Below are 115,343 nucleotides of genomic sequence, written 5' to 3'. Positions count from 1 at the left end.
TTCAGAGTGTAACATATAGCTATAACATTACAATTTTCAACATTATTTAAAAAGAGTCCCTCCAAATATATCGTATGTCTTTCGGATTCAATGGAGAGTATGACATTATCGTAATGGATGTAGCATAAGCTGATTTTAGTTGAATGGCTCGAGGATGAAGTTCTACAGTTTGGTGGTGGATGTGGTAAAAACAAAACAGAAAGAAAACCCAAAGTTGATTGGGCTTTCTTTTTATACACTATAAATGAGATATCGAATCATTCAATTGATCTGACGATACAGAAACCTGATCAGCAGCATCAGCAACTCCATCTAACGTCTTCACAAATTTTAGTAATCTCTCTTTTACTTCATTAGTTTGTTTTTTGCTTAATCCCAATGCAGAAAGAATGTCCTCAAAAAACATATCTGTTTCACTAACAAACTTTACACTATGAACCACTAAAAAATTCTTTTGATAACCTCTTAGTCTATTATTGGACTACTTACTAGGCAATTAGACGAAAAAGCGGCTCACGACCTTGTTAGAATACCTTTGGCAATTTACTAGTCTCTCTATGATTTTTGCTAATAACAACGTTCTTTCTGTAAATGAAGCAATCTCTAAATATTCCTTATCACTATGGGCATACCCTCCAATAGGCCCAAGACCATCGATAGTTGGAATCCCCATTGCCGCTGTAAAAGAGGCATCAGAACCTCCTCCTGTTTTTGAATCTTTAATTTTCATGCCGATTTCTGCTCCCACTTGCTGAACAATTCTGTAAAGTTCTTCGATTTGAGAATTTTTCACCATGGGCGGGCGACTTATATCTCCTGTTAACTCTATAGTCGTTCCATGAACATCAGATGTCGCACAGATTCGTTCAATTTTTGACTCTAACTCCTTTGCTTGCTCGACTGTTGAGACACGAACATCCATATGTCCAATTGCAGTATCCGAAATTGTATTTACAGCATTTCCGCCAGCAATCATTCCAACATTTACAGATATTCCTTTGTTGTGATTATTCAAATTGTGCAATTTAACAATTTTATGAGCTAATTCCTCAATCGCACTTCTCCCCTTTTCAGGTTCAATTCCTGAATGCGCCGCACGACCATGCACCGTTATAACGTAACGACCATTTCCTCGTCTGCTTGTCACGACAGAGCCATCCTTACGTGCTGGCTCCATGACAAGTGCATAGTGCTTTCCCTTAGCTTCTTTTTCAATTAACGCACGTGAAGTCGGTGAACCAATTTCCTCATCACTTGTTAACATAATTTGCACATGCTGATAAACATCTAAGCAATGTTCTTTAAGTAGCTTTAATGCGTATATAACTGATACTAAGCTTGCTTTCATATCAATGACACCAGGTCCGTATGCTCTTTTACCTTTTATGAAAAATGGTCGTTCAACAGCAGTTCCTTTTTCGAATACAGTATCCATATGACACGCAATGAGTATAGTCGGCTTAGTTCCTTTAGGTCGACAAATAATATGGTTTCCGAGACGTTCCTCTTCTTTCACGTCAATCTCATATTCCAACTCCCTAAAATAAGGAATTAACACCTCACCAACCTGGTCAACACCCTCCTTGTCATAAGAACCACTATCAATGTTCACTAATTTTTCTAATAAACGGAGCATTTCCTCCTCTTTATTTTGAATATTTTGAACGTTCATTGTTTTCTTCCCCTTATCTCGCTACACATTCTTACTATTACTATATGCAATTCATTCTTTTATTTTCGGTGAATACAACGATTTTTGCAACATATTCTTGTATAAGGGTAGCGTTAATGTCTACACCTTTATTTAAAAAATGAGCAAAAAAAAAGAGGCAGTTCCTGTTTAGAAACTGCCCAAAATAGGGAAGAGTAGAGAGAACATTTTTGAAGCTAGGTCAATGACCCTTATGTATATAATGTAACCTAGGTTATTGAAAAATACAGTATTTATGTTAGATCATCTAACAAAAAAAACTACTTTCCCTCTAATATTGTTATGTTTTACATCTCTAATCATGGTAAATACCAAAAGGAGGGATCTGCATGCAAACAATCAATCTCATAAAGAAACAACTGTCTATCCGGCAAGTAGGTATTATCGGACAGGATCAAATGAATCATGCAGCAGTCATCTTACCTTTAATTGAAGTAAATGGTAAGCTTTCTATCTTATTTGAAGTAAGGTCCTTTCATTTACGTTCACAGCCTGGTGATATATGTTTTCCAGGTGGAAAAATAGATGAACAAGACTCTACCCCAAAAGATGCTGCGATTAGAGAATTTATAGAAGAATTACAGATCGAAACAAACGACTTTCAATTACTCACCGGTTTAGACATCCTCGTTACCCCTTTTAAAGGAATCATATATCCATACGTCGCCGAATTGACTTGTGACTTTAACGATATCAAAGCTAATTTGCTTGAGGTTGATCATCTTTTTACAGTACCGTTAGAACATTTCATTAACCATCCACCTGAGGAGCATCCAATGCATTTTATTATTGAACCTGAATCAATTGAAAGATACGAACAAATCCGTCAAAAAAGACATACAATTCATCAATATTTTTACCACTATGAAGACTATACGATATGGGGATTAACTGCACGAATTTTAAATCATTTCATTAACTTGTTATTAAATTATAAAATTTTGTAACGATTTTAATATAGCTTTATCCCTAATTTATAGTATAAAACTAGCCATTGCTTTATGTTTGGCTAGTTTTATACTGTCCATCCTTAGGTAGGCGTAAAATGAGAATGAAGGTAATAGCAGCTAAGAATAGTAATGCGATAAAAATATAGCCCAATCCTCCTGATAAAGCTTCTTGTAATAATTGTTGTTCACCGCTCGTTAATAATGATCGCTCAGATCCATCTAATATTCGATTTACTTCTTCGATGTTCGGTTCAAAGGATAGCTCCCCGTCCAAATCGGTAAAGGAAATGCGTAAATAACGATTTAATAATCCACCAAGTAAGGCAACTCCAATGACACCACCTAATTGTCTCATAAACATATTCATGCAGTCGCTTCTCCCCTCGATTTCCAATCAACTGTTGATTGGATCGATACGATAAAAGAAGTTGTAGAGAACCCCATTCCAACACCGATGAAAAAAGATCCTATAGCTGCCCATAAGGAATAAGGAATAATCGCTAACGTCAAATACGCTAGGGAGCCTATTAATAAGCCTACACCACCTATGAGGGCTGTATAGCGAAAACCGATATTTAGCACCAATTTCCCTGCAATAGTGGCCGATATTGGCCAACCAATCGACATCGCCGTTAATGTTAATCCAGCTATAAGGGGACTCTGTTCTAAAATAGCTTGTACATATGTAGGTAAAAAACTAGAAACAGTTAATAGCATTGAACCAGTTGTGAATGAAGCAATATTGGCGTAAAAGATTTCTTTACGTCTCCACAGTGTAAACGATACTAGAGGTGCCTCTGTTTTCCGTTCATGATGAATAAACCAGACGAGACCAAATATCAATATAACGATAAGCAACACAAGCTGATAACTAGAAAGAAACGATTCACCATCTAATTGTAAAAAAATGAACATCATCGTCGTCATCGTGACAAATAAAAGAAAAGCACCACCGTAATCCAATCTCTGTCGTTTTTGTTCAACTTTTTCTTTTAAAAATAAAACAAACAATCAAAACAGAGAAAATTCCAAAAGGAATATTGACCCAAAAGACCCAAGACCAGTGAACGTATTCAACAAAAAATGCTCCCAAGACTGGCCCGAGTATAGCTGAAATCCCCCAGATGCTTGATAAATATCCTTGGATTTTTGCTCGTTCTTCTTTTGTATACATATCACCAACTATCGTTGTCGCAATTGGCTGAACTGCACCAGCACCAATACCTTGAATAAATCTTGATAAAATTAAGATTTCCATTGTCCACGCAAATCCACATAGGATTGAACCGATTAAGAATAAAATAATACCAATCGAAAAAATCAGCTTTCGCCCATATAAATCGGCTAATTTACCGTAAAGTGGTATCGTCACCACCTGCATAAGTAAATATGCTGAAAATACCCAACTGAATAGAGCAAAGCCACCTAGATCTGAAACAATCCTTGGCATGGCAGTCGCCACAATCGTCGCTTCTACAGCAGCCATAAACATCGCCAGCATTACCGCTACTAACACTAAGGGGCGTTTCGTTTCGTTCATGTGTAATCTCCATTCTAACGTATGATCCTTCTATTTTAACAAAAAAGTCTACTCCCTTAAAACATCTAAAATTAAAGCCTTCCGATTAATATAAATGCAAAAAAACAGCCGCTAAAAGCTTGGCTGTTTTCAATATTATTTATGATTTTCTTCTTCATATAGACGTTTTTCTACCTTCATTGCATAACGGTGACAAGTCATTGCCGCAATTAACAAAATTCCAAGGGTGATAACTGCAGGAAATTGCCAATCCGTTACCAAAGCTGATGGAATCAGTAAGCCTATAGAAAGAAACGCACTTAATGAAAGTAAAATAAAACTGTATTGTTTATAGTCCGCTATTTTTGCTAACTGATTTTTCATATGCTTTTCAGTCATCCGATCCCTCCTCACTCATTATCATTCTAACATCCTTTTTACTAGAATAGAGAATGTAATGTCCGTTAACGGAGGAAGGTTTATCCTTTTTTCAGGAAAGCACGAATTAATAGAATTTACAATTAGTAGCATTGCGTATTGGTTTTTAGTTTAAGCCATCTACCATTAATAAAACTTGCTTAGCTGAATGAACGGATGCTGTCTCAAGAAATTCTTCATAAGAAACTTTTGCATCTGACCCTGCAATATCTGATAAAGAACGGATAATCACAAAAGGAACAGCAAATTGATAACAAACTTGAGCAATCGCTCCTGCCTCCATCTCCGAACATAATGGCTGATCAAAACGTATTTTCAAATCTTGTACACGCTCATGATCACTCATAAAGGAGTCACCCGAAAGAACAAGTCCCTTTTTTGATTGAATTCCGACTTTTTTGCTGCTTTTTCTGCGATCGCAACTAATGATTCATCTGGTGAATAATATGCCGGCATCGCCGGAACTTGCCCAAATTCATAACCAAACACTGTCGCATCAACATCATTGTAACGAACCTCCGTCGATATAACAATATCGCCAACCTGTAACGTTTCGTCTAATCCACCTGCTGAACCAGTATTTATAACAACATCCGGTTTGAATAATTGAATCAATAATGATGTACCGATAGCTGCATTCACTTTTCCAATTCCTGACTTCAATAAAATAATTTCTTGGCCGCTTATTGATCCTCGATGAAACTCACATCCTGCAATCGTTTCATCTTGACGGTTAAGTAGCTTTTCCTTTAATAACTCAACCTCTTCATCCATAGCCCCAATTATTCCAATTCTCATACCTTTGCATCCTCTCAACTTCTAACTTCTCTAAAATAAACGTTAATTTTGCAAATAAGGATTACGGTCCAGTTGATTCATTTGTACCGGTAACCAACCTTCACCATCCTGCCATTCAAGATAAATTTCATAAGGTGTCTCGCTATTTTCATAGTTACTAACAACACCTCTTACGCTACGTTGATCACCAGCATTTTCAATTCGCCAAACCGTCATTTCCTCTAAACGTAAACCAGATGCATAGCTTAGAGCACGATCCATTTCTTGACGATTAACCGAACCTTCACTAAATTCAAGTCTTAATTCTGACTGAGTCGTACCTATAGGTTCCCATTCACCTTCATTAGGACGAGAGGGTTCATCTTCATCCTCATCTTCCATTCCTTCTTCTATTATATCTTCCTCTATAGGATCTTCGTCTATAGGCAGTTCATGATCTGGTACCGTTGTTATTGGATCCTCGATAATAGGAACTTTTGATTCTATATCCTCTTCATTTTCTTCACTCTCTATTGGATCTTGTTCGTCTTCATCGACAAGCACAGTTCCTTCTTGATTAAAGATTTGCAAAGCAAAAAAAGCAATTAATACCATTACGATGACAATCGCAACATTTAATAGTAGACTTTTCCGCTTTTCTCTTCTTTTCTCGTATCGATATGACTTCATACTACCACTCCTTCAACATGCAGCAATACGTTCGCTATAAGTATGACAACAAGTTAGAGCTTTGTAAATACACTGATCTTACTATTTTATGAACATATGCTGCACTAGCTTTTTTTAGAAGCACTCATAAATAGAAAACGGTACTTTCTTAAAAGCGGACATTTTACCATGCCTAATCCTTTTTAAAAAAAGAGTTTCAAACAGAGAGAATATCCTCTCTATTGAAACTCTGAGTTTTAGCGAATATCGACAATCTTAACTTCCATTTCACCACCTGGTGTGTTCACAGTAACATGATCATTCACGTGCTTACCTAGCAAACTTTGTGCCATCGGAGAATCGTTTGAAATTTTCCCTTCTGCTGGATCAGATTCAGCACTTCCTACAATTGAATATTCTTCTTCGTCACCGTCAGGTAACTCAACAATTGTAACAACCTTACCGAGTGTGACGACATTTTCATCGCCTTGTTCATCTTCGATCATTACTGCATTTCGAATCATCTTTTCAAGCTGAGCAATTCTACCTTCAACAAATGCTTGCTCTTCTTTTGCGGAATCATATTCAGAGTTCTCTGAAAGGTCACCGAAACTACGAGCAATCTTTATACGTTCAACGACTTCTTTTCGTCGTTCAGTTTTCAAAAACTCGAGTTCTTCTTCTAATTTTCTTTTACCATCCATTGTCATATAGTGCTTTTTTTCTTCTGCCACGTCGTTCACTCCTCAATATCCTTCATAAATAAAATAACATAATTACTATTAAACCATTCATATGTAAAAGGATTGCTCAGTATACGGTTTATATATGAAATCCCTTACATGTACTCTATCCTATTACAAAATGGTTTTTCCTTCAATAATAGCTTGAATTTTTGTTGCAATTAAATCAATTGCAACCTGATTTTGACCACCTTCTGGAACGATAATATCAGCATACCGTTTCGTAGGTTCAATAAATTGCAAATGCATCGGACGAACAACTGACGTATATTGCTCAATAACAGAATCAATTGTTCGTCCACGGTCATCTACATCTCGAACGAGCCGTCGAATAAAACGAATATCAGCATCAGCATCAACAAATATTTTAATATCCATTAAATCACGCAACCGTTTATCTTCTAATATTAAAATCCCTTCTAATATTATGACATCTTTTGCCGGAATCGGTATAAATTCATGGGAACGCGTATGGTTCACATAATCGTATACAGGTTTGGCAACTGACTTTCTTTCTAATAAACGGTGCAAATGCTCTAACAATAGCTCTGTATCAAAAGCTAATGGATGATCATAATTTGTTTGAAGGCGTTCTTCAATTAATAAATGACTTTGATCTTTATAATACGCATCTTGTTCAATTAAGACAATCGATTGTTCATTAAAATGACGATATATCTCTTTGGCAACCGTTGTTTTTCCGGAGCCGGTCCCTCCTGCAACTCCGATAATAATCGGCTTATTAATCATTTTCGAACCTCTTTACGCATCATGTTCATTGAGTAGACCGGTTGATCCACTTTAAAACGAACAACCTGTAAAGGATGTCTAGCCGCATCTAATTCTTGTCCGTCTTCATCCCATATTGTTTCTATCTTTTGCACAAAATTGTCTATCTCTGGTCCGAAAAACTCAACCTCATCTCCAGGTCGAAAATGGTTACGTTGTTGTAATGTCACAATCGAGCTTTCTGAATCATAGTCGAGCACAAAGCCAACGAAATCATAATTCGTTCGTTTCGGATGATTGCCATACATTTGCTCTTCAAATGTTGGAGTTCCTTCAAAAAATTGAGGAGCAAAATCGCGATTTGCACATTTATCAAGCTCATCTAACCATGCTTTATCGATTTGAAAATGGTCAGGGTCTTCACAGTAAGCATCAATAACTTTACGGTAAACACTTGTTACTGTTGCTACGTAGTGAATGGACTTCATTCTACCTTCGACTTTTAAGCTGTCGATTCCTGCTTCAATAACCTTAGGAATTGACTGTAATAAATTTAAATCTTTTGGACTCATTGTATATTGTGGATCATCCTCAGTAAATAGTGCCTTATCACCATCATCGTTCATCTCAAATAGATCATATTCCCAGCGACATGATTGACAGCAGCCACCACGATTTGAATCACGAGCCGTCATATGATTACTTAACACACAACGTCCTGAATATGCAATACACATGGCACCATGAACAAAGGCTTCGATTTCGATATCAACATGCTTTTTTATTTCGAGCATTTCCTCAAGCCCAACTTCACGAGCTAATACGACTCGATGCAACCCTTCACCCTTCCAATATTTTACTGCTAACCAATTTGATAATGATTGCTGAGTGCTTAAGTGGACTTCTACTTTTGGAGCGACTTTTTTGCATGTTTCTATAATCAATGGATCGGCAACGATTATGCCCGTAATTCCGACATCCTGAAGACTTCTCAAATATTCTTCAAGACCATCCATATTTTCATTATGAGCAAAAATATTAGTCGTCACGTAAATTTTGGCTCCATATCGATTAGCAAACTCCACTCCTTCACGCATTTCTTCAATCGTAAAGTTACCAGCGTTCGAACGAAGACCAAATTCCTGTCCACCAATGAATACTGCATCAGCTCCATAATGAATCGCAACTTTTAATTTTTCTAAATCACCTGCTGGTGCTAATAGTTCAGGTTTTTTTGTTATTACTCGTTTTGGCTTCTTTGTTACTTCAGTTACTGTAGCCACAGCATTTCCTCCCTTCTTAATACACTGTCTCTTTGAAGAAGAAACCTGTATCCAATTTTCTATGTCTTGGTTGTAACTGTTCTAATCGTTCCACATACATTTCTTTCTTGTCTTCATAACGATCACGATCAGACACACATAAGTCAATTGCCTCACGATAAAGCTTTGTGACTTCCTCCATATATTCAGTTGATTTTAAAATACCATCAATTTTAAAGCTGTCAATATTCGCATCAACCATTTCTTCAAGCTCATCAATGATACAAATGTCATTCGGGCTCATAATATGAGTCCCATTCTCATCCTCAAAAATGGGATAACGTGCTTCCCTTTCGTGATCAAACAAATATAATTGACGATCTTTATCACGACGTTCAACTTCTAAATTCTTCCCTTGAAATTGCATGTAGTTTCCAATTAAAGTGCGTTTTGATTGGAACATACATGTCATACCATGAACTTGAACTTCTATTTCTACCTCAGCATTCTCTTTCATCTCAATAATTGCATCCATGCTTAGTTCACGAGCTAATACCGCACGCTTTGCTCCCCTTCTACCCCAATAATTTGCTGTAAACCAATTCGTAGCAGTTGTTTCTGTATTCCAATGCAGCGGCATTGAAGAAGCAACTTCGCGGACAGTCATCACAATTGCTGGATCACCGAAGACGATTGCATCAATATTGACCTCATTCAAAAAAGAAACATAATCAGCCAGTTCGCCTACTTTATCATTGTGAAAAAGAGCATTCATTGCTACATATAATTTTTTATTTTGGTTATGAGCAATCTCAACCGCTCTTTTAATATCATCTCGTGGAAATTCTCCAGCAAGTCGCAAGCCATAACGTTCTTCCCCGATAATAGCTGCATCAGCACCAGCATTAAATAAACGTTCAAGTGCATCGATATCCCTTGGTGTTACAAGTAATTCAGGCTTTTTCACCATCCTACTCCCCTTCTATCGTTTTATACTAATAGCCAATCCATCCCCCATTGGAACAATTCTCGTATCATAACGAGGATGTTCCATTAACCATATATTATAGGCTTTTATCTTCTCAACAAGCTTTCTAAGGCGTTTTGATTCTACCTCATCCTCAGCAACTAATCCGCGAAAAAGTACATTATCCGAGAAGATCACTCCACCAGTCTTCACATATGGTTCAAACAACTCAAAAAAACGTTGATATTGTCCTTTAGCAGCATCAATAAATAATACATCAAAATAGGTAGATGATTCAAGTTTTTCAACAAACTGAAGAGCATCAGCGAAATACACCTCTATTTTATCCGCTAGTCCAGCTTGTCTAATATTTTGAATAGCCTGTTCATACCTTTGTTCATCACGTTCAATTGTTACGACATGTGCTCCTGTAGCTTGACTCATTCGAATCGCCGAATAACCGATTGCTGTCCCTATTTCTAAAATTCGTTCAGGCTTAATGAGCTTAAGTTGTTGAAGGAGGGCTTCCATCGAGATTAAGTCCATAATTGGCACATGATCTACAACAGCCTTTCGTTCTATTTCCTCTACAAGCAGATCCCGATTAGGAATTAATGATTTCACATAAGCTTCAAGCTGTTCCATCTTCTCCCCCCATACACTTCTTATTCATGGAAAAGAGGGTTGTGTCAATGACACTTCCCCCTTAACATTACTCTTCATCTTCTTGTTTCATTGCTTCAATCCACTCATGACGATATTGATCTCTAGCTTTTAAATGCTCTTCATACGTTTCAGAGTAAATAACTTTACCACCGTAGCGTGCATAGAAATAAAGGGCTTCAGTTATTTCAGGTCGTACAGCCGCTTCAATTGAATCCTGACCTGGGCTTGCTATTGGACCAATTGGTATCCCCTCAACAACATACGTGTTATATGGTGATTCAAAACGTGTATCTTCAATCGATGTCATATACAAATGCTCTCCAATTGCATATGCTGTAGTTGGATCAACCTCTAATTTCATCCCCCGTTCAAGGCGGTTATGAAGTACTCCAGAGATTATGTATCGATCTTCGGATTCTTGTGCTTCCCTTTCAATAATCGAGGCCAACGTCAATACCTCATGTGGCGTCAATTCAAGCTCGTCCATTTCTTCCCCAAGATTATCTAAAATAGCTTGAGTACGATCAAGCATCGCTTCGGTAATCTCCTCGATGGAAGGATTTTCAACCATAAAATCATAACGTGCCGGGAATAGGTAGCCTTCTAACGGATAGCGAATATCATTATCTAAAACAACTTCAGTCAACATGTCATATTGTTCAATTAGCGTACTCACATACTCCTTATCATGAACAACTTCTTCAATATCCTCTACCTTATGCTCCGTTTCATTTGCTATGATTTCAATCATATGCTCTAGCCATAATCCTTCTGGGATCGTAAAGGTGAGTTCAGGCTCCTGCATAACAGTACCATCTTTTAAGGAATCAATTATTTCATCCATCGTCATTCCAGTATTTAGACGATAATCACCCGCTTGAAATCCAGATTCATTTTTATAGCGTACATAATAGCGAAAAATCGTACCGTTTCGAACAAGTCCTTCTTCTTCTAGTATTGTTCCAATATGATTTGATGTCGAACCAATTGGAATCGTAACCTCAATTTCTTTTGGCGAATTTTCATCTACAGGACTTAATGCATTCGTTATGTAAGCATAAGCACTTACACCTGCGATCGCTCCGATTATAATCAAACCAAGAAACGTAAAAAAGACAATACGCCTAACAATGCGAGCTTGTATCGCTCGTTCGTGATACAACGAATTTCTCGGTTTATCTTTGGAATTAGACATTATTCTCCTCCTTCCACCGTATCATTATACTATATTTTTCAAATAAGTCAGTAAGAAAAATTATAAAAATCAAATTTAAAGCTTGAACTAAGATTATACGGTGGACTTAACAAGCATCTAATTCTTGTTTTAATGATAATAGAACGATCTCAAAATGCTTTTTTGTATAAAAAAGGCATTTCGGTGTGAAAATACACAACTCGAAATACCTATTAATATTCCAACTTTTATTCTTGGTCGTCAGTAAATGTGTTTAACATTTCTTCAACCATATCCCATTCTTGATCTGATTCTAGTGGGAATAAGGCAATATCATTTTCCTCGCCTTCACGATCTTCAAAACGAAACGCAAACACTTCCACTTCTTCATCGGAATCATCTTGCTCTGAGCCAACAGGCGTAAGTAAAATATATGACTGATCTGATTCATCAACATGAAACCGGAAAAGCTCATCAAATAAATGCTCATCACCATTCTCGTCAGGAATCACTATTCGTTCTTTCTCTTCGTTTTGCATAATACACCTCTTATCTTTTTTTATGATCTAAATAGCCTTGTAAAATCATAACCGCAGCCATTTTATCAATGACTTTCTTCCGCTTTTTCCGACTTACATCAGCGGAAATGAGCATTTTTCAGCAGCGACGGTCGTAAGACGTTCATCCCATAACGTAATTTCACAAGCGACAAGCTCTTTCAGCTGCTCAGCAAATTCTTGACTACGTTCACCACTCGGACCAATCGTACCGTTCATGTTTTTCGGCAAACCGACTACAACCTGCTCAACACCGTACTCTTTTATCAGATCTGCTATTTTTTGCATATCTTTTTGTGGTTCATCTTCGTCACGTCTTAATGTCTCAAGACCTTGAGCCGTCCACCCTAGTTCATCGCTTAACGCAATGCCAACTGTTTTTGTACCTACATCTAAGCCTAATGCTCTCATCCAATCTCCTTTTGGTGTTGTGCGAGATATGATTTTACTAGTTCTTCGATTAATTCATCACGCTCTAGCTTGCGAATGAGTGTACGTGCATCCTTATGACGGGGAATATACGCAGGATCGCCTGACAGTAAATATCCGACAATTTGGTTGATCGGGTTGTAACCTTTCTCCTCTAGTGATTCATAAACAGAAAGGAGCACCTCTTGGACGTCTACATCAACCGAATCATCATGAAAATCAAATTGCATCGTTTTGTCCATAGAGCTCATCACAGACACCTCTTTCATTCATTGCTAGTCTCTTTTTTACCCAAAAAAGCTAGCTTGTCTCTTGCTTCCATTGTACACCAAATCAATTCATTTAGGAAATTGTATTTACATATTCATGAACAAAAGCAAGAGCACTCTCAAGGTCAGCTGGCTGCTTCCCACCCGCTTGTGCCATATCTGGACGGCCTCCACCGCCTCCACCACAGCGTGTTGCCACTTCCTTGACTAGCTTTCCAGCATGGTAGCCAGAATCAATTAAATCTTTCGTTACGCCCGCAACAATATTAACTTTTTCACCTGATACCGCCCCAAGAACTATAATACCTGATGATAAGTCTTTCTTTAACTTATCAACTATTGCACGTAAACCATCCATATCCGCAGCATTTACTTTTTTCGCAAGCACTTTAACACCGTTAATTTCAACAGCATCGTCAATTAGGGTTCCAGCTTCCATGTTACCCAATTTTGCCGATAAAGATTCATTCTCGCGTTGAAGTTCTTTCAATTGTTGATTTAATGACTCTAACCGTTGCACAACATCTTCTACTCGTTTTGCTTTTACTAGTGAAGCAGCTTCTTGAAGAACGTTTAGTTGACTACCCATATACTCATAAGCACCCTGTGCCGTTACTGCTTCAATACGCCTTACGCCTGCACCAATTCCTGATTCACTCACAAGCTTACATAAGCCAATTTCAGCCGTATTTCGAACATGACAACCACCACAAAGCTCCAAACTATAATCGCCGACTTTGACAACTCGCACCGTTTCTCCATATTTTTCACCAAAAAGTGCCATTGCCCCCATAGCCTTTGCTTCATCAAGCTTTTTTAATGAAATATCAACATCGATAGCTTGCCAAATTTGTTCATTAATCTTTTCTTCGATTTGAGCAAGCTCTTCCTTCGTCACCTGCCCGAAATGCGAAAAATCGAAACGTAGACGTTCAGCAGATACAAGCGATCCAGCTTGATTCACATGCTCTCCAAGAACATCCTTTAACGCCTGATGTAATAAATGAGTGGCTGTGTGGTTTTTTATAATCGCCTTTCTACTTGCTGGATCAACTTCGGCTATAGCCGTCGCTCCTTCGGTTATCACACCTTCCTTAATAACAACTGTATGTAGATGCTGTCCATTAGGAGCTTTTGTTACATCTTGAACCTCAGCAACAAAGCCTTCTCCGCGAATTTGACCGATATCAGCAATCTGTCCACCACTTACAGCATAAAAAGGCGTGTTACTTAACATAATCTGAACTTGGTCTTGTTCGTTTGCTTTCTTAGTTATTTCTTTGTTCGCAATGATCACTTCAATTTTTGTATTCTCCACAACAAGTGTGTCATAACCAACAAAATCACTATTAACTGTAATTTGGCCAAGAAGTTCATCTTGAACTTGCATAGAACCAGATTCTTGTCTCGCCGAACGTGCTCGTGAACGCTGGCCTTCCATTTCCCGTTCAAAACCTTCACGATCTATAGTTAAGCCTTGTTCTTCAACATACTCCTCAGTTAAATCGACTGGAAAACCATACGTATCATAAAGTCGGAATACATCAGCCCAGATATGACCTGCTTATTCTTCGCTTTCGCCTCTTCTAGAATCTTACTTAAAATACTTAAGCCTTCATGTAACGTTTCATGGAATCGTTCTTCTTCATTTTTAATAACCTTTTGAACAAACTCTGTCTTTTCTCTCACTTCAGGATAGAAATCAACCATAATGTTGCCAACGACCGGAACGAGCTCATACATAAATGGACGATCTATCCCGATTAATTTTGCATAACGTACGGCACGACGTAATAGACGACGCAATACATACCCTCTACCTTCATTTGATGGCAATGCTCCATCTGTGACCGCAAATGTAACGGTTCTAACATGATCAGCAATCACTTTAAAGGCAACGTCAAGATCTTCATTCTTACCATAGGTTTGTCCAGAAATTGGTTCAGTTGCTTTTATAATTGGCATAAACAAATCCGTTTCAAAGTTAGTCGGGACATCTTGAATAACGGATACCATTCGCTCTAGCCCCATACCTGTATCAATGTTCTTCTTAGGCAGAGGTGTATATGTACCATCTGGATTATGATTAAATTGTGAGAATACTAAATTCCAAACTTCTAGATAACGGTCATTTTCTCCACCTGGATAAAGCTCAGGATTTTCAGGGTCATTCCCATACTCTTCACCACGATCATAGAAAATTTCTGTATTAGGACCACTAGGACCTTCCCCTATATCCCAGAAATTCCCTTCCAATCGAATGATACGTTCAGCTGGTACTCCAATCTTATCGTGCCAATAAGCATATGCTTCATGATCTTCAGGATGCACCGTTACTGATAATTTTTCAGGATCAAATCCAATCCACTTCTCACTTGTTAAAAACTCCCACGCCCACTCAATCGCTTCTTCCTTAAAATAATCGCCAATTGAAAAGTTCCCTAACATTTCAAAAAATGTGTGGTGTCTAGCAGTCTTTCCAACGTTCTCGATATCATTAGTTCGAATTGATTTCTGTGCATTTGTAATCCGTGGGTTTGTAGGGATAACACGACCATCAAAATATTTCTTCAATGTTGCCACACCACTATTAATCCATAATAAAGTTGGGTCATCATGTGGGACGAGCGAAGCACTCGGTTCAATATCATGACCCTTTTCTTTAAAAAAGTCCAAATACATTTGTCTTACTTGTGCGGATGTTAACTGTTTCATCATTATCGTCTCCTTTTACATGTAATTGGTGTATGACCGTACTATGTATATAGAAAAAAGCCCCCACTCCCTTAAACAAAGGGACGAGAGCTTGATCACGCGGTACCACCCTAATTATAGACATCGTCTATCACTTTCATACCTTAACGCGGCTAACGGTAGTGTTTAACTACACTCTGGAGTAGCTTTCGGAAGCCCTTCACTTAGTTCATCTTTCAGCCTAGGATAAACCTCTCTAAAAGTGGAACTGCCTCGTACTCATTCCATCATCGATTTCACCTGTTCTTTTCGCTCCTTTATTATAGAAATGTAACAAGCAAATGTCAACGGGTGAGGCGATAGGAACGTATATGCAAAAACATCACCTTTAAAATAGCTAATAAAGGAACGGCTAATAGCATACCTAGAAATCCTCCAACTTCAATCCCAACGATTAACGCTAAAATAATTAAAACAGGATGAAGGTGAATACTCTTACCAACAATAACAGGAGAAAGGAGGTTACTTTCTATTTGTTGAATAATAAATAATAGTAAAATTGTAAATAACCCTAGCTGCCACGATTCTAAAAAGCTAACAATAACAGCAGGTGCTGCACCGATGTACGGACCAAAGAACGGAATAAGATCAAGCAGCCCAATAAACATACCGAGAAGAATAGGATACGGAACACCAAGTAGCCATAAACCAATCGTTGAAAAGAGACCAACAAGCAACGATACGAGCAGTTGTCCTCTTATAAACCCACCTATTGCATCATCAACATCTTTCATAAATCTCTGTAAAGGTTTACGCCACCTTCGAGGTGTGACGTACCAACATAGTTTCCGAATTTGATCGTAATCTTTTAAAAAATAAAAAACTAAAAACGGAATGACAATTAATGAAAAAAATGATCTTATAAAAAAGAGAACGACTGATTGTACTTGATTCAAAATATGTTGACCTAACCGACCTAATTGACTTTGCCAATTCTCAACTTGTAACCTAATTGGTTTGGGCAGTGTATCGATTTGATCATCCATTTCATCTGTCGCTTCCTCAATCATATGAACCTGCTCTGGTACAGCTTCAACAAAAAGTTCAAGTTGTTTTTCAATTCAGGAAACCCAAGCATTCCAATTAAAACGAGTAAACCAATCAAACTAAGAAAGAGAATTAATGTAGCAATTGTTCTTGATAACCCAACTTCGTGAAGCTTCTCGACAATCGGATGAAGTAAATAAGCGATGACAATTGCAATTCCTAACGGTAGAACTAGGGCACTTGCAACAGCATAAATAGGCGTAAGCAATGGAGTAAGGTGGATGAAAACTAATAAGATTAGAACGATAATTAATATTAGGCTAGACCAGTATAACCATCTTACTATTCTCGATTTATCCATCTTACTCACCTCTGTCGTTAGTATGACCAATTAGTGAGTAATCATCATAAGAAGAACAAAAAAAAATAGCCGTTCATATAAACGGACACTAATGATATAGAAGAAGTTAATTAGCGTTTATGGTTTTATCCCTTTTATAATATAAAAAAGCAAAATTAAACAAATGCGAGTATAGCCTTAAATATTGATTTTAAAAGCATGTTCTACGTCAATGTGGCCAGCTAGTTTAAAGCTTCTGAATAAATTCGATTCGGTTTCCAAATGGGTCGCGACATTCAAATCGCTCAAAGCCCGGAATCGGAATTGCTTCGATAACATCAATACCTAAAGTCGGTAATTTCTTTTTCCAATATTCTATAGCTGTTACTTCATAAGCAATATGAGCCTTCGTCTGCATTCGATCAAATTGGTCTTCTGTTCCAACATGAACTTGACGATCACCTACATTCACCCAGAAGCCTCCTCTTCCTTGTAGCACCTCAGGCTTAGGAATCTCTTCTAGACCTAAAGCTGTACAATAAAAGGCTCGGCCTTCCTCCACTTTACCTTTAGGAATTGTAATTTGTATATGGTGAACACCTTTAATCATTGCGACACTCCCTTTCTTATGTATTTGATTGACTTTGTTTCATCTTAATTATAACAAGTAAAAAATACCACAGTCCTCCATAAGTGAAGTCTGTGGCATTCCCTTCTCTTAGTCGTTTATCATCGCTGCTGCTAATAATTCAATTCGATTTACTACTTCTTGATCAATAATCTCATTATTCTCATTAAAATGTGCATTAACTGCAAACACTTGTGTCGTTGGAACTGTTCCTTTTAAAAATTGTAATATCGGTTTTAACTGATATTCCGGTACTAAGAAATGACGCTCTGTTCCACCTGTGGCTACTATTCCCGTTTTTTTGGATTGAAAGACTCCCATCGGTAAATGATCGAATAAATTTTTTAAGACCCCGAAATAGATGCTTGGTATATCGGTGTTCCAAATATAAGTGAATCTGCTTCAACGATTGATTGAATTACTTTTCTCGTATCAGCGTTATACTTTTCTAATGGCAAGCCACGTACCCAATCAACCTCATACTCCTTTAAATCGATTAACTCCGTATGAACTTCTGGATTTTTCTGCTTTATTACTTCAAGTACTTCGCTCACTACTTTTGCTGTTTTCGACCCGATTATTGAACCAGAAACACCGACTATTTTCATTATCTCTTGCCTCCTATTTAAATACACTTGTACTATGCAACGGTTGTACTCGTGAAGCAGGATCAATATACGATTTCGCATGATTTATCGCAATCGGGGCCTCTCCTAAACCAACCGCAATTAATTTTACCTTCCCATCATAGTTTACAATGTCACCTGCTGCAAATATTCCTTTTATATTTGTTTCCATTTTTGTATTAACAAGAATGGATTGACGATCCATCTCAAGACCCCAGCTTTTAATCGGTCCTAAAGAAGAAATATTCCCATAGTTCACAATAATATGGTCGACATCTATTATCTCTTCTTCACCATTTTTTTGAACGATTACAACTTGTTTTAGCTTATTCCCATTACCAATTAACTGTTTTATAGAATATGGTGTTTTGATTTCAACAGTGGAAGCTTTTAATTCATTAACACTGCTTTCGTGTGCTTTAAATTCATTTCTACGATGGCTAAGCGTGACTTGTGAAGCGACATCTTTAAGCATGAGAGACCAATCGACTGCAGAATCGCCACCACCACAAACAAGTACACGCTGATTCTTAAACATCTCCAAATCTTTTACTGAATAATGTAAGCTCTTGCCCTCAAATAGTTGCTCCCCATCTACCTTTAACTTACGCGGTTCAAAGGCCCCTATTCCTCCTGTAATCAAAATCGTTTTTGAATAATGCTGGCCAAGATTTGATATTAACGTGAAAGTTTCATCATCACTCTTCTTTACATCGAGAACAGTTTCATTCAAACAAATGGTCGGATTAGCAAACGCTGCTTGCTCCTCTAAATTTTTCACAAAATCCTTGCCAAGTACTTTTGGAAAACCACCTATATCATAAATATATTTATCCGGATACAATTCAGCGATTTGACCTCCAAGCTGCCCTAAGCTGTCAATTATTTTCACCTTTAAACCACGCATCCCTGCATAAAAGGTCGCAAATAACCCTGTTGGTCCTCCCCCAATAATCGTTACATCAAATAGTTCTTCATTGTTCATGCTTCTCCCAATCCCTTCATAGCTTTTTACATATTTCCTTATATTCACCTAGCAGGTGGTCCGAATTTACCTTCACGATAGTCCTTATAGCACTCTTTAATTTCTTCCTCTGTGTTCATGACAAAAGGACCATATGGAACGATCGTCTCATTAATCGGCTCACCTGAATAGATAAGTATTTTCACCCGTCTTGAGCGAGCATAAATGGGACACTCATCATCCAAAGTCTCTATTCTTTCATTTGTCTGCAATAAACCAACTTGATGCTTTTTCAAAACAGTCTTCTCACTACCAATTTCCGCCTCACCTGATAACATATAAACAAATGCATTATGTAAAGCTGGTAGCTTGTGCACATAACTCGCCCCTTGCTCCAAATTAATTTCTGCAATTGTAATAGGAACCATAGCTTTTAACGGTCCTTCAACATCACCAAAAGTACCAGCAAATACTTTTATGTTCCCACCCTCTACTTCGAAGCTTGGTGTTTCTTCCGTATAAACATTTTGATAATAAGGATTTGAATATTTTAACTTGCTCGGTAAATTCAACCAAAGCTGTAATGTATGAGCAATCCCTTCACAAACAGCCTCCTCAGCATGCCTAGCCCCAGTCCCCGCATTCATATATTGAACATCACCAGGTTCAAGAATATCTCTACTACCGCTATTGTCAATGTGCTCTAATCGGCCATCAACAACATATGTAATCGTCTGAAATCCTCTATGAGGATGATCAGAGAAAGCACCTCTTTTAAACCAATCTTCTGCCATAATAATAAATGGATCAAATTCAGCATACCTTCCACTAGGCAATATCCAACCCTTTTGGATAAATGGAAAACTCATTTCTTCGTACTGTACTGTCCATTTATCCTTTATACGTCTTTGTTTCATAACGTCCACCCCTTTTATATACATTTTAGTATAAAAAGTATACACTAGCATTACATCATAATCTTTAACCTTTTGCAAAGAAATAAACTTGATAACTGAAAAAAAGAAAATCCGAAGGCTGTCAAACTTCACCATTCGGATTTTTGGTTAAAACGATTTTTAATGATCTTGTCAATTTCTGTTCATAATAAAAGTTAGTGCAAAATAAATGATTCCCGCTCCAACAATTGTTCCTCGGAATTGCCATAAAAATGCAGATGAATATTTCTCTGCGTAGAAATTTGCATGAATAAAGGAAACTAACAGCAATCCTCCGAAAATGAGCGCACCTAAAATAATTAATACCTTTTTAGGATCAATATAAATATCTTGATTTGCTTCCCCCATAAATGACACCACCTTTTTAGAAATTACTTTTTAATACTATCTTACTGTATATATAAGCAACTTATCAAATAGCTTTAAAACGGTCCCATCTTAATAAATAATGTTACAATCGTTATAACCGACTATTACTGCTTTCATAAGGAGAGTGTATCATATGAAACGTATTGTATTAATCGATGGCGATTGCTCAGTATGTAACAAAGGTGTTCAATTTATCATCAAACGTGACCCGAATGCTCGTTTCCAATTTGCTTCATTACAAAGTGATATTGGGCAACAACTTTTATCAGAATACGGTGTTCCTAAATCAACGGACAGTGTTGTCGTTATCGAGGGCGACCACTATTTTACGAAATCAGAAGCTGTTTTACGTATATGTAAGCATTTAAATGGAGCGTGGAAGCTCTTATATACGGCCATAATTATTCCAAAGCCATTACGAGATGTATACTACCGTTTAATAGCAGAAAATCGTTACAGGTGGTTCGGTCGTAAGGATCAATGCTTACTTTTAACAAATGATATGAAAAAGCGTTTTTTAGACTAAATATTTAATTGGGCTATTTGTTAGAGTGCTGTCACATATTTTGGATGTTTCTAGCGAGACAGAACATAAGGAAAGGCGGTATACTAAAAGTAAATTTGTCTTCATAAGGAGCTTTAAAATGTACAGATCTTTAGAAGAATGTATTATTGATTTAGAAAAAAAGGCGAGCTTGTTCGCATTAAAGAAGAGGTCGACCCTTATCTCGAAATGGCTGCCATACATTTAAACGTCTATAAAAAAGGCGGGCCTGCCATTCTGTTTGAAAATGTGAAAGGCTCTAAATACCCGGCAGTATCCAATCTTTTTGGAACAATTGAACGTAGTAAATATATGTTTCGAAACACTTGGAATCAAACTGAAAGCGTCATTCAGCTTAGAAACGATCCAATAAAAGCGGTAAAACAACCGATAAAACACGTAAAAACAGGACTAGCTGCTTCAAAGGCATTACCTAAAAATACAGGAAATCGCTTACCTGCTCATATGGAGGAAATTTCAATAACTGATTTGCCGCACATTCACCACTGGCCTGATGATGGAGGTGCATTTATTACATTGCCTCAAGTATACAGTGAAGATCCGGACAAGCCTGGAATTATGAACGCTAATTTAGGAATGTACCGAGTTCAATTAAGTGGCAATGAGTATGAACCTAATAAAGAAGTGGGGATGCACTATCAAATTCACCGTGGTATCGGTGTCCATCAAACAAAGGCTACTAAAAAAGGTCAGCCTCTTAAGGTGAGCATTTTCATAGGTGGACCACCAGCTCATACGTTATCCGCTGTCATGCCACTTCCTGAAGGTTTAAGTGAACTAACATTTGCTGGTTTACTTGCTGGACGGCGCTTTCATTACTGCTATGTTGAAGGATATTGTATTAGTCATGATGCTGATTTTGTAATAACCGGTGAAATTCATCCAAATGAAACAAAGCCTGAGGGGCCATTTGGTGATCATCTAGGTTATTATAGTCTTGTTCATCCTTTTCCTGTACTACGTGTTCATAAAGTATATGCTCGCAAAAATGCGATATGGCCGTTCACTGTTGTTGGCAGACCTCCACAGGAGGATACTTCATTTGGAGATTTGATTCATCAATTAACAGGCGACGCCGTAAAGCAGCAAATACCTGGCGTAAAGGAAGTTCATGCAGTTGATGCAGCAGGCGTCCATCCACTGTTATTTGCAATAGGAAGTGAACGTTATACCCTTATGAAGAGGTGAAACGTCCAGCCGAATTAATGACAATCGCTAACAACATTTTAGGTACTGGACAGCTGAGCTTAGCAAAATATTTATTTATAACTGCTGAAGATCAAGAACCGATTACAACTCATGACGAAAAACAGTTCTTATCCTATATCCTAGAACGTGTAGATTTTCGTCGCGACATTCATTTTCAAACAAATACAACGATTGATACACTTGATTATTCAGGGACAGGACTTAATTCAGGTAGTAAGGTAATCATAGCCGCCTATGGTAAACAGAAGCGTCAACTTTGTACAAACGTTCCTGAAGAACTACATACGAATCCGGTATTTAATAAAGCTAAACTTATTATGCCTGGTGTTGTGGCGATTGAAGGATCTAGTTTTTCTACCTATAAGCAAGCTGAAGTTGAAATAGAGGAGTTTTGTACGACACTTGCAAAAGTTGATTTAACAACATGTCCTTTACTGATTGTTTGCGATGATAGTACATTTTTAAGTGACACCATTTCCAATTTTCTATGGGCAACCTTTACACGCAGTAACCCATCACATGACATTTATGGTGTAAATAGCTTCTATCAATACAAACATTGGGGTTGTGACACAATGATTATTGATGCACGGATAAAACCACATCACGCACCACCGCTCGTTCTAGACCATGATGTTGAAAAGCGGATTCAACGATTCTTTCATGAGGATGGGACGATTAAGCAAGCGTGATAACAAAATAATGGCTATAAAAGAAAATCCAAACTAATTCAATCGCAATTGTAGTTGAATTCGGTTTGGATTTTTTATTTCAATCATTGTATTTGCTCAGTTAAATGTCAAATTTCACACTTCCTCTTCTTTATTCAATAATTTACTTAAAAATAGACAACTAATAACACAAGCAAATGGAGTCGTTATAATAAGAGCAAAGCCAATTTGCATACCAATATTCATCCCATAGAATACTCCAAAATAATCCGTAATCATATTCAAACCTTCAATAAAAAATCCAATAAATAAATTAAAGATAACACTCCCAATTCCCATTATAGATACCGAAAACGCAATGGCCGTTCCTGTCCCTTTTTTATAACGTTTAGCTAACAATGCCATTATTGTAGGGTAAATTGGAGCAATACCTGCTCCAGCTAAAGCAATCGCAAAAGCACCGTGATTCCCGAGTATAATCCCAACGATACCACATACACCTGAGATTAGCGAAAATAGTAAAATGGAACGAGCATAACCCATTTTATCAGTAACAGGACCAAGAAACAGTCTAGCTAACATAAAAAAGAAAAAGAATAGTGACAAAACTTTCGATGCATCCTCAATGGACCAATCAAAGACATGAACGTAATAATTGACTAACCAGCTTGCAGTTGCTAGCTCCGCTGTCGAACCAAAAGTTAATATTAGTACGATCATCCATGCGACGCGGTCTTTTACTAACTTCTGAAAAGAGGTCTTTTCTTCCCCTTCGTCCTCATCCTCCTTTGAAAAACGAGCGAGTAAAGTCGGAATAATTGGCAAAATTGACAGCGATAGGACAAGCATATACATGTAGCGCCAACCTAGTTCACCACCGGCTACCTCCCATCCCATAAGCGAAGCAGCCATAACAGGTGCAAGTGTTGAGCCTAAACCATAGAAAAAATGTGAAAGGTTCATCATCGTTCCTGTATGATTTTTAAATATTTGTGCTGCTATAATGGCTAAGGCAATCTCTAACATCCCATTTCCGATATATAGAAAAAAGAAAGAAGCCACTAAATATGAAAAAGAAGTAGAAGCAAATAAACAAACTCCTGAAAGTGCCATTGCGACAAAGGCTAAAGTTGCTGTCGCTTTTATGCCAATTTTATTTGCTAAAACGGACGTATACGTACAGGCCAATAAAAAACCTAAGGAATTTAGAGCTAATAGTAAGCCGAGCTGAGCTTCTCCTATTTTAAAGTCATCTTGAATTTTTGGAATTGCTGGCCCTCTTACATTTTCTGAAATCCCAAATAATAAAAATCCGATAAACACAACAGTTACAAGTATGTAGTAGTTCCTTTTTAAAGATCGTTTCAAAAAAATTTCCCCCAACGTGACAACCCTCCCTAGTATACTATATTAAATTTTGGTATCTAAAAAGAGTTTCAGTAAAGCAATATCAAAAAAGACAAGCCCATTTTGGACTTGTCTTATAGCCTTATTTAAACATATTATTTACTGGCTTCATCATTTGCTGGAATCGATTTTGTTTTTTACGACCATTCATTGACCATGCTGCTGCACCAATTCCTAGAGCAATTAATGAGGTTGTTACCGCTTTACGCATCACTGTCACCACCTATTTTAGTTGGCTTCCATTTCAATTTGTAAATCATGGTCCTCAAATAGGTCGTCTAATGAACTGAGTGTGCCATCCTCTTCGACTTGGTGCATTGATAGCTTCCCATTGGATAATGTCATTTCTACAAAACAGCTCCAGCAATAATACTGGTTTGTTCCTATTTTTCCGATATCTTTACTTTGGCAGTTTGGACAATGCATGATACGAGCTCCTTTCTTACTCGGTCATAATCGCTCGTCCTTTGGTAATCGTTAATTGTTTATCACTCTTAACGACCTTTCTTCCCTCCATTAGATCAGCGATTAACCCATCTGTCACTTCATACCCTACGATTGTCCCCACTTCTTCATGAAAATATACATCTTCCATTAAACCAAGCTTTTCGCCCTCATTTGTTAGCAAAGCGATTCCTTGTAGACGTTCTTTTCCATGCTTTAGTAAAAGAGAATCTGTTTTCTCAAATGGTTTTAGTTGCTCTGCACTCTCAATCATTATGGCATCAGGACCAAAGCTATCCACATCGGAAACGGCTAGGAAGCGCTGTCTTGCAAGCAAGCCTTTTGGGTCAATGAGAAGTCCAATTATTTTCCCGTTTTTATACACTAAGTCAGTGATATGGCCACACTCTTGACCTGTAGATTTAACGAGGACTGGAAATCCTTCAATGGTTGAAAACGTCCGCAAAGATATCGCCACCTTCCGAACATTTATATGATCTAACAAGATGGAACTGTTTATGCTAGTTGACTTTTACCACTTGCCATCAATTCAAGCTTCTCCTTCAACATCGAGTGACGATTAAGTTCATTTTGTTCAGTAATCGCTGTTCGCAGTGCAGATAATTCACCACATAATAGTAAAAATTGCTTTGCCCGTGTAATTCCTGTATAAATTAAATTCCTGCGAAGCATTCTAGTGTAACTTCGCAAGATTGGCATCACAACAATCGGAAATTCACTTCCTTGAGATTTATGAATCGAACAACAGTATGCATGTGTAATTTGATTTAATTCACGTTTAGGATAGACAACTTCCTTTCCATCAAATGAGACGACAACTTGATCTTGTTTTTCCACATTTTCCTTTGCATAAAAAATAGCTATTATTTCACCACGATCTCCATTGTATACGTGTTCTTCTGGATTATTAACTAGCTGTAAAACGACATCGCCAGTACGATAAATGACATCGCCGAAATTAATTTCTCTTCGTCCTTCTTTTTTTGGATTAAAAAGCTCCTGCAAAAGCAAGTTCAACTCTGTAATCCCCGCTTGCCCTTTATACATCGGGGCAAGAACTTGAATTTCTTTTGCTGTATACCCTTTTTTTACAGCATTTTCGCAAATTTGTGCAACAACATCTTTTACCTGCTCTAGTTTACATGGAAAAAAACGCCGATCAACTTGAGGCTCTGCAATTGTTTCCGGTAAAGAATTGTCTTTAATCGCATGAGCCAAATCAATAATGGAAGAACCTTCCTTCTGCCGATAAATATCTGTTAAATGTACGGTTGGAATGACTTTTGAATCAAGAAAATCTTTAAAAACCTGCCCAGGTCCTACGGATGGTAGCTGATCTTGATCACCTACAAGAACCACTTGCATTTTTTGCGGAACAGCTTTTAATAATTGATTCATTAACCAAATATCAACCATTGAGCATTCATCTACGATCAGAAGCTCACCTTCAATTTGCTCATGATCACCTTTTTCAAAACCACTGCCATTTCCGCTCCAACCGAGCAGACGATGAATTGTTGTTGCCGGTAAATTCGTTGATTCATTTATTCGCTTAGCAGCCCTGCCTGTCGGAGCAACAAGTAAGATTGGAAATGGATTTGACCCGGAGTAAGCTTTTGGATCAAGCGACAATCCATGTAATCGTGCATACAGTTCAACTATTCCTTTAATAACCGTCGTCTTGCCAGTTCCGGGTCCACCTGTTAATATCATCATTTGTGATGAAAGAGCTGTTTGAATGGCTTCCTTTTGTGATGCTGCATAAGTTAATTTTTGCTCTTCCTCAAGCTTACCTAATTCTTTTAAAAATTCAGCTTCAGGAAATTCATCTTCAACCTCTTGTGAAATAATACGTCTTATGTTCGTGACAATGCCTTTCTCTGCAAAAAATAAAGTCTTCATATAGACACGGCCATCTTCCTCAACAATCAGATCATCTTCAGCCATCATGAGCAACTGTTCTTCCACTTCTTCAACATGTATTTGAGATTGTGGTGTTGAGAGAAGTGAAATGACTTGAGGAACAAATTGTTCACGATAAAGGAATACATGACCTTCTTGTAAACAAAATTCTTGGATAAAGAATAAACAGCCTGCTCGAATTCGATCAGGGTGATTGCCTGTTATACCAATTGCTGCTCCAAGAATATCAGCTCGTCTAAAACCAATCCCTTCAACATCTTCAATTAGCTTATATGGATTCGTTTGAATAATATCAAGTGCTTGAATTTTATAAGTTTGATATATTTTTAACGAAAGCTCAACACCAAAGCCATGCTTTGAAAGCTCAAGCAGCACTTGTTCAACACCTTGTTGTTCAATGAGCTCGGAATAAAGCTGATCTGCCTTTTGCTTTGTCAGCTTCGGAATATCATACAACACAGTACGATCTTCAACGATACGAGTAATTGCCCGTTCACCAAGACGTTCAACAATCGCTTCTGCTGTTTTCTTACCTATTCCGGGAAAACGATCACTTGCTAAATACTGTATAATCCCACTTTTTGTTTGTGGTAAATCTCGTCTAAATTGCTCAACCTTATATTGTAAACCAAATTTTGGGTGCTCGGTAAACAGACCATAAAATAAAAACGTTTCACCTGGTTCCGTTTGTGGTAGTAATCCGACAACGGTTACTTTTTTTTTCTATTATATCTTCATTCGTTTTTTCCACTCTAATGAGAGCCACTGTATAGTAGTTTTCTTCATTTCGAAACAATATATGAAGGATCGTTCCTTTTACAAAACCTCTTTCAACCGTTTCAATTTCCTCACTCATACATTTCACCCTTACTTCAAGGCATTTTCTACAGTTTTCTTACCATTAGCCGCAAGCATATGATTAGGCTGTATCTCTAACGCTTTATTGAAAGATTGTAAAGCTAACCCCGGTTCATCTTTATAAGCGTACGCTACCCCTAAATTAAAGTGTGCATCAGCATGTTCTTCATTTTGTTCGACAACACGTTTAAATTCTTCAAGAGCTTCATCAACTTGATTCAGCTGTGCCAAACAAAGCCCATATTGAAATCTCGCATCAATGTCTTCATCATTTAGTTCGACTGCTCGCTTCAATGAACTAAGTGCATGTGGTAAAGAACCAAGTTGATAATAGCTCATCCCAAGCATAAAGTGTACATCAGGCTCATCCAATTTATATTTAATCGCTTGGCGAAATAATTTAACTGCCTCTTCAAATTGATCTTGTTTATAATAAATAGCTCCTGCACCGTAGTATGCCGTTGCAGCATGCTCATCTAATTCAATCGCCTTGTCGAAAAAAACAAGTGCACGCTCTAATTCACCAACAATCCCAAGCAAATTACCAAAATTAATAAAACCGGTTGCGTTTTTGGGATCTTTTTCAATTGCAGATGTAAAACATTTTGCAGCTTCCTCATAGTTTTGTTCATTCATAAGTCGAATGCCTTGCTCAATTAACGTCATCTTACTCTCTCCTTGTAAAGGTTCAATAAAAGGGGCTTGTCCCCAAAGATCTAATCGTTATCTTTGAAGCAAACCCGGATGTTTACTTATGATTGTTTCGCTAGCTTCGCATGATATGGATTTGAAGAAATGATATGATCAATCGTTCCTCCACCCAAGCAAACCTCGCCATCATAAAACACAACAGCTTGACCTGGTGTAATCGCCCGTTGGCGTTCATCAAAGGTAACACGCACCGTGCCATCTTCATTTGGCATTACCGTAACAGGCTCATCCTTTTGGCGGTAGCGAAACTTAGCAGTACATCGAAATTGCTCTGTTGGTTCGTCATTAATCCAATTCACATCAATTGCATCGAGGGCCTCTGAATACAGACCTTCATGATGGAAGCCTTGACCGACAATGAGCACATTACGTTCTAAATCCTTTCCTATCACAAACCAAGGCTCGCCTGCACCACCAATACCTAGACCTTGACGTTGTCCTAAAGTATAGTACATGAGGCCATCATGCGTTCCTTTCACTTCACCTTCAAGAGTTTGGATATCCCCAGGCTGAGCTGGTAAATATTGCGATAAGAATTCTTTGAAATCACGTTCCCCGATAAAGCATATACCTGTACTATCTTTCTTTGTTGCTGTTGCAAGGTTTGCTTCAATTGCTATTTTTCGCACTTCCTTTTTCGGTAAATGTCCAATAGGAAACATCGTCTTTGATAATTGTTTCTCCGATAAGGCATTAAGAAAATACGTTTGGTCTTTATTATCATCAACACCTCTAAGGAGGTGAGCACGACCTTCTCTCATTTCAACTCTGGCATAATGTCCTGTAGCAACATAATCTGCACCTAGTGTCATTGCGTGATTTAAAAATGCTTTAAACTTAATTTCTTTATTACACATAACATCAGGATTCGGTGTTCTACCAGCTTTATACTCTTCAAGAAAATACGAAAACACTTTATCCCAATATTGTTTTTCAAAATTAACTGCATAATAAGGAATTCCAATTTGATTACAGACACGAATAACGTCATCATAATCCTCCGTCGCTGTACAAAAACCATTCTCATCTGTATCATCCCAATTTTTCATAAAAATGCCAATTACATCATAACCTTGCTCCTTTAATAGTAAAGCAGTTACAGATGAATCCACACCTCCCGACATACCCACAACGACACGTGTTTCCTCTGGTCGTTTGTTCATTGTTATCACCTCTATATTATATGAATTGCTCCGTCTCACGAAGTCTATTGACAATTGCTGCTGTTTGCGAAGCAACATAATCAATTTGTTCATTTGTATTGCCGTATCCGAAGCTAAAGCGAACCGCTGATGTCAAACGTTTATCCTCTTTACCAAACATAGCTACAAGAACATGAGACGGTTCGACTGAACCAGCTGTACATGCTGAACCACTAGAGGCAGCGATATTTACCAAGTCTAGGTTCATAAGCAACTGTTCAATATGAATTCCTGGAAAGCTTACATTAATAATATGTGGTAAACGCTCAGACTGACTACCGTTAATTGTAAACTCAACCTTCTCACTCACTAAGCCATCAATGATCCTTTGTGAAAACTCCTCGTATTGCTTTTTCCGTTCTTGAAGTGTTGAAGTAGCTAACTTTAACGCTTGAGCAAAACCAACGATCGCCGCTACATTTTCTGTACCCGCTCGTCTTTTCCGCTCTTGTTCACCACCATATAAAAGTGGCTTCACTCTTTCCTTCGTATATAGCAAACCGATTCCCTTTGGTCCATTTATTTTATGTGCAGAGAACGATGCCATATCGACTGGTAAAGAGTTTAAGTTAAGCTCAAGTACTCCACATGCTTGTACCGCATCAGTATGAAACGCAGCTTGATGATCAAGCAGCATTTCACCAATCTCTGCAATTGGTTGGATCGTACCTACCTCATTGTTACCATACATAATCGTCACTAATATCGTATCATCACGAAGTGCATCCTTAACGGTTTGTGGATTAATTTCACCTGATTCATCAACAGGTAAATAGGTCACTTCAAACCCTCTTGCTTCTAATTCTTGACAAGCATGTAGTACAGCATGATGCTCAATTTGCGACGTAATAATATGTCTTCCTCGCTCTTGATTCTCAAATGCATAACCGATAATAGCCATATTATCGGCTTCCGTTCCCCCACTTGTAAAAACTAACGTTTCTTCTTTCACTTGAAGTAGGGATGCGATCTCAGAACGAGCTTGATCTAATGCAGCTCTCGCACGTCTACCTGCCTGATGAATACTTGAAGGATTCCCAAAATGTGTCGTATAGTAAGGCATCATTACTTCAAGTATGTCAGGGTGTAGCGGAGATGTTGCAGCATGATCAACATAAACTAAATCCAATTCGATTCACCGTCTTTCTTCCTTTTAAATATAGAACATATAATATTCTTGTTTTCCATCATCTTCATATGTCGCTAAATCCTCTAATGTCGTCTCATCTAATACATTTTTAACTGCGTCACGAATTTTCATCCATAAATTTCGTTTAGCTGGTTCCTCATCCTCCATTACCTCAACTGGAGAAATTGGACCTTCTAATACGCGAATTATATCTCCTGCTGTAATATCCTTTGCTTCTTTAGCCAACATATATCCTCCATAGGCACCGCGAACGCTTTTTACTAGCATTGCATTCCGTAGCGGGGCAATCAGCTGCTCTAAATAATGTTCCGATAATTCATGCTCCTTAGCAATTGATTTTAATGATACAGGCCCTTCTCCGTACTTTTTCGCCAATGCAATCATAATCGTTAATCCGTAACGACCTTTAGTCGAAATCTTCATAAAATACCCTACCTCACTTCTATATTAAAATGGCTTTATGATTCAATATCGCTCAATTTAATTCTTAGTCATTATAGCATGTTTTCATCTATTTATGCATTTACACTGATTTCGTTTATTGCACATCCACCTCATACTATAAGAGAGTAAGCAATTCATTACCTTCTATTTAATTGTCATACTGCCCCTTTACTAATATTCCCATCTACCTATAAAGTTTTTAGTGAATGACATAAGTGTGCTGATGACATACTATGATCATAATAGAAAGATCTAAGAAAAGGTGAACACAGATGAAACATCCACATTTTATTTATGTATTGGTCATTATTATTGTCAATGTTTTCTTAAAATCTTGGCAAGTCTTACCTAAATATTACAAAAGCTTATTATATGTGATTTTTATTAACTCTTGTTATTACTACTTATTTAAGGGGAAGCTTTTATGGGAATTTAGAGACAAGCTACTTAAAGTAAACCAACTGCGCGCCCTGCACTTATTTATTGGAACCCCATTACTCGCTCTCGGTTTTTTATCTCGATTTCCTCGTACATTACCGAAGCAAATTATATATGTGTTATCGTGGACGATTGTCTCATCAATTGGTGAATGGGTTGCTATAAAAAACAAATTAATCGTATATAAAAATGGCTGGAATAATATGTGGTCAAGCTTCATTTACTTTAAAATGTATATTTTTAGTTATTTATTTCGACAACGTCCTTTTTTACTATCGTTTTATCTTTTATTACTGTACTATTTTATATCATTCGCTTTCGAATCCCTTTTGGTAAACACTTACTGAAAGGACCACTATTCTTTATAAATTCGAAAATTTACCCTTTTATTTATCACCGTTAACTTAACAAGAGGTGTTTATGCTGCATGAATGCAAAATCCGAGAAAAAACTGTTATATTCAATCTTCATAGTATCTATTCTATTCTTAGTTTATTTATTAAGAAGACCTCCTATTAAAGATTGGTTACTTGCTTATTTATTTAATGCTTTCTCAAACATATTAATCGATGCTTTTATCGTTTCAAAAAGAATGCTTTCCTATCCAGTTAGACTTTTCCCAAAAGTGTTAAATAGTAATTTTTTATTTGATACTATCGTATATCCGACAATTATGGTTCTCTTCAACCAAGTGACACGACATGACTCAGTATTACTTATTTTTAGCAAAGTGTTCTTATTTACAGTTCCAATTTTGCTATTTGAAATGTGGGCAGTACAAAATACATCCTTTATTCATTGGGATAAAGGATGGAATTGGAAGCATTCATTCGTTTCTATAACGTTAAAATCATTGCTAAACCGACTTATTATAGAAGTTATTCGTAAAATCGATAACCTACGTTCACCTCATAAGTACAGTCACGTCTTTGATAGATAATACGAGATTGCAGTACTTACGAATGATTTTATGGAAATCTTTCCCGATCAAAGCCAACTAATAGATAGCACGGTATTTGACCAACTTGCTTACAGATGCGGACAGGTCTAATAATTCTAATCTATTGAAATCTACCCATCTACACTTTTTCTATGTTGACTCCCTTATTCATGAAAAAATATCAGCAACCGAGAAAAAACGCGCATCCTTATGCTGCGCGTTTTTCATCTCTATTCAACCACTAAATCTTCAATTGAATTTACATCCTCCATATAAGTTGGAACAGCTAAACCAAGCTGGGTTCCATGGAGATTTGAACCTAAATCCTCAAATTGACCTTCATATTCTTCATAATATTCAGCGTGAGTTGTCGGTAACCAAGCACAAACAATCGCATCTCCGCTTCCAGAAGCAATTCCTGCCCACATTGGACCCGCGTCAATTTGTGTTAATGTGACATCATAGCCTAGCGTTTCAAGCACGTGTCCAACTACATTTGTTGCTGCAATCGTTTCTTCCCAAGCAACATATAATAGTTCAATTTCATCTCCATCAACAGATTCTACACCTTCAGTCCATGTAGCGACAAGATCTTCATTCTCTTGGACAAATTGTTCTGCAGCTGCTGCTTCAGGTTCACCATCATTAATCAAAGCCATAACATGTTCCACATGGTCAGTCTCCCATTGGAATTGATCTAAAAATTTATAAGCTTGTGGATGATCTTCCTGTAATCCTAAACGAACAACAGTATGAATATCTTCGGCATCACCATAAATATTTAACGGATCTTCTAAATATTTGAGGTCAAAGTTATTGAACTTAAAGTGCGGGCTCCATCCAGTTACGATAATTGGCTCTTCATTTGCATACGCACTCGTTAATGATGCAACCATTGCAGCACTTGAGCTTTCTACTACCGTCCAGTCATCCTCAAGATTATATTGTGGCAACACTTCATTGATTGTGATGTTCATAAGACCTGCACCTGGATCAATACCGACGATTTGGTAATCGACGGATGAACCATCAAAGCTTGTTGCTTCATCCGTATTTTCTTCTACAGACTCATCAACTTGTGAGTCGCTATCTGGCTGCTCATCACTTCCACAAGCAGCAAGACCCATAGCCAATACGGTTGCGGTTGTAACACCTAATAATTTTTTTAACATTACTGTGTTCCCCCTTGTTTTTTGTTTCCTATATTTTGAGTAATCCGATCTAGAATAATTGCAATAATCACAATCGCTAGACCAGCTTCAAAACCTGTCCCTGTTCGAACTTGTGTAACAGCACGATATACATCTGCTCCAAGACCTGGTGCCCCCACCATTGCAGCAATAACAACCATCGATAAGGCTAACATGATACTTTGGTTAACTCCTGCCATAATCGTTGGTGTAGCAAGTGGCAATTGAACTTTTAGAAGGCGTTGAGCAGTTGTCGAACCAAATGCTTCTGTTGCTTCAATAAGATCTTTAGGAACTTGTTGAATTCCTAATATTGTTAATCTAATAGTAGGTGGCATTGCAAAAATGACTGACGCCACAACACCAGGTATTACACCAATGTTAAAGAAGAATATAGCTGGTATTAAATAAACAAATGCCGGCATTGTCTGCATGAGATCTAGAATTGGTGTGACAATTTGTCTCACAGTATTTTTCTGTGATGCCCATATTCCAATCGGTATACCAACAATAATAGATACAATAACTGCTGTTAACACAAGTGACAATGTTTTTGTCATCCCGTCCCAATAACCTAAATTCCAAATAAGAAGTAATCCTGCTATTGAGAAAATCGCCATTCTCCACTTACTCGTCTTCCAAGCAATAAGGGCAATAATAATAATAAAGACAATCGGTGGTAAGAAAAGTAATACTGCTTCAATTCCGTTAACAATGCCACCTAATATCGCACTAATAAAATCGAATAGTCCACCTAAGTTAGCCGTTAACCAACTAATGAATGAATCTACATATTCTGCAATTGGGAGTTTCGGTAATGAATCCATTAGTTCACCTCCCCAATTTTCTTACTAGCGAGATCATTTATATGCTCTTCATTTCCAGCTAAAGCACCAATAACGGCTCCTTTAACAACAATCCCTTTTAATCGTTCATTTTCATCAGTAACTGCTACCGGAACACCGGCTTGAGACACTTTCTCAAATAAATCTGTTAGAACAATATCTGGTCGAACCGTTAATAGCTCGGTTGTCATAATGTCAGAAATACCAACTTTTTGTTCTATCGCTTTCGTTGCGTCATCTGCCGTTAAGGCACCGAGTAATTTGTTTTGCTTGTTCACTACGTAGACAGATGAAATACCACGCTCTTTCATCAACTGCAATGCTACTCGTGGTCCTTTTTCAAGCTGAATCGATTCAGCACGTTTCATCACGTGCTCCGCTGTTAATACTTTAGAGAGATCAACATCTTCTACGAAACGTTCGACATACTGATTTGAAGGATTCATTAAAATTTCTTCTGGAGTACCAACTTGAACGATATTCCCATCCTTCATCAACGCAATACGATCACCAATGCGTAAAGCCTCATCTAAGTCATGTGTAATAAAAACAATTGTTTTTCCATCGTTGACTGCAATTCTAGCAACTCATCTTGCATATCTTTACGAATAAGGGGATCCAATGCACTGAACGCTTCATCCATTAACAGCACATCCGGATCATTTGCAAGTGCCCGAGCTAATCCAACTCGCTGCTGCATACCACCACTCAGCTGACTGGGATATTGTTCTTCATAACCTTTTAGCCCAACTAATTCTAATGATTTGAAAGCCTGTGTTCTTCGCTTTTCTTTAGGTATACCTTGAATTTCTAGACCGTACTCCGTATTTTGTAAAACCGTATAATGCGGAAGGAGTGCAAACTTTTGGAAAACCATACTAATTTCTTTTCTTCTTACTGTTCGTAACTGCTCCTTACTCATTTTAACAACATCCTGGCCATTAATGAGTACTTGACCACCCGTAGGATCAATTAATCGATTTAACAAACGAACAAGAGTCGACTTTCCACTACCTGAAAGACCCATAATGACAAAAATTTCGCCTTTATTAACCTCAAAGCTTGCTTGATTGACCCCAACTGTACAACCTGTCTTCTCAAGGATTTCTTGTTTCGTTTTCCCTTTCTTTAATTCTTGCAAGGCCTGCTTGATATTTTTCCCAAATATTTTCGTAACAGCTTCGACCTTAATTTTCACTTCTTTATTCGTCATTCTTTCACCTTCGTCTCTAAGGTTTTCCGTTTCATCAACACTCAATAATTATAAAAAAAAACGATACAATATGACAAAGCCGAAATATCGTCTTAATACTCTTATTAACTTTGTACAGTTTAAACTGTACGAACAAACTATACGGTATACATAGAATTGCTACCAGATACGAGCAAATCCTAGCTAACATCCCATTTTTACATTTCAAAACCCATGTGCTACTCTTATTCATAGAGAAAACGATAGGGGAAGTGGTCGAATGAACGATGTCGAGAAACTAGAACGAGCAAGAACCCGGTGTATCGACTCACTTGCAAAAAACTTACACCTTTATGGCGTTAACCAATCCGTTGGTCGCTTATATGGATTACTTTATTTCAACGAAGAGCCTATGACACTTGATTGCATGAAAGATGAACTCGGCATGAGCAAAACGAGTATGAGTACATCTGTCAGACAGCTACAAGAATTAAAAATGGTTGAGAAAGTTTGGAAGAAAGGTTCACGTAAAGATCTATATGAATCCACAGATGATTGGTATCAAACATTCGCAGATCTTTTTTCTGTTAAATGGCGTAAAGGAATCCATTCAAATATTGATCAAATTACACAATCGTTAAATGAAATCAATGAATTACTTAACGATTCAAATACTTCTATTGAAGTTACGAAGGCGGCAACAATTGATAAAGAAAAGCTTGAATACGCCCTTGGTTACTATGACTGGCTCAACCGCTTTGTCGATAGTATAGAGTCAAAGGAAATTTTTAAATGGATACCTAAAGATAATCGACATAACGACCTATCTTAGAACCGACGTGATCATATCCACGCTACCCTGAATCTCATCTAATTTATATTTAATTTCCTCAAAAAAAGAACACCCTTAATAGCCTTATCCTCCATAGGCCATATCAGTTCTGATATGGCTAATATGATATGTCCATCCTTCTTGTCTCTTCTAGTCATTCCTCGAACTTGCATAAGAAAAGAGGATTTATGCTCATATAATGAACATAATATCCTCACATATCGTTTAGTCTATTTATTGTATGATTTGAAGTAACTTTCTTTATTCTTTCTTCGATAATTGTAGAGCTCTCTTAAAGTCTTTTAACGAAGATGATGGTCCATACATAAGTACACCACCTCTATATACACGTGCACCAATGATGGCAAGAATCGCAATCGTTGCAACCATAATTCCAATACTCAAACCTACTTCCCACAATGGGATTTCGAGCATGCCGACTCGAAGGAACATAAGCATCGGAGCAAAAAATGGAATAAAGGAAGATACAGTAACTAATGTTGATTCTGGCATGTTCATTCCTACCATTGCAATGACATAAGCAATGGCAATTAACATGATGAATGGCACCATTAACTGCTGAACATCTTCACTACGGCTAACAATTGAACCTAGCATGGCAGCAATTGTTGCATAAAGTAAATAGCCTAATAAGAAAAACAGAATGGCATAAAGATAAGTAGAAGTAGGTACGTTTGTTAACCCAAGCCCATCAAAGAAACTTCCACTAGCAGCATTTTGCTTCTGTTGAATTAATATAAAACCAAATAAAATAACGACACTAAATTGAGTTAGCCCTAGCATGGCAATCCCGATGATTTTGGCAAACATTTGACTAACTGGCGAAGAACTTGAAATAAGTACTTCCATCACTCTTGATGATTTTTCATTAGCGATATCCGTAGCAATCATACTTCCATAAGTAATGACAGCAATATAAAGTAGAACTAGGATAACCGTGACTAAACCAATTGCACCAGCCATTTCTTCCTCTGATTTTAATGTTGAATCACTACCTTCTGATTCAATTAAAACCGTGTCAAAATGAACAGGAGCGTATATTTGCTCTAAAATATCTTGATCGATACCAGCCTGACTAGTTGCAATGGCTACTTTCATTTGCTGTAATTGACCTTCTAGTTGAAATTGTAGTGTTGTATTCGATAATTGCTCTGTATGATAAGTGGCTACAGGTAATCCATTTTCATCTAAGAAAAGTTGCAATATTCCTTCATAATCACCGGCAAGTACTGCTTCTTCTGCCTCTTCTAAGTTTCCTTCAAATAACTCTATTGTAGCATCCTCATCAACTTGACTAATGCCTTCAACAAGCACTTCATATAAGTAGTCACTTTCGTCTAAAACAGCTACTACTTCTTCATCATCCGAGCCAGTGAATAGATTAATAATCGATTCAATGTTCACAAATGCTAATATAAATAAAAGGAAAATAGCGGTAGTAAATATAAATGATTTAGATTTAACCCTACTTAAATATGTATGTGAAAGGACAATCCAAAATTTATTCATACGCTTCACCAGCTTTCTCGATAAAAATATCATGTAAGGACGGTTCTTCTAACTCAAACTTTCTGACAAATCCCTTTCCTTGTAAAGCTAATAATACTTGCTGTGACACTTCTTCGTTTGAAATTTGTAGTATCCCGCCTTCTGTCGTCTTCTTTAAGCGAACAACCCCGTCAAGCTCTTGAAGAAAATCAATCGGAAAATCTGCGTGTACGGTAAGATTTTTCTTACCAAATGAACGTTTTATATCGCGTAAGCCGCCGTGTACAATCGTTTTACCATGTTGCAAAATACATAAATGTTCACACAACTCTTCAACATGCTCCATGCGATGAGAAGAAAATAATATCGTTGTCCCTTTTTCTTTCAAGTCAACAACCGCTTCTTTTAAAAGTTCGACATTGACCGGATCAAGTCCCGAAAATGGTTCATCTAAAATTAAGAGTTTTGGTTTATGGATAACAGCAGAGATGAATTGGATTTTTTGCTGATTCCCTTTTGAAAGCTCTTCTACCTTTTTATCGATATAGTCAGGTACTTTAAAGCGTTCAAGCCAACTTTCTAATTCTTTGATTATATCATTTTTCTTCATCCCTCGAAGTCTACCTAAATAAACGATTTGATCCCTTACTTTCAGCTTAGGATATAACCCTCTTTCTTCTGGTAAATAGCCAATTTCATTACTCTTACTGTAATCAATTGTTTCACCATTCCAACTAATACTACCACCAGTTTGATCAATCAAGCCTAAAATCATCCGAAAAGTGGTTGTTTTACCAGCACCATTGGCTCCTAAAAAACCGAAAATTTGTTTTTCTGGTATTTCCAATGATAGGTTGTTAACAGCCGTAAATGAACCAAACTGCTTTTTAACCCCATCTAGCTTTAAAGTCATTATTTTAACCCCTCTCAAAAGTACTCTATACATTTACGTACCAATCTAATTTCCGTTTCACATTTCTACCTATAACCATAAATGGATAAGTTGGATAAACCTAAATAAAACCATCCGTTCACCAAAAATTTTCGATCTCCATATCGATAGTTCAAATTGGCATTTCAGTCAAAAGTCTTAGACTACTTTTCCCTTTAAATACCCTAGTTGTAATACTGACCAACATATGTATGTAATCCTTACAAGCAGTTGCTTCTATTATTTCTACCCCTTTCACATTCTTTAACTTTAAAAGCTTGAAGGGGAAAGATTCCCTTCAAGCCTTAAAAATGTTAGTTAGGTCGATGGTTAGCTTTACTTAATGCAATTTTTCCATCCAATTTATATAACCATGGAGATAATCATTCCACCTATGGCACCTGTTACTACAACTACCCATGGTGGTAGCTTCCAAAAAACAAGCATACCAAATAAAAGTACTGCAAAAGAAAAGTCAACAACTGTTACTACCGAACTTGTAAAAATTGGATCGTATAATGCTGCAAGTAAAATCCCAACAACCGCTGCATTTACACCCATTAAGGCCCCTCTTACTTTCTCATTACGACGCAACTGATCCCAAAACGGTAGTGCTCCATAGATTAGCAGAAACGCTGGCGTGAAAATTGCGACTGTTGCTATAAGTCCACCTTGCCAGCCATTCATAACTGCTCCTATGTAACTAGCAAATGTAAACAATGGTCCTGGGACTGCTTGAGTCGCTCCATAACCAGCAAGAAATTCCTCTTTTGTTAACAAGCCTGTTGGAACAAATTCTCGTTCAAGTAATGGCAACACAACATGTCCACCACCAAAGACAAGTGATCCTGCTCTGTAAAAACTATCAACCATTGCCACCCACGTCCATGAGCTTAATTCTCGAAAAATCGGTAAAGCTATTAGTAGACTAACAAATATAATTAAGCATACTGCTCCCGAGCGACGGCTGATTGGAAATGCACGTTTAGAAGTTGATTCTTCTTTTTTTTCATTGCGGTATAATATGTATCCAATAAGGGCTGATGCTAATATGACTACAACTTGTGAAAAGACTGCTTGCCACAACAAGACAGCGATTATGGCGAATAAAGCAATTGTTTTTCTTTTTGTATCTGGTGTTAAATTTTTGGCCATTCCTAAAATAGCGTGTGCAACTACAACAACAGCAACGATCTTCAGACCTTGAATCCATCCTGCATCTAGTGAGCCATATTGCAGTAATACTAAAGCAAATAAAATAAGGGCGACTACTGATGGGAACGTAAAACCAATAAAAGAAATGATTCCTCCAATAACCCCCCACGCATCAATCCTATTCCCATTCCAACTTGACTGCTCGCAGGTCCTGGTAAAAACTGACTCAAAGCTACTAAATCGGCATAGCTTTTCTCATCCATCCATTTTCTTCTACGAACATATTCTTCATGGAAGTAACCTAGATGAGCAACAGGTCCACCGAACGAAGTGAAACCAAGTCTAGTTGAAATTAGAAAGATTTCAAGCAACACACGCCATTTTGTCTTAGCTTCATTCATACTTTCTTCCCCCCTTAAATCTCATACTCTTTATCTTATCGGATTAACCTCGTTCATACCATGTCCTACTAAATTCTTTACATCTTCTTTACATAATCATTGTCGTTTTAATTCTTCTAATCGATGAAAGACTTTATAATACTGTTTTTCGTATCCATTTTGATTCGGGATGTAATATTGCTTATCCTTTAATAGATCAGGAAGATATTGCTGTTTCACCCATGAATTCGGATAACTGTGCGGATATTTATAGCCTTCCCCATGTCCCAATGTTTTTGCCCCAGCGTAATGGGCATCTTTTAAATGTGGAGGAATATCTCCAATTTGACCTTTTCGAACATCCTCGATTGCGTAATCTAGTGCTTTATAGGCACTATTAGATTTTGGCGACAAGCATTGCTGTACAACGACATTAGCAAGAGGAATACGTGCCTCAGGTAAACCTAATCGCTCAACTGCTTCAACCGCTGCTACTGTATGTGTTGCTACCTCAGGTGCTGCTAATGAAATATCTTCATACGCAATAACGAGCAGCCTTCGACATATCGAAGTTAAGTCACCACCTTCAATTAAACGGGCAACATAATGTAGAGCAGCTTGAACATCACTACCGCGAATAGATTTTTGTAGACAGGATAATAAAGAATAGTAAATATCTCCATCTTTATCGTGAGAAAAACCTTTATTTTCAACACATTCCATAACAACTTCTTCAGACACCTTAATAACCTTTTCATCTCGATTTCTTGATGCTGCAACCGCTTCTTCTAATACATTTAACGCTGAACGAGCATCACCATTAGTAGAACGAGCAATTAATTGAACCGCTTCGGCAGACATCTTGACTTCCTCTCTTCCAAGCCCTCGTTCTTTATCGTGTAATGCTAGCTGTATAAGTTCTTCAATATCATCATATGTTAGTGTCTTTATTTCTTTAATTTGCCCACACCGACTTCGAATCGCAGGATTTACATCATGAAACGGGTTTTCAGTCGTAGCACCTATTAATGTGATCAATCCTCTTTCAACATGTGGTAAAAGATAATCCTGCTGAGCTTTGTTAAACCGGTGAACTTCATCAATAAATAAAATTAAATTACCTTCTTCTCGAGCTTGTTCAACCGCTTCTTCAATATATTTCTTCCCAGCAGTTGTCGCATTAATCGTTTTAAAAGGCTTTTGAACCGTACCAGCGATTGCATTTGCTATTGATGTTTTTCCGGTACCAGGTGGCCCATAAAGTAATATAGATGGGACATGCCCATTTAAAATCATTTTATATAAAGCAGTATTTTTCCCAACAACGTGCTTTTGCCCGACAACTTCGTCAATCGTTCTCGGTCGCATTCGATAAGAAAGTGGTGAAGGTATCAATGAATCAAATAACATCCGAAACTCTCCTTTACGGACAAATTCATACAATAATATAGTATACACACTTCGTTACCTATTGTCTCTTTAAGTAATCACTAGATTATTTAATGTGCAAAGACTTATTATGATGATAACTTCATCCACATAACAGCAACATCCAATTTTATTTTTCAAAGATTCTTACTAGATGCATCCCCTTCCCTCCCTGCATTCAACTTAACATTATCAACAGTCTATAATTATAAATTTCAAAAAATATTCTATCACCCTTGTATAAAATCTAAATAAACGGAGATAATTTGTAGCAAATAAGGAAATTAAAGGAGATGACTTATATGAAAGTTAGACAAGATGCTTGGTCACATGAGGATGATGTTTTACTAGCTGAAACCGTGCTCAAGCATATTAAAGAAGGGAGCACACAATTACGTGCATTTGATGAGGTTGGTGATCAATTAAATCGAACATCTGCTGCTTGTGGATTTCGTTGGAATGCAGTTGTTCGTAACCATTATGTTAACCAAATTGCTGATGCAAAGAAGGAACGTAAAGAACGGAAACGTGCAGCGTCTTTTTCATACTATCCTCCTGTCCGTCAGCTGTGGACTCCTCTACCTGATACAACGTTTAATGAAGGGGAATTATCACTAGAAGCTGTTATTACCTTCTTACAGAAGCTTGCGCAATCACACCAACAAACAAGTGTACTAGAAAAAGATAAAGAGCGATTAGAAGCTGAAAACAGAGAGCTTCAGCAACGAAATCAACAGCTAGAAAAAGACCTAAAGAAAATCAAACAAGATAATAGTATCATTGAAGAGGATTACCAATCTCTTATTCAAATCATGAATCGTGCTAGGCGGATGGCCATTTTAGAAGATGAGGAGTCCATGTCAAATGCTTCATTCAAGATGGATAAAAATGGAAATTTAGAAAAACTCGCTAAATAATTTTCTTAAGAATATGTCCTAAAAGGTTACATTTATCCTTTTAGGACAACTTTATATCTATTCCATTGAATACGTACTTCTCTTACGCTTCCAAAGAATCCAGCCTAATAGAAACCCAAATGGAAAAGAAATAAGAAAACGCGAAATCATAGCTACTATACTTTCAATTAGTGGAAAAGCATTAATATCCATACCGAATTGAAAGAAATCCAAGACAAAATTCACTAATGAAAACAATGCACCCCAAATGCAGCCAATCTTCAACATGTATAACCACTTTTTCATTGCACTCAATCCTTTATTATCATTATCATAACTTACTATGACAATACCATATTTACACAATAATGCGAATAAAAACTGTGTTTACAACTACTCCTTACTAATTACCCCCCATTTCTTCACATAACGCTCAACTTCTGATACCTCCATAGGTTTACTATAGAAGTAACCTTGTACTTCATCACACTCTAATTCTCGCAATAGTTCAAGCTGTGTCTTATTCTCGACTCCTTCTGCAATAACTTTCATTCCTAATTGATGACTCAGTTCAATTATCATTTTAACAAGCTCCCGATCTTTTTTATGATCGATCATATCTCTTACGAAACAGCGATCGATTTTAATCATATCAAGCGGGAAATTATTTAAATATTGTAGTGATGAATAATACGTTCCAAAGTCATCGATCACGATTTGAACACCAAACGCTTTCAGCTCATGAAGAATATTAATGGTTGTTTCTACATTTTGCATCATCACTGACTCGTTCACTTCAATAATTAATAAATTTGATTCAATGTTTGATTCATAAACGACTTCTTTTACAATTGAAGCAATATCCCCTTGCTGGAGCTGTACCGCTGATAAATTGACCGAAACAGGAAGCGTTTTCATTCCTTCTTTTTGCCAAATTTCTATCTGCCGACATGTTTGTCGTAACACCCAATGTCCAATTTCAACAATCGTTCCCACTTCTTCCGCTAGCGGGATAAAATCTAGTGGTGAAATAAAACCATAGACTGGATGCTTCCATCGAAGTAGAGTTTCAACACTGGAAATTTTCCCTGTATTTAAATCAATTAAAGGATGATAATACATTTGAAACTCTTCATTCATAAGTGCTTTTGATAACTCAGCCATTAACATATAATTTTTGTTAATTTCTCGTTCCATTTCTTCTTTATAAAAAGAATATTGGTTTCCACCGTTCTCCTGTACTTGAACCATAGCGATTTCAGCAAGAGATAGTAATGTTTGAGAATCCTCCCATCAAAGGATACATACTAATTCCAACACTTGGAGTTAGTAAACAGTTTTCACCGTTAATTAGTATTGGATTTGACAAGTAAGAAATCACTTTTTCTAATAGGTCTAACAATTTAGTCCGCTCGGTATATTGGTAAAAACAAATAAACTTATTATTGCTCATTCTAGAGACGGTACCCCGTTCTGCAAACAGTTCTATTAACTTATTAGCTATTTCCTTCAACAAAAAATCCTCAATGTCAGTAAAATGTTTCATTCGATCCAAGTGAATCATTAAAACGGCAACTGATTCATGATAATGCTTTGAAAACACAATGACCTGATTTAACCGATCCTGAAATAGCTTGAAATTCGGTAACCCTGTTAACATATCATAATAAATCAAAGTATCAATCATTTCTTCCTTGTGTTTTCGTTCTGAGATATCTTTGCAATAAATAGATATCAATTCATGTGAAGGATGGATGGTCCATTCAAAATATTTATGTATTGGCTCACAGAAACTCTCGAAACAAATGGACATTTTCTTCATAACTGCTTGTTGCAGCTGATGATGAAGTTTTCTGCCAAAAACGTTCGGTAATACATCCCAAACCTTTCTACCTAATACTGTTGACCGTTCAATCTGTAAGCTTTTTGTCAATGCTTTATTCAAATAAATGATTGTGCTGTTATGATCAATTACCAAAAAACCGTCATGCATGTCTTCTAATATTGAGATGATCGGTTGTCCTGCTGCTTCAAACTTTTTTTCTAATTCCCTATAGTCCGCTTGCATGTATCTCACAACCTTTTTGATAGATAAGAAACATCCATGATTTCAGCCACAGAACGTAGGAATAAAAAGAATTGAATTCGTTTTTATACCTACTTTATTGTTATCATGGGTCTCCTTATTTTTCCAACCACCTATTTCCAATCTAGCTCTAATTATTGTTTTAACAAGAGCTAGCTTAAGTATTATAAATTTAAACCATATGACATAAGAAATAAGTACTATACCAATAAGGTATATGATTGTTCATCAAAATGCAACCTAACCTTAATTTTGCACAAAAAAAGGGCAAATTTAATCAATTTTTACTAAAAAAAGAGTTCAAAAGATAAATATCTTCTGAACTACTTAATAATCTACTATTCAAAACGTACTACTTATGCAGTAGTATCCTGAATGGCCACATAAATGTCGACAATTGCATCATTTGGATTAGCTGCTCTCTCATCGTAACGTTCAAAATCGCCTGTATATGTTCGCACTTCTGTAGATGTTTCAAAATAGGCCCAAATATCTTGCCAAAGTTTTGGCACAATTTCAGATATCGGCCCTCTTTGTGAGGTGAAAACCAAATACGTAGATGCAGGAATTTTTTTTACGACTATTCTTTCTTCCTGACTAACATTTGATTCCAATTGATGACCTATTAAGAATAAATATTGTCCATTGACATCTGTTTTGTAATCTGTGTACACAGCAAGTACTGTGTTCTCTTTTTTATTCGTAATTTGCTCAGATATTTGTTCACTATAAAAACGGCTCCATAATTGTGGGATGATTGCTTCATCGGTCATTTCTTTTTCATTCTTTGTAGTTGTTCCAAATCCTGCAAAGTAAAATGCGTCCATTGCTATTCTCTTCAATTTTTCCACCTCCTAATTTCCATATATTTTTATTTTCGTTAAGTTATTACTCCAAAAGAATGAATAATCCTCTTTTTTCGACGATGTTTTTCTTGAAATTTCTTATGAAATCATATTTTAAGACGATTCTTTTTTCAAGTCCTTGATATCATAGTCTCCAAACAAAAAACCTAACAAGATGAAGGAAACAATCATCTAGTTAGGTTTCAATTTGTATTTCTACTATAAAACTTCTGCTTCTTCTAATTGAGCTAGTCTCATCTTCACTTCATTATTTGTTAATTTATGTTCTATCACATAACGGTTACGTTCGTGAACTCTACATTCGTGTGTACAACCACGTAAATATTTGTGCTCGTTTTCTTCTGAGCATAATATTTGTTTATTACATTCGGGATTTCCACAGTTCACATAACGCTCACATGGCTCCCCTGTAAAGTGATCTTTTCCAACTACAACGTGTTCGGTTTTGTTAATTGGGACACTAATTCGTTCATCAAACACATAACATTGTCCATCCCATAGCTTCCCTTTTACTTCAGGATCTTTCCCATAAGTGACAATCCCTCCGTGTAATTGAGAAACATCTTCAAAACCTTCTTTTACTAACCATCCTGAAAATTTCTCACATCTAATCCCACCCGTACAGTATGTTAAAACCTTTTTCCCTGTAAATTGGTCACGGTTTTCTTCGATCCATTCTGGAAGGTCACGGAAGTTTCGGATATCTGGTTTAATTGCTCCTCGGAAATGGCCTATTTCATATTCGTAATCATTTCTTGCATCAATCACGATCGTATTAGGATGTTGCATCGCTTCATAAAATTCCGATGGACTTAAATAGTTACCTGTCTTTTTTAAAGGGTTAATATCATCCTCTAATCTCAGAGAAACAATTTCATCACGGTGTCGTACATGCATCTTTTTAAATGCATGTGAATCGGCTTCATCTATTTTAAATACGATATCTGCAAAACGTGAATCTGCCTTCATAGCTTTCATATACTCTTCCGTCTGTTCAATTGTTCCTGAAACAGTTCCATTAATTCCTTCTGCAGCAACGATAATTCTCCCTTTTAAGCCTAACTGTTTACAAAATTCTAAATGACGAGCAGTAAACTCTTCTGGATCTGTAATAGGGACATACATATAATATAGTAATACTCTATATGAATTGTTCATTTTTCTCACCTACTAATTTAAATTAATGTTAAACACAGCAACAGGAGAAAATACGAAAAAATAGTTGTAGCAACAACTATTAACCATTCTCCTAGCTATCGTCTCAATAGAAATTATTACACTAAAAAGTATAAAAAATACTTACCTATTAAACCATAAAATGATTACAATTGCAATCTAGCATTGCTTGTTATGAATAAATGACCAGCTCTGATTCAATGTGATTTCTAATTTTATCTAAACATTCCTCTGTTGTCTTAGCAAAAATTCGTTTACCGTTTACGATCGCATACGGTCTTTTCGCACACATACCACAGAAAGAAAGGCAACTATTTTCAATTACAGACACTTCAGGGAACTCAGCTTCGAGGATAGACTCTACATCTATTTCATTAATTAAACTACCATCACATATTTCAACAACTATTATTCCCATCACTTTATCACCCTTCCTATCTTGTATGATTTAATATCACGTTATATGATTACTTTTTATACTAAATTGTTTAATAACCATCATTAGATTCTACCCCTTTTAGGCTAAAAAATCAATACTAGCCGTTCTCGTTCTTTATCCTTTTATTTTTTTATACTTTCTTGTATAATTAACTATTAATTAAAATCCAAGATGTAGAATCGAGGAAGTGCAATGAATACAACAAAACAATCCACTAAGGAGAAGATACTTGAAGCTTTGAAGATAGATGTTTCTTTAACGGTTAGTGATTTAACTGATCGATTAAATATAACCCACATGGCAGTTAGAAAACATTTGAGTGCTCTCGAAAAAGATCAATTCATTCAATCGAAGGAAGTAAAACAACCAATGGGAAGACCTATTCAGGTTTACTCCCTCTCATCAAAAGGAGAACGGCTTTTCCCAAAAAATTACGAGGGAATGAGTGTTGAGTTCCTGCGAGACATTCAGGAGATTCATGGTCAAGAGACGATTGAACAGTTATTTAAAAAAAGAGAGCAAAGACTCACCACGGAATATAAAGCACGAGTACAACAAAAACCACAAGATGAAAAGCTATATGAACTCGCAAATATTCAAAATGAAAAAGGCTATATGGCGAATATTAATAAAATCGATGACCATACATTTGAGTTAGTCGAATACAACTGTCCGATTATTTCAATTGCCAAAGAATTTAAAACAGCTTGTCGCTGTGAAACAGCTATGTTTAAAAAGGTGATCGGTACAGACAACATTAACCGAATTTGTTGTAAAACAGATGGCGACGACCATTGCAAGTTTCTTTTTAAATTGGAAAATAAGAAGTCTGCCTCTAAAACTTAAAACGCGAAAACACGGTGTCTGCGATTGCTAGACACCGTGTTTATTTTAGGGACATTTTTGCCACTTCAACCTTTCTGCTTTTCCTCTTCTATTAAGACTCTACGCAACGTCTTTCCTACTAACGTCTTTGGTAAACTATCTCTAAATTCGTAAATTCTCGGTACTTTATAAGAGGCTAGCCGTTCTCGACAATAAGCATCAATTGTCTCCTCACTTAATTGTGCTCCCTCTTTCACGACTATAAATGCTTTAACCGTCTCACCACGATATTCATCAGGAATACCTACAACAACTGCGTCTACAATGGTTGGATGACCAAAGAGAACCTCTTCAATATCTCGTGGATAAATGTTGAAGCCACTAGCAATAATTAAGTCTTTTTTACGGTCTATAATAGAAAAGAATCCTTCTTGGTCCATTTTAGCCATATCGCCTGTATAAAACCAACCATCACGTAACGTTTTAGTCGTTTCACCTTGCTGTTTCCAATACCCTTTCATGACTTGTGGCCCTTTTATAATGAGTTCGCCAATTTGACCACTCTCCATCTCTTCTCCTGTTTCGGAATCAACTACTTTTGCTTCAGTGTCAGGAAAAGGGATTCCAATCGACCCAAGCTTTCGTTTCTCCCAAATGTTATTAGCATGTGTGACAGGAGACGTTTCTGTTAAACCATAACCTTCAATCAATTTGCCGCCTGTCAGTTTTTCAAACGTTTCCTGTACGTCTCCTGGTAGAGGGGCAGCTCCACTTATACAAATATTAACAGATGATAAGTCATACTTCTGAACGTCAGGATGATTAATTAATGAAATATACATTGTTGGTGCTCCCGGGAAAATTGTTGCTTTTCTCTTTTGAATCATTTTTAACGCTAGGTCAATATCAAATTTAGGTAGCAAGATAAGCTCCCCGGCCATACACATTGATAAATTCATTAATACAGTCATGCCAAATACATGAAAAAAAGGAAGTGCTGCCAAAAACCTTTCCTTACCTTCTTCTCCTCGATAACACCAATATTTCGTTTGCAGTGTATTAGCAACTAAGTTGTAATGAGTAAGCATGACCCCTTTTGACACACCTGTCGTTCCACCAGTATATTGCAACAAAGCCAAATCTGTTGTTGGGTCAAGTTCAACTGTGCTTGGCATACTAGATGTTGTTTTTAGTAGCTTAGTAAATGAATAAATAGAATCACTATATGAAACATCCATAGATAATCCATCTTTTTTTACTTTTAGTGGATAAAGAAGATTTTTGGGGAAAGGTAAGTAATCTTTTATAGATGTGAAAATTTGATAGTCAACATTTGTTTTGGGAACGACCCGTTGAATACGGTTGTATAATAAATCGAGGGCTATTATTAGTTTTGTATCAGAATCATTGAGCTGGTATTCAAGCTCTCGCTCAACATAAGTCGGATTTGTTTGTACAACAATTGCACCGATCATTAAAGACGCATAATAGGAAATGATCGCTTGAGGACAATTCGGTAACATGATCGCTACACGATCACCCTTATGAATACCAATATTTTTTAAAGCGTTTGCAAACGTATATGTTTTTGTTAATAATTCATCATAAGTCATTGACGTTCCTAAAAAATATAGTGCCTTCTTTTTCGGATATTTAATGGCTGTGTCGATCATAAAATGAGCGAGATTTTGCTTCGGGTATTCATAGGACAAAGACACTTCTTGCGGATATGAGTTTAGCCATACCTTTTCGGTCATCCTTTACACCCCTTCATTTGTTAATCTAGTTGTAGAGGGATGCCATTTTGCCTACCAACACCCCTCATCATTTTCATCAAACAACAAACCTCTCAGCAGATACGACCTTTTCTGCAATTTGACGCTTTAATAGTAGCGTATTAATAGGCGAACGACGCGAAAGCTTCTTCAATAAAGATAGTTGCGTTCGTAAAACATCCCCTTCCTCCATAGCTACAAGCATTTCCTTCGCCAGTGCTTCAACAGTTGAAAATGCTTCATGAACAGCAACCTGCGTCATAATGATTGAATGGTTGGCTTTTTCCTCTCCTTTTTCTGCAACTATTTTCATAGTTCTTGCATATGCACTTTCACTTCCGTAAATAACAATCATCATATCAGCTAAATGACTTAGCAATTCTTGTTGCTCTTCAAGCTGTAATTGATATTTTTGTACCGCAACTCCACCAACCATTAAAAAGATTTTCTTCGCTACCTCAAGTAAATGCTTCTCCTCAGCTAGGAGACCTTCAAACGATCGAACAGGCACATAGGTAAGCAATTCCTTTTGCAGTTGCTGTACCTTCTGAATAAGCGGGAGCTCGCCTTTCATTGCCCGCTTTAGTAATGTCCCCGGTATAAGCAAGCGATTAATTTCATTTGTTCCTTCGAAAATTCTATTAATACGAGAATCGCGGTAAATCCGTTCAACCTTATATTCTTGCACAAAGCCATAACCGCCATGAATCTGGACAGCTTCATCAGCTATTTGATCCAACGTTTCAGACCCTAACACTTTATTAATTGAACATTCAATTGCATACTCTGCTATCGCCTTGGCTGAAGCAGCACCGGAATCTTGAAGTGATTCTATTTGGCTTAGTCGCTCTTCCATTAAGCCGGCAGTACGATAAACAACACTGTCTAAAACGTAAGCTTTAACATTCATTTCTGCTAGCTTTTGTTGAATAAGAGGAAAGGATGAGATCGCTTTACCAAATTGTTTACGTTCATTTGCATACTGAGCACTAAGCTCAATCGCTTCCTTCGCTGCACCAAGGCAGCCCGCTGCAAGCTTAAAACGTCCAATATTTAAAATGTTAAATGCGATCAAATGTCCTTTCCCAACATCCCACAATACATTTTCAACTGGAACACGAACATCCTCTAAAATGAGTGGACATGTTGATGAGCCTTTAATACCCATTTTCTTCTCTTCAGGTCCAACACTGACCCCTTCCATTGAACGTTCCACTATAAATGTACTAAACTCTGTCCCGTCTACTTTTGCATAAACGATAAATAGATCAGCAAATGCCGCATTCGTAATATATTGCTTACTTCCATTTAACACATAATAGTCCCCGTCCTCCGATAAAGTAGCTATCGTCTTTGCACCAAGTGCATCAGACCCAGAAGAAGGCTCTGTTAAACAATAGGCGGCAATTTTTTCACCTGTTACTAGGTCAGGAAGATACTTCTCCTTTTGAGCCTCTGTTCCAAAATATACGATTGGGAGTGAGCCAATGCCAACATGAGCCCTAATGATAAAGCAAACGAAGACCCTTTTGCTAGCCGTTCACTAATTAAGGTTGAACTTATTTTATCAATATCTAAGCCTCCATACTCTTCTGGCACTTCAGCCCTAGTAAGCCAATTTCTCCTGCCTTTTTCAAGAGCTCGACTGTTAGATCATAATTAAGTGCCTCAATTTCTTCATCACGAGGAATAATCTCACCGTCGATAAAGTCTTTCGTTGTTTCGGCGATCATTCGTTGCTCCGAATTAAAATCCTCTGGTGTTGTGACTGAGCTATAGTTGACCTCTCCTAAAATAAAACTGCCACCTGCAATTTGCTTTGTCATTTTCACTCCTCCTCTCAAACTTCAAGCACAGCAGCTGCTCCCATTCCTCCACCGATACACATTGACACAACACCTGTCTTTCTACCTCGTCGTTTCAATTCATATATAAGCGATGCAGTTAGCTTTGTACCTGTACAACCGAGTGGGTGCCTAGTGCTATCGCTCCACCATTTACATTGACCTTTTCCTCATCAAGCTTTAATTCGCGAATAACGTGAACACATTGAGATGCGAACGCTTCATTAATCTCAAATAAATCAACATCTTCAATGTTTACATTTGCCATTTCCAATGCCTTTGGGATCGCTTTTACCGGTCCAACACCCATAATCTCCGGTTCTACGCCTGCTAAAGCAAAAGAGCGAATTGTTGCCAACGGTTCTAAACCAAAAGCGAAAGCCTTCTCTTTTTCCATCACAACACATGCAGCTGCCCCATCACTCATTTGTGATGTATTTCCTGCTGTGACTGTCCCCCCTTTTTTAAAAACAGGCTTCAATTGACTCAACGCTTCAACCGTTGTCTCTGCTCGCACTCCTTCATCTTTTCTGACAATCAATTTCTCCTCATTTCGAACGACTGTTACAGGAACTATTTCTTCATTAAAACGTTCTTCTACTATTGCTCTTGCTGCTTTTTGGTGGCTTCTAAAAGCAAAATGATCTTGATCTGCTCGACTGACAGCAAAACGATCAGCCACTTCCTCAGCGGTATAGCCCATTCCCATATATAATTGTGGCATTTCATCAACGATCGTCGGGTGAGGAGAAAAATGAAAACCAGTCATTGGTACATGACTCATGCTTTCCATCCCTCCGGCAATAATCACCTCTGCCCCTCCAGATTTAATTCGATCAGCTGCAAAAGCAATCGATTGCAAACCAGATGAACAAAACCGATTAATCGTTAATGCAGGGGTTGACACCGGAAAACCAGCATATAAAGCAATGTTACGAGCCATATTTAACCCTTGCTCCCCTTCGGGCATCGCACAGCCAATGATAATATCATCAACATCATTCATATCAAGACGAGCACGTTCAACGACCTCTTGTAACACGACTTTACCTAAATCTTCAATTCTCGTATCAGCGAATATTCCTTTTTTCGCTTTTCCGACCGGAGTACGTGCAATGGAGACGATCACAGCCTCTCTCATCGTAGTCACCTCTTTTTTAATTACGTAATGGCTTTCCCTTAGTTAACATGTGCTCCATCCTTGCCTGTGTCAACGGCTCCCCACATAAGCTTAAAAAGGCTTCTCGCTCTAAATCGAGCATATATTGTTCCGAAACAACTGAACCAGCTTTTACATCCCCACCTGCTAACACATGAGCAAGCTTTGTCGCAATTAATTGATCATGTTCACTAATGGCACCTGCAAGCTTCATCTGATATGCCCCCAGCTTCATAATTGCTGCCCCTTCTCTTCCAACAACACGAATCTTTTTTTCTTTCATGGGCTTATACCCACTTTCAGCAAGCTTTAAAACGGCTCGCTTCGCTTCATAAATCCGTTGATTTTCAGGAATGACAACATGGTCTCCTTGACGTAAATAACGTAGTCTCTTTGCATCATCAGCACTCGTAGACACCTTTGCCATCCCAATTGTTTCAAACAAATCATTTACGAGTGGTTGCATCGAAAGCTCTTGATGAGGCATTGATTCACTAATTCGTAGTACATATTCCTTACAGCCTCCACCTGCCGGGATTAGACCAACGCCAACTTCCACAAGGCCGAAATACGTTTCAGCATGTGCAACAATTTTGTCAGCAGGCAAGCAAACCTCAACACCGCCACCTAACGTCATTTGATGCGGTGCGGCTACAACTGGCTTCGTGCAACGTTTTAAACGAAGCATTGTCTGCTGAAAAAGCTGAATAATATGGTCAACTTCATCCCATTCTTCGTCCTGTGCCTCCATTAATAGCATCATAAGGTTCGCACCAACGCAAAAATGACGACCTTCATTTGCAATCAGTAACCCAGTAAAATCTCTTTCTACGATATCAACTGACTTTGTAATCATTTGTAATATATCAGGGCCAATTGCATTATTTGGTGAATGGAACTCTAGGCACGCTACACCATCACCAATATCAATTAAACTTGCACCTTGATTCGTACAAATAAGCTGTTTTTCCTTCAATCTCTGCAAGGAAATTGCCTTTTCTGACGTCTCTCTCTTATTCCACTGGCCATCTTCTACATAAAACAATTGATTATTTTCTTTTTTATAAAAAGCTTGATGACCAGCTGCAAGCCAATCCTTTACCCATTGTGGAATCTGCTCTCCTTCTTCCTCCATTCTTAATACCGTCTTCTCTAGGCCTAAAGCATCCCACGTTTCAAATGGGCCAAGCTTCCAGTTAAAACCCCATTTCATCGCTTCATCAATCTCACAAATTGAATCGGCTATCTCACCGACCTTCTCTGCAGAATAAAGCAAAACACGTTTGAGCATACACCAGGCAAATTCAGAATAACGATCTTTAGTACCTAGCAGAGCTTGAAGCTTTCCTTTTGTTCCACTCGCTAGCTTTGCTGCCTCTAATGACGCTCCGTTCACACGTTTTTGTTTTTCGTACGTGAATGAATCCATTTGTAAAGAGCGAATTTCGGTCCCTTTGTCTGTTCGTACCTTTTCATAAAAGCCTTTCTTAGCTTTTTCACCAATCCACCTCTCTCAACCATCTCCTTTAATAGTGGCACTGGGGCAAATACATTTTTCTCTGCTTCATCATCCACTTTTTGATAAACATTGTTTGCAACATGCATAAACGTATCCAACCCAACTAAGTCTAACGTACGGAATGTGGCACTTTTAGGCCTTCCTAATGCCGGTCCAGTAACCGCATCAACTTCTTCAACAGATAATCCAAACCTCTTCATTTCACGAAGGGTGACAAGCAATCCGAATGTTCCAATCCGATTCGCAATAAAATTCGGAGTATCCTTTGCAACGACAACTTCTTTTCCAAGTACATTTTCTGCAAACTGAGTCATTTGCTTAATGATTTCAGGTTTCGTATTCGTATTTGGAATGACCTCCAACAGCTTCATATAACGAGGTGGATTAAAGAAATGTGTTCCAAAAAAGTGCTCTTGAAATGCCAAACTTCTTTCTTTAACCATTTCATTAATTGATACACCTGATGTATTAGAACTAACGAAAGTCCCTTCTACCCAAACCTCCTCTATTTGCTTATACAATTGTTTCTTAATGTCAGCGTTTTCAATAATCGCTTCAATAACCCAATCGACTTCCTTAATCTTCGGCAAATCATCGGCTACATTCCCTGGAGTGATTCGATTCGCAAAACGGTTCTCATAGAATGGTGTTGGATTTGCTTTTTGTAATCGATCGATCGCCTTTATCGCTAAACGGTTCCGTACTTGTTTGCTTTCTAAAGTCCATCCCCTCGCACGTTCCTGCTCCGTTAATTCGGTTGTCGGCACATCTAGCAATATACTTGAAATCCCAACATTAGCTAAATGAGCTGCAATGCTTGCTCCCATTACACCTGATCCAATTATCGCAACCTTCTGAATCGTTCTACTCATTTTACACTCTCCTATCTCCAAAAACGGCTAGTTCAAGAATTTCTGCGATATCACGGGCTTTCACTTGCTCCTCGATCTCTTTATGCTTTGTTCCATCCTCAACCATCGTTAAGCAATAGGGACAAGCACTGCTAATCACAGTTGGATTTACAGCAAGAGCTTGCTCAGTTCGCGCAATATTGACACGTTTTCCAGCTGTCTCTTCCATCCACATCATTCCTCCACCAGCACCACAGCAAAGGGCATTTTCATGATGTCGTTCCATTTCAACGAGCTCGATTCCCGCAATCGACCGAAGGATGTCTCTTGGCTGTTCATAGACGTTGTTATATCTCCCTAAATAACAAGAGTCATGGTACGTAATTCGCTCGTTCACCTCGTAAAACGGCGTAATTCTTCCTTCTTTAACGAGACGATCTAGTAGCTCTGTATGATGGAGCACTTCCACTCCCTCTAATCCAAAATCAGGATATTCATTTTTAATAGTGTGATACGTATGTGGACAAGTTGTCACTATAGTTTTGACATCATATGTTTGAAATGTAGCGATATTTTCCTGACATAACTCCTGAAACAACAGCTCATTCCCCATTCTACGCGGGTATCACCAGAATTTTTTCTTCATTTCCTAAAATAGCGAAATTCACTCTTGCATGATCTAGCAGACGAACAAATGCTTTTGAAACAGCAACTGTTCTCGTATCATAAGAACCCATTGAACCGACAAAGTATAAAACATCAAAATGAGGATTCTCTTTAACTGTAGGAACATGAATTCCTTCCAAATCTTCGAGCCAGTTTTGACGATCACGACGATTTAAGCCCCAAGGGTTGCCTTGTCGTTCGATATTTTGCATCGCTCGTTGACCTTCGTATGGAACCCTTCCCTCCATAAGTAATAAATGACGGCGTAAATCAACAATTTTATCAACATGTTCATTATCAACCGGACATTGATCTTCGCAATTACGACATGTTGTACACGCCCATACTTCTTCCTCTGTGATCACTTCACCTATTAATTGAACAGAACGGGGGTCTTGTTTAGTTGTTTTCCAGCTTTGCTGCTGCTTTTTCATCGTCGACACAATAGACGTTCCAGCTTCTTGCCAATCAACGAAATCATCTCCACTCACTTGTTGAAAGGAATGAGCAGACTGATCTTGAAACAATGCCTCAGGAACCCAGGCCGTCTTTGATGTAACAGCAGCCCCTTTTTCAGTTAAATGGTCACGCATTTTCGTTATAAGATGCATCGGAGAAAGGAGCTTACCCGTGTTTGCAGCAGGACAAACGTCTGTACAGCGTCCACATTCCACACATGCATAAAAATCAAGTAACTGCTTTTGAGTAAAATCCTCTACTCGACCAACACCAAACGATTCCGCTTCTTCATCCTCAAGATCTAATTTTCTTAGTTTTCCAGTTGCTTCTGTTCGTTTAAGGAATATATTAATTGGAGCTGTAAGTAAATGAAAATGCTTCGATTGAGGTACGTAAATAAGAAAGACTAATAATATAAGTAAGTGGAGCCACCAACTACTGTAAAAAAAGACGGAGGCCAAAGTTGGATGTAAGCTTGCAAACGGCCAAGCTAGTGTTGAAGTTATTGGTGCATAAACCGAAAAAGCTAGATCATGCATCACTCGTTCAAATGTTAACGTTAAGTAAACGGAAATCATGAGGCAGACGATAAAATAAATAACGATACTTGGCTTTATACCTCTTTTCAACCTTGGAATTTTTTCACCATAACGACGATAAGCCGCATAGCCAATTGCTAGCAAAACAACTAAAACTGTCATTTCTTGTACGAGTACAAAAACATTGTAACCAGGAATCGGTAGCGAATTTACGCCAAATCCTTTTACAATAATGTCAATTGCCCCTAATTGAAGAATGATAAACCCATAAAAAATGAACAGATGCATCATACCACTTTTTTTGTCCTTCAATAGCTTCGTCTGTCCAAATACTTCACGCAAAATAATCAATAACCGTTTCGATAGCTGCATTTCCATCTCTGTCTTTTTTCCAAGCTTTACATAGAGATAGCGATGATAGACAACCTTCACAAATAGATACACACTGCAAGTGCATACAGTTAAGAAGGCTATCAATTGTAGCCATTGGCCCATTTCAATCCTCCTTTCACCTGTAAACTTTCTGTCTATAAACATATATTGTCAAAATGTGTGAGATATTCTTCCAAATAATCATGGAAATTTAGCATGTTTTCCAATTGACTAATCATAAGTGTATAACACGAGGATTTTGTAAGCACTTACGAAAGGAGAGAGAAAAGATGAATATTTATGTATTAGTGAAGCAAACGTTTGATACAGAGGAGAAAATAATGGTTGAGAACGGTGATATTTCCGAGGAAGACGTACAATTTGTTATTAATCCATATGATGAATATGCTATAGAGGAAGCCATTCGACAACGAGATGAGCATGGTGGAAACATAACGGTACTCTCCGTTGGCCCAAAGAGAACGGTAGAAGCATTGAGGACTGCATTAGCAATGGGAGCTGATGAAGCTGTTCTTTTATTGGATGATGACATTCCTCAAGATGAAAGCTGCATTGCCAATGTGTTAAGCACTTACTTAAGAAATGAAAAAGTTGATCTTCTACTTGCAGGTTACTTCTCAATTGATAACGGCGGTGGCCAAGTGGCCCTTCGTACAGCGAAAAAGTTGCAGCTTCCGCATGTTGGCTCGATTACTTCGCTTTCCATTGAAAACGGTCTAGCCGAAGTTGAGCGGGATGCTGAGGGAGATTTAGAAACAATTCGCGTTATGCTACCAGCACTTTTCACGACCCAGCAAGGATTAAACGAACCTCGCTATCCAAGCTTACCAGGAATTATGAAAGCAAAGCGCAAGCCTTTAAAACAGCTGACGCTTGAAGATATTGGCCTTTCTGCAGAAATGGTGAAGGCTAAAACAAAGAGAGTAAGCGTCTTTTCACCACCAAAAAAACAGCCGGTGAACGATTAACAGGTAGCCCAAAAGAGCAAGCTGCTTCACTCGTGCAGAAATTACAAGAACGAACTCAATTGTAAAGGGGGAATCGGAAAATGGATCAATCAATTTTAATCGTTGCCGAGCACCGTAATGGAGTGCTTCGTCAAGTTACCTTTGAAGCGATTGAGGCAGCCAACATGATGCAGCCTGCATCTATATATATCGCGTTAATCGGTGACCAACTTCAAGACATGGTGGAAACGTTATCTACATTTGCCGTTGATACGATTTATACGATTGAACATGAAACACTTACCCATTACCATCCAGAAGCATATGATCATGCATTAAGCATCATTGTCAACGAATGCCATCCATCTGGAATCATCTTGGGACATACAGCCACCGGGCGTGACCTGGCACCTATGCTAGCTGCAACACTTGATGCTGGTCTCATATCAGATGTTACTGCGATCGAAAAAAAAGATGATCAACTAATAATTACTCGCCCAATTTATGCTGGTAAAGCGTTTGAACAAAAGTCATTCCTTCAAAGTCCTTGGATACTTACCATCCGTCCCAATAACATCCCTCCCTTTAACAGAAAAGTGAATCAAGCAAGCATAAAGACACTTGAATATACGAAGCCTGACTCTTTACATGCTACTATTGTTAACGTAGTCCAAAAAACAGCAGGTAAAGTCGATTTAACCGAAGCGAAAGTAGTCATTGCTGGTGGACGTGGTGTCAAAAGCGCAGACGGCTTTAAGCCTCTAGAAGAACTAGCCGATGTGTTAAATGGAGCTGTCGGTGCTTCACGAGGAGCTTGTGACGCTAACTATTGCGACTACTCCTTACAGATTGGGCAAACAGGGAAAGTAGTAACGCCGGAAATTTACATTGCTTGTGGGATTAGTGGTGCGATCCAACACGTCGCCGGAATGAGTCAATCTCGAATGATCATCGCTATTAATAAAGATCCAGAAGCACCGATTTTTCAGATCGCAGATTACAGAATAATCGGTGACTTATTTGAAGTTGTACCGCTTTTGACAGAGGAATTTCGTAAGGTTCTATAGTTACTATATTTTACCTGGGTGAAGTCACCTCACCCAGGAGGAAGTTTTTGTAAACAGAATGATCCCATTTTTGCTAACTACAACTCCTTCTCCAACACAATCTTATGTATTCCGTTTTCATCAATAATAGTTTGGATCACATCAAACCCACTTTTAATATTTAGTAATAGCATGCTTCTCCATCGATTCATCGTTTTTGTTTGTACTTTACGGTAACCAAGCTTACGGGCATAAGCATGCTGTTCTTCCATGAGCTTCGTCGCAATTCCTTGCTTACGGAAATGCGGGTCCACCCCACCTAACCAGCTGTAAAATGTTTCACAGTCAAGCTCATAACCAATTTTATACCCAACAATTCGATCATTATGTATTGCTAGATTAGTAACCAGTGACGGCTTTTTCTTAATCTTCTCACTCAAACACTCTTTAGTTTGAAAGATTTTTTGATGAATATCTGTGATTTGCTTTTCTTCTTCTAATGCCCATACTCGGTCAATATTCACATAATTAATATCCATTGTCTCCCCTCTTTCTAACTTAATCGTCTTTGTTACTATCACTTTTATTATACCGATTAATTTCGCGTGCACAAAATAAATATGTCATATAACCTCACGTAATCTCTTACCACCATCAATTTCCTTGCTATGATATAAGTAATCAAATAATCTTACACATTCAGGGGGAATGAATGATGAAAAAGAAAGACATGAAAAATCCAAGTATCTTCTCTGTTTTATTGTTAACAATTAGCTTATTCATATCTTGATCTTCATCATAAAGCCGACTCCTGTTTGGTTGGAGTCGGCTTCGTTTAACGAATCATAAAGAATGATCAACTATTTCTAGACCTAATAGCTTAGAAAATATAATTGCTTGTTCAGACGATACGAGACAGCCACGCAATGCCTCTAAACTTACGTGTAGCTGATCAATAGTCGACGTACTTATATCAACTCCGTTTAAACTTGTTTCAATAAAATCAGCTTCAGTTAAATCACATTGATTAAACGCTATCTTTTTAAAATGGCATCCATAAAAGTTCGCACTTTTTAAAGAGCATTCTTGAAATAGAACTCGTTTCAATGTCGCTTCTGGAAATTGACTGAAATCAAGTAAACTATTTTCAAAGGTTACATTCCAAGGTGTGCTCCTAATAAGTCAAGTCCCGTACATTTACATCCTTTGAAGGCAACTCGATGGATGAGACCTTCATGTATTTTAACATTAGCTAAATTACAATTTTCAAATACAACGTCAGTCATATCAATAGCTGGAAATGTCGCTTGGTGGAATGTGACATTTTTAAATACGACCTTAGAAAAAATAGGTTTTTCAATTGTTAGAAACTCAACGGTTTCGTCTTCTATCCGTACACTAGATAGTTCATAATCTTCATGTTCTATTAATTCTTTTATTGTCGTTTCTCTTAAATTGCCCTTTATTCCTTTTGGTTGCTCTATTTTCATTATTCTACTAGCCATAATACCACCTCGGCAAGATTAATTTAACTAAATCATCGTCCTCATCATGCAGGAAACCCTATAGCCACCATTTCAAAATGGTTTGCCAATTTTATTGCTCCAATACAATTTCTGAACATTGATTTGATCATTGTTGCTTCTCGTACCGTAAGCGTTTGTATTTGTAAAAAGCTTCCATTCAGTCGTGAAAAAAGCAATACTTAAAAAAGTATCGCTCTTCTAACACGTTTATCGATTCGAAATAACGAGCTTATTGACAGCACTAACTAATGCTTTAATTGATGACGTCATTATATCAGCATCAATGCCACAGCCCCAAAATACCTCACCATTATTTGCAGAAATGCCAACGTAAGAAACGGCTTGAGATTGTGATCCTACTTCTAATGCATGCTCAGTGTATGTCAAATCGGAATATTGAATTTGCAGCTTATCTTGCAGCATTTGGCTAATCGCATCTAGCGTCCCATTACCTGCACCAGTCAACTCTGTCGCTTCGCCATCTATATTCATATTGACTTTAACCTTAGCAGAACTCTCGTCCCCAAACGTATATTGGATAAACTCGATCGGCTTAGTAATATTAATATATTCCTCTTTAAATATTCCGTAAATTTCTTCAGTACTTAACTCTTTGTTCATATGGTCAGACACGTTTTTCACACGATAACCAAAGCTTTCACGCATTTGCAAGGGCAAATCTAAACCGTACGTTTGCTTCAAGACATAGGCAATTCCGCCTTTACCTGATTGACTATTAATCCGAATAATATCACCTTCATACTCACGCCCGATATCTGCTGGATCAATTAGCAAATACGGTACAGTCCAATGATCCTCTGCATGAGTTTCGCGCCATTTCATTCCTTTTGCAATCGCATCTTGATGCGAGCCAGAAAACGCCGTAAACACAAGCTCACCACCGTATGGATGACGTTCATGTACATTCATTTTCGTCATACGTTCATACACTTCTATAACACGTGGAAGATTTTCTAAATGTAACTCAGGATCAACTCCATGTGAAAATAGATTTAATGCAAGTGTAACAATATCAACGTTACCTGTACGCTCCCCATTGCCAAATAACGTTCCTTCAACACGATCCGCACCAGCAAGCATACCAAGCTCTGCATCGGCAACCCCTGTGCCACGATCATTATGTGGGTGAATGGAGACAATGACATTTTCTCGGTATTTTAAATGATTGCTCATATACTCAATTTGACTTGCATAGACATGGGGCATTGAAAGAGACACCGTCGCTGGCAAGTTTATGATTACTTTATTGTCAGCTGTCGGTTGCCAAACATCTAAAACGCGGTTACATATTTCTAATGCAAACTCAATTTCAGTTCCTGTGAAGCTCTCCGGCGAATATTGAAAAGTAAAATCTCCTTCCGTCTCCAAAGAACATTGTTTTAGTAGCTCTGCACCCCGAACGGCGATTTCAATGATCTCCTCTTTCGACTTACGGAACACTTGCTCACGCTGGGCAACTGATGTCGAGTTATACAAGTGAACAACTGCTTTATGAGCTCCCTTTAACGATTCGAAGGTTTTACGAATAATATGTTCACGTGCTTGCGTTAACACTTGAATTGTAACGTCCTTAGGAATCAAATCCTGTTCAATTAGTGTGCGTAAAAAGGTAAATTCCGTTTCAGATGCTGCTGGAAAGCCGACTTCGATTTCTTTAAAGCCTAACTCGACAAGGATTTGAAAATATTCTAGTTTTTCCTCTAAGTTCATCGGTACAACTAACGCCTGATTTCCATCGCGCAGATCTACACTACACCATTGCGGTGCCTTTGTTACATATTCTTTTTCCATCCATTTTGTACTTTTCTCAGGTGGCATGAAATACGTTCGAGTATACTTTTGATATCCTTCCATTTCAAACATCCTCTCCTTCTATTTAAGCCAATACAAAAAGCCCATCATCTCTTAAGAGACGACAGGCTGAACCTACGTGGTACCACTCTTCTTGATTTGCAACTGCAAATCCACTCGCTGACTGATTACGGACGTCACCCGTTAAGGCCTTATCAGCCTTACCGCTCATGGGTAAGTTGGGGATTCTGTTGACTGTCTTCCACCTCCCGACAGCTCTCTATACAACAGTGATTCCTTAGTACTCCCAATCCTCGCGTTTTTTGAACTTTTTGAAATTTTGAATTTTACTCATTTTATCTCTTAATCGTTTTATCTGTCAAGGGGGTTTACAGAATCTTTTCATTTGTATGTATTTTTAATGTTAACTTGTCTGACTGCATGAGTTTTAGTATTGTATCAACGTCTGTTAATTCAAATGGGAAAACAACCCCTGAATTGCCACTATCTATGACAGCAATAAGAGACGCCGTAACCATTGCCGTTACTTGATAATCAGATGGTGTAGTTAATGTATAGACTTTTTTTCTTGTCTCTCCTTCCGATTCTCCGGTTACTTCAATACTTAAATACGCCACTTCCTCTTTCATTCGGTTGTGCTTGACGAACTTAGATAACACATGTGGTTTTTTCATATTAATTATATGTTTTATCAGCCCAACTCTTATCGTAAATGAAACAAAGATATTAAAAATAGCCTGATTCCATGCGGTCCAATAATTTACATTTCGAATACCTAATCGACTTATGATGTATCCTTTCTCGTCATGATGAATAGCTCTCACTGATCTTTTCATAAAGGAACGGCCAAAATGCAGTTTACGTTTTTTACTAAAACCCGGATATGAGCCTTGTTCGTTTCCTGATACACGTTGTGAAATAATCTGTAACATGTCAACAATACCTGTTGTTCCTGCTTGTGCATTTGTATTTTGTAACAAACCAACATTCACTTGTGAAATTTCATCAAAATCCTTGACTGCATTTTTGATCATTAACCCTGATAATCCAGGGAAAAAACCAGACATCACAATCGAGCAAACTCCTTTTTCACGTGCTAATTCATGTAATGCCTCAACTCGACTGATAAACCCGAAAAAGGGGTTACATCAATACAGTCTACTCCATATTCTATACAGATCTCCTGGATTATTGCCTCTTGTTGTTTAAAACGACAACCACACAGTCAACGCGTTGAACAGCCTTTTGGATACTCCTTCTATTTTCCATATCTACATTACAATAATTGGCATTCAACGTTTCTGCCAAGTGCCTTCCTCGTTCAGTCCGGTAATCTGAAACGGTTAAATGAATATCATCCTGCCAAATTCTTATTAATTCCTGACAGACCATTCTACCTAGTACACCTGCTGCTCCTATAACTAGTACCTTTTTCATTTCACAAACCTCTCTCTTAAAATAATTAGACACTGTAATAAAAGCAATGGCCAAATTGACACCAATCACCATGGTCACCTTTTAAATGTCAATCAATAACGAGAGCTCACCACAAATCATAACGTTTTTTAATCGCTCCTAACATAATTCCAATCTTAGCATATAATCCCATTAATGTGTCAGTAAACACGATTTCTGTATCTTTTCATTCCGCAAAAAAGCACTGTACGCCTTAAGTGCGTAGCAGTGCTTATCCACATACAACATCAAACAATTTGAACGAAAAACGTGACAACTGTATATAGCATTGCTGTGATCGCTGCAGCTATTAGAGCTGGTTTAAGCTTATATTTTGCGTAGTCTATGACCGTTAAGCCTAGAATTTTCGCAATGGTGTTCGTATCATCACTTAAAGGTGAGGCAAATGCTCCAAACGCTCCACTAGCGAAAACGGCTCCAACGACGAGTGGAAACGAAACATCTCCAGCAACGGCAAGTGCAATACCAAGCGGCATAAGAATACCCCAAGTTCCCCAGGCAGAACCAATAAAATATGAAACAGCTGCCCCAAATACAAAAATAAGCGGTGCAATAAACATTGGCGGTATCCATCCAGTATGTGTGGTCACAAAACTCGAAAAACCTAAATCATCTGTTACAGAAGACAGTCCCCAAACAACTGAAAGAAGAATAATGACACTCATCAATTCATTTCCGCCATATATAAAGCTTTCAATCAAATCCGCAAGCTTAAATTTCTGAATAACATAAAAAACAATAGAAATAAGTAACGTAATGAGTAAAGCTACAACCATTGCATCCAATACATTTGCACGAATAAAAGCTTGAAGCAAACCGACACCACGTTCATATCCATCCCACCACGTTAGAAATAAAGTTAATCCAATCACTAAAACGAGCGGCAGCAACAAATTCCACGGTTTAATCGGCAATTCCTTCGCAACAACAGGATGACATTCATGCCAATCATCCTCTTCCTCATTTTCATTGATCGCCATCGGTGTCGATGATTGCTTCTTTGAATGATGAAAAAAACTTAAATAAACCCCTAAAGCAATCATAACAATCGAAAAGAAATTAAAGGGAATACTTTGGATAAATAGTGAATATGGCTCAACTTCAATCCCTTCATTTTCAGTAGCAATTTGAATAATAGATACCATATAACCGACAAAAGCTGTAGCTACTGGGATTAGAACTATGACTGGTGTAGCGGTCGTTTCGATAATAAAGCCTAATTCCGCTGTTGTCATTTTCACCTTTTTTAATAATGCACGCATAATTGGAGCTATTGTAACAAAGCGAAACGTTGGAGCACTGAACGTCCCAATCGTTGAGACATACGTCAATAGAAGTGCTTGTTTCCTTGTTTGAATCTTTTCCGCTGCCTTCTCAACAAATCCTCGTATCCCACCCGTCACTTTAATCATCTCTACTAAACCTGAGAAAGCATAAAGAAACACAACAATTTTAATATTATTCTCATCAATTAATGCTTGTACTATATAGACAAACATCGACTGGATGCCCCCGAGTGGTGTTGGGTCAATTAAATAAGCACCTACTAATAAACCGATAAACAGACCCGGCAATACTTGTTTCGTATAAATTGCAATTGGTATAACAAACAAAAATGGTACGATTGACAGCCAGTTTGAATCCATTTTATCACCACAACTTTAGCATTAACGATTTCTTTTAGCTTGTGAAAGCAATTAGAATTTATACCGATAGAATAGAAAACTAATAAATGCTAATTGTAAAAATAAAGGAATAATATAGAAAATTTTCACATGCATCATTGTCCGTTTTCCATGCATAAAATAATACTAAAAGGAGTGGAGGCATAATGGAGATAAACCTTGTTGAGTTATACAAAGAAATGCCTGATTTTGATAATCACCATGAAGCAAGCTTATGGTTTCATAAGCAATTTCCTAATCATGTTCAATTTAAAGAAATGGATACAATTAATGGAACAAAAGTGTACTACTATCACATCATTAAGGATCGAGAAGCTTACGAGGATTATATGCAAAGCTTAGATTCAATAGAGTATGACATTTTATCAGATAAGCCTTTTAGAAGCTATTCAACAGTTGAAATCAGTGAAGATGGTGGCGTAAGTGTGACGGAGTAATATCGTTGTATATCGTTACAATTATTTGCTATCAATGATAAAACAAGGAGGGTTGTAAACAAGACTAAAACCCTCCTTAATTTGCCTTCCGATACTCTAATGGTGAGATTTGGTTTAACTTTTTAAACAGCTTAATAAAATAACTCGTATTTTCGTATCCGAGCTGATAAGCAATTTCTTCAATGGTTTCATCTGTTTCACGTAAATATGAAGCTGCTTTCTCCATTTTCTTACGTATAACATACTCAATAAATGTTTCCCCTGTCTCTTTTTTAAATATGCGACTAAAATGACTAGGATTCATATAAAGATGCTTCGCTACAGCTTCCATCGAAATTCGCTCATTCAAACGCTGTTCAACATACCTCTTCGCTTCCCATACCTCTAACCTTTCCATCTTGCTAGATGATTGTACAAACTCAATCAGACGTTGAAAAAAGTCAAGCGTATACCGCTTTAATTGATATACATTTATCAAAGAGTGGATTTCACTATGAAGGTTATCTGTATGCTGTTTATCATTGTGGAAAATATAATTAAAATGGAGTTCAACCGACACTATTAAGTTATGCAGCCAGCTTTTGACAGACTCAGGATGATAATGCTTTTCCTTTAATAAGTCTACCCAACGATTTACAAGCTCTTGTGCATTATGGAGATCACCTTCGATAATCACCTTTTTCCATTCATCCAATGCGTTTGTATAATGGTGAAAGATGTTTTCTTTTGAAAATTCAATCTTTCTTACTTTAAATGGTATTATGATATCTTCTTCAATATAGAACCATTTTTGTTGATGCAATAGTAGTTCTTTTAATGAAAGCTGTAATTCAACCAATGTGCCCACCAACTCTTGATAAGTGAAGCTTAGCTTTACATTACTGTATGTTTGTACTGTACGCTGAAACTGAATTAATTGTGTATGAATGGCATCATACGCCTTATAATAATTCTCTGACTCATATTGAACAAGCCATACCATCTGATCAAAATCATAATGAAAACCTTCTAATATTCTAGAAGGACTTATCAATTCCTGAGCGATTAGTTGAATAAAAATAGTTAATAGCTCAGAAGACCTGAATTTTCTTAATCCTTTTCAACATGATTCATTCTACATATAATTGGATATAGTTGAAATTTTCAAAATCCAAATGGAAAAGTCGGCTTAGTTCTTTCCAATCACGTTCATTCAAATCTTCACAGTCTAGAAAATCTTTAAGCCATTGCTTTTTCATACTTTCACGATTTCGGTCAAATATCGTTTGCAAAGATTGAACCTGCTCTTTTTCTTGTTTTTTCTTCTTAACTCCATCAACGAGCTTTACAATTGCAGCTCTAAATGTTTCCGGTACGAGGGTTTCTTTTAAAATATAATCACTTACTAAAAGCTGAACAGCCTTTTGTGCATATTGAAAATCATCATGACATGAAATAATGAGTGATTGGACATGTTCGTTAAGAGACTTCATTTGTTGGATTAGCTCTAACCCGTTCATTTTCGGCATATCAATATCTGTTATGAGAATATCAGGTGTATTCTTACGGGCAATTTCTAGTGCATCCATTCCGGTTTCACACTTACCAATCACTTCCAGACCTAACTCTTCCCATGAAATCATTTCATCCATAAATTCAAGCATTTGAAAATTGTCATCAACGAGAAGAACCTTCATCATCCACCTCCGTACTGTCGATAGACGGAAATTGAAATCGAACCTTAAATCCACTCTTGTACTGCGATTCAATTTTCATCAAAAATGCCTCTCCATAAATTAAAGTCATTCGTTCAAAGACATTTTTCAAACCAATCCCAAACTCTCGCTCAGGTGCGTTTAAATATGATTGTAAGATTTGCTGTTTGTCAGATAACAAACTCGCTCGTAATTTATCTAGCTCTTCTTTTTGCATTCCGATTCCGTCATCACAAACTTCAACGATAATGTTCTCTCCCTCAACATAAGAGTAAACCGTAATACATCCGGTATAATGCTGAATGCCATGCTTGCAAGCATTTTCAACAATTGGTTGAATAAAAAATCGAGGTACTTTCACATGCTTTGTATCATCACTTAGTTCGATATATGACTCAATTGGGTTCTTTCGCATAGCATTGATAACATGAATATAATCAATTATATGATTAAGCTCCTGTTCAAGCGTAATCGTTTCTTCTCCTTTATAAACACTTCGCAAAAATTTTCCGAACGAAAGGATTAACGCTGCTGATTGTTCATCTTTTCTTTTCAACACTTGTATACGTAACGTATTCAATACATTAAAGATGAAATGAGGCTTAATTTTCGCTTGTAGAACAGCCATATCGGCTTTCCGTTTCATACGTTGCTCTAGTTTAACTTGTTGAATCATATCTTGAATTCGATCGAGCATCGAGTCAAAGGCAACACTTAATCTGCCTATTTCATCGTTACGCCTTATTTTCGAGCGTACATCTAAATTTCCTGTATCAATTTCCTCTGCAACATTAGCTAGGTTCTGGATTGGTTGTAAATAACGATTTACTACAAAGAGCAGGATAAATATTAATAAAATAAGTGCAATTGTGACTATATAGATATTAACTGTAAATGCATTCCCCAATTCATCAATAGCTGCATGATACGGCATCGTACTAACAATTGTCCAATCCCCAAAGGAAAAGCTGATACACATAGAGAAATTCTTCATGGCCTGATTCCAAATAAAAATACGATTTCTCTTGGTCCATATGGTAATAGTATGGAAAGGAATGGCCAATGAGTGTCCCTGAATCATCATATAAAACGCTTCCATTTTGATCAAGCAAAAAGAAAGTACGGTCTTCAGCAAGGTTTGCCGTTAGACGATCAAAAGCAATTTTATCAACTCCAGCAAACATATACGCAATTGTTTGACTTCTATAGTTCGTCAGTTTTCTCCCAAGAAGAATAATTTGGTCGTTCTGATAAAGTAAGTTGCCAGGAGCACGAGCCTCGACTATGTCTAGCGAGTCAAAGTTAAACACCTGGTAAGTAGACGTTTTCTCAATTTTATTAAACCATTCATTTAATTGTCCTACTTCAATAGATCCTTGAAACGCTGTATTTGAGAAGTAATATTCACCCTCAACGGGCAAAATAGCCATTTTAATATAGCTATTTCGCGTAATATGATCTAATTTAGCGTTAATATCTATAAAAGCACGGGGCGGAATTGGTTCATGCAAGCTTTGTGTTAACGTACCTCTGATTTCCGCATCAAAATGAACGTAATTCATTGATTGAATTATATCATCAACTAACTTTGAAAAATATACATTTGCGAGCTCCAGATTGTATTGCTCACTCTTAATAGTCTGTTCTTTCACGACATTTAAACTTGTTATAATAATGTTTCCCATACTCAAGAGGATTGGAACGGCCATAAAGACAAATATAATGAGCAGTAACTTTTGACGAAAGGAGATTCGTTGCTTAATAGACTTGATTTTATCCATTTTCATCATCGTCACACCCTTATACGAATAAGCTACATTATTGTTACTAGCTCATTTATTATAACAAATGCTTAATGATCTGATGTCCAAAAAGACTGTCAATCTTTTTGGACATCATTTAGCTTATTCAGTTACATTAGCGTCAATAACACTTTGAACAGCTTCATGTGCCTGTTCAATCGTCGTATCAATATCTTGCTCTTCTAATAAAAACCTTTCTACCTCGTTGCGGTAAGCCGTTTCCACTTCGCCAATAAACGCGGGTGGAATAAACACAGGTGCTGCCTCGGATATTTCCAATGTATGAATAAGAGATTCCATATTAACTAAATCAATATCGACTTCAGGACTTCTTTCATGTAAGTGCACAATCACCTCTTCAAGATCAGCCCCTAAGTAGTCTGGTAAATATTTTCCTTGTAATACAATCCCTTTAGTTGTGTACCAACGAATAAATTCGAAGGCTTCCTCCTTATGCTCCGAACCTGAATACATCGTTAAGAAGTCTGCTCCGGCGGGTGTAGTAATCGGATCATCGGCATTTGCTTTTGGATATGGAGCATATGCGATCGTGAATTCAGGAGCACCGTCAATACCTCCTCGTTCGTTAATCATCCAACTTCCAGTCATAATCATTGCTGCACTTTCACCAAAAAATTGTGGGCGATAATTTAAATCAAGTGAAATCGTATCAGCGTAAGGAGTAGCAGAACCTTCCTCATGTCCTCTTTGACGAATTTCTAATGATTGTCTAATTAAATCACTATCAACATTCGATGTTATTCCATCATCCTTAATAAGGTTACTATTTTCAGGCTGGTTAAAAGCCGCCAACTTAACATAGTCCATCCACGTATGGAAAAATGTTCCATGGCGTTTACTCGGACCTTCCCCTTCTGTTAATGCAGCTGCATAATCCATATATTCATCCCACGTCCAATCTGTTGGTACGTCTAACCCCGCTTCATCCAATGCATCCTGATTCAGCATCACAAAAAACATATTATATTTCCCTGGTAATGCATAATAATGGCCATCAACATTTGTATTAACACGGTATTCATTTGCATAATCAATCCCTGCTGCATCAAGATAGTCATCAAGAGGTTCAAACATTCCTTGTGCTACACGTTGAGAATAATTCGCTGCATCGTTGACAATGATCACATCAAGCTGATCACCTGAAGCAGCTGCTAAATCAATTTGCTGCATCGTTTCATTCGCATCATTATTCTCAGGACTGACCGTTTCTACTTTTATATGTGGATATTCTGTTTCAAATGCCTCAACGACTTCATGCCAGCGATCTTGTTCCTCATTGTACCAATGATGAAGCCTAATCGTTACAGTATCATTGTCCTCTCTATTTTCCTCTACTGAAGGTGCATCCTCATCTGACTGCGTGACACCGTCATCAGTTGAAGATCCTTCATCACTTGAACAAGCCATCAACCCCATAGAAGCATAACCGCAAATAATAAGTGCATCCATTTTCCTTTCCCCAACATGAAAACCTCCCCTTTTTAATGAAATATATTTATCCTTTTACTCCACCAATCGCAATTCCCTCAATAACATACTTTTGACCAAAGAAGAAAATGATTAATAGTGGAAGGATAGCAGAAACAGTACCGGCCATAATTAAGCTATAAAATTCACCACTCATCGAAGTAAATCGCGATATTCCGAGCTGGACAGTTGATAAATGATCTGAACGTAAGAAGATAAGTGGGCCTTGGTAATCATTCCACGTCCAAATAAAACGCAATATCGCATATGTTGAAATTGCTGGCAATACTAACGGGACAGCCACCTTACGAAAGATCGTCCAATGACCTGCACCATCGATTTTGGCAGAAGCAATATAATCATCATGAATTCCCATAAAAAACTGCCTTAACATAAACGTCCCAAGAACGCTAAAGCTATTTAATAGAATTAATCCTAAATGCGTATCAAATAAATCTAAATACATAAATAGCATAAATTGTGGTACTAAAATGGCTTGAGCAGGAATCATAAATGTCGCAAGGACTAGAATAAAAATGAAGTGTCTACCTTTAAACTTTATTTTTGAAAAGCCATACGCAGCCATCGTCGATACAATCGTAGAGATTAATGTCGTCAACACCGTTACTTTAATCGAGTTCCAATAATAAAGCGGGAAGTCCCCACCCCATACAACAGCATAATTATCCCAACGCCATTCACTTGGAATCCATTGTATCGGATACGTGAATACTTCAAGCTCCTGCTTTAATGATGCTGAAATCATCCATATAAATGGCAGGAGAAAGATGATCCCTAACAGAAACATAAAGATGGTCAGCATCAGTTTCACCGTCTTTTCCCTTAAGTCATTACGTTTCATATCATCTCACCTCCCCTTAATAGTTGACCCATTTTTTTTGACCCAACCATTGCACGGCTGTAATCACTAATAATATCAACAGTAGAACCATGGATATCGCTGAAGAATAACCTGAACGTAAATTTTCAAATGCTTGCTCGTATAAATAGTAGACGATAACCGAAGTAGAATATCCGGGCCCCCACTCGTTAATACAACAATTAACTCAAACGATTTAAAACTATAAATAATACCAGTAATTAACAGAAAAAAAGTTGTTGGCGACAGCATCGGTAGCATAATGTGCCAAAATTTTTTCAACATGCCAGCTCCGTCGATATCTGCAGCTTCATAAAGCTCAAGAGGGATGTTTTGCAAAGCTGCTAAATATATAATTAAATTAAAGCCAATTGAAACCAGATACTAATCATCATGACCGATACTAACGCCCACTTTGAATCAGCTAACCAACGAGGTGGATTTTCAACCCCAACTGACATAAGAAACTCATTTATAGGTCCATAAGAAGGGTGAAACAATAACTGAAACACAATCGCAATTGCCACGATACTTGAAATATACGGCATAAAGAAGGTAATTTTGAAAAAAGCTTTCATATAAACATACTTGTTAATAATGATCGCTAAAATAAGTGATAAAAGCATTGTTAGCGGAACAGCGAAGATAAGCCACATATTATTTTTAACCGACTGTATAAATAAATCATCGTTGAGGAGGCGAGTATAATTGTCAATACCAACAAAAGACATATCATCTATCCCTCTAATAAAAACCCAATCGGTAAAACTAACGAAAAGAGCGGCGAATATTGGTAGTACAACTAAAACTGTTGTTCCAATCACCATCGGACCAATAAATAAATATCCAGCCAATGTCTCTTTTGTTTGCACACTCAACGTCCATTTTCTCTTCTCTTTGATATGCTTTTTTGTTGAATCTTTAGGGACTGTTACTGGCTCCATCTTCTTTCACTCCTAACGTATCAAACTCTTTCAATCGCTTATCTTTAGCTTAAATTATATTTAAAACGCTTACATCAAATTATTTTGGCAGGTAATAACACTATTTTGCCTGAATTAGAAATATTTTTTAATACAGGCGTAAACCTTATGCCAAAAAGAAAAAAGCTAAAAAGTAAAACTTTTTTAGCTCTTTCGAATTGAATCACCTATATTTTTATTTATTCTTCATACCTTCCCACACATACCGATCCTGTTGGTCTAACAAAAATTTCACAGATGGGATAACAATATCCGCATCAGCTAATTCAATCATTTCACTCGCACCTGAGCTCACACCAATGGATAACGCACATTCTGCATTTTTGGCAAAGGCAATATCGACGGCTGTATCCCCGACCATCACAACTTCTTTAGGTGTTAAAGCAACTTGCTGACAAAAGGCGTCCATCATATTTGGGTTCGGTTTTTTTCATAGTGATCAGACGTACCTATGAAATCAAAATAATGATCAATACCGAGCATCTGAAACGTTAATGTCGTTGTTTCCTGATCATCAGCTGTTGCAACGCCTAATTTTAATCCATCATCCTTCAATTGCTTTAATAATTTTTTTAAATCTGTTATTGGTTGAATAACTTGGAGATGATCTTTCGTCAATTGTAGGATACGCTTTTCCACCCATTGGTGAAACGGTTCTGGAATTTGGCAACTTTCCTTGAGTAATAACGGATAGAAAGCGTCTGCAATATCTTTAGTTGTTCCTCCGGCCAATATGCTATTAGCGGTAATTTGTCCATTAACTAATCCAATTGATGCTAAAAGCTCCTGCTGGAATAATGGATCTTCGCCATTTGCCAGATCAGCAACTAGTCCTAAAGCAATCTTCTCCCACAAACTAAAAAACTCTATTAATGTCCCATCCTTATCAAAAAGGATTCCTTTAATGTTGTCCATCCTCTAGTCTCACTTTCTTTCGTAAGTCATGCCACGTTTGTAAACTCGTTTCTTTCTTTCCGAAGAAAATTGGATTTAAAAAGGCAAGTAACTCTCCTTTTGGACCACGTAATTCATAACGTACCCACTCAAAATTCCCGTTCCACTTTATCGTTCCGGTATACCCTCCTTCCTCTATTAATGTAGCAACCGTAGTTCTTTTCCCATTTCTTACTTCCACAAGACTACTTCCTAGTTGACACTTCGTATAAAGTATTTCAACAACGACTGTATCTTTACCTCTCTACCTAGTGAAATGACACTCTCTCCGCTATTAATTGTTATGTTAAGAATAGGACCTCGCGTTACATATACGTTTCCTTCGTAAACAGATTGTAAAATTTCGTTCGCTGACAGTTCTTTAGCCCAAACAAACGTTGCAGGATCGCCAATCAATGAAGGAGGACCTCCCTCAACGTAACTTTCATCAGGACGATTATGAGCATCAGACCCGCCGATCCCCGTCACGCGATAACCATCATTTAAAAGCGTATCCCATAACAATAATGCCTCTTCTGTTGCTTTCACATTATCGGGAAACGTCGGATCATTCCATATCTCGATGACATCAATCTCTAATAAATCTGTATTTTCAAACGTCCAATCCCATGGTTTTAACATCGGATGGTTAATGGATCGAAGAGCACCCTTTTTCTTACATTCAGCTAATATTCGATTCATCCTTCTTCTGATTCCATCCCACCATCTTCTGCAGTTGGACGCCACTCTACCCAGCTCTTGAGCCTAGAGCATTAAAATGTCCTTTAGATGATGTCACTTCAATACCAGGAATAATGAGTATTCCGTCATTAATCCATTTCGTCGGGATAATGTTATGATCGGTCGCAACAAAAAAATCCAGACCCATCTTTTTTGCAGATGCTAGCCCTTCTTCTGGAGAAAGTTTCCCGTCAGACAGATACGTATGAGTATGAAAATCGCCGCGATACCAACGTTCTTCGTTATTTAAAACATTTGATGGGTCCCACTCATCAAGGGTGAAATCAGCTTTTTGCTTAGAAGTCGCAAAAGATTGGATTGGATTCGTATATAATCCAGGTAATATTTCATTACCACATTCAGCTTCGATCGTATAGGAAAGTTCTTTTTCAGCAGAACCATTCATAAGCTGAATCGACCATTCTCCTGATGGAATACAGCCTGGGATCGTTGAAAATGAAGACGTTTGTGGATCATCACTTAAAATGAGCTCCTTCTCCCCATTCATCACTAATGCTTGTGCACGTATGACATGATCAGGACTAGTAACAATGACCATCAGCCAGGCTGATTGATCGATTGTAACCTTTAACTTCATATGCATGTACATTTGAGAGATTTCTAACGTTTCAACCGCCAAGGGAGCAGTCATTGCTCCCTTAACGATCATTGTATTCACCTGACTCATTGAATCACCTTATCAAGCTCTCGTTGAGCTTCTTCTTTTGCTTCTCTCAATGCTTCCTCTGCTGAGATCCCTCAATTTCGACTTTATCTGCTGCAATCGAAAGGGCATCTAAATGAGTCCTCCTGTCGGATCAATAAACGGAAGTGTTGCTGTTTCTGCTTGTTCAAGCGGAACTAGAATTTGTGGATTTTCCTCTGCAAAGGCTTGGAATTCATCTACTTCTCTCGCTGACGCTCGTACAGCAATATAGCCTGTACTCATTGACCAGTCCGCTGTTTTTTCAGGACTATTAAAAAATGTAATAAATTGATAAGCTGCTTCTTTCTCTTCATCTGATGCAAGCTCAGGAATAGCAGCTAATAGTGCATATGCATGTGGTGCAGCATGGTGATTTTCCCATCCGGGCTGCGGATGAGCGGATACTAACGAAAAATCGAGATCTCCTTGGTCACCTGATGATCCTGTGTAGCCTGCAGCACGATCTTGAAGTACATCGTCAATCGTTTGGTACCAATATGCCCAGCCTTCTCCACCATGATTGATCGCCATCGTTTCATCCTCATGTATCGCTTTTCTAATGTATTCCCAAGCTTCAATCCATTCAGGAGAATCAATTAACACTTCAGTCCCATCATCACTTAGAAATTGAGCACCGTTGCTCATCGAGAAGTCTATTAAATTATCAGCACCCCACATCGGCATCCAACCGTAAATCCCTTTTTCTTCTTTAATGCGATCAGCTGCTTCTGCCAAAGCTTCGAATGTCTCCAGAGATTCCGTCGTTAAGCCTAATTCTTCAAAAATATCATGACGATAATACATTACTTGTGTCGTACCATATAGCGGTAGTGCATATTGCACACCATCTACCGTTCCTTGCTCATAGAAGGAATCTACGAAATCATCGACATTCAAATCACTATCAGCAGCGATAAACTCATCTATTGATGCTAAAATGCCACGACTGCCAAATGCATTAACTGTTCCATTTCCTAATAACACAGCAGCAGGAACATTTTGTGCAGCGATAGCTGCTTGAAGTTTTTGTTCAGTTTCATCATAATTTCCTTGTGCAACACCTGTTACGATCACATCATCTTGACTTTCGTTAAATTCACTAATAATTCTTTCTACATTTTCCCCAAGCTGACCACCTAATCCGTACCAAAATTCAATTTCAACAGGCTCGTCCGATCCATTGTCCGTCGATCCACCTTCTGTTTGTGTCTCAACTTGTTCACTTCCCGATTCAGTGGCACACCCGACTAACGTCATAAAACTAAGTGCAATTGTCAACATTACTAAACGTGGTTTTTTAAACATAATTTTTCCTCCTACTATTTTTATCTTTTATTCTTTTAACCCGCGATCACCAATAGCAGCAACAAACCACTTTTGAGCGATAGCAAAGATAAATAACAATGGTGCAACTGCAAATGTACTTGCGGCCATAATAAGCGGCCACTGTATGCCATAAGCACCCTCTTGAATGAAGAATTGTCTTAACCCTTTCGTAATAAGAAGTTTATCTTCACTATTTAATATGAGCGATGGCCAAAGGTAATTGTTATACATCGCAATAAAGCTAATGAGAGCTAATGTAATAAACGTCGGTTTCGTTAACGGAAAAATGATTTGCCATAATATTCGCCAATGACTCGCCCCATCAACTCTTGCCGCCTCTACTAACCCATATGGCACTTGCAAAAAGGCTTGACGAAATAAAAAGATTCCAAAGACGGATATCGAATTCGATATAATGACCGCCGTGTGTGTGTCCATTAATCCTAATTGCGAAATAATGACATAGCTTGGTACATATGTAGCTGCTACCGGAACCATATAAGAGCCTAAAATGATCGCAAAGAGGACATTTTTCCCTTTAAAACGAAATTGCGTAAAGGCGTAAGCCATCATTGCAGAATTCACTAACTGAATGAGGACAATCACCGTTGCGGTAAAGGCACTATTAAAAATATAAAGTCCAAACGGTGCGGCGTTCCACGCTTCAATAAAATGATGCCATTGAGGACTTTCTGGCCACCAAACAGGAGGAAAAGCCCAAATCTCATCACGTGTCTTAATCGAATTCGTGACCATCCACAAAAACGGGAAAAACATCACGAAACTCATTATGATTAAAAATGCATGCTTCAATGTTGCAGATAACCTTACTTGCATTTGGTTCAACATACTCACCCTCTTATTGGTAATGCACCCATTTGCGCGACAAATAGAATTGAAGAAATGCAAGTATAGCAGTAAGAACTACTAGTATCGTCGCAACAGCGGTCGCACTCCCCATGTTAAATTGCTCAAAAGCAGACTGATAGTACATATACAAAATCGTTCGCGTACTCCCTGCTGGTCCCCCTTGGGTCAAAACTTGAATTTGATCGTAGGCTTGCAAAGAATCAATCATTGTAATGACAACTAGAAAAAACGTTGTAGGTGATATAAGAGGTACGGTTATATGAATAAACTTCCGAACCCTACTTGCTCCATCTAAATCAGCCGCTTCATACAATGACTCTGGCACTTTTTTTAGGGCATACATATAAAAAATCATCGCCCAGCCAAGTCCCTTCCAAACAGTGACAATGATAATTGCTGGCATCGCCCAATCAGTACTGCTCGTCCATCCTAATGCCGGAATATTAACAAGTGATAACAACCAATTTGCTAAACCAACTTTCGGCTCATAAATCCATGACCAAACGATTGAAATCGCTACAGTAGGTGTTACCCAAGGTGAGAAAATGATTGTTCGATAGATGGACATCCCTTTTCCTTGATTAGTTAAGAGCATCGCTAAAAACAAGCCACCAATAACGGTTGGAATAACCGTCCCTAGCGTAAAATATAGCGTATTCCATAGCACTGTATAAAATTGCGGATTTGTCAGTAGTGATACATAATTATCTAGCCAAACGTAATTAAATTCTGGACTAATGTAATCCCAATCAGTAAAGCTAATCCAAAGAGAGCGACCAATTGGATACAAATAAAAGACAATTAACGGAACAAGTGCCGGAATCATAAACAACCACGGGACCAATTTCTCAGTGAGCTTTACGGAAGAATTCTTTCTGATTTCAACCTTTTTTTTCTTTTTTTCTAAAGTGATGTCGTTTTGCATTTCCCACTCCTTTCACTGACAACTTTAGTGTAGCGAACAATTATGGAGAAACTGTTAAGCGATCTTTAATAAAACATTAAAATCCAATCAAACCCATAAAAACACACAAATCTATTCATACCTTTTATTGATAAGAGAATAAAATAAAAACATCTCCTAAATTAGAAGATGTTTTCAATCTCATTAATTGTTTCTCTTATTATTGTAACTCCGTGTTCCTCATAGTGTTCCTTCACTTTTTCTGGTAAAAGGTGATCTGTTATAATACCATTTATTTTATCAAAACCACACACTTTCAACATTGAAACAGCATCAAATTTACTTGAATCAGCAACAACAAATACTTTCTTCGCTTGCACTAACATTTTTTTCTTAATATTCCATTCCCCAATCCCATAGTCTGTTAGTCCGGCATGTAATGAAATGCCACTCATGCTCATAAAAACAAGTTAATATGAAACTGTGATAAAAATCTTCCGCTAATTCACCAACTACACAAAGCTCTGCATTACGTAACGTACCACCTGTAATAATAATCGTATATTGCGGCATGGTAGATAGTTCAATTGCTATTGGTAATGAGTTTGTAATAACCGTTAATTTTCTAACTCTCTTTTTTAATGCCTTTGCTATCTCAGTGTTCGTTGTGCTTACATCCATTGCAATTACTTGCTCTTCTTCAACAAGACTTGCTGCGATTTCAGCAATCTCCCGTTTCTCTTCAATATGTAATGTCTCTCTCGTTACAAATGATTGCTCTTTTGAATTATCTTTTTCCAAAATAGCCCCACCATGTACACGTTTTAACATTTGCATCGATTCTAAATATTCCAAATCGCGCCGAATCGTCTCAAGTGACACATTAAATTCCTTAGCAAGTACTTGTGCTTTTACCGAGTGTGTTTCCTCAAGCCACTCCATAATCCGTTCATGACGCTTTTGAACAAGCAATTCCCTCACACCTCCAAAAAAGTACACATTAAAAAAATCCTAGCATACCAGTTTTAAAAAAAGAAGGCGATTTACAATATTTTAATATAAGAAACATGTTTGTTATTTTTAGATTTATACAATCCCCTCTATTTCTGACACTTATAAGAAAAACATCGCATTTTACTAAACTTGCCTTTAAAATAGAAACTAAGTCGATAACGATTTCATAATGGAGGGTCGAATTATGAGTCTACCAATTGTCTTTTCTGATAAGCCACTTGCAAAAGACATTCAAGATTACCTAGCAAAACATGTTACTTTAACAATGTGGGAAGAACGATATAAGCTTAAACGTGAATTGCTATATGACAAACTTCAAGGTGTTAACGGTTTCATCACGAGTGGGGCTTCCATTAATGAAGAGCTACTACAATCAGCTCCTGAACTTCGGGCAGTTAGTACAATTTCTGTTGGATATGATCACTTTGATCTTAACGCCATGAAGAATCATCAAGTCATTGGTACACATACACCTTATGTTCTCGATGACACCGTAGCTGATCTTATTTTTGGTCTGATTCTAGCAGCAGCGAGGCGTATACCTGAGTTAGACATTCTAACAAAAAGCGGCAACTGGAAAAAAGGGGATTCGAGGCAACTTTTTGGCGTAGATGTTCACCATAAAAAACTAGGAATTATCGGAATGGGGAGAATTGGAGAAAAGGTTGCGAAGCGGGCGAAGTACGGTTTTGATATGGACGTTTCCTATTATAATCGCACCCGAAAAGAACAAACTGAACATCAACTTGGAGTTACATATAAACCTCTAGAGAGCTTATTATGTGAATCTGACTTCATTGTTCTGATGGTTCCATTAACGAAGGAAACAAACCATTTTATCGGTGCTCATGAATTTTCATTAATGAAACAAACAGCGATTTTTATTAATGCTTCAAGAGGACAAACAGTTGATGAAAAAGCAATGACAAATGCCCTATTATCAGGTGAAATTTTAGCGGCAGGGTTAGATGTATATGAACAAGAACCTATACAACCGACAAATCCACTATTAAACTTAGAAAATGTCGTCACTTTACCCCATATCGGCTCTGCTACAAGTGAAACGAGGCATGAAATGGCGATGTTAGCGGCGAAAAACCTTGTATATGCATTAACTGGGATCGGCACAGGCTATATCGTAAAGGAATTAAAAGAACTACAAATTGGTCAAACGGAATAATCTTTTTTAACGTGAAGGGAGTGAAATATGCCAGGTAACCTACATTTTTTTATATACAAAAAAATGAAGGAGGAAAACAATTGAAACAGAATTTAGAAACAAAAAGATTACAATTACAACAAATGAAAGACGAAGATGCGGCAACTTTATTTACGATTTGGTCTGATCCAATCGTTACAAAACATATGAATATTAGTTCGTTTAAAACGGTTAATCAAGCAACTGAAATGATTCGTCACTTAACTAAGTTAGCAGACGACAAGCAAGCGATCCGTTACTCAATCAACTTACGGCAAAGTGCTGTTATCATTGGCTCCTGTGGCTTTAATCAAATTGACTTTACGAACAAGAAGGCAGAGATTGGTTATGAGCTAGCATACGAACATTGGGGCTATGGCTACGCTCAAGAAGCGATCAATTGTCTCACAAATTATGGCTTTAAAGAGCTAGATTTAAATCGAATGGAAGCAAAAGTAGCTCCTGAAAATGCCTCTTCTATTAAGCTGTTGCAACGATTAGCATTCACTTATGAAGGGACGTTAAGACAGGCTGAGAAATACGACGGTGTATTTCATGATTTGGCCCTTTATTCTAAGTTAGCAGCAGATTAATAACGCTAAGCCTAATAGGAAGCATACTCCTATTAGGCTTTACGTATAACCTATACTATCTTTTAGAGTCGACATCAGATCTACTATCTGTAAATGATAACTACTTTTTCCGAATCGTAAGAACATAGCTTCCTTGCACGATCAGTAATACGACTGACATTCCTACAATCGAGAATAATTGGTTTTGGCCAGTTAAAATAGAGTAAATGACTGATAATGTAATTGCAATAATTAACAAAGTTGGCAGAAGATTATATGCTTTATAAAAGCCCATCAACATCACATGCTTTTCTCCATCATCTGCAGCCTCTAACAGCTTTTTTCCGTAGTCTGGATCGGATAGCTTTGGCATATTTCGTTCAGGGTAGCTTTTTCTTACTAGATCAATCATATATGTCATAAAGCTACTGCTTATGATGATGAGTATAATTGAGATAATAATGTAAGCTAAGGGCAAAGACATAATAAGTACGATGGCTGACGATAAAATGGCCAAAGTAAAACTCAGATAAATTAATAGACTTTGGTCAGCTACTTTACGATATTTGATAATGTCTATTTCATCCTCTTCTTCACCTTCAACGTTTTTCGCATTCAATGTTTTCATTTGTTGAAACAGAATCATTGTCAGTAAAAGGCATATGCCAATAAGGACATAAAGTGAGATAACAATAACATTCGTATATTCAGCTAAATCGAAAGAAAACCCCCAAAACATCATTGATACTGCTAAAAAACCAAAAATACCACCGATAATAAATTGCACTGACGTTCTAGCAAGTGTTTTCATAATAATTCATCCTCCTCAAAGAAAAATACTTGTTCCACAGGCTCGTTAAATACGCGGGCAATACGAACGGCAATTAGCAAGGAAGGAATATATTCCTCACGTTCAATTAAACTAATTGTTTGCCTAGATATCTTTGCGAGCTTGGCAAGCTGTGTTTGGTTCAACCGATCCCGGGCACGAAGTTCCTTCAAACGACTTCTCATCTATTATCACCTCACAACCATTGTAAAGGATCCTTTTATTTTTGACAAGTATTTTTGTCAAAAATAAAAGGATTTTGGTCATCTTCTCTCTACTTAAACAAAAAGAAAATCCAAAAGGTCAGTCTACCTTTGGATTTTCCTATAGTTTAATTTGGAGAAAAACCGGCTTTGCTAAGTAATAATTGCTCTTCAGTAAAAGACTCTTTCATTCTTTCATAAGCCATTTGAGCGGTTCCCTCACCATACCACCATTCCATACCAAGTTGCTCATATATCTCTTTTATTCGTAATCGTTCCGTCCTTTTACCATTACTTCCGTCTCCTGTAATAAAATCATCAATGACAACACCTTCCGTCGTATTTGCTAATATTTTGGGAAATGCTTCTGAAAAAGGTAGAACTGGTGCGAGTGCGACTTGTGTTTGGATTCCTAATTCATTTAATTGCCGTATCGCTTTCAAACGTGCTTGAATTGGCGGTGCTTCAGGTGAAAATACCTTCCTTATATCCTCACGATCCGTTTCAACAGTCATGCTCACTCTAACATGCTCTTTTAGCTGTGCAATAAGCTCGCGATCCCTTGTAACAAGGGGACTACGCGTTTGTATGAATAAAAAATGAGGAGGTTCTTCAACTAATGCTTCTAGTAAAGTCCTAGTTATCTTTTCTTTATATTCAAGCGGCTGGTAAGGATCTGTTGCTGATGACATGAAAATAGTCACTGTTTTGCCTTGTTTTTTTAGATGACGTACTTCTTTTTGCAGTTGTTCTTTTGTTGCCTGTTTCACATCAATCCAAGTACCCCACTCTTGTTTGCGAAACATTCCAACAGGACTTTGCCGAACATAACAAAAGGAACAAGCAAACGCACAGCCGGTATATGGGTTTAATGAGTGACTATATCCTGAGAGAAAACCACTCGTAGGAGTGAGGAGCCGTTTCGGTTTTTTAAACTGTACTAGTTTTTGCACCTTTTTTATCTGCCCTTCCTTTTAAAAATGAGAAAAAAAGTGCCTCGTCATTAAGACACTCTTCATTCACCTATAGTAACTCTACATTTAGCTGTTTTAATAACCATTTTGGTACAACAAAGCGAGCGGTCATAAGCGGATCAACAATTTGACATATTTCAGCCTGTCCACACGCACTCATTAACATCGTCACATCTTCAATAGAACGGTTGGATTTATCAACAATACGGATAATCATTTCCTCTGTTGCGATCCGAATAGCCTCATCTAACGTTTTTGCAGATGCAATCTGTGTGAAAGCATCCACATTTTCAAGCATAGGATGACGCAGTGTCGTATCTTTTATTACTTCTAACGTCACTGTTGCTTTTCCTGGGATTTCAATCCCTGATACACTTACTTCACCGTCTCCCATTGCTGCATGAAAATCACCTAATCCAAATAATGCACCTTCTGCAAATACTGGAAAATACAATGTTGCACCTCGGCAACCATTTTATTATCCATATTCCCACCATGACTGCCTGGTGTACCGCAATTTATCCCATCTCCCTCAGGTGCAACACCAATAACTCCAATCATTGGGTTAAGCGGAATTCGAACATCGTCAAATAGTGCATGCCCGTTTTCTACAGAAATTATTTTCGATTGCATTTCTGTAATATGCTGTCCCATCACTCCTAACTGAGGACCAACGACCATGACACCTTGATTTGCAAGTTCAATCTGCTCAATTTTCACCTTCAACACATCTCCAGGCATTGCTCCTTCAACATAGATTGGACCTGTCGCAGGATTAACTCGGTTCCAATCAATACGAGCTACCGGTGTATCCTCCGATCGAATTTGATTTGTAAAACAGTCATATGTCTCTATTTGTAAAGTTGTACCAGAATGGACTTTTTTAATCGGCTCATGCTGACGATTAAATTCATAAATAATACCTGCTTCTTTAGATAAATATTCCATAAACATGTCCCCTTTTCTTTATTCCTTTTATCATAACGGTTTGATCGTTCATTGTCACACTATCTACATTTAGAAGTCTATCGGATGAAAAAACCTGAAACTTCATTGCTTTCGTTTACAGTAACACTAAACATCACATCGTTTACTTCAAATAAGCCATCAATAAACACAACTGTTAAATCATCCATCACCTCTGTCGAATCATACTCTTGTTCAACAAATGCACCAAATTCAATTAGAATATCGCCCCAAAGCTGCTCTAATTCGTTTGTTGAAATGACTTCACTCATTTCCTCATCTAAATATTCCGTTGCCAAGTCAAAATTTCCATCTGCCAATTGTTCAATAAACGTTACTGCTAAAGCAATCTTCTCTTCATCTTCTGTAATCCCTTCATCATTTCCACTACATGCAACGAACAAGACTGACATATGTAATATTACAATTAATAACCACCATTTTTTCACTATACTTCAACCCTTCCTATTCATCTACAATTTCATTAGCTAATATTTAGTTTATAAATCCTCATAACTTGTTCCTTGAACGTTAAATGTACGTTCATCAATATGTAGCTACGAAACAAGAATTGGCAAGGTTTCACTCGACTCTTCGCCAAAACTATATGCTATGATATAATAATCAGGAAACATTAATATATAGGGAGATTTAACAACTATGCTACAAGTAACAAAGCTAATCATTTATCTAGCCGTTTTGTTTTTTATTGGTTATTCATATGGGTCGATTACAAAAGATACGGTTTTTGATAACTTTTTCATCATGCTGCTTTCCCTATTTATCCTTATCTTTATTACGGAAGCTATTTTTGCAGCATTAAAGAAAAGATTTCAACCAGAGAAATCACAGAATGAAAACAAAAATGATGATCCTGAATCTTGGAATGCGATGATGGAAGAAGTGAAAAAAGATTTTGAAAAGACTTGGAGCATTACCTATGAAAATCACAAACTTCACATTGTTAATAAATATAATAAAGAGCAACTATTCATTAACGAAAAACTAGTCGATGAATCGAACAGAATTCATTGGTATTCATGATTGCCCCTTTTCAAACATTAAAAGGAGAAATCCAGCACACAAACGAAGTACTACCTGTCAAAGTAATACTTGGAGGTTGGTTCAGCCTAAACTGTAAAGTGTATGTGAACAAAAAGCTCATTTTTAAACAAAAATTAAAATATGATCTTATTTCAGGAGGGTTTAAAGAGGAGGATAAAGACGGCCGAAATTAGAATAAGGACAGTGTCCATTATCTTCTTTTTTCTCCCTCACCTTCCTCCTCGTCTTCTTCGCGAACTTCTTTTTCCTCATGTAGTTCAACGGGCGATTGTGATGTAATATAATCAAATGGGGTGTAGTTGTTATCTGGAAGAGATTTATTTTTAATCATTTTGTAAGAAATGTGACTAATCACGTAAAGTAAGAAAATAATGAAGGTCATATAAAAGATGGTTGTGACGATCATTTTTAACCTCCCTCTTTGTTTTAAACACTTGGCAAAAAATATCTTCTCTATTTTTAAAAAAAGAGAGCATGAAAATCTGTATGAACTGCTATTTTCAATGCTCTCTTTAACTTAGTTACTATTCTTTTTTTGAAAAGCTGATATCGCGTCATACTCTTGTTCGAGCAAACGTGGCAATCTAATAAAAATCGGCATTAATTCTTGATAGACAACCGTTGCTTCTTGAATAGGCTTATGGGAATGAATCGCTCCAACCATATGTTTCACATCGCCCAATGATTCCATTTCTCCACTTGCATACATTCCTAAAACTACTGCCCCTAAACATGAACTTTCATAGCTTTCTGGTAGCGTAACCTCCTGATCCAAAACATCAGCAAGCAATTGTCGCAAAAATGGAGAACGGCTAAATCCACCTGTAGCTTGAATCCGTGTAGGTCTGCCAATTAACTCCTCTAACGCCAGCAACACACTATACATATTCATCATAATTCCTTCAAGGACGGCCCGAATCATGTGCTCTTTCTTATGGTGCATTCCTAACCCAAAGAAAGAACCACGAGCATGAGCGTTCCATAATGGTGCACGCTCTCCAGTTAAATAAGGATGAAACAATAACCCGTTCGATCCTGGAGTAACTCTAGAGGCGATTTCAGTTAGCACATCGTAAGGATCCTTTCCTAGCCTCTTAGCCGTTTCAACCTCGGCACTTGCCAATTCATCACGTAACCACCTAAAGATCATGCCCCCATTATTAACAGGACCACCAATGACCCAATGCTTTTCTGTCAAAGCATAACAAAAGACTCTCCCTTTCGGATCTGTCACTGGTCGATCTGTCACTGCTCTAATCGCCCCACTAGTGCCAATCGTTAAGGCAACAACACCGATCAATCGCATTCACTCCTAAATTGGACAAAACACCGTCACTTGCACCAACGAAAAATGGTGTATCACAATGAAGACCCATTTCATTGGCAAATTCACCTATTAATCCAGTCAAATTAGTTGTCGTTGAAACAGGTACTGACAATTGCTCACGTGAAATCCCTATTATTTGTAATACTTCTTCGTCCCAGTCCAAATTTTCTAGATGAAACATCCCCGTTGCAGAAGCAATCGAATAATCTATCACAAATTGACCAAACAACCGATAGAAAACATACTCTTTTATTGAAATAAATTTATTTTCCTTTTTCAGCCACTCTGGATGCTCTTCTCTCATCCAAACCAATTTAACGAAAGGTGACATTGGATGAAGGGGGGTGCCTGTCCGTAAGTAAATCATATGTCCATTATAATCATGTTTCACTTTCTCTACGTAAGCAGAGCTGCGATTATCTGCCCAAGTAATCGAATTTGTCACCGGTTTTCCAAATTGATCAACAACGATAAGACTATGCATGGCCGAACTAAATGAAACAAACTCCACTTCATTTTTAGTTTTTTTTGCTTCAGTTGAACATTGCTTAATCACAGTTACTACTGCTTGAAATATTTCATCAGGATCTTGTTCAGCCGTAGCTGGCGTAGGGGTGTAGAGCGGATATTCCACATTAGCTCGATATAAAACCTCTCCTTCTTTATTAAACAAAACTGCTTTCGTACTCGTTGTGCCAATATCGACACCGATCATTACCATCCCCACAATAAAACCTCCTAAAAAAACAATAAGTTAACATGCAACCCTTACTTAATAAAGATGCCAAGTAATAAGGCAACTGTCAACCCAACTAACCCAATTAATGTTTCCATAACTGTCCAAGATTTAAGCGTATCCTTAACGCTTAATCCAAAGTAACGACCTACTAACCAAAAACCTGAATCATTTACATGTGACAATACCGTTGCACCAGAAGCAATTGCAATGACAATTAAACCGAGGACAGGACCTTCTAATCCAAGGATTGCAATTAGTGGTGAAACAAGTCCTGCAGCTGTCACCATTGAAACTGTAGCAGAACCTTGTGCCACACGTACGGCAGCGGCAATCAAAAAGGCTAATAAAATCGGCGGTAAGTTAGAGCCCGCCATCATATTCCCAATTACATCTCCAACACCAGAATCGATTAATACCTCTTTAAAGACACCTCCTGCACCTGTTACTAAAATAATTATCCCTGCAGGCTCAAGTCCTTTATTCGCAATATCTTGAACCTCTTGACGTGTATATCCACGTTTTGTTCCAAGAAACACAAATGTTAACAGCGTGGCAATCGTCAATGCAACAAATGGGTGCCCTAAAAATGTTAAGATTTGCTTTGCAATATGACCATCTTCTAACCAAACCCCAGAAACCGTGTTACATAAAATTAAAACTAACGGGGTTAAAATAATCGCCGAAATAAGCTTAAAGCTCGGAAGGTCACGGTCATATTCAACTTCTTCCATATTCATGTAGTCAGGCACAACAATATGAAGACGCTTTGAAATATACCGTGCAAATAAAGGACCGGCTATTATCATTGAAGGAATTCCCGCAAGTGCTCCGAACAAAATGACCCAGCCTAAATCAGCTCCAACTAAATCTGCTACCGCAATCGGCCCAGGAGTTGGTGGGATAAAACTATGAGTGACCGCTAAACCAGCTAATAACGGAATCCCATAATATAAAAGCGATTTCCCAGTCTTTTTCGCTAATCCATAAACGATTGGAACTAAGATAATAAAACCTACATCAAAGAATACGGGTATTGCTACTAGAAATCCTGTGACCCCGAGCGACCATTGTGCCTTATCTTCACCAAATTTTTCGATCAATGTTCGTGCTAGGCGATCAGCACCACCTGATACTTCAAGCATCTGACCAAACATGGCACCAAGTCCAACGACAACCGCAACAAAACCTAATGTACCTCCCATGCCATTTTGCATCGTTTGTATTACTTGGTCTAGGGGCATACCTGCCAATACACCAACAATTAAACTAACGAGTAACAACGCAACAAACGCATGTAGTTTTGTACGAATGACAAGAAATAATAATAGAAAAATACCCGCTAAAGCAATTAAAATTAACATTTGATCTGACATGATGTTCACTTCCCCTTGTTCTATTGTCTTTACGACTTCTCTACGGCATGACCACCGAATTCATTTCTTAACGCCGCAACGACTTTCCCCGTAAACGTATCATCTTCTTGCGAACGATATCTCATCATTAAGGCAAGCGTTATAACTGGTGCAGCCATTTCCAAGTCAAGTGCTGTTTCCACCGTCCATTTACCTTCTCCAGATGAATGCATAACACCCTTTATCTGTTCAAGCTTCTCATCCTTTGAAAAAGCATTTTCTGTTAACTCCATTAACCATGAACGAATGACGGAACCATGATTCCATAGCTTGGCAACCTTTTCATAATCGTATGAAAACGAACTCTTTTCTAATAAATCAAAGCCTTCGGCAATTGCCTGCATCATTCCATACTCTATTCCGTTATGAACCATCTTCAAAAAGTGACCGCTTCCCACTTCCCCTGCATATAAGTAGCCATTTTCAACTGTAATATCCTGAAAAAGAGGCTCGATATCAGAAAAAACGGTTGCATTTCCACCAATCATCATACAAGCTCCGTTTCGTGCTCCATCTACACCACCGCTTGTACCAACATCAAAGAAATGAACTCCTTCCTGTAAGGCTGTTTCATATCTTTTAAGTGTATCCTTATAATGAGCATTCCCACCGTCAATCATTCGATCTCCTTTATCTAATAGCGGTAAAAGCTCCGAAAAGACCTTTTCCGTTACTTCACCAGCAGGAAGCATTAACCATATCGTTCTTGGTTTATCTAACTTTTCAACTAGCTGTTGTAACGACTCGACTGTTGCGATCCCCTCTGTCGAAATTTTTTTCATCACTTCTACATTAACATCCGTTGCTATAACTTTATGGCTATGACTTGAAAGATTTAGTGCAAGCTGATATCCCATCTTACCTAGTCCTATTAATCCAATTTGCAAAACGATCACCTTCATTTCGAAAAAATTTTCTTAATAAATCCATTATACGAAAAAAATTTCTTTTTACAACCGTTTTCAAAAAAATATTTTTTCTAATACTTATTTCGAGTATAATATAAAGAAAGCCCGATCAGGAGAGTTGTAATGATGAAGAAAAAACAACAAACATGCTTAGGAAGCGTTAGACAAAATTACCCTAGATTTAGTGTGACTGAACGGAAAATTGCCGATTATATACTAAAAAATCCAAATAAAATCATCCATTCATCAATTAATCAATTAGCCGAAGACTTAAACGTGGCTGATTCCACCGTTTTTCGTTTCTGCAAACGAATCGGTTATAAAGGCTACCAAGCCATGAAAATTGCATTAGCATCGGAAATTGTCGAGCCTGTTAAAGATATTCATGAGCAGGTTAATGAAGGTGACACCGTTGATACGATCGCTGCCAAAGTAATTCGCTCGAATATCGAAACACTTGAACAAACGTTACGAATTATTGACGAAGATCTGCTTTTAGAAGCTGTAGAGAAGCTTACTGCAGCCCGATCGATCCATTTTTTTGGGAGTGGGGGCTCTAGTACTGTTGCACTTGATGCTTATCATAAATTTGTGAGGACTGGGTTACCTGTCCAAACTGTTACCGACACGCATTTGCAGTTAATGGCAGCTTCTCAACTTAATGAAAAGGATTGTGCGATTTTAATTTCTCATTCTGGCTCATCCAAGGACATTTTGCATATTTTAAACGTTCTTAAAACGAATAAAGTGAACACAATTGCGATTACGAACTATGCTAAATCAACATTAAGTTCTTCAGTTGATATCCCATTATTTACAAGTTCAACAGAAACTGAATTTAAAACAGAAGCCTTTTCATCGCGAATTGCCCAGCTTTCACTCGTCGATGTTCTCTATGTAAATGTTTTACTAAAAAAGGGCGATGAAGGCCAAGAAGCATTGAAGAAAATGAGAGAAGCAATACTAGTTAAACGAATATGAAGAAAAACATTTTGAACATTTAATAAGCACTGTGCTAAGTTACACGATTTATATTTTTTGGAAATAACGAGCATAGCCAGTGCTCTTCCCCGAGCAATCGTAAACGTACACGCTAGACAAGACTTCACCTAAACAAACAATGTCAATACATCCAATAACTAAAAAATCGTCACCCTTGCCTTTACAGCAAAAGTAACGATTTCAACTATTATAACACCTTCACATAAACACCTTTTGATGCCTTTTGAAAAGCTTCTTCATTCAGCAGTTGGATCGTATTAGAAAGCATAGAGGCACGATGTATTTCACCATCAACAGGTACATCTGGATCGATCAATCGAACCTTCGTTTGCCGATGAAATTCATAATCTTGTGCATCTTCAATGACCGTAACTCCTATACGTAGTTCTTCTAAAAACGATGTAATGACCTGATCCTTACAATTCCTCAGCTTTTCAAGTAGCTGCCAATCCTCTAACATGAAATCATCTACATGAATAATGCCTTGATCGAGGCATATGATAACATCTTCGCTAAACGGTCATAACCATACATATTTAAAGGATCCATAAAAAAGCCTATCACTTCTTTATAGTACGTTGTTACAAACCATTCCGCTTGCTCCACCGTGCGAACACAAATCTTTCCTTCCACCACTACTAATTGTTTTAAAAACTCCTCTACTTCGTTATACGACACTTGACCGTATGTATACATATCTCGTAATGTGTAATCAATGCGATCGGCACATAAGGCAGGAGCCGCTTGCTCTAGTAGCGTCCATCTGCTTTCATCAAACAATATCTCTTCAAGGTTATACTGATACTTTTCAAGAATCACTGGAATTTCAGAGTTCATAACAACACGTTTGAAAATCTGCTCATGATAGTCTTCCTTTTGATTGCGAAAAAACAAAATCAACAACATGAGAAAATGCAGTATGCGAAATATCATGCAACAAACCAGCAATTTGCTCCTCTAGTGAGCCCCCAAGACTTCTAATAAGGAGCATAACCCCAACAGAATGCTCATAGCGCGTTACATTCCATTTCTCATTAACTAAAAAGCTCGCTCCGCCCTGGTGGATTCCTTTTAACCTTTGTACTGGCCTACTATCGATTAACTCTGCTAAAACATTCTCTAGTTCAAACTCACCATACAACTCTTCACGAATTTGCATACACTTCCTCCTTTATTGATGATGCTGGTGATCATGTTCCTCTGAATCATCATGTGCGGATTCTTCCTCTAACTTCTCTAGTTCCTCTTCAGAAACATCACCGACAATCACTTGTTCAGTAGGCATTACATGCATCCCTCTTGCAGTAACATGACTTGTCACATGATAGATACCATCCTCCACAAATGTATATGATATCTCGTAAATACCTTCACCTTGATGTTCACCAGAAATCATTTCACTTTCAACTTTATTGTCATGCTCCCAAATTTCGAATTCAACTTCCTGAGCATCTTCCACATTCTCTTGACCTTGGGTAACTTTTGTTGCAAGAACAACCTCTTCACCTGGCTCAATTTCTGGTAATAGAATCTCAACCTCGACAACTTCGGGTACCCCATCGTTATGCAACTCTTCTGGCTCTTCTCCTCCACAAGCTACTAATAAACTAATTAGTATCATTATCCCACTCCAACTAACCTTTTTCATTTCACTAACATCCTTCTTCTCTCTATATCGAATACCAAGTCTTTAAAATTTGTAAAGTATAAATTAAATCGATCAACAACATACATACGTATAATTGATAAACCTACCAATGGCAATACTATACCAAAAGCTAGCTTAATAAAAAGATAAGCTCTGCCTGTCTCTAGTATTTAGCTTGGTGGAGCACCTTACATTCCAGTAGGCTAACTTTTCTACCATATTGATTAACCTAGAATATGATTAAATAGACCTGTAGTCAAGACGATCCTTTTGAATTATGCCCATACCCATCTGTTCGAATTAAAGCAAGCAATTTATGTTGCTTAATTTTTGTCAATTTTCCTAGCATTCCCTCTTAGAGGCTCCTTCTTGAGAATTTCTAACTGCTTCTCTTTGATAGAGTAAATAATGATTGTGAAATATAGATGAAATTTATCAAATATATTTAAATTTAATTATATACTTTTCTAACAAATATTTTGCAGTATTTCAAACTTTAAACTAATTTAATCTGTAATCAAAGTGTTCTCATTATACATGTCTAGACTTTCAGAATTACAGAATAACTCTTCGTCTTTTTCTAATAAAAATACGTTATAATGGTTACTAACAGCAATTGATTGGAGGGGTTCAATTGAAACGCATAGCTGTTTTTTGTGGGTCAAGTATTGGAGCATCAGCTGTCTATAAAGAAGGTGCAATTCAATTAGGGCAAGAATTAGTCAAACGAAAGATTACGCTAGTTTACGGAGGGGCAAGTGTTGGGATCATGGGGCATTGGCTGATACTGTATTAAAAGAAGGAGGGGAAGTAATAGGTGTTATCCCTAAACTTCTTGAGGAAAGAGAAATTTCTCATCAACATTTATCTGAATTACATATAGTAGGTACAATGCATGAAAGAAAAGCTAAAATGGCAGAATTAGCTGATGGTTTCATCACTTTACCAGGTGGTACAGGGACGTTAGAGGAATATTTTGAAATTTTAACATGGTCGCAAATTGGCATCCACTATAAACCTTGTGGGCTTCTCAATATAAACGGATACTATAATCTTCTTATTAACCTACTTGACCACATGGTAGAACAACAATTTCTTCAGGAAAAATACAGGACTCTTGCAATATTAGCATCAGATCCAAAAACGTTAATTGATAAACTTTATACATATGAACCACCATCGATTAAGACTTACAATGAATTGAAATGACTTTGTAAATGAGCTGTGATCTTATTTTTGCTCTTAATGAAATACGATCCTACTATAATACTATGAAATTAAATGATATAATAAACTTAGCATCAATTGTAGGAGGACTCTATGTTTTTTATTCTCTTGTTCGTATCATTAATCGTTTTCATTTGGGCTTACTCTAGATTAAAAGAACAAAACAACAAAATTATTGAACAAAATTACTTGATCATTAGTCTTTTAGGGGAAATCAAAAGTCAAAATCAAAAAAAATGATCGTGCCTAGCTAAACAACATAAGGGGAGGCTGATCGTTCTCCCCTCTTTTCTACCATTATAAATTTCTGAGCATTATCATAACACTAGTCCCTTTCCCCTTTTCTGAAAGCAGTTCGAATTTACCACCATGCTTCTTCACAATTTCCGATACAATGGCCAGTCCTAGTCCAGATCCTCCGTTTATCCGTGAGCGTGCTTGATGAACACGATAAAAGCGTTCCGTCACTGCCTGCAAATGCTCCTTTGGTATACCAATCCCTTCATCAGTAATAGTCAGTACACTCCATTCTCCTTCAACCTTTAGCTTTAACAATATCTGCTTTTTTTTTGGTGTATAACGAATAGCATTATCTAATACGTTGCGAATCACCTGTTCAATGCGATCACGGTCTGCCTCAATAATGCTGCTTTCATCGAGCTCTGTCACAAGCTTCAATTGCTTATTTGAGATTGGAAGATCAAGTGATTCCGTTACATCATAAATCAGTTGGGCAAAGGCAATCGGTTCACATTGCAATGGATACGATTCACCTTCAAGCTGTGCAAGGTCGAGTAAATCATTGACGAGACGCTCTAATCGCTGTGATTCGCTTCGAATCATGCTTAGTCCTTTCTTACTCTCAATCACGCCTTCTTCCATCGCTTCTGCATATCCTTTCATATAGCTTAGCGGCGTACGAAGCTCATGTGAGACATTTGCAAGAAAAGCTCTTCGATTATCCTCAACCTTTTCTAAAGCCATAGATAAACGATTAAACGAATCGGCTAACTGACCAAGCTCGTCATTTCGTTTCACCTTAATCCGCTCAGAAAAATCTCCCTCAGCCATTCGCATTGAAATTCGTTTCATTTCACTTATTGGGTCAACGGTATGCTGAATGATTTTTCTTGCAATAATTATTATAACCACGACAACACTCAAGACAGATAGGATTAAAATTGCTCGTATATGAACAAATGGTTCGTATACTTCCGCCAATGGCAAAGATAGTAAAATCGAGCCCGATAAATGTTCATCCTCAAATAACGGGAATGCTACACCTAGAATATCTTGAGCAAAATGAGGATGCGAACGAATCATCACAACCGTCTCCCCATCAAGCAATAGCTGCCTCTCCTCAAATGTAATCAAATTCTCTTGTGAAAACGGTTCAAAAGGCGATCCACTCCCTAATTGCATCGGATCATCTGAAAACGTTACATCCGATCCACTATTTTCCTCCGACCATTTTAGTCGTTCAAAAAAAGCCTCATGTACCCCGTGCTGATTATAATAATGAGCCAAATACTGGCCTTCATTCATAAGCAATTCAATTTGCTTCTCAATATAAAGCTCATCATATAAAAAGGAAATAAGCCAAATGGCAGCTGCAATGACGACTACTAAAATACTTATAACAGCAAGCCATACTTTCTTTTTTATTGATTGCATTCTCATGACTTTTCCTCAAATTTATAGCCAACGCCCCAAACCGTTTGAATCATCTTTCCTGCTGATTTCAACTTAATACGTAACGTTTTAATATGCGTATCAACCGTTCGCAACGTGCCCATTTTAGCATCCATCCCCCAAATCTGATCATGGAGGTGCTCTCTTGTAAACACTTGACCTTGATGGTTGACTAAGAATATAAGCAAATCATATTCTTTTCTAGTTAAGCGAATTAATTCATGCTCTATAAATAACAGCCGACCATTCAAATCTATTTCAAGCTCACCTACATGGATTTTATTTCCCTCTGCTTTTTCTGGCTGTGTTCTGCGCATTACGGCTTCCATTCTTGCGATTAGTTCACGTGGACTGAACGGTTTGACCATATAATCATCAGCACCTATTTTCAATCCTTTCACCTTATCTTCTTCACTGCTCCTAGCCGTTAGCATTAAAATTGGCACTTTTGAAAATGATCGAATCTGCTCACAAGCAGTAAAACCGTCCATATCCTCCATCATGATATCTAATATGACAAATTCAATCGCGTATTGGTGCATGAGCTCTATCGCCTCACGTCCACTCGTTGCTGTTAACACTCGATACGACTCCTTGTGCAAATACATTTTTACGAGATGTAGCAACTCTACTTCATCATCAACAACTAACACATACGAAAGCTCATTCATTATTTACTCCCCCAACACCATTGCATACGGACCCGCTGCAACTGGTAACTCAGCAACCACTTCAAAAGAATCCCGCTCAATAACAGTGATCGAATCCCCATCCAGATTTGACACGTATAAGTGCTCCTTATTACCAATTACTTGATTTGGGTTTTGGCCAACCGGCAGGACATCGACAACTTCATTTGCTATTTGATCAATTTGATAAATAGCATGTTCCCCATGACAGAGCACATATAGGTTTGGAGATGTTTCATCCGCATAGAAAGCAATCGGCATTAAACCCACCTCCAACGTTTCCAGTAACTCACCGCTCTCTGGATCGTAGGCATAAATCATTTGATTCAAATCACCGTAAGGTCCATGACCTCCAACCCAAAGACGCTCGCCATCAAAATACATTCCTGCTGGTCGTTCAACAACTGAAAATGTCATTAATGATTGTTGTAATTCCTTATCAACTACCGTAACTTTATGCTCATCACCGCTTAGTACAAACAGCTCATTCACTCCATGTTCTAAATCAACTGGATAAGCTCCGATGTCAATATCTCCTATAACTTTTTGATCTGAAATTGATACACGATGAATAGTATGATTAATTGTATCGGCTACATAAAACCAATCCTGCTTATCATAAAGTAGAGCCGTTAACCCTTGATTAAGCTCAATAAAAGGAGACAAGGTCCCTTCCTGTAAATCCAATTCCATGACAGATGCCTCACTCTCACTTGTCAATAGCACCTTCCCATTTCCAACATAGGCTAAATCTGTAATCGAAACAGGACTAGTTCCCTCTATATACAGCTCATTTGTATGTATATCAATAAAAGATAGCATCTCTTCCTTCACATGAGCGACTAATAAATAAGAAGAGTTACTTTCTGGCACTTCTATCCGCTCTACGTGACAACCTAATAAAAGGAAAACACATAAAGAGAAAATGATTACGAAACACTTCATCTTATCCTCCTAAAGATTACCGTTTATGTCCATAGCCTAACACGCTTTTGTGAAATAATTTTGAAGGAAATCGAGAATCATATAATTATTTGCAATGTACCAATTCATTAACATACAATCGGAATTAGCTCTTCTAACGTTCGTATCACCGGAACATTGGCTTCTTGCATCATCCCTTTACGATTCAACCATATGCCGTTCATTCCAACCCTTTGACTAGCAATAGCATCAACGTCTAGCCGATCTCCGACGTAATAACTGTTTTTGACCGATACGTCAGCCCTTTGGCACGCTTTTAAAAAAATGTCCTTTTCTGGTTTCGCGGCACCTACATCGCTAGAGGTTACAACATAGTCAAAGTAGCACTCCAATCCAATTCGGCTTAGCTTCTCTTTTTGCTGTGTTAAATCACCATTGCTAATCACACCGAGAGCATAACCTCTTGCTCGTAATTGTTGCAAGCAATCATTAACATCATCAAACGCACGCCAATTCTGCTTGTAACCTTGAGTATATACGGCAAATATCTCATCCGCCTTTTGATCACTTAATGGCTTTCCTACTACTGCTTTTACTCTCATTTGTCGTTGTTCTTGGAAGGATAGTTTCTTTGTGAGATATTGATTATAGAAATACTCTGAGAGTTTTTGCCAACGTAAGATAAATTGATCTTCAGTTAATTTTATATCCTGTATATATTGGTCGTAAAAGTCAAGTGCAGCCAATTTCTCCGCTCGGTCATGATCTAATAGCGTTCCATCAATATCAAAAAAATCATTACATCCCTCCTTATAGTCGCCATGTTACTAGTTTACTATTTTTACAGCTATAAACAATCTTAACTATAAAATTTACCTTTTAATTGTTCATTTAAATGAGTTGGTCTTTTTTCAAACATATGTTCCATTAAATCTTCAACCGTTTGTTTTTTCTCTGCTTCGGCTTTTTTTATCGCAGCCTGTACATCTTCCTTTGCCTTATCGACCACTTCTAGCTCTTTCGTATTCGTCCACAGCCCTTGTCTTTCTAAAAACAAACGAAACCTTTTCAGCGGATCTTTTCTCATCCACTTTTGATCTAATTGTTCAGTGCGATATTTTGTTGGGTCATCTCCTGATGTCGAGTGTGGACCATATCGATAGTTAATCGCCTCAATTAAAGTCGGCCCTTTCCCAGTGAGCGCCCTCTCTCGTGCCTCTTTTGTTACTATGTAAGTAGCTAAAATATCCATCCCGTCAACCTGAACCCCTTCAATTCCCGCAGCAACCGACTTCTGAGCAATGGATTGAGCCGCTGATTGCTTTTCAACAGGGGTGGAAATCGCAAATTGATTATTCTGAACAACAAAAATGACAGGTGCTTGAAACACTCCAGCAAAGTTGAGTCCTTCATAAAAGTCACCTTGGGATGTACCACCATCACCTGTATACGTAATTGCTACTTGCTTTCTCCCTTTCTTTTTAAGGCCGAGAGCAACACCGGCAGCCTGAATAATTTGTGCTCCAATAATAATTTGTGGCGTTGTCACATGAACTCCATCTGGTATTTGACCGCCTTTAAAATGACCTTTTGACCAAAGAAAAAGTTGTGAAAGAGGCACTCCATGAAACAATAGCTGTGGTAAATCACGATAACCAGGTAAAATCCAATCCTTGTTTTCCAATGCATAATGCGTACCGACCATCGTTGCTTCCTGCCCAGAAACGGGTGCATAGAACCCTAAACGCCCTGTCTATTTAATGATATGCAGCGTTGATCTATGGTCCGAATATATACCATTCTTTCCATTAACAATTGAAGCTCTCTCTCTTTTAAGCTCGGTAATCTATCAATATTTACTAGATTACCATCTTCATCCATTAACTGAAACATTTTTAAATCGTTCATTTTTTTCATACTTTCCATACTCTTAACACCTCTTATAATCAATAATATTACGTTCGTTTAAATATATATTATAAACTAAATGAGCAGTTGTCAATTATACGCACTTGATTAATAGGCAAATTTCGTTATTATTTGAGATAAGAGGTGAAAAGTGTGTCCGTTGAAAAACAAGTAATACGTTTACTTTCTAAGAAGAAAGAAGTGTCATCAAAAGAAATGATTTTAATATTAGAAGCAATGAAATACACCCCACAATCAATACGAAATACCTTTTCTAAATTAAAGAAGCAAGCATTTGTAACTACACCAAAAAGGGGATATTATTCTTTAACTGAACATGGAATTGAAGCATACGAATTCCTTGCAAGTAAAGAAAATTTCTACGAAAAGCAGTGGAATCAAAGATGGTATTTAGTTTTTATTGAAATACCAGAAGCAATTCGAAAAAAACGGGATATATTTCGAAAAAAATAACACAGCTTGGATTTGGCCAGCTCTATAAAGGGGTTTATATTTATCCGTGGGATCTTACAGCTCGTGTACTAACGATTATTGATTCGCTCGAAATCGAAACCTATGTCACAATCCTATCAAGCGATACGTTTCATTTTAATCCGATTAGCACAGAAGGGGGCTCTGGTACTAATCAAGCAGACAAAATTTGGAGCCTTGACCATATAGAACAAGTATATAAAGAAAAACAAAAATGGGTAGATGAAGAGTTTCAACCAAAATGGGATATGCTTCAATCTTCGAAAAATGAGCATTTAACATTTTTCACTCTTTATTTACAGCTAACTGAAATGAGAGACGAACTCATTGAATTAGACCCTATGCTTCCTCCTGAATTCCTACCAGGAAGGTGGATCGGAACACAGGTGCTTCATTCCATTGACTCTTATCGTAATTTACTTATTGAATCGATCCCAAAGAATTCTCCATATTATCCTTACATAATCAATACGTCTACATAGGGGTGTCTACATGACACCCCTAAACCATGTCAATGTTACAATCGCCAGTATGACAATCCAAAGCCTTGAAATGGTCATTTCAGATACTGAGCTGTTACCACCAATTCAACGGATAAATGCTAAATCTCTATCAGTCAATGCATCCTTTAACCACCTAGGGTGCATCTTAAGCAAGTTCTCTGGTAAGTCTCCTTGTTCAAAATAAGTGATATCCAGTGATTCATCAGAATGACAACAAAGCTCTCCCCCACAACTTCAGCCAAAAAACATATCGTAATAAAATGAACGACCTTTCCATTAGGATAAGCGAACACTTGTGACTCCGGTTCTGAATAGACACCAATCAGCTTTACAATGCGAATCTCAAGATTTGCTTCTTCCTTCATCTCACGGATCGCTGCTTCAGCCACCGTCTCTCCTTTTTCAACATGGCCAGAAGGAAGCCCCCACAATCCAACATCTGCACGCTTCTGTAATAAAACTCTCTTCTTCTCATCCAATATAACAACCGCAACACCAGGTCGTACGTCATCAATAGCCTTCATAACATGATCCTCCTTTTTTAATTCAACAAAAAAAGATCCGGTAAGAAAGAAATCAGTGCATAGTAAATACACTGAACCTTTCCCCTCGGACCTTTTATGTCAATAGGTGCCTTTTACTTATTGTAAAAGATGTAGCCCTCGGTCACAGACCTATGTCTACTAGCGGAACCCTAGCTACAATTTTCCAGTTCTCTATAAGTTTACGTGAAGCAAAAAACGTTTGCAATAACTATATTATTCTATTCTTCAATCAATAAAAGCATTACTTAGCAATACCTCACTCATCTCCAACAAACCTTTTACTTGCTTTTCATTCAAAGGAGAAAAGCCTACATGGCGTAAATCCTGACGCAATCCATTAGGTAAACTAAGAACATACTCATCCAACGACTTACCTTTTGCAGTTCCAAAGTATAAGCTAACAGCCTCACCGTATAAAATCCACCGTATTTGATCTGTTTCGTCCAACTCCATTAATCGGTTGACCTTCCTCTCACATATGTAATCATGAATACGATCCAATTCATGATAAAGGTGGCCTTCTTCCTTTAAATAATGTCGGAAATGATTGACGATTAGTAACAAATCGCCCACAGGTATTTCATTAGAAAATGGGCTATTTTCGAGTAGTAACGAATAATTAGAATGGTGTTTAACATGAGATAATAATTTACCAGTTGCAAGCTCATTTTCCTTTACAAATAAAGACAAAAAGCCAGCCTCCGACCAAGCTCCCATTAATGCAACATTCGCCGAATAGCTGCTACCACGAGCAAATGCTTCAACTCCATACGTTTGTCTTTCTCTAACTACATTCTCAACTGACCGACACATTCTACGTTTGGCCTCTCTTGACTGAAGATAAGCTTTCGCCCATTTCAACAACTGCTCATCATTATGTAAATGGTCCTTAATTACAATTTGCTCAAACAAAAAACGATGTTCCCACGGGAACTGTACAATCATTTTACGAACAGCCTTTTGACTAGTAGGAAGAAAGTCAACCTGTACAATTTCTCCCTGATAAAACTCATCATATTTCTGCTCATTAAGTAGATGATCCGTATAAACGGTTAAATCAATATCACTATAACTGTCTGCTTCTCCTCTTCCAACTGACCCTCCTACAGTAACACAATCGCATTGAATAGAGCATTTATTCAAATAATTTAATGCTATATTACACAAATCCTTACTCCGATTATTCATAGATCACCTCAAATTTAATAGAAAATCTATTTTCAAACAACTCTTCATATGATATCGTAATACAAAATAAAAGCTGGAGGCGATCCGAAGATGATTACCTATAAGAAAGATGTAGCCATTACTGCTGAGCAGCTTTCAACATTATTTGCTTCTTCAGGGATTAAACGACCTGTGCATGATCTACCAAGACTTCAAATGATGATCGACAACGCAAATTTGCTTATTACGGCCTGGGATCAAAAAAAGCTTGTTGGAATTGCTAGAGCACTTACAGATTATAGTTATTGCTGCTATTTATCTGATTTAGCAGTAGACAAAGAATACCAAAACAATGGGATTGGCAAAGAACTAATTGAACAGTTAAAACAGCAACTAAGTGAAGAAGTTGCATTAATCCTTTTATCCGCCCCTTCGGCAATGGACTATTATCCGAAGATTGGCTTCGAACACATTGATAACGGGTTTAAGATTGCTAGAAAGAAATAAATAGTCTTATTTTTTAGCTATAATCATAAACCGCTTGGCAGTGGTTCTAATGCCTTTTTCCGTTTGATTATTGTCTATAAATTGAGTTAATTGATCGAAGTCTCCCCGCACTCGACCAAAATTCGGAATGATCGGGGTATACTTCAATAAAAAGATCAAATCTTCTACTCCCTCATAATATTCCACAGCATTATAGTCAAATGATTGAATCGTAGTGAAACCAGCGTCCTCTAGCTTCTTTATGTACCCTTCTTTTAATTGTCCATCTTCTTCACCACTTGCTGAGTTAGAAATAACCCTCCTTTATTCACAACACGACTGATCTCCTTCGCTGAAAAAGGAGCGTGACAGCACGAAACAACATCAAAAAATTCATTTGGGAATTGAAGCTGATCTGCATTCATTTCAAAACAACTTATATTAGGTACGTTCGATTGTTGTATATTAGATCGTGCCGTCTCAATCATTCCTCTCGCTAGATCAATCCCTACAACAAACAAAAAGGAAGACGCAATATTGATGATATTCTCTCCACCACCAGTTCCAATATCTAACAACACTGAATCGCTTTGACCTTGTTTCTTGACCTCATCATAAAAATTCCAAGCAACGCCCTCGGACGACACACGTACTTGACTAAAATCCCAGCCGTTTTCCTTTCCCACCCTTTCATAAAATTCTTGATAATTGAACTTCTTCATACTCAATTCCCCCCAATATGTTTGATCCTAACAATTTTGTCACCAATCATCTGCAGAATCCTCTTTTTTTCATATGTATATTGATTCTCCCAATCATAACGATATTCACGTGTCACAATAGATCCCGTCATAATTTACGCCCCCTTTAAAGCACCCATTCCTTGAAGAAATTAGATTAACGCCTGTTCTAATTCTTCCTCAAAATAATAGATTGAAAGTGAAATTTTCCACCAACCTTCTCCTTAGGAACAATATAAAAGTATTCAATTTGAAAAAACTGAGTAAGCAACTGTTTAATCGTCTCATCCTCATAAAAGGAAAAAAAACGTTTAGGACTGTAAGAATCCCTAACTAGACCTTGTTGCCTGAAGTAAAGGCTATCATGTCCTGGACCAGAACCTATTTCAAGTAAGCGATTATAATCTTCTTTTTTCATATATGTTAAAAAGGTTTCTCGTTCTTTAAGCTTCCATTCAGGTATGATTAAAGAATCTCTTTCAAATGCTTTATTATTGTAAGATGTAATAAGATCATTCTTTGACACTTTCATTAAATCACCTACCTTTATTGCCCATTAATATACACTTTTTAAAAATCCTAAGCTTCTCTCTTGACTATGGTTTCTCAATAGATTCTAATTTCATCATTGCACCAAAGTATTGTGATGCCGTCGTAAATGAAATAAACGCACACAATTCACTGATTTCTTCTTCAGTTAAAGCTTCCTGTAAAATGCGAAAAGTTGAATCAGATAAGTTCCCTTTCTGTTTTAGAAATACTTCAGCAAACGCAGCTGCAATCGATGTCTTTTCATCAAACTTCTCTTGTTCTGGCTTCCCCTTTGCTTTGCAGTACTCACAACCATTACCTTGAGCTAACGTTCTTCTCACCTGTTCTTTTAATTCAGAAGAAAGTCTCCCTTCTTTTTCTAAAAGATCACCTAGATTAGACCACGCTTGCATAACTTCACGATTATGCCCTAACAAACGCTGAAAGGGTGTTTCTCCAAATTGCGACTCCTTAATTCTTGCCATTTTTAATCCTCCTTTGCTATATTTTAATTATAGTAAACTCAAAGTCGGAATTACATTAAATTCATATCGTTACACAGCTGTTTACTTTTAATTTTAAATAGATAAAGGAGAATTTCTTTTAAAAATGAAAATAGACGAAATTGATAGAAAAATTATAGATGAATTACATCATAATAGTCGCTTGTCTATGAGTGAGCTTGGAAGAAGAGTGCATTTGTCATCCCCTTCTGTAGCGGAACGGGTAAAACAAATGGAGTCATTTGGCATTATTAAAGGCTATACATTAGAAATCGACTATGAAAAATTAGGATTACCTATCCAATGCATCATGGAAGCAACAATTAAAAATGGAGATTATCAATCGTTTAAAGAGATTATTCAAAAGCATTCGAACGTGCAGTTCTGCTATCGTATAGCCGGTCAAGCATGTTATATGCTTAAAATGAACTTTGAAACCCTTTCAAAAGCAGAGCAATTCATTGAAGAAGTTAGTCCCTGTGCACAAACAGTCACACACTTTATCTTCTCCCAAGTGTCAACGAATCCACGTACTAGCAAATGAAACATAACAGAGGGTGTCCAATTAAATTAAAAGGACACCCCTCATTCATATTAGTTTTGTAAAAAGGAAGGCCCAAAAACGTTAAGTTGAATGTGGATCAAGCTTCCTCGAAAAATAAAACGAAATTAGAAAAGGTACAATAGCAAGTAAAAAACTCAAAAAAGAAAATACAAACTAATCGCAAATATGAACCAACTAACAATCAATAAAAAGCTTAATTAGGAACGTTTTAACCGAATCCAAAAGCATCTCCTACATTTATTGGCTCATATTCTCCTCAAGAAATTTGACTATTTCAATCCACGATTCCTTAGCAGCTTGCGCGTTTGCGGGTTTTGTACCACCAAAGTCCATTGTCATTCCCCCACCTACATGCATATAAACATTTGCCGGCAAATTAACAAAGCTATACGGGAAGGCTAGAAAGTGTCCTGCCTTTTCATAGTATAAATAGTGATCTTCCTTAGTCCGATTTGTGTTCTTTAATCGCTCTTCCATTAGTTGAACGTATCTGGCTGAGGGCCATAATTGATCATCGCCCCCCGCAATAAACATAACCGGACTTTCGATGTTCTCAACAGCAATTCGCGCGTCCTTTACAGCTTCTTTATCGTTCAATGTATTGTCCCAAATCGCTAAATACGATATTGGTTTTTTTATTATTCCATTTTTTAAGATCGTAAACATCGTTTTGAATCGGTACTTAAACTTAATATACGGCAGCTCATTATTGGCCAACTTCCACGACGGTACCGGTGCAAAAATACCATTTTTCATACCTGCTGTAATATAAGCACTAGGAGCCCCAGCGATAACAGCCTTATAGTCATGAAATGTCGATGCTAAAAGTAAGGCAAGCTCCCCACCTCTTGAATACCCAATTAAGCCTATTTCGTCATTTGAATAAGGGTGACTTTTAAGCCACGTCGTTGCTTCTTGAAAGTATTCCAATGAAATGTTTTCAAGGTCTTTCGGTACTCCTTCACCAGCAAAATAAGATAAGGCAAATGCCGTATACCCTTTTGACGCTAATAGTGCTGCCGCATGCTCCTGAGTTCCGCCATCTGAACCACTTAAAATAATCACAGCAGGTACTGACCTTTTTGTTCAGGATGAAATAACACACCCCTAATTGTTTCTTCTTGAACTGTTACTTTTTTGACATCATTCTTATAAAAGTAACGATGAATCGTAACTGCATCCTGCTTCTGATCATTAATGGTTATGGACAGTTCAATATCTACTTTATTAGCGTTCGTTTTTTCAAAGTAATCACCATGCTTAGAATTAACACATTCCATAGACCAGAATAATCCAGAGCAATCAACTGTGTGATACGTTCCTTCGATTGGCTTTTGAGTAGCTACATTAATGACTCCATCATCATTAGCTATAAAGGTCGCAAAGGAAGAAAATTTCTTTTCTTGTTCATCGTACATCGTTGCATGGATCGTTACCTTCTCATTCTTTAAACACCCTGACACTGTAATCTCAACATCTTCATCTATATAGGAATCTATCTGACTAATTTGCAATATTGCTCGCATATACTCTTTTCCTTTCCCTGCATTTTCTAGCAGAGCCTTCACGGTTTCACTCTTTATGAGTTCATTTCAGCTTCCTTCCAAGCATCAGTGAATTCCTTAACCGACTGATAACGCTCTTCTCTATTTTCTTGAACAGCCCTCAGGGCCACTTCATACAACGCTAGATTCGCGTCCCACTTTGCATAGGAGCGATCAAGCTCTCCTCCCACTAAACCAAAAGCAATTGCTCCCATGTTAAATACATTCGTTTTTTCATCGATATTCGCACCTAGCTGAAACTCTTCTGGAGACATAAATCTTTTCGAACCCCATAATCTGCCCATTTTATTTACATATGCTTTTGCCGATATAAATCAATGTCGCAAATCTTTACGCTGTCATTGTTAAAGTCATACAATATGCTTCCATCATAGAAATCTATTGCGACATAACCTTTTTCTTCAACATGAACATGAAATGAAAATAGATCACTAAGAGCCTTTACCCGCTTCTTAATCGATAGCTGGCGAAAGCGATAATACGGTGAATCTGGATGTGATTGTTTTAGTGGAGGAGGATAGTCCCAATGAGAGTGTAGACATTCTCCGGCAAACCATTCAAATAGCAAAGCATACCCTTTTTCGACTTCAATAGCTTCAAGAAAATGAATGAGGTGTTCATGGCTTAAATGCTCGTATATTGATAGAGAGGTTTTGAGCCGTTTAATTGCTTCCTCAGGTCGTCCAGCATAATGAACTGTTTTTGCACCTGCATACTTCACAAAAGTCTTCTTCCCATTCTTTACAATACCAAAGCTAATATTTCCTGAATCCTGCTCAGGAAATACAGCAAACACCTCACCTAATTCTTGTAACCATGAAAACGAATGATCCTCTTTTAAAGTGAATGTAACATGATCAAGTTCAACTGTATGTATGTTACTCTGCATTAATTCCTCCATTAGTAACAAGCTACAATAATATTATTTTTTATTAAAAGAAACTGATCTTTTAATAAAAGATGTAGCAGTTTATGTATCTGTTCTTTCAATTTATTATCAAAAAAGCAATAAATGTGCAGCTCCTAATAATACAGAAAATAAAGATAAAGTAAAAATGATTCTAAAAAACTTCCTTCTTTCTCGATGTTTGTTTTCTAATCGTAAACTACTAATTGATAAAAACAACGTTAAACTTAATAAAAATGGTAATAACTCTTCTTTCTCAGTAAATCCCGCCCAAATAACAAAACAAGTAGATATGATAGTCATTATGAATAAAACGAGTTTTAAGAAAGACTTGCATAGGTCCTTTTGGAATGTCATTTCCATCTTTTTATCTCCTCTATTTACAATTCCGTTTACTTTTTCCATATTAACACATAAATCACTATACAAATTATATAAATACTTCAATACAATTTGTAATACGTTAATTCAACCTTGCTATTACTTGTAGTTACTTCTTCCAAAATATCTGCCTCTTATTTCCGGTAACTCTTCTTGTAGACGAACTGCTTCTATCTCATCAAAACCCCACTCGCTTCCAAACGATCCTGTCACGCGAAGCTGATCTTCTGTTATATTTATTCTATTTCCAATAAAATACTCCTTTACTCTAACCTCCCAAATGACTTCAACACTTTATACCGATTAATTAGTAATATCCCTTGCCAATACCGTCTTGCAACTGGGAAAGCCTCGGGATAACTGCCCCATTCCCATGATGGAATCCACGTCCCTTCCTCTGACAATTGCTCAACATAAAACTGAAGGTTTTGTTCGACTAAATCCCCAAAAAGAGTACATAACGGATCAGCTGGTGATTGGATAAAATCAAGCGGAAGCGGTTTATATCCTGTTGCCCAATTAGCGGGATCACGATCAACGCATTTCACTATATGTTCGGCTATTTTCCCTAAAATATCTGCCAGAGACAACGAATGCTTCCCTGCCTCCTCCTCATGCCGTTGTAAAATAGTTAATAATGCGTAAAAATTAGCGACTAAATGGTGCTCAATCTCATCTTCAGTGAACAAATAATCAATAGCATCCTTTGCTACGTTCCAGCCTAGCTGTGCTGCTTCACTTCCCTCATTGGACCAATGAATTAGAAAACCCGCAAGCTCAGCAGATGGGTTGTACATCCAGTTCTCTTGCACACCTTCAGACCAATGCCACCATGGAGCATGAGGATGCTGATTGGTTTCCGGTAAAACGGACATCCACAATCCCTTTTGTTTATCAAAAGATTGCTGCAAATACGTGATCATTGATCGAACCAAGTCATGCTCACGTTCAAGGCCTATTTCCATCATCATTTGTCCTGCTGCCCATGTGGCCATTGGTGAAGAATTAGGCTGCCAAAAATCAGGTTCAATTCCATGACCAAACCCACCATCTTCATTTTGAAATGCACGTAAATAATGTATGACATTCTCGCGAGTTCCATCTTCAAATTCATATTCCCACCTCGCACACTCAAGCGGTCGTGCATATCGTTTCATCCATTTACTTGATTTCATAAAATATTCTTTCATTGCTTTCATTTTCTGTATCCCCCTAACATAATTTTTTTATCATCATGAACCGTTAGACTTGTATGGATAAAAATAAACCGTCTATAGCCTTCGCCTCTTTCATATACACGCTCCTTCTTAATCTAATCCCACACCGACCATGCTGCTTCAATTAAGTTACCGTCTGGATCTTTAATAATAAAATATTTTGCCTCCTCACTTCTTACGATAATCTCACTGACATCGACGCCATTATTTTTTAACATTTCGTGAGTATAGGGCAAATCGGGACAATTGAGAGCTAACGTTTGGAATGGCTTCCCATTTCGTGAAAAAGCAGCGTTTGTTTCATTATTCGTCTCAACTAATAGTACTACTGAATAGCCATCCGGTAACGACAGAACTGCAACAACACCTACTCCATCATTAAATTTAGGGCTTTTAAGTGTAAAGCCCAATTGATTAACATACCACTCGATTGCTTCATCAATGTTCGAAGTAGGTAAATACGTATACCCAATTCGGCTAAATAACGCCATAATCATTTCATCTCCTAACTTTTTTCTCTATGTTAAATTCTTGATTAAATGACAAACTTCCTTTAAATTGACAAATAAAAAAGCCGCTAGAAAAGATGCACACGCTTCTTTTCTAACGACCTACTCTTATTTTCCTTGTTTCACCCAACCGGCAACTGTAACGGTACGCTTTGCTTGATGCTTCACAGCAGCTTCTACATCTTCAACCATTTTACCGTCCTGTGTTACCGTTACACTTACACCGTAAGGATTACCACCTGATGTAAACTGAATAGGATCAGTATAACCAGGTGATGCAATAATTGCTCCCCAATGGTACATCGTCGTATATAACGATAATATTGTTGCCTCGTGACCACCATGTGGATTTGAAGCAGAAGCCATCGCACTGACAACCTTATTTACTAATTTTCCGTTTGCCCAAAGGCCTCCTGTTGTGTCAAGAAATTGCTTCATTTGTGCTGGAACGTTACCAAAGCGCGTCGGTACGCTAAAAATAAGTGCATCTGCCCATTCTAAATCATCTAATGTGACTTCAGGTACATCCTTCGTTTGCTCATAGTGAGCTTTCCAAGCCTCATTTGAATTAATGGCTTCCTGTGGGGCAAGCTCAGGAACCTTTCGTACTTTTACCTCTGCACCAGCTTCTTTACCGCCTTCTTCAGCCCATTTGGCTAGCTGATAATTAGTACCAGTTGAGCTATAATAAATTACAGCTAATTTAATGTCTGTCATTATCCTTGTCTCCTTCTAAGTTTCTTGACTTACATACTCATTTTCCCAATTCTGCTGTAAATTATGAATATTTTTAAATTTTCCTTAAAAAATCTTATCAGTACTATTCTAATTTTATCCTAACTCGCTTCGTTACATTACGAATGAGTAGTAATCCAACTCCGGTTAAAATGACTGTGCTAAAGAGGGAAACATAGATCGGCATTTGCGAAATCGTAATAGGTAAATTGGTCGAAAGAGTATCCAGTAATTCTCTTCCCCAGAATATATCAATTAGAGCGATATAGACCAAGGCAATCACAATAAATCCCAAACCTCCCAAACCTCCGTATCGATAAAACCCAATTGCAATAATCCACCCTGCAACATAGTAGCTTATTAAGGTCAAGCTCAATGTAACAATGAGCACAACCAAATGTGTATTCGGTTCAATGAATGATAGATGATAATCTTTTGAAAACGCTTCAGATAAGCCAACAACAGTTGTGATAATAGCTGATGTAATTATATGGAAAAGACTTAAAGCAACCGCTGCAAGTGCCGAACCAACAAAATAATCTTTACGTGTCACACCAAACTTCATAAAATGACTAAACATCGCCAAAAACACCATAATCCCTATAACAAGCATATAGATTTTTGATGCTTCATAAGAAAATGCGATAAAGCTAATATCTCGTTCTCTAACTTCAGGGACAAACCATACTGAGCATAGATAGATCAAAAAGACAATCGGAATAAACCAGCATGACCATTTAAATTGAATGGAAAGTAAATCCATTGTTACTTTTGATCGTATAGAGTTTCTGTTTATTTCCATAGTCATTCTCCCCCCTCTGTTAAATGTATAAATAAATCTTGTAGAGAAACAGGACCTATCTCCAGGCCACGCTCCTCTGCTATACGCTGTTCACTACTACTTAATTCTCCATAAACCATTACCGACTTTGTCTTTCCGAGCTGCTGCGTACTTAATTGTTTTTTTCCTTTTACAAATAGGTCAACTTCATTTACATCCCCCGTAATCGCAGCACCTTGACTAATAATCTCGTCATATCGTTTATTCACTAACATGTTGCCACGATGCAAGATAAGAACATGATCAAACAAATAATCCATTTCAGATACTAAATGTGTTGATAATATCATCACTCTAGGGTGCCTTTCTTGTTCCTCTAATACTTCTTTGTAAAACAATTCTCTTGTTGGAGCATCCATACCGCGATACGCTTCATCAAAATGGTTACGTTTGAACGGCTAGCTAATCCGAGCGTCACATTAAAAGCAGATTGCATTCCGCTCGATAGCTCCTTGATTGGTTTATCTAAAGGCAATTTAAAACGTGCTGCTAATTCTTTAGCATATTCAAGATTAAATTTTGGACGATATCGCTTTGCAAATTCAAAATAGCGAAGGGTTGGTTCATATTCCTCACTATAATCCGTTTCATAAACAAAGCTAATTTGCGGCATGAGTTCACGATTTTCAAAAAGGCTCTTTCCTTTTATTTCAACTGACCCAGTAGTTGGCTCCATAAATCCAGATAAAACTGAAAGCAAAGTTGTTTTTCCTGCTCCATTTCGCCCAATTAAACCGTATACTTTTCCCTGTTCTAGTGTGCAGGAGATGTTTTTTAACGCTTCAAACTCTTTATATTTTACTGTTACATCGCCCATTTTTATATTAAACATCGAAATCACGCCCCTTTAGTTTACTTATAATCTGATTGACTTCTCCTTCTGTTAAACCTAATTTTTCTGCTTCTTGAAGCATTGGTAGAACATAGTTACTAGCAAACTCCCCTTTACGCTTTTGAATAAGCTGCTCTTTAGCTCCTTCAGCAACAAACATTCCAACACCTCTTTTCTTATAAATAATTCCTTCCTCCACGAGAAGATTAATCCCTTTGGACACCGTAATGTGATTGACTTTATAAAATTGCACCATTTGATTCGTTGACGGAATTTGTTCGTGCTCCTTTAATTGTCCTTTAAAAATTTGGTCTTCAATTTTTTCTTTAATTTGTATAAAGATCGGCTTATTATCATGGAATTGACTCAATTTGCCACCACCTTTATGGTTATATAGTTATGTATATAAGTATATGCGATAATTTGATTTATTGTCAACACCGATCAACCATTATTTAGAAGTAATCTATTTTTGTACATTCTACATAAAGAAAAAAAAAACGAAAACAACGCTCCTAAATGAGCAGTTATTTTCGTTAATACGTCGTTTATTGCATTTATCAATTTCTATCTATGTGTAACTGTCTTATAATATCCAACTAACATTAATGCTATAGAAGTAAGGGCAGCCACTATTGGGATTAAAAAACTAAGCAATACCAAAAACATATACCCTATTTCTATTCCTGCAAAAAGAAACAAAATCGCTATCATCGGACTTGACACAAATAATAGTGCTCCATATTTCAAATACTTATTATCCAGAATGAATTTATGAACTATCCAGTATAAAAACAAAGTTACTAGAATTGTAAAAATCACGACAACCGGATTCATAACAACCCCTCATTTCATGTTAATTCAATTCCATATTAACATCTTTTTGGTAAAAATGAAAGGATTTAATAGTTTCATTAACCTGTGCGTCTTTTATATATCAAAAAAGCCTAGAGTCCCCTCTAAGCTATCATATATACTTATTTTGAAAAAGGAATATTCACCAAATCAGGTACAGTTACAAATTCGTATCCTTGCTCCTGCAATGCTGGTATAATTTGCTTTAGAGCAGCAATCGTATTCGTTCGATCTCCATCCCAATCTGCCCCATCATGCAGTAAAATAATCGCCCCTGGTTGAACATTACTCAGAACATTTTCAGCAATAACCTCAGGAGGATCCTCTTGCCAATCGAGTGAATCTACAGACCAGCCTATCACTTGATACTGTAAATCCGCTAGCTTTTCTACTAATTCTTCATACAAAAATCCATACGGAGGACGGAATAAGCTTGGTCGGTAGCCAAGAATGTCATTTATAACATCTTCTGTTCTATTCACTTCTCGCTCTAACGTCGGAATATCCCCTTCCTCCACTAGATTCGGATGGAAATATGTATGATTGGCAACGATATGGCTTCATTAATCATTCGCACAACTAATTCAGGATATGCAGCAGCACGTGAACCTAATACAAAAAATGTCGCTGGTACATTATACTCACTTAATACATTTAATACATCTTCAGTGTAACGTGGATCAGGTCCATCATCAAAAGTTAGTGCTACTCGAGTTTGATCTGTGGGACCTTGCAAAATAAACGTCTCTGGATATTGCTGTTGTAATAAGTTCATATCAACTGGCATTTGTCGCTTTCGTTCTTGTTTTTCGGGCCCGCCTCGTAACTCTGGAAAATCTTCTTTTTCACGATCCTTCTTCCACCAAAACTGCTGGTCGACGTCACTATCATCGACATTTGCTAACACAACAGTAGATAAATGGAAACTAAATAAAAACATCACTGCTAAAATGAGAACCATACGGTCCTTTTTCATTCTTTCACCTCCTATCATTACCAATAGTTTGAAATATAATTGGTTTATTTATTCATAAGTGGTTGAATTACCAAATTCATGTTACGTTTATTTGTTTTAGCTATTTGCCTCATATACATTTACGTATTGAATGTCGTATTCGATACCTCTTGCGTACGTAATTTGTCAATAATTTTCTGAAATCCGTAATTTACCATTGCTAATGAATAGAAGATTAGAAAAATGGTTAATGAGGTAAACTTATTTAATTTATAATGACCGATTCGTTGGAAAAGAGCATTTAAAGGGTAAGCAAAAATGAGATCCATGACTAAATTTGCGAGTGCATATAACCAAAATTTTTTATAAGTAAAATGAAATACCCATAAATTAATAGTCATGAACGGACCAAAGATAAAGGCTAAAGAATCAAAGACTACGAATTTCGGCCCTCCTTTAACCGTCCACCATTTGAAAAGAAAATTTAACAGCACTTGTATTAACAAAAGGTTCGAGCAAAATAGTGTTACTGCCAAATACTTCTTAAATGATTCTCTAGGTAAAAAAATAATGACCGTTAGCCACAAAATAATTGCGTTAACTATTCTAAAGACATTCGCCATCTATTAACCACCACCTACCTTATTTATTTCATTTATTTTATAATTTCCCATTATTTATTAATTATGTAACCTTTCACATCTAGTTTCCTTCTACCAGATACGTCTAGCTGTAATGGCGTAGGACTTCATTCATTTAATTTGCAACCGGAATAAATGAATGGAGAATTTTAGAACATCTTGAGAAAAAACTTGTTTTTGCTAGCTGGTGCAGAAAAAGAGCTAGATCAATCGCAGTCCATTAAATAAAGGCAAAATTGGTCTTTGAATGTGAGACCCTATTTATGTGCAGTTTAATCTTTCATTCATCGTTTACAGCTCATATGTTACACTGTATTTGAGAGTTAATCGGGCTATCCTGCTCAAAAAATCGGTAATGATGAACTGCTATATTATCTAGGATAACTAAGGAGTGTATATATTGAATCCTGCCACAAATTATTCTATTCCAAACCATTTACGCTCTAACTGTACAAATTGTTTTGGCTTATGCTGCGTTGCTTTACCTTATGCAAAATCAGCCGATTTTCCTTATCATAAAGACGGCGGTAGTCCTTGCCGTCATCTACGTGCTAATTATAGCTGTGCAATTCATAATCATTTACGAGAAAAAGGATTTCGTGGCTGTTCTGTGTACGAATGTTTTGGTGCCGGTCAAAAAGTATCCCAGTATACATACGAAGGGAAAGACTGGCGTAACCATCCAGACAAAGCTAATGAAATGTTTCAAGTCTTTCCAAGACTACAACAGTTACATGAAATGCTGCTTTATTTACATGAGTTATTGAACTATGAGTGCATCAAACCGTTACATAGCGAGATAAGGCAAACAATTGATGAAACAGAACAATTAACGAACCTTTCTCCAAAGGACATCCTGATACTAGACATACCAAGCCATAGAGCACAAGTAAATGTGCTTCTATTAGAAGCTAGTAAAAGGATTCGTGCCAGAGAAAAAAGCAGGACACGTCATTCTAGAAATAAGGGAAATGATTTTATTGGAGCCAACTTGCGAAAGGCCAACTTACGGGGCGCTAATTTCAGAGGGGCGTTATTGATTGCCGCTGACCTACGTGATGCCGACCTACGAATGTCTGATATGATCGGAGCCGACTTAAGGGACGCAAATCTAAGAGGTGCAAATATGTCAGATTGCCTTTTCCTAACTCAAGCACAGGTTCAGTCCGCAAATGGTGATAGTCATACTAAGTTACCTCATAGGTTGAGGATGCCTGAGCATTGGAAACAAGCATCATCCTCGCATAAGTAAATGTTTAGGCAGCACGAAAGATTTAACGTCTTTCGTGCTGCCTATTAAAATGATGTAACGCTTCATTTAGTTTCATTCTCTTCCCATTTGCTAATTTCTTCTCTGACGATCGGTGCTACCTCCTT

Annotated in this window: 113 protein-coding genes, 24 pseudogenes and 2 other annotated features (1 of these 139 only partly in view); of the genes and pseudogenes, 21 read left to right on the top strand and 116 right to left on the bottom strand. The window is 37.4% G+C overall.

Annotated features, from left to right (window positions below):
- Positions 1–238: 238 nt before the first annotated feature.
- Together JCM19034_RS11835 and JCM19034_RS11830 are read right to left on the bottom strand one after the other, a co-directional pair.
- A complete protein-coding gene (locus JCM19034_RS11835; RefSeq protein WP_062049958.1) occupies positions 239–442 on the bottom strand; it encodes a hypothetical protein in 204 nt (67 codons plus the stop codon).
- Between the two features lie 54 nt (positions 443–496).
- Positions 497–1,672, bottom strand: coding sequence for a M20 family metallopeptidase (locus tag JCM19034_RS11830; protein WP_062049956.1), 1,176 nt, complete (start codon positions 1,670–1,672; stop codon positions 497–499).
- A 368-nt stretch (positions 1,673–2,040) separates the two neighbouring features.
- Between JCM19034_RS11830 and JCM19034_RS11825 the strand changes: the two genes are divergently transcribed.
- Positions 2,041–2,658: a CoA pyrophosphatase gene (locus tag JCM19034_RS11825; protein ID WP_062049954.1), complete on the top strand. Its 618-nt coding sequence runs from the start codon at positions 2,041–2,043 to the stop codon at positions 2,656–2,658.
- 52 nt (positions 2,659–2,710) lie between these two features.
- Here the strand turns inward: JCM19034_RS11825 and JCM19034_RS25020 are convergent, their stop codons facing one another.
- The 22 genes and pseudogenes from JCM19034_RS25020 to JCM19034_RS11725 form a co-directional block, all read right to left on the bottom strand.
- Positions 2,711–3,028 (bottom strand): hypothetical protein, encoded by a 318-nt coding sequence (locus JCM19034_RS25020; protein WP_370621915.1) that lies wholly within the window; start codon positions 3,026–3,028, stop codon positions 2,711–2,713.
- A complete protein-coding gene (locus JCM19034_RS25015; RefSeq protein WP_370621914.1) occupies positions 3,025–3,672 on the bottom strand; it encodes an MFS transporter in 648 nt (215 codons plus the stop codon). The genes JCM19034_RS25020 and JCM19034_RS25015 overlap by 4 nt, the downstream gene beginning before the upstream one ends.
- Positions 3,641–4,201 (bottom strand): MFS transporter, encoded by a 561-nt coding sequence (locus tag JCM19034_RS25010; RefSeq protein ID WP_370621913.1) that lies wholly within the window; start codon positions 4,199–4,201, stop codon positions 3,641–3,643. The genes JCM19034_RS25015 and JCM19034_RS25010 overlap by 32 nt, the downstream gene beginning before the upstream one ends.
- A gap of 135 nt (positions 4,202–4,336) precedes the next feature.
- Positions 4,337–4,579, bottom strand: a complete 243-nt coding sequence (locus JCM19034_RS11815) for a YrhC family protein (protein WP_062049952.1) — start codon at positions 4,577–4,579, stop codon at positions 4,337–4,339.
- Positions 4,580–4,724: 145 nt separating this feature from the next.
- Positions 4,725–5,416: pseudogene (gene mtnN, locus JCM19034_RS11810) on the bottom strand (5'-methylthioadenosine/S-adenosylhomocysteine nucleosidase).
- 42 nt (positions 5,417–5,458) lie between these two features.
- Entirely contained in the window at positions 5,459–6,085 is a 627-nt protein-coding gene (locus JCM19034_RS11805; RefSeq protein ID WP_062049950.1) for a YrrS family protein, read from the bottom strand.
- A 236-nt stretch (positions 6,086–6,321) separates the two neighbouring features.
- The gene (greA, locus tag JCM19034_RS11800; protein ID WP_062049948.1) at positions 6,322–6,798 is read right to left on the bottom strand and encodes a transcription elongation factor GreA; all 477 of its coding nucleotides are present in this window, start codon (positions 6,796–6,798) and stop codon (positions 6,322–6,324) included.
- Between the two features lie 123 nt (positions 6,799–6,921).
- Positions 6,922–7,557: a uridine kinase gene (gene udk, locus JCM19034_RS11795; protein WP_062049946.1), complete on the bottom strand. Its 636-nt coding sequence runs from the start codon at positions 7,555–7,557 to the stop codon at positions 6,922–6,924.
- The gene (locus tag JCM19034_RS11790; protein ID WP_062049944.1) at positions 7,554–8,819 is read right to left on the bottom strand and encodes a U32 family peptidase; all 1,266 of its coding nucleotides are present in this window, start codon (positions 8,817–8,819) and stop codon (positions 7,554–7,556) included. Before JCM19034_RS11790 ends, udk begins: the two co-directional genes overlap by 4 nt.
- A 16-nt stretch (positions 8,820–8,835) precedes the next feature.
- The gene (locus JCM19034_RS11785) at positions 8,836–9,765 is read right to left on the bottom strand and encodes a peptidase U32 family protein (RefSeq protein ID WP_062050088.1); all 930 of its coding nucleotides are present in this window, start codon (positions 9,763–9,765) and stop codon (positions 8,836–8,838) included.
- Positions 9,766–9,780: 15 nt separating this feature from the next.
- Entirely contained in the window at positions 9,781–10,410 is a 630-nt protein-coding gene (locus JCM19034_RS11780; RefSeq protein ID WP_062049942.1) for an O-methyltransferase, read from the bottom strand.
- A 67-nt stretch (positions 10,411–10,477) separates the two neighbouring features.
- Complete coding sequence (gene mltG, locus JCM19034_RS11775; RefSeq protein ID WP_062049940.1) at positions 10,478–11,626, bottom strand: endolytic transglycosylase MltG; 1,149 nt, start codon at positions 11,624–11,626, stop codon at positions 10,478–10,480.
- Between the two features lie 227 nt (positions 11,627–11,853).
- Positions 11,854–12,144: a DUF1292 domain-containing protein gene (locus tag JCM19034_RS11770; protein ID WP_062049938.1), complete on the bottom strand. Its 291-nt coding sequence runs from the start codon at positions 12,142–12,144 to the stop codon at positions 11,854–11,856.
- Positions 12,145–12,154: 10 nt separating this feature from the next.
- Positions 12,155–12,573 (bottom strand): annotated as a pseudogene (gene ruvX, locus JCM19034_RS11765) (Holliday junction resolvase RuvX).
- Positions 12,570–12,842: an IreB family regulatory phosphoprotein gene (locus JCM19034_RS11760; protein ID WP_062049936.1), complete on the bottom strand. Its 273-nt coding sequence runs from the start codon at positions 12,840–12,842 to the stop codon at positions 12,570–12,572. Before JCM19034_RS11760 ends, ruvX begins: the two are co-directional and overlap by 4 nt.
- A 91-nt stretch (positions 12,843–12,933) precedes the next feature.
- Positions 12,934–15,575 (bottom strand): annotated as a pseudogene (alaS, locus tag JCM19034_RS11755) (alanine--tRNA ligase).
- A 76-nt stretch (positions 15,576–15,651) separates the two neighbouring features.
- Positions 15,652–15,854, bottom strand: a binding site (T-box leader).
- Positions 15,855–15,898: 44 nt separating this feature from the next.
- Positions 15,899–16,962, bottom strand: a pseudogene (locus tag JCM19034_RS11750) (AI-2E family transporter).
- A 226-nt stretch (positions 16,963–17,188) separates the two neighbouring features.
- Positions 17,189–17,551 carry a VOC family protein gene (locus JCM19034_RS11745; RefSeq protein WP_062049933.1) on the bottom strand — a complete coding sequence of 121 codons (363 nt, stop codon included), beginning with the start codon at positions 17,549–17,551 and terminating at the stop codon, positions 17,189–17,191.
- Between the two features lie 108 nt (positions 17,552–17,659).
- Positions 17,660–18,177: pseudogene (locus tag JCM19034_RS11740) on the bottom strand (NADPH-dependent FMN reductase).
- Positions 18,178–18,190: 13 nt separating this feature from the next.
- Positions 18,191–19,180, bottom strand: a complete 990-nt coding sequence (locus JCM19034_RS11735) for an NAD(P)/FAD-dependent oxidoreductase (RefSeq protein ID WP_062050086.1) — start codon at positions 19,178–19,180, stop codon at positions 18,191–18,193.
- 44 nt (positions 19,181–19,224) lie between these two features.
- Positions 19,225–20,076 (bottom strand): pirin family protein, encoded by an 852-nt coding sequence (locus JCM19034_RS11730; RefSeq protein WP_062049932.1) that lies wholly within the window; start codon positions 20,074–20,076, stop codon positions 19,225–19,227.
- 171 nt (positions 20,077–20,247) lie between these two features.
- On the bottom strand, positions 20,248–20,463 hold the full coding sequence (locus JCM19034_RS11725; protein ID WP_062049929.1) for a hypothetical protein: 216 nt from the start codon (positions 20,461–20,463) through the stop codon (positions 20,248–20,250).
- 154 nt (positions 20,464–20,617) lie between these two features.
- Here JCM19034_RS11725 and JCM19034_RS11720 point away from each other — a divergent pair, with 154 nt between their 5' ends.
- On the top strand, positions 20,618–21,010 hold the full coding sequence (locus JCM19034_RS11720) for a thiol-disulfide oxidoreductase DCC family protein (RefSeq protein WP_062049928.1): 393 nt from the start codon (positions 20,618–20,620) through the stop codon (positions 21,008–21,010).
- Positions 21,011–21,128: 118 nt separating this feature from the next.
- Positions 21,129–22,950, top strand: a pseudogene (locus tag JCM19034_RS11715) (UbiD family decarboxylase).
- A gap of 114 nt (positions 22,951–23,064) precedes the next feature.
- On the opposite strand, the gene JCM19034_RS11710 reads toward JCM19034_RS11715, so the two are convergent.
- The 10 genes and pseudogenes from JCM19034_RS11710 to cymR all read right to left on the bottom strand — a co-directional run bounded on the left by JCM19034_RS11710 (position 23,065) and on the right by cymR (position 31,068).
- Positions 23,065–24,312 (bottom strand): sugar MFS transporter, encoded by a 1,248-nt coding sequence (locus JCM19034_RS11710; protein ID WP_197276400.1) that lies wholly within the window; start codon positions 24,310–24,312, stop codon positions 23,065–23,067.
- A 106-nt stretch (positions 24,313–24,418) separates the two neighbouring features.
- Positions 24,419–24,547, bottom strand: a complete 129-nt coding sequence (locus JCM19034_RS24105; protein ID WP_269431696.1) for a hypothetical protein — start codon at positions 24,545–24,547, stop codon at positions 24,419–24,421.
- Positions 24,548–24,564: 17 nt separating this feature from the next.
- Entirely contained in the window at positions 24,565–24,765 is a 201-nt protein-coding gene (locus JCM19034_RS11705) for a hypothetical protein (protein WP_062049924.1), read from the bottom strand.
- 13 nt (positions 24,766–24,778) lie between these two features.
- On the bottom strand, positions 24,779–25,246 hold the full coding sequence (locus JCM19034_RS11700; protein ID WP_062049922.1) for a PRC-barrel domain-containing protein: 468 nt from the start codon (positions 25,244–25,246) through the stop codon (positions 24,779–24,781).
- A gap of 50 nt (positions 25,247–25,296) precedes the next feature.
- A pseudogene (locus JCM19034_RS11695) lies at positions 25,297–27,381 on the bottom strand (ATP-dependent RecD-like DNA helicase); the annotation flags it as partial.
- Between the two features lie 16 nt (positions 27,382–27,397).
- Positions 27,398–27,580 (bottom strand): hypothetical protein, encoded by a 183-nt coding sequence (locus tag JCM19034_RS25005; protein ID WP_370621912.1) that lies wholly within the window; start codon positions 27,578–27,580, stop codon positions 27,398–27,400.
- Positions 27,581–27,591: 11 nt separating this feature from the next.
- On the bottom strand, positions 27,592–28,248 hold the full coding sequence (locus tag JCM19034_RS11690) for a lipopolysaccharide assembly protein LapB (protein ID WP_062049920.1): 657 nt from the start codon (positions 28,246–28,248) through the stop codon (positions 27,592–27,594).
- 86 nt (positions 28,249–28,334) lie between these two features.
- Positions 28,335–29,456, bottom strand: coding sequence for a tRNA 2-thiouridine(34) synthase MnmA (mnmA, locus tag JCM19034_RS11685; protein WP_062049919.1), 1,122 nt, complete (start codon positions 29,454–29,456; stop codon positions 28,335–28,337).
- A 16-nt stretch (positions 29,457–29,472) separates the two neighbouring features.
- Complete coding sequence (locus JCM19034_RS11680) at positions 29,473–30,624, bottom strand: cysteine desulfurase family protein (protein ID WP_062049917.1); 1,152 nt, start codon at positions 30,622–30,624, stop codon at positions 29,473–29,475.
- 24 nt (positions 30,625–30,648) lie between these two features.
- A complete protein-coding gene (gene cymR / locus JCM19034_RS11675) occupies positions 30,649–31,068 on the bottom strand; it encodes a cysteine metabolism transcriptional regulator CymR (protein WP_062049915.1) in 420 nt (139 codons plus the stop codon).
- A 293-nt stretch (positions 31,069–31,361) separates the two neighbouring features.
- Here cymR and JCM19034_RS25000 point away from each other — a divergent pair, with 293 nt between their 5' ends.
- Together JCM19034_RS25000 and JCM19034_RS11665 are read left to right on the top strand one after the other, a co-directional pair.
- Positions 31,362–31,874, top strand: coding sequence for a CBO0543 family protein (locus JCM19034_RS25000; RefSeq protein WP_062049913.1), 513 nt, complete (start codon positions 31,362–31,364; stop codon positions 31,872–31,874).
- An 80-nt stretch (positions 31,875–31,954) separates the two neighbouring features.
- Entirely contained in the window at positions 31,955–32,467 is a 513-nt protein-coding gene (locus tag JCM19034_RS11665) for a CBO0543 family protein (RefSeq protein ID WP_062049911.1), read from the top strand.
- Positions 32,468–32,697: 230 nt separating this feature from the next.
- Here the strand turns inward: JCM19034_RS11665 and JCM19034_RS11660 are convergent, their stop codons facing one another.
- The 3 genes and pseudogenes from JCM19034_RS11660 to proV form a co-directional block, all read right to left on the bottom strand.
- Positions 32,698–33,639 (bottom strand): glycine betaine ABC transporter substrate-binding protein, encoded by a 942-nt coding sequence (locus tag JCM19034_RS11660; RefSeq protein WP_062049910.1) that lies wholly within the window; start codon positions 33,637–33,639, stop codon positions 32,698–32,700.
- A complete protein-coding gene (locus JCM19034_RS11655) occupies positions 33,639–34,484 on the bottom strand; it encodes a proline/glycine betaine ABC transporter permease (RefSeq protein WP_062049908.1) in 846 nt (281 codons plus the stop codon). Before JCM19034_RS11655 ends, JCM19034_RS11660 begins: the two co-directional genes overlap by 1 nt.
- Positions 34,484–35,715, bottom strand: a pseudogene (gene proV / locus JCM19034_RS11650) (glycine betaine/L-proline ABC transporter ATP-binding protein ProV). The gene JCM19034_RS11655 and the pseudogene proV overlap by 1 nt, the downstream one beginning before the upstream one ends.
- Positions 35,716–35,974: 259 nt before the next feature.
- Between proV and JCM19034_RS11645 the strand changes: the two are divergent.
- Positions 35,975–36,526, top strand: coding sequence for a GbsR/MarR family transcriptional regulator (locus JCM19034_RS11645; protein ID WP_062049906.1), 552 nt, complete (start codon positions 35,975–35,977; stop codon positions 36,524–36,526).
- A gap of 261 nt (positions 36,527–36,787) precedes the next feature.
- Here JCM19034_RS11645 and JCM19034_RS11640 read toward each other — a convergent pair whose 3' ends face one another.
- The 5 genes and pseudogenes from JCM19034_RS11640 to JCM19034_RS11625 form a co-directional block, all read right to left on the bottom strand.
- Positions 36,788–38,056: an ABC transporter permease gene (locus JCM19034_RS11640; RefSeq protein ID WP_062049904.1), complete on the bottom strand. Its 1,269-nt coding sequence runs from the start codon at positions 38,054–38,056 to the stop codon at positions 36,788–36,790.
- Complete coding sequence (locus tag JCM19034_RS11635) at positions 38,049–38,948, bottom strand: ABC transporter ATP-binding protein (RefSeq protein WP_062049901.1); 900 nt, start codon at positions 38,946–38,948, stop codon at positions 38,049–38,051. The genes JCM19034_RS11640 and JCM19034_RS11635 overlap by 8 nt, the downstream gene beginning before the upstream one ends.
- Before the next feature lie 107 nt (positions 38,949–39,055).
- Positions 39,056–39,243 (bottom strand): annotated as a pseudogene (locus tag JCM19034_RS24995) (IS200/IS605 family transposase); the annotation flags it as partial.
- A gap of 86 nt (positions 39,244–39,329) precedes the next feature.
- A pseudogene (locus JCM19034_RS11630) lies at positions 39,330–40,522 on the bottom strand (chromate transporter).
- A 96-nt stretch (positions 40,523–40,618) separates the two neighbouring features.
- Positions 40,619–41,911 (bottom strand): replication-associated recombination protein A, encoded by a 1,293-nt coding sequence (locus JCM19034_RS11625; protein WP_062049899.1) that lies wholly within the window; start codon positions 41,909–41,911, stop codon positions 40,619–40,621.
- A 320-nt stretch (positions 41,912–42,231) separates the two neighbouring features.
- Between JCM19034_RS11625 and JCM19034_RS11620 the strand changes: the two genes are divergently transcribed.
- Positions 42,232–42,846: an RsfA family transcriptional regulator gene (locus tag JCM19034_RS11620; RefSeq protein WP_062049897.1), complete on the top strand. Its 615-nt coding sequence runs from the start codon at positions 42,232–42,234 to the stop codon at positions 42,844–42,846.
- Between the two features lie 57 nt (positions 42,847–42,903).
- Here JCM19034_RS11620 and JCM19034_RS11615 read toward each other — a convergent pair whose 3' ends face one another.
- The 6 genes from JCM19034_RS11615 to JCM19034_RS11590 form a co-directional block, all read right to left on the bottom strand.
- Positions 42,904–43,131 carry a hypothetical protein gene (locus JCM19034_RS11615; protein WP_156323966.1) on the bottom strand — a complete coding sequence of 76 codons (228 nt, stop codon included), beginning with the start codon at positions 43,129–43,131 and terminating at the stop codon, positions 42,904–42,906.
- Between the two features lie 87 nt (positions 43,132–43,218).
- Positions 43,219–44,076, bottom strand: coding sequence for a bifunctional diguanylate cyclase/phosphodiesterase (locus JCM19034_RS11610; protein WP_062049895.1), 858 nt, complete (start codon positions 44,074–44,076; stop codon positions 43,219–43,221).
- A gap of 7 nt (positions 44,077–44,083) precedes the next feature.
- Positions 44,084–44,893 carry a GGDEF domain-containing protein gene (locus tag JCM19034_RS11605; RefSeq protein ID WP_062049894.1) on the bottom strand — a complete coding sequence of 270 codons (810 nt, stop codon included), beginning with the start codon at positions 44,891–44,893 and terminating at the stop codon, positions 44,084–44,086.
- 374 nt (positions 44,894–45,267) lie between these two features.
- Positions 45,268–45,753: a GyrI-like domain-containing protein gene (locus JCM19034_RS11600; protein ID WP_062049893.1), complete on the bottom strand. Its 486-nt coding sequence runs from the start codon at positions 45,751–45,753 to the stop codon at positions 45,268–45,270.
- A gap of 222 nt (positions 45,754–45,975) precedes the next feature.
- The gene (locus JCM19034_RS11595) at positions 45,976–46,935 is read right to left on the bottom strand and encodes a rhodanese-related sulfurtransferase (RefSeq protein WP_062049892.1); all 960 of its coding nucleotides are present in this window, start codon (positions 46,933–46,935) and stop codon (positions 45,976–45,978) included.
- Positions 46,936–47,125: 190 nt separating this feature from the next.
- The gene (locus JCM19034_RS11590) at positions 47,126–47,371 is read right to left on the bottom strand and encodes a DUF1450 domain-containing protein (RefSeq protein ID WP_062050084.1); all 246 of its coding nucleotides are present in this window, start codon (positions 47,369–47,371) and stop codon (positions 47,126–47,128) included.
- Between the two features lie 213 nt (positions 47,372–47,584).
- Between JCM19034_RS11590 and JCM19034_RS11585 the strand changes: the two genes are divergently transcribed.
- Positions 47,585–48,238 (top strand): metalloregulator ArsR/SmtB family transcription factor, encoded by a 654-nt coding sequence (locus JCM19034_RS11585; protein ID WP_062049891.1) that lies wholly within the window; start codon positions 47,585–47,587, stop codon positions 48,236–48,238.
- 65 nt (positions 48,239–48,303) lie between these two features.
- Here JCM19034_RS11585 and JCM19034_RS11580 read toward each other — a convergent pair whose 3' ends face one another.
- The 6 genes and pseudogenes from JCM19034_RS11580 to JCM19034_RS11560 all read right to left on the bottom strand — a co-directional run bounded on the left by JCM19034_RS11580 (position 48,304) and on the right by JCM19034_RS11560 (position 57,524).
- A complete protein-coding gene (locus JCM19034_RS11580; protein WP_062049890.1) occupies positions 48,304–49,974 on the bottom strand; it encodes a long-chain fatty acid--CoA ligase in 1,671 nt (556 codons plus the stop codon).
- A gap of 76 nt (positions 49,975–50,050) precedes the next feature.
- Positions 50,051–51,160, bottom strand: a complete 1,110-nt coding sequence (locus JCM19034_RS24990) for an acyl-CoA dehydrogenase family protein (RefSeq protein ID WP_231686933.1) — start codon at positions 51,158–51,160, stop codon at positions 50,051–50,053.
- 12 nt (positions 51,161–51,172) lie between these two features.
- Positions 51,173–51,725: pseudogene (locus JCM19034_RS24985) on the bottom strand (acyl-CoA dehydrogenase family protein); the annotation flags it as partial.
- 107 nt (positions 51,726–51,832) lie between these two features.
- A pseudogene (locus JCM19034_RS11570) lies at positions 51,833–52,977 on the bottom strand (acetyl-CoA C-acyltransferase).
- Between the two features lie 16 nt (positions 52,978–52,993).
- Positions 52,994–55,386, bottom strand: a pseudogene (locus JCM19034_RS11565) (3-hydroxyacyl-CoA dehydrogenase/enoyl-CoA hydratase family protein).
- Position 55,387: 1 nt separating this feature from the next.
- Positions 55,388–57,524, bottom strand: a pseudogene (locus JCM19034_RS11560) ((Fe-S)-binding protein).
- Between the two features lie 167 nt (positions 57,525–57,691).
- Here JCM19034_RS11560 and JCM19034_RS11555 point away from each other — a divergent pair.
- Together JCM19034_RS11555 and JCM19034_RS11550 are read left to right on the top strand one after the other, a co-directional pair.
- A pseudogene (locus JCM19034_RS11555) lies at positions 57,692–58,455 on the top strand (electron transfer flavoprotein subunit beta).
- Between the two features lie 15 nt (positions 58,456–58,470).
- Positions 58,471–59,436, top strand: coding sequence for an electron transfer flavoprotein subunit alpha/FixB family protein (locus JCM19034_RS11550; RefSeq protein ID WP_062049889.1), 966 nt, complete (start codon positions 58,471–58,473; stop codon positions 59,434–59,436).
- 77 nt (positions 59,437–59,513) lie between these two features.
- Here JCM19034_RS11550 and JCM19034_RS11545 read toward each other — a convergent pair whose 3' ends face one another.
- The 7 genes from JCM19034_RS11545 to JCM19034_RS11515 all read right to left on the bottom strand — a co-directional run bounded on the left by JCM19034_RS11545 (position 59,514) and on the right by JCM19034_RS11515 (position 65,896).
- Positions 59,514–59,954 carry a GNAT family N-acetyltransferase gene (locus JCM19034_RS11545; RefSeq protein WP_062049887.1) on the bottom strand — a complete coding sequence of 147 codons (441 nt, stop codon included), beginning with the start codon at positions 59,952–59,954 and terminating at the stop codon, positions 59,514–59,516.
- A gap of 304 nt (positions 59,955–60,258) precedes the next feature.
- Positions 60,259–60,522 (bottom strand): pentapeptide repeat-containing protein, encoded by a 264-nt coding sequence (locus JCM19034_RS11540; protein ID WP_062049885.1) that lies wholly within the window; start codon positions 60,520–60,522, stop codon positions 60,259–60,261.
- Between the two features lie 47 nt (positions 60,523–60,569).
- On the bottom strand, positions 60,570–60,920 hold the full coding sequence (locus tag JCM19034_RS11535) for a pentapeptide repeat-containing protein (protein ID WP_062049883.1): 351 nt from the start codon (positions 60,918–60,920) through the stop codon (positions 60,570–60,572).
- Positions 60,921–61,148: 228 nt separating this feature from the next.
- Complete coding sequence (leuA, locus tag JCM19034_RS11530; protein WP_062050082.1) at positions 61,149–62,816, bottom strand: 2-isopropylmalate synthase; 1,668 nt, start codon at positions 62,814–62,816, stop codon at positions 61,149–61,151.
- 51 nt (positions 62,817–62,867) lie between these two features.
- Positions 62,868–63,077, bottom strand: a binding site (T-box leader).
- A gap of 65 nt (positions 63,078–63,142) precedes the next feature.
- A complete protein-coding gene (locus JCM19034_RS11525; protein ID WP_062049881.1) occupies positions 63,143–63,844 on the bottom strand; it encodes a hypothetical protein in 702 nt (233 codons plus the stop codon).
- A gap of 118 nt (positions 63,845–63,962) precedes the next feature.
- Entirely contained in the window at positions 63,963–64,211 is a 249-nt protein-coding gene (locus JCM19034_RS11520; RefSeq protein WP_197276398.1) for an SDR family NAD(P)-dependent oxidoreductase, read from the bottom strand.
- Between the two features lie 266 nt (positions 64,212–64,477).
- Complete coding sequence (locus JCM19034_RS11515; protein WP_062049877.1) at positions 64,478–65,896, bottom strand: Na+/H+ antiporter NhaC family protein; 1,419 nt, start codon at positions 65,894–65,896, stop codon at positions 64,478–64,480.
- Positions 65,897–66,081: 185 nt separating this feature from the next.
- Here JCM19034_RS11515 and JCM19034_RS11510 point away from each other — a divergent pair, with 185 nt between their 5' ends.
- Positions 66,082–66,372 (top strand): hypothetical protein, encoded by a 291-nt coding sequence (locus JCM19034_RS11510; protein ID WP_062049876.1) that lies wholly within the window; start codon positions 66,082–66,084, stop codon positions 66,370–66,372.
- A 76-nt stretch (positions 66,373–66,448) separates the two neighbouring features.
- Here JCM19034_RS11510 and JCM19034_RS11505 read toward each other — a convergent pair whose 3' ends face one another.
- From JCM19034_RS11505 to JCM19034_RS11430, 17 genes and pseudogenes are all read right to left on the bottom strand, one after another.
- Positions 66,449–67,354 carry an AraC family transcriptional regulator gene (locus JCM19034_RS11505; protein ID WP_062049874.1) on the bottom strand — a complete coding sequence of 302 codons (906 nt, stop codon included), beginning with the start codon at positions 67,352–67,354 and terminating at the stop codon, positions 66,449–66,451.
- A 127-nt stretch (positions 67,355–67,481) separates the two neighbouring features.
- Entirely contained in the window at positions 67,482–68,048 is a 567-nt protein-coding gene (locus JCM19034_RS11500; protein WP_062049872.1) for a response regulator, read from the bottom strand.
- The gene (locus JCM19034_RS11495) at positions 68,029–69,045 is read right to left on the bottom strand and encodes a sensor histidine kinase (protein ID WP_062049870.1); all 1,017 of its coding nucleotides are present in this window, start codon (positions 69,043–69,045) and stop codon (positions 68,029–68,031) included. Before JCM19034_RS11495 ends, JCM19034_RS11500 begins: the two co-directional genes overlap by 20 nt.
- Positions 69,005–69,853, bottom strand: a complete 849-nt coding sequence (locus JCM19034_RS22295) for a hypothetical protein (RefSeq protein WP_062049868.1) — start codon at positions 69,851–69,853, stop codon at positions 69,005–69,007. Before JCM19034_RS22295 ends, JCM19034_RS11495 begins: the two co-directional genes overlap by 41 nt.
- Before the next feature lie 117 nt (positions 69,854–69,970).
- Complete coding sequence (locus JCM19034_RS11485; RefSeq protein ID WP_062049865.1) at positions 69,971–71,338, bottom strand: ABC transporter substrate-binding protein; 1,368 nt, start codon at positions 71,336–71,338, stop codon at positions 69,971–69,973.
- Positions 71,339–71,384: 46 nt separating this feature from the next.
- Entirely contained in the window at positions 71,385–72,218 is an 834-nt protein-coding gene (locus JCM19034_RS11480) for a carbohydrate ABC transporter permease (protein WP_062049864.1), read from the bottom strand.
- 16 nt (positions 72,219–72,234) lie between these two features.
- Positions 72,235–73,180 (bottom strand): annotated as a pseudogene (locus JCM19034_RS11475) (carbohydrate ABC transporter permease).
- A gap of 214 nt (positions 73,181–73,394) precedes the next feature.
- Complete coding sequence (locus JCM19034_RS24095; RefSeq protein ID WP_197276397.1) at positions 73,395–73,628, bottom strand: HAD family hydrolase; 234 nt, start codon at positions 73,626–73,628, stop codon at positions 73,395–73,397.
- Positions 73,628–74,134, bottom strand: coding sequence for an HAD family hydrolase (locus tag JCM19034_RS11465; RefSeq protein WP_062049860.1), 507 nt, complete (start codon positions 74,132–74,134; stop codon positions 73,628–73,630). The genes JCM19034_RS24095 and JCM19034_RS11465 overlap by 1 nt, the downstream gene beginning before the upstream one ends.
- Positions 74,121–74,354: a hypothetical protein gene (locus tag JCM19034_RS11460; RefSeq protein ID WP_062049858.1), complete on the bottom strand. Its 234-nt coding sequence runs from the start codon at positions 74,352–74,354 to the stop codon at positions 74,121–74,123. The genes JCM19034_RS11465 and JCM19034_RS11460 overlap by 14 nt, the downstream gene beginning before the upstream one ends.
- Positions 74,355–74,365: 11 nt before the next feature.
- Positions 74,366–74,854 (bottom strand): CehA/McbA family metallohydrolase, encoded by a 489-nt coding sequence (locus JCM19034_RS11455; RefSeq protein ID WP_062049856.1) that lies wholly within the window; start codon positions 74,852–74,854, stop codon positions 74,366–74,368.
- A 46-nt stretch (positions 74,855–74,900) separates the two neighbouring features.
- On the bottom strand, positions 74,901–75,581 hold the full coding sequence (locus tag JCM19034_RS11450; protein ID WP_062049854.1) for a PHP domain-containing protein: 681 nt from the start codon (positions 75,579–75,581) through the stop codon (positions 74,901–74,903).
- Positions 75,582–75,689: 108 nt separating this feature from the next.
- A complete protein-coding gene (locus tag JCM19034_RS11445) occupies positions 75,690–76,904 on the bottom strand; it encodes an ABC transporter substrate-binding protein (RefSeq protein WP_231686931.1) in 1,215 nt (404 codons plus the stop codon).
- A gap of 27 nt (positions 76,905–76,931) precedes the next feature.
- Positions 76,932–77,774: a carbohydrate ABC transporter permease gene (locus JCM19034_RS11440; RefSeq protein ID WP_062049852.1), complete on the bottom strand. Its 843-nt coding sequence runs from the start codon at positions 77,772–77,774 to the stop codon at positions 76,932–76,934.
- 10 nt (positions 77,775–77,784) lie between these two features.
- A complete protein-coding gene (locus JCM19034_RS11435) occupies positions 77,785–78,621 on the bottom strand; it encodes a carbohydrate ABC transporter permease (protein ID WP_062050080.1) in 837 nt (278 codons plus the stop codon).
- 260 nt (positions 78,622–78,881) lie between these two features.
- Complete coding sequence (locus tag JCM19034_RS24090; protein WP_269431695.1) at positions 78,882–79,154, bottom strand: hypothetical protein; 273 nt, start codon at positions 79,152–79,154, stop codon at positions 78,882–78,884.
- Positions 79,093–79,671: a DeoR/GlpR family DNA-binding transcription regulator gene (locus tag JCM19034_RS11430; RefSeq protein ID WP_269431694.1), complete on the bottom strand. Its 579-nt coding sequence runs from the start codon at positions 79,669–79,671 to the stop codon at positions 79,093–79,095. The genes JCM19034_RS24090 and JCM19034_RS11430 overlap by 62 nt, the downstream gene beginning before the upstream one ends.
- Before the next feature lie 226 nt (positions 79,672–79,897).
- On the opposite strand from JCM19034_RS11430, the gene JCM19034_RS11425 reads away from it, so the two are divergent.
- Together JCM19034_RS11425 and JCM19034_RS11420 are read left to right on the top strand one after the other, a co-directional pair.
- Positions 79,898–80,893: a D-glycerate dehydrogenase gene (locus JCM19034_RS11425; RefSeq protein ID WP_231686930.1), complete on the top strand. Its 996-nt coding sequence runs from the start codon at positions 79,898–79,900 to the stop codon at positions 80,891–80,893.
- 80 nt (positions 80,894–80,973) lie between these two features.
- Entirely contained in the window at positions 80,974–81,504 is a 531-nt protein-coding gene (locus JCM19034_RS11420) for a GNAT family N-acetyltransferase (protein WP_082394008.1), read from the top strand.
- A gap of 100 nt (positions 81,505–81,604) precedes the next feature.
- Here JCM19034_RS11420 and JCM19034_RS11415 read toward each other — a convergent pair whose 3' ends face one another.
- The 6 genes from JCM19034_RS11415 to JCM19034_RS11395 all read right to left on the bottom strand — a co-directional run bounded on the left by JCM19034_RS11415 (position 81,605) and on the right by JCM19034_RS11395 (position 84,904).
- Entirely contained in the window at positions 81,605–82,294 is a 690-nt protein-coding gene (locus JCM19034_RS11415) for a DUF3169 family protein (RefSeq protein ID WP_062049848.1), read from the bottom strand.
- Positions 82,291–82,497 (bottom strand): helix-turn-helix transcriptional regulator, encoded by a 207-nt coding sequence (locus JCM19034_RS11410; RefSeq protein ID WP_062049846.1) that lies wholly within the window; start codon positions 82,495–82,497, stop codon positions 82,291–82,293. Before JCM19034_RS11410 ends, JCM19034_RS11415 begins: the two co-directional genes overlap by 4 nt.
- 146 nt (positions 82,498–82,643) lie before the next feature.
- Positions 82,644–83,468, bottom strand: a complete 825-nt coding sequence (locus JCM19034_RS11405) for a radical SAM protein (protein ID WP_062049843.1) — start codon at positions 83,466–83,468, stop codon at positions 82,644–82,646.
- Positions 83,469–83,538: 70 nt separating this feature from the next.
- Positions 83,539–83,943, bottom strand: a complete 405-nt coding sequence (locus tag JCM19034_RS24980; protein WP_370621911.1) for an acetamidase/formamidase family protein — start codon at positions 83,941–83,943, stop codon at positions 83,539–83,541.
- Positions 83,901–84,437 (bottom strand): acetamidase/formamidase family protein, encoded by a 537-nt coding sequence (locus JCM19034_RS24975; RefSeq protein ID WP_370621910.1) that lies wholly within the window; start codon positions 84,435–84,437, stop codon positions 83,901–83,903. The genes JCM19034_RS24980 and JCM19034_RS24975 overlap by 43 nt, the downstream gene beginning before the upstream one ends.
- Positions 84,438–84,514: 77 nt before the next feature.
- Entirely contained in the window at positions 84,515–84,904 is a 390-nt protein-coding gene (locus tag JCM19034_RS11395) for a DUF3887 domain-containing protein (protein WP_062049841.1), read from the bottom strand.
- 211 nt (positions 84,905–85,115) lie between these two features.
- On the opposite strand from JCM19034_RS11395, the gene JCM19034_RS11390 reads away from it, so the two are divergent.
- Positions 85,116–85,499, top strand: a complete 384-nt coding sequence (locus tag JCM19034_RS11390; RefSeq protein ID WP_062049840.1) for a hypothetical protein — start codon at positions 85,116–85,118, stop codon at positions 85,497–85,499.
- A gap of 211 nt (positions 85,500–85,710) precedes the next feature.
- Here the strand turns inward: JCM19034_RS11390 and JCM19034_RS11380 are convergent, their stop codons facing one another.
- From JCM19034_RS11380 to gnd, 4 genes and pseudogenes are all read right to left on the bottom strand, one after another.
- Positions 85,711–85,926, bottom strand: a complete 216-nt coding sequence (locus tag JCM19034_RS11380) for a DUF3951 domain-containing protein (RefSeq protein ID WP_062049836.1) — start codon at positions 85,924–85,926, stop codon at positions 85,711–85,713.
- Between the two features lie 111 nt (positions 85,927–86,037).
- A pseudogene (gene gntK, locus JCM19034_RS11375) lies at positions 86,038–87,562 on the bottom strand (gluconokinase).
- Between the two features lie 53 nt (positions 87,563–87,615).
- Complete coding sequence (locus JCM19034_RS11370; RefSeq protein WP_062049834.1) at positions 87,616–88,959, bottom strand: GntP family permease; 1,344 nt, start codon at positions 88,957–88,959, stop codon at positions 87,616–87,618.
- A gap of 29 nt (positions 88,960–88,988) precedes the next feature.
- Complete coding sequence (gene gnd / locus JCM19034_RS11365; protein WP_062049832.1) at positions 88,989–89,885, bottom strand: phosphogluconate dehydrogenase (NAD(+)-dependent, decarboxylating); 897 nt, start codon at positions 89,883–89,885, stop codon at positions 88,989–88,991.
- A gap of 147 nt (positions 89,886–90,032) precedes the next feature.
- On the opposite strand from gnd, the gene JCM19034_RS11360 reads away from it, so the two are divergent.
- Positions 90,033–90,887, top strand: coding sequence for a MurR/RpiR family transcriptional regulator (locus JCM19034_RS11360; protein ID WP_062050076.1), 855 nt, complete (start codon positions 90,033–90,035; stop codon positions 90,885–90,887).
- A 208-nt stretch (positions 90,888–91,095) separates the two neighbouring features.
- On the opposite strand, the pseudogene JCM19034_RS11355 reads toward JCM19034_RS11360, so the two are convergent.
- Positions 91,096–92,067, bottom strand: a pseudogene (locus JCM19034_RS11355) (HD domain-containing protein).
- Between the two features lie 12 nt (positions 92,068–92,079).
- Entirely contained in the window at positions 92,080–92,556 is a 477-nt protein-coding gene (locus JCM19034_RS11350; protein WP_062049830.1) for a FixH family protein, read from the bottom strand.
- A 634-nt stretch (positions 92,557–93,190) separates the two neighbouring features.
- Here JCM19034_RS11350 and JCM19034_RS11345 point away from each other — a divergent pair.
- Positions 93,191–93,765, top strand: a pseudogene (locus JCM19034_RS11345) (TIGR00730 family Rossman fold protein).
- A gap of 315 nt (positions 93,766–94,080) precedes the next feature.
- Here JCM19034_RS11345 and JCM19034_RS11340 read toward each other — a convergent pair.
- The 5 genes and pseudogenes from JCM19034_RS11340 to pdhA form a co-directional block, all read right to left on the bottom strand.
- Positions 94,081–95,463, bottom strand: a complete 1,383-nt coding sequence (locus tag JCM19034_RS11340; RefSeq protein WP_062049828.1) for an ATP-binding protein — start codon at positions 95,461–95,463, stop codon at positions 94,081–94,083.
- Complete coding sequence (locus JCM19034_RS11335; protein ID WP_062049827.1) at positions 95,460–96,146, bottom strand: response regulator transcription factor; 687 nt, start codon at positions 96,144–96,146, stop codon at positions 95,460–95,462. The genes JCM19034_RS11340 and JCM19034_RS11335 overlap by 4 nt, the downstream gene beginning before the upstream one ends.
- 3 nt (positions 96,147–96,149) lie before the next feature.
- A complete protein-coding gene (locus tag JCM19034_RS11330; protein WP_062049825.1) occupies positions 96,150–97,109 on the bottom strand; it encodes a YncE family protein in 960 nt (319 codons plus the stop codon).
- Positions 97,110–97,216: 107 nt separating this feature from the next.
- Positions 97,217–97,873, bottom strand: coding sequence for an HAD family hydrolase (locus tag JCM19034_RS11325; RefSeq protein WP_082394006.1), 657 nt, complete (start codon positions 97,871–97,873; stop codon positions 97,217–97,219).
- A gap of 74 nt (positions 97,874–97,947) precedes the next feature.
- Positions 97,948–99,014, bottom strand: a pseudogene (gene pdhA, locus JCM19034_RS11320) (pyruvate dehydrogenase (acetyl-transferring) E1 component subunit alpha).
- 198 nt (positions 99,015–99,212) lie between these two features.
- Here pdhA and JCM19034_RS11315 point away from each other — a divergent pair.
- Positions 99,213–99,544: pseudogene (locus JCM19034_RS11315) on the top strand (PaaX family transcriptional regulator); the annotation flags it as partial.
- Positions 99,545–99,970 carry a PaaX family transcriptional regulator C-terminal domain-containing protein gene (locus JCM19034_RS24970; RefSeq protein ID WP_370621924.1) on the top strand — a complete coding sequence of 142 codons (426 nt, stop codon included), beginning with the start codon at positions 99,545–99,547 and terminating at the stop codon, positions 99,968–99,970.
- A 105-nt stretch (positions 99,971–100,075) separates the two neighbouring features.
- Here JCM19034_RS24970 and JCM19034_RS11305 read toward each other — a convergent pair.
- Both JCM19034_RS11305 and JCM19034_RS11300 read right to left on the bottom strand, forming a co-directional pair.
- A pseudogene (locus tag JCM19034_RS11305) lies at positions 100,076–100,515 on the bottom strand (NUDIX domain-containing protein).
- Positions 100,516–100,761: 246 nt separating this feature from the next.
- Positions 100,762–101,724, bottom strand: coding sequence for a nucleotidyltransferase domain-containing protein (locus JCM19034_RS11300; protein WP_062049818.1), 963 nt, complete (start codon positions 101,722–101,724; stop codon positions 100,762–100,764).
- 90 nt (positions 101,725–101,814) lie between these two features.
- Here JCM19034_RS11300 and JCM19034_RS11295 point away from each other — a divergent pair, with 90 nt between their 5' ends.
- Positions 101,815–102,210 (top strand): GNAT family N-acetyltransferase, encoded by a 396-nt coding sequence (locus JCM19034_RS11295; RefSeq protein ID WP_062049816.1) that lies wholly within the window; start codon positions 101,815–101,817, stop codon positions 102,208–102,210.
- A gap of 6 nt (positions 102,211–102,216) precedes the next feature.
- Here JCM19034_RS11295 and JCM19034_RS11290 read toward each other — a convergent pair.
- The 4 genes and pseudogenes from JCM19034_RS11290 to JCM19034_RS11280 form a co-directional block, all read right to left on the bottom strand.
- Positions 102,217–102,911, bottom strand: a pseudogene (locus JCM19034_RS11290) (class I SAM-dependent methyltransferase).
- 2 nt (positions 102,912–102,913) lie between these two features.
- Complete coding sequence (locus JCM19034_RS24085; RefSeq protein ID WP_269431693.1) at positions 102,914–103,042, bottom strand: hypothetical protein; 129 nt, start codon at positions 103,040–103,042, stop codon at positions 102,914–102,916.
- A gap of 56 nt (positions 103,043–103,098) precedes the next feature.
- Entirely contained in the window at positions 103,099–103,461 is a 363-nt protein-coding gene (locus JCM19034_RS11285; RefSeq protein WP_062049813.1) for a hypothetical protein, read from the bottom strand.
- A 64-nt stretch (positions 103,462–103,525) separates the two neighbouring features.
- Entirely contained in the window at positions 103,526–103,945 is a 420-nt protein-coding gene (locus tag JCM19034_RS11280; protein WP_062049811.1) for a carboxymuconolactone decarboxylase family protein, read from the bottom strand.
- Between the two features lie 124 nt (positions 103,946–104,069).
- Between JCM19034_RS11280 and JCM19034_RS11275 the strand changes: the two genes are divergently transcribed.
- Entirely contained in the window at positions 104,070–104,507 is a 438-nt protein-coding gene (locus JCM19034_RS11275; RefSeq protein ID WP_062049809.1) for an Lrp/AsnC family transcriptional regulator, read from the top strand.
- A gap of 258 nt (positions 104,508–104,765) precedes the next feature.
- Here the strand turns inward: JCM19034_RS11275 and JCM19034_RS11270 are convergent, their stop codons facing one another.
- The 14 genes and pseudogenes from JCM19034_RS11270 to JCM19034_RS11210 all read right to left on the bottom strand — a co-directional run bounded on the left by JCM19034_RS11270 (position 104,766) and on the right by JCM19034_RS11210 (position 113,948).
- Complete coding sequence (locus tag JCM19034_RS11270) at positions 104,766–105,593, bottom strand: acyl-CoA thioester hydrolase/BAAT C-terminal domain-containing protein (protein WP_062049807.1); 828 nt, start codon at positions 105,591–105,593, stop codon at positions 104,766–104,768.
- A complete protein-coding gene (locus JCM19034_RS11265; protein ID WP_062049805.1) occupies positions 105,590–106,096 on the bottom strand; it encodes an acyl-CoA thioesterase/BAAT N-terminal domain-containing protein in 507 nt (168 codons plus the stop codon). The genes JCM19034_RS11270 and JCM19034_RS11265 overlap by 4 nt, the downstream gene beginning before the upstream one ends.
- An 11-nt stretch (positions 106,097–106,107) precedes the next feature.
- Positions 106,108–106,982: pseudogene (locus tag JCM19034_RS11260) on the bottom strand (protein kinase).
- A gap of 108 nt (positions 106,983–107,090) precedes the next feature.
- The gene (locus JCM19034_RS11255) at positions 107,091–107,363 is read right to left on the bottom strand and encodes a hypothetical protein (RefSeq protein ID WP_062049803.1); all 273 of its coding nucleotides are present in this window, start codon (positions 107,361–107,363) and stop codon (positions 107,091–107,093) included.
- A 281-nt stretch (positions 107,364–107,644) separates the two neighbouring features.
- On the bottom strand, positions 107,645–108,580 hold the full coding sequence (locus JCM19034_RS11250) for a hypothetical protein (RefSeq protein ID WP_062049801.1): 936 nt from the start codon (positions 108,578–108,580) through the stop codon (positions 107,645–107,647).
- A gap of 113 nt (positions 108,581–108,693) precedes the next feature.
- A complete protein-coding gene (locus JCM19034_RS11245) occupies positions 108,694–109,089 on the bottom strand; it encodes a VOC family protein (RefSeq protein ID WP_062049799.1) in 396 nt (131 codons plus the stop codon).
- A gap of 126 nt (positions 109,090–109,215) precedes the next feature.
- A complete protein-coding gene (wrbA, locus tag JCM19034_RS11240) occupies positions 109,216–109,824 on the bottom strand; it encodes an NAD(P)H:quinone oxidoreductase (RefSeq protein ID WP_062049796.1) in 609 nt (202 codons plus the stop codon).
- A 103-nt stretch (positions 109,825–109,927) separates the two neighbouring features.
- A complete protein-coding gene (locus tag JCM19034_RS11235; RefSeq protein WP_062049795.1) occupies positions 109,928–110,644 on the bottom strand; it encodes a hypothetical protein in 717 nt (238 codons plus the stop codon).
- A gap of 2 nt (positions 110,645–110,646) precedes the next feature.
- On the bottom strand, positions 110,647–111,042 hold the full coding sequence (locus JCM19034_RS24965; RefSeq protein ID WP_370621909.1) for a hypothetical protein: 396 nt from the start codon (positions 111,040–111,042) through the stop codon (positions 110,647–110,649).
- The gene (locus JCM19034_RS24960) at positions 111,000–111,515 is read right to left on the bottom strand and encodes an ATP-binding cassette domain-containing protein (protein WP_370621908.1); all 516 of its coding nucleotides are present in this window, start codon (positions 111,513–111,515) and stop codon (positions 111,000–111,002) included. Before JCM19034_RS24960 ends, JCM19034_RS24965 begins: the two co-directional genes overlap by 43 nt.
- Positions 111,508–111,885 (bottom strand): GntR family transcriptional regulator, encoded by a 378-nt coding sequence (locus JCM19034_RS11225; RefSeq protein ID WP_062049794.1) that lies wholly within the window; start codon positions 111,883–111,885, stop codon positions 111,508–111,510. Before JCM19034_RS11225 ends, JCM19034_RS24960 begins: the two co-directional genes overlap by 8 nt.
- Before the next feature lie 607 nt (positions 111,886–112,492).
- Positions 112,493–112,888, bottom strand: coding sequence for a polysaccharide deacetylase family protein (locus JCM19034_RS24955; RefSeq protein ID WP_370621907.1), 396 nt, complete (start codon positions 112,886–112,888; stop codon positions 112,493–112,495).
- Entirely contained in the window at positions 112,888–113,346 is a 459-nt protein-coding gene (locus JCM19034_RS24950; RefSeq protein ID WP_370621906.1) for a polysaccharide deacetylase family protein, read from the bottom strand. The genes JCM19034_RS24955 and JCM19034_RS24950 overlap by 1 nt, the downstream gene beginning before the upstream one ends.
- 119 nt (positions 113,347–113,465) lie before the next feature.
- A complete protein-coding gene (locus JCM19034_RS11210) occupies positions 113,466–113,948 on the bottom strand; it encodes a hypothetical protein (protein WP_062049792.1) in 483 nt (160 codons plus the stop codon).
- 418 nt (positions 113,949–114,366) lie between these two features.
- Here JCM19034_RS11210 and JCM19034_RS11205 point away from each other — a divergent pair, with 418 nt between their 5' ends.
- Complete coding sequence (locus tag JCM19034_RS11205; RefSeq protein ID WP_370621905.1) at positions 114,367–115,218, top strand: pentapeptide repeat-containing protein; 852 nt, start codon at positions 114,367–114,369, stop codon at positions 115,216–115,218.
- Positions 115,219–115,280: 62 nt separating this feature from the next.
- Here JCM19034_RS11205 and JCM19034_RS11200 read toward each other — a convergent pair whose 3' ends face one another.
- Positions 115,281–115,343, bottom strand: partial view of an LLM class flavin-dependent oxidoreductase gene (locus JCM19034_RS11200; protein WP_062049791.1) — the 3' portion only. Its footprint extends 993 nt past the window's final position; only the last 63 of its 1,056 coding nucleotides appear in the window; its start codon lies off the right edge, out of view; it ends in the stop codon at positions 115,281–115,283.

Origin of the sequence: Bacillus sp. JCM 19034 (genome assembly GCF_001310635.1) — a bacterium.
Taxonomy (GTDB): Bacteria; Bacillota; Bacilli; order Bacillales; family Bacillaceae_D; genus Halalkalibacter.
This window is presented reverse-complemented; position numbering and strand designations above follow the sequence as displayed.

Bases quoted from the DNA above. Each gene is read 5' to 3' on its own strand.
- JCM19034_RS11610 (WP_062049895.1), bottom strand. From the start codon at position 44,076: ATGGTTCAAGTACAGGAGAACGGTGGAAACCAATATTCTTTTTATAAA.
- JCM19034_RS11210 (WP_062049792.1), bottom strand. From the start codon at position 113,948: ATGGCGAATGTCTTTAGAATAGTTAACGCAATTATTTTGTGGCTAACG.
- JCM19034_RS25020 (WP_370621915.1), bottom strand. From the start codon at position 3,028: ATGAATATGTTTATGAGACAATTAGGTGGTGTCATTGGAGTTGCCTTA.
- JCM19034_RS11380 (WP_062049836.1), bottom strand. From the start codon at position 85,926: ATGATCGTCACAACCATCTTTTATATGACCTTCATTATTTTCTTACTT.
- JCM19034_RS11485 (WP_062049865.1), bottom strand. From the start codon at position 71,338: ATGGATGCACTTATTATTTGCGGTTATGCTTCTATGGGGTTGATGGCT.
- JCM19034_RS11465 (WP_062049860.1), bottom strand. From the start codon at position 74,134: ATGGACAACATTAAAGGAATCCTTTTTGATAAGGATGGGACATTAATA.
- JCM19034_RS11440 (WP_062049852.1), bottom strand. From the start codon at position 77,774: ATGTTGAACCAAATGCAAGTAAGGTTATCTGCAACATTGAAGCATGCA.
- JCM19034_RS11255 (WP_062049803.1), bottom strand. From the start codon at position 107,363: ATGGAAATGACATTCCAAAAGGACCTATGCAAGTCTTTCTTAAAACTC.
- JCM19034_RS11410 (WP_062049846.1), bottom strand. From the start codon at position 82,497: ATGAGAAGTCGTTTGAAGGAACTTCGTGCCCGGGATCGGTTGAACCAA.
- JCM19034_RS11295 (WP_062049816.1), top strand. From the start codon at position 101,815: ATGATTACCTATAAGAAAGATGTAGCCATTACTGCTGAGCAGCTTTCA.
- JCM19034_RS11580 (WP_062049890.1), bottom strand. From the start codon at position 49,974: ATGACCGAAAAGGTATGGCTAAACTCATATCCGCAAGAAGTGTCTTTG.
- JCM19034_RS11245 (WP_062049799.1), bottom strand. From the start codon at position 109,089: ATGGCGTTATTTAGCCGAATTGGGTATACGTATTTACCTACTTCGAAC.
- JCM19034_RS11655 (WP_062049908.1), bottom strand. From the start codon at position 34,484: ATGGATTCATTACCGAAACTCCCAATTGCAGAATATGTAGATTCATTC.
- JCM19034_RS24950 (WP_370621906.1), bottom strand. From the start codon at position 113,346: ATGAAAAAGGACCGTATGGTTCTCATTTTAGCAGTGATGTTTTTATTT.
- JCM19034_RS24965 (WP_370621909.1), bottom strand. From the start codon at position 111,042: ATGGATGCTCCAACAAGAGAATTGTTTTACAAAGAAGTATTAGAGGAA.
- JCM19034_RS22295 (WP_062049868.1), bottom strand. From the start codon at position 69,853: ATGAAAATGGATAAAATCAAGTCTATTAAGCAACGAATCTCCTTTCGT.
- JCM19034_RS11455 (WP_062049856.1), bottom strand. From the start codon at position 74,854: ATGAATCGAATATTAGCTGAATGTAAGAAAAAGGGTGCTCTTCGATCC.
- JCM19034_RS11535 (WP_062049883.1), bottom strand. From the start codon at position 60,920: ATGGCTAGTAGAATAATGAAAATAGAGCAACCAAAAGGAATAAAGGGC.
- JCM19034_RS11235 (WP_062049795.1), bottom strand. From the start codon at position 110,644: ATGGAAATAAACAGAAACTCTATACGATCAAAAGTAACAATGGATTTA.
- JCM19034_RS11605 (WP_062049894.1), bottom strand. From the start codon at position 44,893: ATGCAAGCGGACTATAGGGAATTAGAAAAAAAGTTTGAAGCAGCAGGA.
- mltG (WP_062049940.1), bottom strand. From the start codon at position 11,626: ATGTCTAATTCCAAAGATAAACCGAGAAATTCGTTGTATCACGAACGA.
- JCM19034_RS11615 (WP_156323966.1), bottom strand. From the start codon at position 43,131: ATGAAAAAGTGGTTATACATGTTGAAGATTGGCTGCATTTGGGGTGCA.
- JCM19034_RS24975 (WP_370621910.1), bottom strand. From the start codon at position 84,437: ATGGAATATTTATCTAAAGAAGCAGGTATTATTTATGAATTTAATCGT.
- JCM19034_RS11505 (WP_062049874.1), bottom strand. From the start codon at position 67,354: ATGGTATGGCTTGTTCAATATGAGTCAGAGAATTATTATAAGGCGTAT.
- JCM19034_RS11330 (WP_062049825.1), bottom strand. From the start codon at position 97,109: ATGAAGTGTTTCGTAATCATTTTCTCTTTATGTGTTTTCCTTTTATTA.
- JCM19034_RS11590 (WP_062050084.1), bottom strand. From the start codon at position 47,371: ATGGGAATAATAGTTGTTGAAATATGTGATGGTAGTTTAATTAATGAA.
- JCM19034_RS11745 (WP_062049933.1), bottom strand. From the start codon at position 17,551: ATGATTAAAGGTGTTCACCATATACAAATTACAATTCCTAAAGGTAAA.
- JCM19034_RS11725 (WP_062049929.1), bottom strand. From the start codon at position 20,463: ATGGGGGAAGCAAATCAAGATATTTATATTGATCCTAAAAAGGTATTA.
- leuA (WP_062050082.1), bottom strand. From the start codon at position 62,816: ATGGAAGGATATCAAAAGTATACTCGAACGTATTTCATGCCACCTGAG.
- cymR (WP_062049915.1), bottom strand. From the start codon at position 31,068: ATGAAGATTTCGACTAAAGGTCGTTACGGATTAACGATTATGATTGCA.
- JCM19034_RS11635 (WP_062049901.1), bottom strand. From the start codon at position 38,948: ATGACTTTAAAGCTAGATGGGGTTAAAAAGCAGTTTGGTTCATTTACG.
- JCM19034_RS11335 (WP_062049827.1), bottom strand. From the start codon at position 96,146: ATGAATGAGCTTTCGTATGTGTTAGTTGTTGATGATGAAGTAGAGTTG.
- JCM19034_RS11450 (WP_062049854.1), bottom strand. From the start codon at position 75,581: ATGAGTCAGGTGAATACAATGATCGTTAAGGGAGCAATGACTGCTCCC.
- JCM19034_RS11625 (WP_062049899.1), bottom strand. From the start codon at position 41,911: ATGTTATTTGATTCATTGATACCTTCACCACTTTCTTATCGAATGCGA.
- JCM19034_RS11390 (WP_062049840.1), top strand. From the start codon at position 85,116: ATGCTACAAGTAACAAAGCTAATCATTTATCTAGCCGTTTTGTTTTTT.
- JCM19034_RS11360 (WP_062050076.1), top strand. From the start codon at position 90,033: ATGAAGAAAAAACAACAAACATGCTTAGGAAGCGTTAGACAAAATTAC.
- JCM19034_RS11250 (WP_062049801.1), bottom strand. From the start codon at position 108,580: ATGAAAGCAATGAAAGAATATTTTATGAAATCAAGTAAATGGATGAAA.
- JCM19034_RS11735 (WP_062050086.1), bottom strand. From the start codon at position 19,180: ATGAACAATGAAGAACTATTTGATGTAACGATTATTGGGGGAGGACCA.
- JCM19034_RS11285 (WP_062049813.1), bottom strand. From the start codon at position 103,461: ATGAAAGTGTCAAAGAATGATCTTATTACATCTTACAATAATAAAGCA.
- JCM19034_RS11585 (WP_062049891.1), top strand. From the start codon at position 47,585: ATGAATACAACAAAACAATCCACTAAGGAGAAGATACTTGAAGCTTTG.
- JCM19034_RS11660 (WP_062049910.1), bottom strand. From the start codon at position 33,639: ATGTTAAAAAAATTATTAGGTGTTACAACCGCAACCGTATTGGCTATG.
- JCM19034_RS24095 (WP_197276397.1), bottom strand. From the start codon at position 73,628: ATGGACGCCTTTTGTCAGCAAGTTGCTTTAACACCTAAAGAAGTTGTG.
- JCM19034_RS11595 (WP_062049892.1), bottom strand. From the start codon at position 46,935: ATGAACAATTCATATAGAGTATTACTATATTATATGTATGTCCCTATT.
- JCM19034_RS11825 (WP_062049954.1), top strand. From the start codon at position 2,041: ATGCAAACAATCAATCTCATAAAGAAACAACTGTCTATCCGGCAAGTA.
- JCM19034_RS11760 (WP_062049936.1), bottom strand. From the start codon at position 12,842: ATGAGCTCTATGGACAAAACGATGCAATTTGATTTTCATGATGATTCG.
- JCM19034_RS11730 (WP_062049932.1), bottom strand. From the start codon at position 20,076: ATGAAACAAAGACGTATAAAGGATAAATGGACAGTACAGTACGAAGAA.
- JCM19034_RS11720 (WP_062049928.1), top strand. From the start codon at position 20,618: ATGAAACGTATTGTATTAATCGATGGCGATTGCTCAGTATGTAACAAA.
- JCM19034_RS11370 (WP_062049834.1), bottom strand. From the start codon at position 88,959: ATGTCAGATCAAATGTTAATTTTAATTGCTTTAGCGGGTATTTTTCTA.
- JCM19034_RS24990 (WP_231686933.1), bottom strand. From the start codon at position 51,160: ATGGGTATTAAAGGCTCATCAACATGTCCACTCATTTTAGAGGATGTT.
- JCM19034_RS11550 (WP_062049889.1), top strand. From the start codon at position 58,471: ATGGATCAATCAATTTTAATCGTTGCCGAGCACCGTAATGGAGTGCTT.
- JCM19034_RS11435 (WP_062050080.1), bottom strand. From the start codon at position 78,621: ATGATTCCGGCACTTGTTCCGTTAATTGTCTTTTATTTGTATCCAATT.
- udk (WP_062049946.1), bottom strand. From the start codon at position 7,557: ATGATTAATAAGCCGATTATTATCGGAGTTGCAGGAGGGACCGGCTCC.
- JCM19034_RS11500 (WP_062049872.1), bottom strand. From the start codon at position 68,048: ATGAAGGTTCTTCTCGTTGATGACAATTTTCAAATGCTTGAATTTATG.
- JCM19034_RS11300 (WP_062049818.1), bottom strand. From the start codon at position 101,724: ATGAATAATCGGAGTAAGGATTTGTGTAATATAGCATTAAATTATTTG.
- JCM19034_RS11340 (WP_062049828.1), bottom strand. From the start codon at position 95,463: ATGAGAATGCAATCAATAAAAAAGAAAGTATGGCTTGCTGTTATAAGT.
- JCM19034_RS11495 (WP_062049870.1), bottom strand. From the start codon at position 69,045: ATGTGTATCAGCTTTTCCTTTGGGGATTGGACAATTGTTAGTACGATG.
- JCM19034_RS24105 (WP_269431696.1), bottom strand. From the start codon at position 24,547: ATGCGTAAAGCGGTAACAACCTCATTAATTGCTCTAGGAATTGGTGCA.
- JCM19034_RS11350 (WP_062049830.1), bottom strand. From the start codon at position 92,556: ATGAAAAAGGTTAGTTGGAGTGGGATAATGATACTAATTAGTTTATTA.
- JCM19034_RS11690 (WP_062049920.1), bottom strand. From the start codon at position 28,248: ATGACGTTAATTGAGCAAGGCATTCGACTTATGAATGAACAAAACTAT.
- JCM19034_RS11445 (WP_231686931.1), bottom strand. From the start codon at position 76,904: ATGTTTAAAAAACCACGTTTAGTAATGTTGACAATTGCACTTAGTTTT.
- mnmA (WP_062049919.1), bottom strand. From the start codon at position 29,456: ATGAACAAACGACCAGAGGAAACACGTGTCGTTGTGGGTATGTCGGGA.
- JCM19034_RS11275 (WP_062049809.1), top strand. From the start codon at position 104,070: ATGAAAATAGACGAAATTGATAGAAAAATTATAGATGAATTACATCAT.
- JCM19034_RS11620 (WP_062049897.1), top strand. From the start codon at position 42,232: ATGAAAGTTAGACAAGATGCTTGGTCACATGAGGATGATGTTTTACTA.
- JCM19034_RS11510 (WP_062049876.1), top strand. From the start codon at position 66,082: ATGGAGATAAACCTTGTTGAGTTATACAAAGAAATGCCTGATTTTGAT.
- JCM19034_RS25005 (WP_370621912.1), bottom strand. From the start codon at position 27,580: ATGAGTGAGGAAATTGAAACGGTTGAAAGAGGTTTTGTAAAAGGAACG.
- JCM19034_RS11415 (WP_062049848.1), bottom strand. From the start codon at position 82,294: ATGAAAACACTTGCTAGAACGTCAGTGCAATTTATTATCGGTGGTATT.
- JCM19034_RS24085 (WP_269431693.1), bottom strand. From the start codon at position 103,042: ATGACGGGATCTATTGTGACACGTGAATATCGTTATGATTGGGAGAAT.
- wrbA (WP_062049796.1), bottom strand. From the start codon at position 109,824: ATGACAGACATTAAATTAGCTGTAATTTATTATAGCTCAACTGGTACT.
- JCM19034_RS11545 (WP_062049887.1), bottom strand. From the start codon at position 59,954: ATGGATATTAATTATGTGAATATTGACCGAGTATGGGCATTAGAAGAA.
- JCM19034_RS24090 (WP_269431695.1), bottom strand. From the start codon at position 79,154: ATGAGTGGCATTTCATTACATGCCGGACTAACAGACTATGGGATTGGG.
- JCM19034_RS11805 (WP_062049950.1), bottom strand. From the start codon at position 6,085: ATGAAGTCATATCGATACGAGAAAAGAAGAGAAAAGCGGAAAAGTCTA.
- JCM19034_RS11780 (WP_062049942.1), bottom strand. From the start codon at position 10,410: ATGGAACAGCTTGAAGCTTATGTGAAATCATTAATTCCTAATCGGGAT.
- JCM19034_RS11280 (WP_062049811.1), bottom strand. From the start codon at position 103,945: ATGGCAAGAATTAAGGAGTCGCAATTTGGAGAAACACCCTTTCAGCGT.
- JCM19034_RS11480 (WP_062049864.1), bottom strand. From the start codon at position 72,218: ATGAAACGTAATGACTTAAGGGAAAAGACGGTGAAACTGATGCTGACC.
- JCM19034_RS11425 (WP_231686930.1), top strand. From the start codon at position 79,898: ATGAGTCTACCAATTGTCTTTTCTGATAAGCCACTTGCAAAAGACATT.
- JCM19034_RS11640 (WP_062049904.1), bottom strand. From the start codon at position 38,056: ATGAATAAATTTTGGATTGTCCTTTCACATACATATTTAAGTAGGGTT.
- JCM19034_RS11520 (WP_197276398.1), bottom strand. From the start codon at position 64,211: ATGAAAAAGGTACTAGTTATAGGAGCAGCAGGTGTACTAGGTAGAATG.
- JCM19034_RS11830 (WP_062049956.1), bottom strand. From the start codon at position 1,672: ATGAACGTTCAAAATATTCAAAATAAAGAGGAGGAAATGCTCCGTTTA.
- JCM19034_RS24960 (WP_370621908.1), bottom strand. From the start codon at position 111,515: ATGTTTAATATAAAAATGGGCGATGTAACAGTAAAATATAAAGAGTTT.
- JCM19034_RS11815 (WP_062049952.1), bottom strand. From the start codon at position 4,579: ATGACTGAAAAGCATATGAAAAATCAGTTAGCAAAAATAGCGGACTAT.
- JCM19034_RS25010 (WP_370621913.1), bottom strand. From the start codon at position 4,201: ATGAACGAAACGAAACGCCCCTTAGTGTTAGTAGCGGTAATGCTGGCG.
- JCM19034_RS11515 (WP_062049877.1), bottom strand. From the start codon at position 65,896: ATGGATTCAAACTGGCTGTCAATCGTACCATTTTTGTTTGTTATACCA.
- JCM19034_RS11645 (WP_062049906.1), top strand. From the start codon at position 35,975: ATGAACGATGTCGAGAAACTAGAACGAGCAAGAACCCGGTGTATCGAC.
- JCM19034_RS11665 (WP_062049911.1), top strand. From the start codon at position 31,955: ATGAATGCAAAATCCGAGAAAAAACTGTTATATTCAATCTTCATAGTA.
- JCM19034_RS11770 (WP_062049938.1), bottom strand. From the start codon at position 12,144: ATGCAAAACGAAGAGAAAGAACGAATAGTGATTCCTGACGAGAATGGT.
- JCM19034_RS25000 (WP_062049913.1), top strand. From the start codon at position 31,362: ATGAAACATCCACATTTTATTTATGTATTGGTCATTATTATTGTCAAT.